Raw genomic sequence first — 115,343 nt, 5'->3', positions numbered from 1 at the left:
ATCACCCTGCTACTGGGTACGGCAACCGTTCTTAAAACCTACAGTATGAGCCGCAAATACGGGGAACACGGCATGATGAAGGCGGTAGCGAAAAGAAGCGTGCCCAAAGCGGTGCGGGTATACAGCAGGAAAGTATTTATGAAGCAATAGCAAACAGGGTAACACAACAGAAAGAGGCAAATGGAAAAGAAGATGGAGGAAATATTACCCGTGATGGCAGTGGAACACGACTGCATCCTGTCCCGGCAGGGAGATGTAACCGTAGTGTATAAAGCGGAGCTGCCGGAGTTGTTCACGCTCAGCGACAGGGAGTACGAAGCCTTTCACCAGGCCTGGGCCAAAGCGGTTAAAGTATTGCCGAAGCACAGTGTCTTTCATAAACAAGACTGGTTCATAGACAGCAGTTACCGGCCTGACTTTTCCGGCACAGGTACCAGCTTCCTGTCCCGGAGCAGCGAACGTTTCTTTAATGAACGCCCCTTCCTGGACCATAGCTGTTATATCTTCCTGACCAAGAAGCCGGGGGGCAGAAAAACGGGCAGCAGCCTGTTCTCCAACCTGCTCCGCAGCAGTATCGTGCCCGGCCAGGTATTGAACCCGGCCAAGGTGCAGGATTTCTTAGATGCCTGCGGGCAGTTCCGCCGCATTCTTGAGGACAGCGGCTTTGCCCGGCTGGAACGTTTGGGCGATGAAGCACTTTTGAGCCATAAGGACAGGGCGGGGATCATAGAAAAATATTGCGGCCTCTCAGCTTCCGGTTCCGACAGGTTTCTCCGGGACATCAGCTTCGGGGATCCCATCCGGGTGGGCGACAAATACTGCCGGATGTTCACGCTGGGCGATGCCGGGGATTTACCCGCACTCTGCGGCAGCCGCATCAATTATGATAAATACAGTACCGACAAAACCAAGTTCAGCGTAGGCTTCGCCTCCACGCTGGGGCAACTGCTCCCCTGTAACCATATCTATAACCAGTATATCTTCATCGGGGATGCGCAGCAAACCATGCAGCAACTGGAAAGTAAAAGGCTCAGGCTGCAATCCTTATCAGCCTACAGCAGGGAAAACCTCATCGCCAGGGATGCCACCAATGATTTTCTGAATGAAGCCATCAGCGAGCAGCGGCTACCGGTAAAGGCGCATTTTAACGTGCTGGCATGGACGGAAGACAAAGAGGGGCTCAAGGAAATAAAAAACATGGTCAGCTCGGCATTGGCGCAGATGGATGCGGTGGCCAAAGAAGAAACGGTCGGCGCCGCGCAGGTATTCTGGGCGGGCATCCCGGGCAATGCCGCCGACTTCCCCATGAACGACAGTTTTGACACCTTCGTGGAGCAGGCTTCCTGTTTCCTGAACCTGGAAACCGGCTACCGTTCTTCGTTAAGCCCAACAGGTATCAGGCTGGGTGACAGGCTGACGGGCAAACCCGTCCATGTGGACATTTCCGATGAACCCGTCAAAAAAGGTATCTGTACCAACCGGAACAAATTCATACTCGGGCCTTCGGGCAGCGGCAAATCCTTTTTCACCAACCATATGGTCCGCTCCTATTACGAGCAAGGGACTCACGTGGTACTGGTGGATGTCGGACATAGCTATAAGGGGCTCTGCGATATGGTGAACGGGTATTACTTCACTTATGATGAGCAAAGCCCCATCCGGTTCAACCCCTTTTACATCGGTGAAGGCGACAGGCTGGACACGGAGAAAAAAGAAAGCATCAAAACCCTGCTATTGGCGCTCTGGAAAAAAGACAATGAAACTTTTAACCGGAGTGAATACGTGGCCCTGTCCAACGCCCTGCAACTGTACTATGAAAAGCTGGGCAATGACGGATCGGTATTCCCCTGTTTCAACAGTTTCTATGAATTCCTGAAAGAAGATTTCGTACCGGTGCTGGCCGGGGATAAGGTCAAGGAAAAAGATTTTGACGTGAGCAACTTCCTCTACGTCCTGCGCCCTTACTATAAAGGTGGTGAGTTTGACTACCTGCTCAACGCCACTGAAAACCTGGAACTGCTCAAAGAAAGGTTCATTGTTTTTGAGCTGGACAATATCAAGGACCATCCCATTCTCTTCCCGGTAGTGACCATCATTATCATGGAAGTATTCATCAGCAAGATGCGCAAGCTTAAAGGCGTGCGCAAAATGATCCTGATAGAAGAAGCCTGGAAAGCCATAGCCAAAGAAGGCATGGCGGAATACATCAAATACCTGTTCAAGACCGTGCGGAAATTCTTCGGTGAAGCCATAGTGGTGACCCAGGAAGTGGAGGATATCATTTCCTCCCCCGTGGTGAAACAAGCCATCATCAATAACAGCGACTGCAAGATCCTGCTTGATCAAAGTAAGTACCAGAACAAATTCGACCAGGTACAGGAGCTTTTGGGGCTGACCGATAAAGAAAAGGCACTGGTGCTTTCCGTCAACAAAGCCAATGACCCGGCAAAAAAGTACAAAGAAGTATTTATCAGCCTTGGTGGGATGCTCTCGAAGGTTTACCGGGTAGAAGTGTCACCAGAAGAATACCTGGCCTATACCACGGAGGAAAGTGAAAAAGTAAAAGTGACGGACTATGCCAAAAGGTATGGCTCTATCAGCAAAGGGATAGCCGCGCTGGCGGCGGATATGAACAACCAATAAAAAACAGGTTATGAACAAACTGGTAAGAACAACCATACTGACGGTGATGTGCATCGTCTTCACGCTTCCCCCTCAAAGGTCGGAAGCGGCGGTGCCCTTAGCCATACTGGAGGTCATTAAGGCCGGGGTGAAAAAAGTCATCGTAGCCATAGACCTGAAGATACAGCGGCAGCAGAACAAGGTCATCTGGATGCAGAACGCGCAAAAGGTGCTGGAAAATACCATGTCCAAACTGAAGCTGGATGAGATCAGCGAATGGACCGAAAAGCAAAGGGAGCTGTACAAGGGGTATTTTGAAGAATTGCAGAAAGTTAAACTGGCCATTACCTACTACCAGCGGGTACGGGAGATCAGCCAGAAACAAAGCAGGCTGCTCAGTGAATACCAGGCGGTGTGGCGCATCATTCAACAGGACGGACATTTTTCCCCGGAAGAAAAACAGTATATGGGAATAGTCTACTCCGGCATCCTTGGTGAAACCGCCAAAAGCATAGACCATATCATGCTGGTAGTACAATCCTTCACGGTACAGATGAGTGATGCAAAAAGGCTGGAAATCATCAACGAGGCGGCGGACCGGGTGGACCGCAATTACAGCGACCTGGTATCCTTTAACAGGGAGAACGCCCTGCTCAGCATACAAAGGGGCAGGACGGAAAATGAAGTGGAACTGTCCCGGCGGCTTTATGGCATCAGGTGATTCAATGAACAACTAAAAAACAGGCAAAATGAAAAAATTGATTATCGCACTCTTCCTGGCAACAACAGCCATCCCTGCCGAGGCGCAGACATTCGAAGAATGGTGGCGGCAAAAGGACACGCAGAAAAAATACTTAGCGGAGCAGATAGCGGCATTACAGGTCTATATCAGCACCGCCCGTAAAGGATATGACATCGCCCAAAAGGGGCTTGCCACCATAGGTAATATCAAGGACGGCGACTTCAACCTGCACAGGGATTTTTTCCGCTCCCTCTCAGGTGTCAGCCCAACAGTAGATAATTATGTGCGGGTGGCCGACATCATCAGCTTACAGGTAAAGACCTTGCGCAGTGCCAGCCAGGGGTATAAAATGGCAAAGGCAAGCGGGTGGCTCCGGCCCGGTGAACTGGAATATATCCAACAAGTCTATGGCAGGCTGGCGGATGACTGTATAGCCATCCTCTCCGAACTGCAAACCCTTACCACGAATAACAGAATTGAGATGAAGGACGACGAAAGGTTGCAGCGGATTGACGGGCTATATAACCAGATGTCAGGCAACTACCGGTTCGCGGAAGCATTTGGCAGGGAAACGCAGTTACTGGCCATATCCAGGAAAAAGGAAGCAAAGGAAATTGATAACCTCCGCCTGCAATATGGTACCAATAAGGATTGATATGAAGAAGATTTTGATAGCCATACTGGTAGTAGCGGGAATAAGCGGGACACGACAGGCATCAGCCCAGGCGGATGAAGCTGCGCAGTTGTTACTCAACGTTGAAAAACTGGCACAGCTCAAACAGATACTTACCGACCTGGAAAAAGGCTACAGGATAGTCAACACCGGCTATACTACGATCAAGAATATCTCGGAGGGGAATTTCAACATCCACAAAACATTCCTGGACGGGTTGATGCAGGTAAGCCCGGCTGTAAGGGACTATTACAAAGTCGCCAGCATCATAGAATACCAGTTGGCGCTGGTCAGGGAATATAAAAACGCTCACCGCAGGTTTCAGCAATCGGGCTATTTCAATCCCGCTGAACTGGACTATATGGGCAAAGTGTATGGCAACCTGTTCCGGTCCAGTTTACGGAACCTGGACGAACTGGCCATCATCGTTACCGCGGGCAAGCTCCGTATGTCCGATGATGAAAGGATGGAAGCCATCGACGGCATCTACGCCGACATGGAAGACAAGCTGCATTTTTTAAGGTATTTCAATAACGGGTCAACCGCGCTGGCCATTCAAAGGGCCAAAGAAAAAAACGATGCGGACAGGCTCAGGAACTTATATGGTATAAACAAATAAAAACAACAGGTATGGCAAAGTGGAGCAGGGCCGCGATTATGGCGGCATTGGGGATGGTAACGCCATTAATGGCAAATGCCCAGACATCGGGCATAAGAGGGTTACATGGCGTATTGGACCAGTTGTATGAGGAGATGATGCCCCTTTGCAGCCAGTTGATCGGCGTAGCGCAGGGTTTGGCAGGGTTCGCTGCGACCTGGTACATCGCTTCGAGGGTATGGCGGCATATCACCAATGCGGAGCCGATAGATTTTTACCCGTTGTTCCGGCCCTTCGTTATCGGGTTCTGTATCATGGTGTTCCCATCGGTACTGGCCATGGTCAACGGCGTAATGAAGCCTACAGTTACCGCTACTACCGCGATGGTAGATAATTCCGACAAGGCCATTAAAGTACTGCTGGATAGAAAAGAACAGGCGGTCAAGAGCAGCAAATACTGGCAGATGTATGAAGGGGACTATGGGTTTGGCGACCGGGAAAAGTGGCTCAAATACACCCAGGGTATTGACGATAACCAAGCGGCGCCGGATGAGGGCTTCTGGGAATCAATAGGCAATGACTTCGCATTTGCGGGGGCTAAACTCTCCTATAGTTTCCGCAACTCGGTCAAACAATTCATGAGCGAAGTGTTGAGCCTGCTCTTTGAAGCGGCCGCACTTTGTATCAATACGCTGAGGACATTTCAATTGATCGTACTGGCTATACTCGGGCCACTGGTGTTTGGGCTGGCCGTATTTGACGGTTTTCAGCATACCCTGACGGTCTGGCTGGCCCGCTATATCAATATCTACCTCTGGCTGCCCGTGGCTAATATTTTCGGGGCCATCATCGGTAAGATACAGGAGAAAATGCTGGAGCTGGATATCAGCCAGATCAACGATAGCGGGGATACCTTTTTCACCTCCACGGATACGGGTTACCTCATCTTTATGATCATTGGCATCATCGGGTATTTTACCGTACCCAGCGTAGCGAATTACATCGTCCATGCGGCATCCGGTGGGGCATTACCGCATAAGGTCAGCAGCCTGTTCAGCGGCAGCATGGTCAAAACAGTGGCTATGGCGGGTACCGGTGCTGCAATGGCCATGAAGGGCGCGGGCATGGTGTCGGATTCTTTTGGCAACTCCGCAGGCGACATGTCGCAGAACATGGAATCAAGGGGGACCAATGCGGGCTATTTCAAAGATGGCGGCGGGTATATGAACGATAAACTCAAAGGCAATTCTTAAACATCAAAAATAAGACATGTTTACCAAGACGAAGAACATAGATACGGCATTCAGGCAGGTACGACTGTTCACCATACTGGTCATAGCGGGCAGCTTACTGCTCTGCGGTTTTACCCTGTACAAAAGTTACCAATTAGTATCAGCGATGCAGGGGAAAGTATATATCCTGGCCAATGGCAAAGCCCTCGAAGCCTACGCGTCTGAAAGAAAAGACAATATCGAAGTGGAGGCGCGGGACCATGTGACCACCTTTCACAGGTATTTTTTCAGCCTTGACCCGGATGACCAGGTCATAGAGGCCAACCTCACCAGGGCATTGTACCTGGCAGACGGCTCCGCCAAAAGGCAGTACGACAACTTAAAGGAAAGCAATTACTACAGCAATATCATTTCCGGTAATGTCAGCCAGGTGATACGGATGGATAGTGTGCAAATAGACATCAACCAATACCCATTTTATTTCCGGTACTACGGCACGCAGGAGATCACCCGCACCAGTTCGGTCGTGTCCAGGAGCTTGGTCACAGAAGGCTACCTGCGCAATGTAGCCCGAAGCGACCATAACCCGCACGGGTTTTTGGTGGAGCGGTGGAAGACACTGGAAAACAAAGACCTCAACATCAAAAACAGGTAACCATGCGGGAAGACAATACAACAGGAAAATTACCGGATGTGAGCCAGCTTGTGGACGGCAGGATCAAAAGGGGTGCGGACAGCCTGCAGGTGATATCGGAACAGCTAAGCCGGAAAAGCAAAATACTACTGCTCACGCTGTTCATGCTGGTGGCTACTGCCACCTGGTTGTTGCTGGCCTTTTCAGGCGGCAGCCGCAGGCTCCTGCCTGAAGCCGGGAATATACAACGGCCGCTTATCCCTGACATAAGGGAACAGGTTGCTCAACCGGACAGTACGGCAGTTTTGGATACGATCAATAACTATAAAAAATAGAGAAGATGGAACAAACACAATCAGCGAAAAAGCTTAATGAGCGCAAATTTTTCACCGTACTGCCTGTCCTGGTATTGCCATTTCTCACCTTAGGCTTCTGGGCCATGGGTGGCGGCAGGGGCAGTGCGGCAAACGCAGCCCTGGCGGAAGAGCAGGGTTTTAATATGGAGTTGCCGGGAGCGGCGGTGCGGGAGGACAAGGAATTGACCAAACTCGGGCATTATGAAAGGGCCGAATCGGACTCGGCGAAACTAAGGGAGCAGATCAAAAATGACCCTTATTACTGGCTGTCATTTTCACCAACTGAAGATGAACCCGATTGGGAGGAGGATACTGAGGCGGATGAAAGCCTATACGCAAATAGTGGGCTTCGATCCGGTCCATATGCCGGTGGCTATAGCGATCCCAACGAAGCCAGGGTGATGGAAAAATTAGCGGAACTCAATGAAGCTTTATCCCGGCCGGTGGAAGAAGACACACAGGAGGACGACCCTACAGCATTTAAGCCTGAACCTCTTTCTATCAGTTCAGACCTGGACAGGCTGGAACAGATGATGCACATCATGCAGCAAGGGAATGAAGGGGAAGACCCGGAAATGCAGGAACTGAACCGGATGCTGCAAAGTATCCTGGATATCCAACACCCTGAACGGGTGCAGGAGCGCCTGCGACAGGCTTCGAAGGAACAATCGGGAGCGGTGTTTTCGGTAAATGCGGAAATCAAAGAGGATTATATCTCCGGTTGGGAGGGTGGAACCCCGGAACAGGAACTGTTCGCAGCTTATGCCACCGCGCATCAAAACGGGTTCTACTCATTGGAAGAGCCTGCATACAACAGCATTGATGCCAATGCCATCCGGGCGGTGGTGCATGAATCACAGACCCTCGTTTCAGGGTCCACCGTCAAGCTTCGCCTACTGAACGATGTTTTTATCAACGGTACCAGGATCCCCAAAGACCATTTTGTATTCGGTACAGCTTCCCTTAACGGGGAAAGGCTGGAGGTCAATATCAAAAGTATCCGTTCCGGGGAATCCCTCTTTCCCGTGTCCCTCTCTGTGCATGATGCGGACGGGCTGGAAGGTATTTACATACCTGGGGCGATCTCCAGGGACGTGGCCAAGCAATCGGGGGACAGGGCGGTGCAAAGCTTCGGGATGACCACCCTCAATCCTACCATTGGCGGCCAGTTGGCGGGGGCGGGCATTGAGACCGCCAGGGGCTTGCTCAGCAAGAAAATAAAATTAGTGAAAGTCACGGTCAAAGCGGGCTACCAGGTCTGGTTGAAGGACGAAAAGCAACAACAGTAACGATTACTCAACCATAAAAAAGAAACAGTATGAACAGCAATCAAGTGAAGAAAAAGGTATGTGCGGTATGGATCATTGTCCTGCTCATTATTTCTGCCGGGGCGCAGGCCCAAAGTAGGGTCCCTCCTTTTGAGACGGTCAATATCGAGCCTTTACACCTGGCTATCACCTACCATAAGACCACGAACCTGGTTTTTCCCTATGCGGTCAAAAGCGTGGATAGGGGCAGCCGGGATGTATTGGTGCAAAAAGCCAAAGGCGTGGAAAACATATTGCAGGTCAAAGCGGGACTGGAAGATTTCGAAGAAACCAACCTGACGGTCGTCACTGCTGACGGCCAACTGTACTCCTTCCTGCTGGATTATTCCCGGGAACCTAAAACCATTAACCTGGAAGTCGGGAAATACAGGCAGTTGAACAAGCCTGTAGCCAGGTTTTTGGATGCAGGGGACAATGAGGCGATAGTCCGGGACGTAGCAGAACAGGTAGCGGTTAAAAAGACCAGTATCAGGAAGATCAAAGACCGCAGGTATGAAATGGGGTTACGGCTGACCGGGCTCTACATACAGGAAGACGTATTGTATTTCCAACTGGAACTGGGAAACAACTCCAATATCCACTATGACATTGAACAGTTCCGCATGTATATCCGGGACAAGAAGAAAGCGAAAAGGACAGCTTCCCAGGAACTGGAACAATTGCCTTTACAAGTAACCGGCAATACTAAGGTCATCAGGGGGCAATCCCTGCAAACAGTAGTTTTCGCCGTACCGAAATTTACCATTCCCGATAAAAAATACCTGTCCATAGAACTCATGGAACGCAACGGGGGCAGGCACCTGGGCCTTAAAGTCAACAACAAGGCTATCGTGAAAGCATTGCCGGTAAAGTAAAAACGGGGCAACAGCCACTGTATGGATAATGTGTAATTGAATCGTGAACCATAAAATTTAAAAATTATGAATGAGCAGAATTTCGACTACCTGAAAAACCAGGTAAAGTTTACAGGCTTTGGTGAAGCCCTGGAAACACAGCTGAAGGAACAGATCAGCAAAGGGGAACCGGCTTTTACCTTGGCGCATAAAGCGGAATATGGAAAGGATGAAGTCAACTCGGTACTTCATTTCCGCAAATCGGAACAGACCGATATGTACTTCTTCAATAAATACGATATGTCCTTAAAGAAGCCGGGTGATGAAGCAACGGTCAACCAGACATTCTACATCGGCAAAGACAATAATATTACCCTGAAAGAAGGGTACAACCTGTTGGACGGCAGGTCGGTGAACAAAGACCTGGTCAACAGGGAAAATGAAAAATACAACGCCTGGGTGCAAATGGATTTTAAAGAGACCGACAAACACGGGAACTACAAACTGAAGCAGTTTCATGAGAATTTTGGCTATGACCTCGAAAAAGCTTTGGAGAAGCACCCCATCAAAGAGCTTAATAACGAAGAGGACAAAGGCAGGCTGATGGATTCCCTGAAAAAAGGCAACCGGCAATCCGTAACCTTTCTTTCCGATGGCAATGAGCAAAAGCGGTTCCTTGAGGCAAGCCCCCAGTTCAAGACGGTCAATGTCTATGATGCCAATATGAAAAGGGTCAGCCAATCGAAAAGCCAGAAGGAGTCACAGGGGCAATCCGCTGAGAAAAGCCAGAAGGAATCCCCGCAGCAGGATGAAGACGGGACGGCCCCCCAGAAAACCAGGAGAAGGAAAAAGAGTAAGGGTATCGCCTGAATCTATCGGCAGGAAATGGGCATTGGGGGTTGATCCCGATGCCAATCCCTTAACCTCCTTTAAGCGCGACGATGATTTTACAGACGAACTGATCAAAGGCATCTGTGGAGAAAAGGAGCTGGCACAGTCAGCAGCTAAAGCAGGTACAGTCCCACCCGGTAACCGGCAAACTTATAGTCGTGAGGAGAAGGAAACAGGCGGTAAGAAAAAGAACAACAGGAAAATAAGAAAAGGGATCCGCTGAAAGGTGAAGCGGGATTTTTGATAACAGGTTAAACCAGTGAATATGGAGGCAACCAACAACAGGGTGGAAAGGGAACTGGAGCAGTGGCGAAAAAGGGAGCAGCGGTTTATAAAACTGTTTATGCCGCAGCTCCTGGAAAGCAGGGCCTTCCTAAAAGAAAAACTCAGACATCTTGAGCGGCTCAGCACCAGGTACGGAAATACCAATGATATGGAGGAAAGGCTTGCCCTGCGTTTGCTAAAACAGGAACGCAGAAACCTGGAAAAACGGCTGTACCCCAACAGGCTGTTGCGTATCATCCGCCTTGCTGTAAAGGGCTTTGCCATATTCACTGAACCCGTTATCGCGGAACAAAAGGCGCATAAAAATACCGTGGCTTTAAATGCCAGCCTGGAACAGGCCGGGTTCGGGAAATTAAAAGAGCGGCTCGAACAGCATGTGCGCCAGGGACAGGAAAAGTTTTCATTGCCTGTTACCTATTATGTGAATGAAAAGGAAAGGATGGATTTCCAGGTCCATTTTACTAAAGGCAAAGATGAACAATACCGGATCAGCCACTATGATGCATTGCTCTATTCTGAAAACCATCCCGGCAAAACAGTCAAACAAACCTTTCCTATGGATACATCCATGTCCATTACTTCGGAACAGGCTTATAACCTGTTGTTGGGGCGGGCTGTAATGAAGGAAAGCGGCGGGCAGAAGGAATTGGTAAAACTGGACCTGAATGACAAAGACGCCCAGGGCAATTTCAGGATGAAGCAGTTCCCGGAAAATTATGGCTATGACCCTGAAAAGGAATTGGACAAACTTCCTCTGAAAGAAACACAGGGCTTAACCGGAAAAGAAAAGCTGTTCCGTGAACTGGCTAATGGCAACCGGGTTGAAGTGACGCTTCGGAAAGGAGGGCAAAAACTGTTGATCGAAGCAGAACCCCAGAAAAAGACCGTAAACATATACACCATACATGGTGAAAAGCTGACCGTTGGCGAAGCTCTGGGGAGCAAACAGGATAGAGCGGCCCGGACCATACCGCTGGGGGTAAACAGGGTTGAGCATACGAACCATAGAAAGAACAGTAAAAAAGGGTTGCAGATCTGAAGGTGGCATGGAAGGGATAGAGATAGCAATGGCTGGTTTTATGAAAGCTACCAGGCGGGACCCAAGGATAAGCATCGCGCATATCGGGGTTTTCTCCGTACTGCTGAACATCCGGCGGGAACATGGAGGGCAAGACCCTTTCCCCATCAGCCGGGAGGAAATTATGGAGTCCGCAAAAATATCCAGTACGGCCACTTATTTCAAATTAATCAGGCAACTCCATGAATACGGCTATATCAGGTATCGCCCCACATTCAACCGGATGCGCCGGAGTACGATCAGTATGGATGTTGCGGTGCCGGGAAATACATAACGATAAGCATACGCAACTAATAATCTAAACACTAAAGGAAAAGAACAATGAAAAGAATGAAAATGACAATGTGGATGATGGCAATGGTGGTGACAGGGATGTTTTTTTCATGCCAGCATTACCCTGAATTGGTGACGGTGGAATCTATGCCGGACGATGAACCGGCTGTGGTCATAAGTACGGGAATAATGTACAACGAATGGATGGAGGCGGCTAACCCGCTCAACCCATATGATGAAGTAGGCTATTGGCACAACAGGATACTGGTGGATACGGAAAGCTGCCGGGGAGTACGGCAACAGGCCGGTGATGTCGCTGTTACACATTGCATCCGGCAATTCGTATTGACTGAACTGGGTGTGGACCTGTCCCAACAGGAACTTTTAGCGGTCCTGGAATCGGTCATGCCGGAATATGACAACCTGTTTATACAGGTGGTGGAAAACAGTGTACTGGAAGAGTATGTAAAACACTACCTGCGCAGGATACTGGAAACAGTGCGGGGCTATGGCGGTGAAAATAACTGGTGGGGATCTTATGATGAATTCAAACAGGCAATTCAACAACTGGAAACTGAAGTATTGCATGACCCGGTACTTTCGGATTGGGAGAGAAAGGCGGTACTCAGTGTTTCTTCGGTAGCCAGGTATTCGGGGCTATACTGGATGAACCTGGAAATTGAAGACAATCCCGCAGCATTCAGCAAGTTTAAAAACTTCATGATCAAAGTAGCCGGGATTTCGGGAGACATAGGCGGGGCCATCGGCGGCTTAATGGATGATTCTGTAACCCTTGGAGAGATTGCCGGACATGCCGCCGCATCCAGCGCAAGGTGCCGTGATTCCGTGATATACGGAATGCCGGGGTAGGTATATTGTCAGGTGCGTGGCGGCTTCGTTGCCATGCACTTTACCCTTTTTTACAAAAAAACAGGTATGTATTAGTTTGTAACCGGATTGATATTATCGAGCCACTTCTTCACGGCTTTTTTGATTTGGTCAACATTCCTTTCAGGGTGTTTCTTCTTAATGTATTTTTCGAAGGCGGAAATAGTATCTCGATTTTCCCACTCCATCACAGTGAGGGTTTTGTCTGGCCAGTCTTTGTATTGCTCCATGAATCCATATAAAAGCGTGTAGGGTGGGGCGATTCCTAGGGCTTTATTGAAAGATGTATAAAAGTCAGGATGGAGTATAGATTCCAATTCCAAGAGCAGGTCATACAGTACTTTGTCTTTGCTCCCTTTCGATAAACTAAGGCCAATTACAGGCAATCCTTTACCCGTGAAAAAAGTTGTTATAAATGCCCTGCAAGCCTCTTCGGTTGATGTACATAGATCACGGCTGTAATAATCATAGGCCGTTTTAAATCTTTCCAGGCTAAAATCATCCTCATGCAGTTTGATAACATAGTCTATCAACAAGTGTTCCTTATCAATAACAAATTCAATGGAAGGGCATTTCCCTTCCTCACAATACCTGGTATCGGAAAACATTTCAAAAAATGCACTTTTAAAAAAAATGGTTTTCTGCCTGTATGTTACCTGGACGTAAAGAGGGTAAGTCTCTTGGCTATGAAAAGGGATTTTTTTCAACCTATTATTAAAGTACGTCTTGTATGTAATTTTATATGGTTTTTTCATCCTCTGACAGATTTTTTTTCAATACTTAACAAGGCTGTTGAGCGCTTGTTTGATATAGGATTCCCCAATTTACAAATATGTTTTGATATTTTTTGTATTATCAAAACTTTTTTATACTTTAGCTTACATCTGATGTAGGAATGGAAGGGAATTGGCGTGGTGTAAAGCCACGTTGTGAGTTAAACGGAACAGTGTGATGAAGGGTGGTGTGAATGGAGTGTTTCGTCAAGGATATGACAGGCAGAAAGATATAACTATTGAGGAGGTAAAAGCTTGCGGGGTCTTCGCCCATTTCACAGACGAGGAAGCGCAGCAGGTGGTGGACGCATTGAGGAGGTTTACGGAAGTTGTATTTGATTGCTATAAGAGGAAACAATTGGCCTTGCAGCAAACATCGGATAACTGATGCTGAATTACGTCTAATACCTCAAAAAGTGGATCTATATGGGTGATATTTCTATTTTCCAGGCCTTTGGAAAAGGGGAGTCAACCGCACAAATGAAAGCGGGGACCAACTGCGTTATCTATACAAGGGTAAGCTCAAAAGAACAAGCCGATAAAAACCTGAGCCTGGAAACCCAGCGAAAAGCATGTGATGATTATGCAAGGAAACATAATTATGTTGTCCTTGCGAATTTTGGAGGCACCTATGAAAGTGCTCAAACGGATGAACGCAAGGAATTCACTTCCATGATAGCATACGTGAAAAGGTGCCGGGAAAAGGTATCCTATATTATTGTTTACAGCCTTGAGCGTTTTTCCCGGAATGACAATTCTATCTGGTTGAGCGGGCAGTTAAGAAAACTGGGTATTGAGATCATATCGGTTACCCAGCCAATTGACACTTCTAACCCGGCCGGAAAAATGCAGCAGAAAATGCTATTCCTGTTTGGAGAGTTTGACAATGAACTCCGTAAGCAGAAGTGCATGGCAGGGATAAAAGAAATGCTTTTGCGTGGCGATTGGCCGACCAAGCCCCCTCTGGGGTTTGATACGGTTAAGGTCAATGGCAAACGGAAAATAGTCATTAACAGCAAAGGGAAATTACTGCGACAGGCGTTTATATGGAAAGCCGAAGAAGGACTCGCCGTCACGGCCATCCGCGACCGTCTGAAAGAAAGAGGGTTGAAAGTAGACCATCGCAGGTTATCAGAAATTTTCAGAAACCCATTCTATTGCGGGCTTATCGCACATAGGATGCTGGAGGGAGAAGTGGTGCCGGGCAATCACGAAGAACTGGTTTCCAAAAAGCTTTTCCTGCGTGTGAATGGCATAATGGATAAAAATACACATGGCTATACTATCCAGGAAGAAAATGACGCTATACCGTTAAAGCGGTTCCTCCTATGTGATAGTTGCGGGAAACCTATGCGGGGGTATATTGTCAAGAAAAAAGGCTTGTATTACTACAAGTGCTGTACAATAGGTTGTTGTAACAATAAAAGCGCAAAATGGCTGAATACATATTTTGCCAACATCCTGGAGTATTTTAAACTGGACATCACCCCGGAAATGACCATGCTGATCAGGGAGCAGGCAATTGCCACATTTAACAAATTTACCAAAGGCAATGAAGATGAGTTTAAGCTGCTGTACGACAAGAAAAAAGAGCTGGATAAGAAGATTGAACGGTTGGAAGACCGCTTTATTAATGAGGAAATAGATAAGGATTTGTACTATCGATATATTGAAAAATTTAAATCAGAAAAAGACGAAATAGAGCAACAAATTGCAAAAGCATCGGAAAAGGTGTCGAACCTTGATGAAGTTATTGATCTGACTATGGAATATGCCTCAAAACTGCCTGCTAAGTGGCATTCCAGCGACTATATCACTAAGCAAAGTATCCAGCGATTGATATTTCCGGAGGGTATTAGCTATAACAGGAAAACAGACAAGTGTCGAACCACCAGGATAAATTTTGCGTTTTCGTACATTGCTTATTTACAGCAGGTTATGGGTAAAAAAGAAAGAGGCATACCCGAACTTAATCTGGATTATGCCTCTTTTGCCGATTTAGTAGCGGGAACAGGACTCGAACCTGTGACCTTCGGGTTATGAGCCCGACGAGCTACCAACTGCTCCATCCCGCGATATATTTTTAATTCTAAGAATTTCTAACTTTAAGCCCTTCCGGCTGTCAATCCCGCTCCTGGCTGCTAGCCTTCTCCGATATTGTGGTACAAAGGTAAGGAGAAACTCTACAAAATCAAGTACCTTTGTAAAAAATTTCTACAATGGATTCACAAAAACATCAAGCAGGCTTCGTCAACATCATAGGAAAACCAAATGTGGGCAAGTCTACATTGATGAATATCCTTGTGGGTGAGCGAGTTTCGATCATAACTTCTAAAGCGCAGACCACACGCCACAGAATTGTAGGCCTGACAAATTCCGAAAACTATCAAATAGTTTTTTCCGATACTCCCGGAATGCTCAAACCTCAGTACGAACTTCAGAAGAATATGATGAGTTTCGTAAACATCTCTCTGGAAGATGCGGACATTATCCTTTTTGTCACCGATCTATTCGAAACAGACGCGGATATTGAGCATGTGATCGAGAAAATCAACGAGTCCGAAGTCCCCGTATTATTGGTCATCAATAAAATTGATCTAGCAAAACCGGGGCAATTGGAGGAAGTAACTGCCTACTGGACATCCAGAATCAAGTCAGAACTTGTCATTCCTATTTCTGCAGGAGAAAAATTCAACACAGAAAAAATCATGCAGGAAATCTTGGACAGACTACCTGAACATCCTGCATTTTATGACAAAGAGGAACTTTCCGATAGATCAGAACGGTTCTTTGCCTCTGAGATCATCCGTGAAAAAATCTTTGAGAATTATAAAAAAGAGATTCCATATAGCTCTGAAGTCTCTATCGAAGACTTCAAAGTGAAAAAAAACATAATCAGCGTCCGTGCAATCATATACGTCGAGAGGGATAGCCAAAAAGGAATCATCATCGGCGACAAAGGCGCTGCGCTGAAAAAAGTAGGAATACAAGCCCGTGAAGAACTGGAAAAGTTCTTCGGCAAGAAGGTCTTCCTCGAAACCTTCGTGAAGGTGGAGCAAGACTGGAGAAAAAATAAACTGAAACTGAAAAAATTTGGGTACGACCCAACCTAATCATGGCAAATATAGTAGCGATAGTAGGAAGGCCTAACGTGGGCAAATCCACTCTTTTCAACCGTCTGGTAGAAGAACGCAAGGCGATTGAAGACAATATGAGCGGTGTCACCCGTGATCGTCACTACGGACACGCACAGTGGGCGGGGAAGTTCTTCTCGGTAATTGACACCGGCGGATACGTCACAGGCTCGGAAGACATGTATGAGGCGGAAATCCGAAAGCAGGTAAAGCTTGCCATTGAGGAAGCGGATGTGATTCTTTTCATTGTGGATTGTCATACGGGTCTTACTGATCTGGATAGCGAATTTGCCAAGGAACTCAGAAGTAGCAAAAAGCCTATTTATGTCGTCGCAAATAAGGCGGATAACCAAGAAAAAAGTTTTGCAGCCCATGAATTTTATTCGTTGGGGGTAAGTGACTTCGAAGTCTACCCGGTAGCTTCTGCTAGCGGAAGTGGTACAGGCGAGCTTTTGGATGCCGTGATTACCCATTTCGAAGAAGAAGGGGTTGAAGATCCCGATGCAGACACTCCCAAGATTTCAATTCTGGGAAGACCGAACGTGGGAAAATCATCATTCCTGAATGCACTGATAGGCAAAGACCGCTCCATCGTAACAGATGAAGCCGGTACTACACGAGACTCTATCCATACACGTTATCAGCTCTATGGGCAGGATTTTATCATCACAGACACTGCCGGGATCAGAAAGAAGTCCAAGGTGACGGAAGATGTAGAGTTCTACTCTGTCATGCGTTCTTTAAGAACTCTGGAAGAGTCGGACGTAGTGATCGTAATGGTGGATGCCACAAGGGGTCTTGAATCCCAGGACATGAACTTGATTTCCCTTGCCATCAAAAACAACAAGGGCGTGATGATCATGGTAAACAAATGGGATTTGATCGATAAGGATCATAAAACCATGGGAAAAATAAAGGATGATATGTTGGAGAAATTGGGAGAAAACAAATGGATTCCGATCATCTTCACCTCTGTGCTCGAAAAGCAAAGAATCTTCCAAGCAATAGAATTGGCAGTGAAAGTCTACGAAAACAAAACCCGGCGTATCCCTACTTCCAAGCTGAACGATGTGATGCTTGCCGAAATAGAACGCTATCCCCCACCCGCATGGAAAGGGAAGTACATCAAGATCAAATATTCCACCCAACTTCCGACAAAAAATCCAGTGTTTGCATTCTTCTGTAACCTGCCCCAGTACATCAAATCCCCCTATACAAGATATCTGGAAAACAGACTCCGTGAAAACTTTGATTTTGAAGGAGTTCCGATCAAAATTATTTACAAAAACAAATAAAATATATTTAAACGGTCTATTGTTTTATTGATCAAAACTGTAATACCTTTGCTGTGTAATTAAGAAAACCACAAAAAATGAAAAAGGTATTTGCAATTTTCGCAATCGCTAGCATGTTCGCTGTAGCTTCATGCGGTAACAAAGAAGTAAAAGAAGAGACTGTTGAGACTATCGAGGTAGTTGAAGAGCCTGTTGTAGAGGAAGAAATCATCATCGAAGACGCTGATACTACTGTAGTAATAGACAGCACTGATGTTATTGAGCCAGCTCAATAATTCTTCCTTTTCTAAATGCATTGAGCTCCGCATTGCGGGGCTCTTTTTTTGTATTTTTCGGTATGAGCGGGTCTGAAAAACTAAAGGAAATACTGGCACAAAAAATTCCTACTGCTGCCATCAATTATGCAGTCGAACTTTGGGAAAAAGAACCTTTTTCATTTAAAACTACAGCATCCCGAAAGACAAAACTTGGGGATTTCAGGTATAGAAGAGATCGTCAAATCCAGACCATCACGATCAATGCAGATCTTAACCCCTTCCAATTTCTGCTTACTTATATCCACGAAGTAGCACATCTTCATGCCTTCGTAAGATTCGGAATGGAAATTCCTCCACATGGGAGAGAGTGGAAATCGACTTTTCAGAAATTAATTTTTCCCATTCTCTCAACCGATTTTTTTCCTATAGACTTATTGATTCCTCTACGCAAGTATATGAAAAACCCGAAAGCCAGTTCGGCTGCGGATCTTTTTCTAATGAAGGAAATGAGCAAATACGATGACAGAAGTGCCAGCCCAGATATTGTTTTCCTATCCGACATAAAACCCGGAAGCCGATTTTTACTTTCCGGAAGGGAATTTGAAAAAGGAGAAACAAGAAGGACAAGAGTACTATGCCATGAAGTAAAATCCGGCAAAAAGTACTTGATCGCCCAACTGGCCAAAGTAAAATCGTTAGACTAAAGGATTTTCAGGTTTCCTCCCAAACCTTCTGCTTACTGTCACTGATCTCTGCAAACTCATTAATCCCGCTCCTCTCCTATCTGGTTTTCCGGTTGCGAAAAATCTTTTGGTTGAGGCAGATCTTTCAGAGAATTAATACCAAAGTACTCCATAAACTTGTCCGATGTGCCATAGAGCAAAGGTCTGCCTAGTCCATCTGATTTGCCTTTGATATCAACCAGCTCTTTCTCCAGAAGCTTCTGTACCGAATAGTCACTATTTACCCCCCGGATTTGCTCAATATCACCTTTGGTTACGGGTTGCTTATAAGCTATAATCGACAAGGTCTCCAATTGCGCAGTTGACAGTCTCTTCTGCGATTGCTGCCGGAGAAGAATACCAATCGACGTTTGATAAGCAGGTTTGGTCAAAAACTGATACCCACCTCCCAAATGCTCCAGCTGAAAAGAAAATTCCTCTGATTGGTATTTTTCGCTCAAGCCATTGATCGCTTGATCCACATGATCGCCCGGAATCTCAGCTTCAAACATCTCACTCAAACACTTTATTATCTCTGCCTTGGGTAAAGGTGTCGGAGCACAAAAAATCAATGCTTCAATATGTCTATGGAGAAAGTCCAAAACTTATTTTTTAGCAAGTTTTGCTTCTATGGAATGCATTGTATGCGGTACCGCCATCAATCGCTCTTTAGATATCAGCTTGCCTGTATCTACACATACACCATAGGTACCGTTCTTAATACGAATCAAAGCATTCTCTAGGTTGTAGATGAACTTCTGCTGTCTTGCAGCCAGTTGATTTTGGCTCTCACGCTCCAGCGTATCTGCACCGTCTTCAAGCAATTTCGATGTAGAAGCGGTAAAATCTGTTCCACTATCATTCTTTTTACTTAATGACTCCTTCAGTGAAAGTAATTCCTCCTTTGCGCTTTCAAGTTTTTTCTGAATAATTACTTCGAATTCTTTCAATTCTTCCTGAGAATATGCGGTCTTTTCTTCCTTGCTCATAGCCTGCTAAAATTAGATAATAGTATTGGGACGGATCTTTTTAGAATTAGTTCTCTAAAATACATGGACACGTTGGATTTCCAAGAAAATTATTTCTAACTGTGACCTCTGCGAAAACCTTAGTGTCCTCAGTGGAAAAACTAAACTTTCACAAAAAAAGCCATCATGCCACGGCTTTCTCTTCTAATATGATTTTTTTTAATCTACTCTGGAGAACCAATGCATCAGCATCTATCCGATACTTCATATTCAAGTACTGAGCAACCTCCTTGAGGTCTTTGCCATTCTGCAGGTGAATCAGCTGCAGAGCTTGGCCAATAAGGTCTTTTTCCATGGTCTAGGGGTGTTACGCTTTTTAAGATACTGTTTTCTACTTTTTAAAATAGAAAAAAATTAAAATTTTGTCGCAATCACGATGGTTTTTCTGATCACCCTTATCCGCCCCGACAAGTCATACAACTCCACTAATAAGACATAATAGCCAGGCCGTACAATTCTTCCACCACTATCTGTTCCTGTCCAAGAGAACAACCCTGATGCCCCCAATAATTCATTTTGTGCCAATACCTGAATCAACTGGCCAGCAGTGGAATAAACTCTAAAACTCCCTATCCAACCAGTCTGGTCAAGTTCATATCGGATAGTAGTAAATGTGTTTCCATTACTTCCTTCCGGGTCAAACACCTCAGGATAGATTTGAATCAAATCTCCTTCAAATTCTCCGACAATCACCTGAGAGTTCTTTCGCCCCGGCGTCGCATACTCTTCCATCGCAGAGGCGGAATGCCAGTTCACAGGCAAAGAAGCTGGAGAGTCAACAGAAAGACGCTCTAGTGAAACACCCTTCGAATCTCTCAACAGAGGATGGTGAAGGTTTTCTGAATACGCAAATGACTCTGCAACCTTTCCCGCAGAATCCAATAACACAACTGTACCACCGGCGATCGGGTAACTTGGGAGTGCTGCAATTTTGACATACGATCCAGATGCTGACTTAGGAAAATCAAGTTTTAGCATATCAGGGTCGGTAGTGATTGCCAAGAAACCCCGTGGGTAAAGGATTAATGAACTTGCACTGAGTTGCCTAACATGCTCTATTTCTCCCGAATTATCAAGACGCGCAAGCTTCCAGCTTTTAACTTCAAGGTAATTATCAGTCACATTAATCAATTCTACAAATTTCGGAGAGCCTGTTTTCGGATTGAATAAAAGCTCATTTATCAAAACATCCCCAATTTCAGCCTGCACAGGCAGCACAAGCTGCACAGGCTCTACTTGGACAAACTTATTTCCTGAGCAATCCATCAAGCCGCTTATGCTCAACTCATACACCGTATTGGGGAAAACTTCCTGAGAGAAAACAACATGGACTTGCCCGGAGCCTGACAGGATCGTAGTATCTATCTCCAAACTTGGTTCAAATAAAAAATTAGACTTGCCAAAACCCGGTAGTAGTGGTTTTGAAAAATTCAATTGCAGGCTTCCTGCAGAAGTGAATTCATAGGAAGCTAGAGCAGGAGGACTTTCATCAGGCGACAAGTCAAAGACTGAATTTTGTCTTCCTGGTGTTCCCCTTATTGGATCAACAGATGGAACTAGAAATTCACTTTGCTCACAGGCATAAAACGGATTGGTAACTTCCAAACTGTAACCTCCACCCGCAAACTCACTTCCTCCCCAGCTATTTGTAGAATAGGAAATGATGTCAATCAGATTTCCCCGATCGTCTTTTAAACTTAGCTGATCACCTGAATTCAACAGAGTAGGCCAACTTCTTATAGGAATTACTTTTCCATAATCCTCCAAAAATGCAGCTTGATTTTCAGCAGCCAGAAGCAGGAATTCTCCCGGTCGAATCCATTCTTCTTGTAAATTCACGGTGGATCTGGAATTAGACCAAGATATTCCGTCAAGCCTGATCTCGTATTCTCCTGCATGATAAACCTCCACATATTCTACATTCGGAAGATCGAGGTCAGGTTTGGGAGCAGGCATGAGTTCGTTGATCACAAGCATTTTGGAAGGAATAAAAGTAGGATCCCAAAACTGAAAGGAAATCAGCGTATCGCGAAGGAAATTTCCATCCAAATCAGGAATTTGTGAAATCCCTACATCATACGTCTCTCCCATTTCCAGCTTTTCTTGAAAAGTCAAATACACTAAAGAATCAGAATTGAGTTTAGCACTTACGGGCTCCTGTCCAGCCAGCCTATAGTTGATAAGAAATTCAGAAAAGACGGGATCCAATGCTTCATCAAATTGAATCTCAACTTGTTTTTCATCATAACCACGGACATGCTTGACCTTTGGGGGAGTTTTATCCTCTACAATTTCCCCAAAGTCAAAATCATCCATCAGCCATTTTGCACAAGTCCCTGTACCTGGTCCGTAGCGGATTTCCAGACGGAGAAAAACTTCCACATCTTCAGAAAAATCATCCGGCAAGACCAACTCAAACAACCTAAAATCCTGATCTTCATTACCAAACTCCATTGCTCCTCCTAAGATTTCCCGCTCATAATAATCTCCATCCAATTCCCTTCCCAAGCTATAATAAACCTCCGCAGCTCTGTTGCCAGAGCCATTTTTGACTGACCTGGCCCAGAACCGCACTTTTGGGGCATTGAGGTTTTGTGGCGAAAGTCTAATTGTAATTTCACCATTGAAAGAAGAAATAGGCTGCACTGCCAAAGCTTTGCTTCCATTTCTACCTAGTCCATTTGCCTGATAAATACGGGAAGAACTACCCCTGAGCTCATTCGCATACCAGTCGGGCAAAAATTCATTGGGATAATTCTGGACGACAAATTCACTTTCAAAATCCTGGCTCAGATTGTTAACCTGAGCTTCCTCTGAATCACTCTGCACGAAAACAGAGAAATAGATCAATTGCCAAATAAAAAATAAGCCTGCCATATCCTTGTCAGATAAAAAGTGTAACCTAAATATACTAATCAAAATTATCTCAAACTATGCTTTATGTTGATTTTTATGGGGTTTTGATTAAAATTTTTGGGGGACAGGCCTGAAAATGAATCCGTAGCACTTACTTTTGTGCTTCAAAAATTTTCAACAACTACTTAAAATCTGATGAAATTAGCAGTGGTAGGAGCTACCGGCTTGGTAGGCTCAGAAATCCTAGAGGTGCTCGCAGAGCACAATTTCCCTTTTGACGAACTTCTATTAGTCGCCAGCGAGCGATCAGTAGGTAAACAGATCGAATACAAGGGTAAACCCTACACTGTTATCGGTCTTGCTGAGGCTGTTTCATTGAAACCTGAGGTGGCTATTTTTTCAGCTGGCGGGAGCACTTCCACAGAATGGGCTCCTAAGTTTGCTGAAGTAGGTACTATTGTCATCGATAATTCTTCAGCCTGGAGAATGGATCCGACCAAAAAACTGATCGTTCCGGAAATCAACGCAAAAGAACTGACCAAAGAAGATAAGATTATCGCAAATCCAAATTGCTCTACCATCCAAATGGTATTGGCTCTGGAGCCTTTGCGCCAGCGCTACGGCATCAAAAGAGTAGTGGTATCCACTTACCAGTCGGTGACAGGTACGGGCAAAGCGGCAGTGGATCAGATGATGGCTGAGCGTGCAGGCGAAACCCCAGAAATGGTCTATCCGCACAAAATCGACATGAACGTACTTCCCCATATAGATGTGTTCCAGGACAACGGCTATACAAAAGAGGAAATGAAGATGATCAAGGAGACCAAGAAAATCTTCAGTGATGATACAATCCAAGTAACTGCAACTACAGTGAGAATCCCAACTATGGGTGGCCACTCGGAGGCAGTAAACGTGGAGTTCAAAGAAGACTTTGATTTGGCTGAGGTTCGTGAATTGCTGGCTGCAGCTCCGGGAGTAATCGTACAGGATGACCCGGCCAACTTCATCTACCCTATGCCGATCACTGCGCATAAGAAAGACGAGGTATTCGTAGGCCGCTTGAGAAGAGATGAATCTCAGGCGAATACGCTGAATATGTGGATTGTAGCTGACAACCTTAGAAAAGGCGCAGCAACCAATGCAGTACAAATCGCTGAATACGCACTCGCAAACGGCTTGATTTAATGGATTTGACCCAATATCATCGGGCCGACTTCCAACAATTTGTGCAGGATCATCTTACCGAAGATCCTGCACTTTTGCTTTTTAGGCATCAGGGCAAAACTGATTTTGACCTAAAGGCAGCCGTACAACAGATCTCAGCAAGACAAAAAGCAGCCAAGAAACTTCCTACTTGGACATCCAAACCTGAACTGATCTTCCCCCCTTCTATTTCTTTGGAGCAAAGCTCATCCGAGCAAACTGCTGAATTTAAGGCCAGGAAGAGAAAAGGTCAGCTGATGATAGATCTCACTGGAGGATTTGGAGTGGATAGTTATTTCTTAAGCAAGCATTTTGAAAAAGCCATTTACTGCGAGCAGCAGGAGGAACTGGCGGAGATTGCAAAGCATAATTTAGATATTCTTGCCCCGTCTAAATTCACTATCGCAACAGGTAACGGACTGACCTTTTTGGTTCAGACTGAACACCATTTTGACCTGATCTATGCTGACCCTGCACGTAGAGGAAAAGGCAACCAAAAGCTTTACAAACTGGCGGATTGCGAGCCTGATGTGGTCAGCTCATGGGAAATGATGAAAAGCAAAGCCGACTCGATTTTGTTGAAAGTATCGCCTATGCTGGATATTTCTCAGGCACTCAGTGAGCTTCCTGATATCAGGAAGGTGCAAGTGATTTCCGTAAAAAATGAAGTGAAAGAGTTGCTCTTACACTGGAGCAAAAGCTCTTCGGAATTTCCTTTGGCAGTAGAAGCTATTGATCTGAGTGGCAGGGAAACTTGTTTTTCATTTGAGCCAAGCGAGGAAGAAGAAATTACTTCAAAGTTCGGGAAAGTAGACAAGTATTTGATTGAGCCATTTTCAGCAGTATTAAAGGCTGGGGCATTTAAGACATTTGGAGAACGATTTGGCTTGAGAAAACTAGACCCAAATAGCCACTTGTACACTTCATCTGAAGTTCCGAAAGAAATCCCCGCTAGAATATTCCAAGTGATTCAGGAAGTACAGCCCAAGAAAACTGAGATTAAAAAGTTATTTCCTTCAGGAAAAGTGAATGTAATTACCCGAAATTACGCCACAGGTTCTGAAATTTTGAAGAAAAAACTAGGAGTAAAAGACGGTGGGGAAGATTTTTTGATCGGCACAAAAACCCAAAGCGGATTCAAGGTTTTTTGGTGTAGCTTGGCTAAGCTAGAATAAAGAACTTCGGATAGGCTTTAAGTTTCTAATCCCAGCCAGGATAGCTCATAGCACTCAATTGCCATAACAATCCAAATGAAGTAAATAAAAAAAGCTTCACTAGTCCGGCATGTGGGGAAGAAGGACAACACATTGAATCTGCTGACTTTGCGAAAACTTAGCGCACTTTGCGGCTAAAAAGAAAAAAGTGAAGGATCACTCCTTCACTTCTTCATAATCGACGTACTCACCGCCTTTAATATCCTTGTGAATCTTTTCTTGTTGCCGTTTTGGGACATAATCCACGACTACCTCATCCTTCGGGGTAGAAGCATGCCGCTGGGCACGTTGCTCCTCCCTGGCCACTTCATTCACCTGCTGGGCAAACTTAGCCAATTTGCTTCGAAGGAAATATCGGATTAGCTGGCCCAGAAGCCAGCCAATCCCTAAAAGAATAACTACAAATTTTAATAATCCGCCCATCGGCTCTTTTTTTTGGTTCGAAATTATCTACTCAGATACAGATTTCTCTCTGCGTAGATTTTCAAGAAATAATCATCCATCAGATCATCGATAAAGTAAATCGCTTCACCGGTGGATTTCATTTCAGGACCCAATTCTTTATTTACTTTCGGGAATTTATGGAAAGAGAAAACAGGCTCTTTGATAGCATAACCTTTCTTGTAAGGTTTGAATTCAAAATCGGTAACTTTTTTCTCTCCCAACATCACCTTTACGGCGTAATTCACATAAGGTTCTCTATAAGCCTTGCAAATAAACGGCACTGTACGGGAAGCTCTCGGGTTTGCCTCGATGATATAGACCTTATCGTTTTTGATTGCAAACTGAATATTGATCAATCCGACAGTTCTCAGGGCAAGGGCAATTTTCTCCGTGTATGTTTCGATCTGGCGAATCACCAAATCTCCCAAGTTATATGGAGGAAGTACGGCGTAAGAATCACCTGAGTGGATTCCCGCAGGCTCAATATGCTGCATGATTCCGATGATATATACATTCTCCCCATCACAAATCGCATCAGCTTCCGCTTCAATAGCCCCTTCCAGAAAGTGATCGAGCAGAATCTCGTTATTGGGAATATCTCTCAGCACATCCACCACATGCTGCTCCAGTTCCTTCTCATTGATCACGATCTTCATCCCTTGACCACCCAACACGTAGCTGGGACGTACTAAAAGAGGAAATCCTATCGTCTTACAAAGCTCTAGCGCTTCGTCAGTATTGTGAATCGTTCCAAACTCAGGATAAGGAACATCCAGATCTTTCAAAAGAGACGAAAATCTACCTCTGTCTTCAGCCAAATCCAAAGCCTCGAAGCTTGTACCGATAATCTTGATACCGTATTTCTCCAGCTTCTCAGCAAGCTTCAAGGCAGTCTGCCCTCCCAGCTGCACGATCACACCCTCAGGCTGCTCGTGAAGGATGATCTCGTAGATATGCTCCCAGAATACCGGCTCAAAGTAAAGTTTATCCGCAATATCAAAGTCCGTTGAAACCGTCTCCGGATTACAATTGATCATGATCGTCTCATAGCCACACTCCTTAGCCGCCAAAACTCCATGTACACAAGAGTAATCGAATTCAATTCCCTGACCTACGCGGTTCGGACCAGAGCCTAGTACTACTACTTTTTTACGGTCTGATTTTACAGATTCATTTTCAGATCCAAAAGAAGAGTAATAATACGGAGTCTTAGCTTCGAATTCTGCTGCGCAGGTATCCACCAATTTATACACACGCTTGATGCCCATTTCCTTGTATCGCTTGTCGAAAACTTCGCTTTCCAAGCAATCAAACAGGTGCGCAATCTGGCGGTCAGCATAGCCTTTACGTTTAGCCAGGTCCATCAATTCCACAGGAATTGTATCTAACTTATATTTCCCTATTTCCTTTTCCAAGTGGATCAATTCCTCAATCTGCTTCAAGAACCACTTGTCGATCTTGGTCAGATCCTGGATAGTACGGAAGGAAATCCCAAGCTTGAATGCATCATAGATATGGAAAAGTCTGTTCCAGCTGGGATTGGCCAAGGAATACAAAATCTCATCCTGATTACGTAGTTCTTTGCCATCTGCCCCAAGACCATTTCTCTTGATCTCAAGAGACTGGCAAGCTTTCTGAAGTGCTTCCTGGAAGTTTCTTCCAATTCCCATCACCTCTCCTACTGACTTCATCGACAGTCCTAATCTCCTGTCAGCCCCCTTGAACTTATCAAAGTTCCAGCGTGGCACTTTCACGATCACATAATCTATAGAAGGCTCAAAAAATGCCGAAGTTGTTCCGGTAATTGAGTTTTTCAATTCATCCAGGTTGTAACCTATAGCTAACTTAGCCGCTACTTTTGCGATAGGATATCCGGTTGCTTTAGAAGCCAAAGCTGAAGATCGGGAAACCCGTGGATTGATCTCGATACCGATGATTTCTGAGTTATCCGGGCTAACCGAGAATTGTACGTTACATCCTCCTGCAAAATTCCCGATGCTGTTCATCATCGTGATGGCATAATTTCTCATGCGCTGATATGTGGTGTCAGGCAAGGTCATCGCAGGAGCCACCGTGATAGAATCACCTGTGTGCACACCCATCGGATCAAAGTTCTCGATAGAACAGATCACGATCATGTTGCCGATATTGTCACGCATTACCTCCAGCTCGTATTCTTTCCAGCCAAGGATACTTTGCTCTATCAACACTTCATGAACCGGGGAGGCCTGAAGACCTGCTGAAAGTGCCTTTTCAAAATCTTCAGCAGTTTCCACAAAAGCTCCACCGGCACCTCCTAAAGTATATGAAGCTCTGATGATAAGCGGGAAGCCTATTTCTTGGGCGATCTCTTTGCCTTGAAGAAAAGAGGTGGCAGTAGCTCCTTTACATACTCCCACACCAATTTTTTCCATCAGGGCTTTGAATTTCTCACGATTTTCGGCTGTATCGATGGCGTCTATATCTACACCGATCATTTTCACATCGTACTTAGCCCAAACACCGCCTTTTTCGCAATCAATGGCTAGGTTCAAGGCTGTCTGCCCACCCATGGTAGGAAGAACTGCATCGATATCCGGATGATCTTTAAGAATTTTAACGATGGATTTTTTTTCCAAAGGAAGCAAATAGACATTGTCGGCCGTGACAGGATCAGTCATAATAGTCGCCGGATTCGAATTGATCAGCGTGACAGTGATCCCTTCTTCGCGAAGTGATCTGGCTGCCTGTGAGCCTGCGTAATCAAATTCGCAAGCTTGACCAATGACAATGGGACCTGAACCAATGATGAGAACGTGCTTTATACTGCTATCTTTAGGCATTAGAGAGGGAGATTGAAGAGAAAGTTTTGCTTAAGTCCAAATTGGGGCAAAATTAGAAAAATATTCTGAAGAGGCACGGTAAAACCCTAAAGAAATCCAAACCCCCATTTAAATACGTTGCAATTTTCATTTGGAACTATTCAATTTTTGGCAAAGAATTGAGCTGGTTTTACTTGGTAAACCAATAAATGGCGTTTATTATTGTCTAATCATTAAGATCAAGAGGATTTTAATTTATCATTCCTATTTTTCCGATAAATCCAAAATAGTAAAACAGTCTATAGATGAATAAAAGAATAATCACGCTTGGTGAAATCATGCTCCGCCTATCCACTCCGGGGCATGAACGCTTTGTAAACACACAATCCTACGAAGTAAACTACGGGGGTGCAGAAGCAAATGTGGCTGTTTCCCTCGCCTATTGGGGATTATCTGCCGCCCACGTGACTTCATTCCCAGATCACGAAATCGCCAAAGCGGCGGTAAGCGGGCTTAGATTTGCCGGAGTAGACACTTCATTTATTCGCTATAACGAGGGAAGAATGGGGGTCTACTTTGTCGAAAACGGAGCCATGCAGCGCTCCTCAAAAATCATCTATGATCGCTTTGATTCGGCATTTGCCCAAGTCAATGTGGAAGATTTTGATTGGGAAACAATATTTGAAGGTGCGGACTGGTTTCATTGGACAGGAATTACTCCGGCTATTTCCCAATCCGCCGCAGATCTTTGCAAAGCTGCAGTACTCGCCGCTTCTAAACTTGGTGTGAAAATAAGCGCAGACATCAATTACCGCAGAAATCTATGGCAATATGGCAAAGGTCCTATGGACATTATGCCGGAATTGATAGCCCCTTCTCACCTGATTATTGCCGGGCTGACAGACTTCGAAAACTGCATGGGAATCAAAGAGACAGACTACCTGCAAGCCTGTGAAAAAGCAAAAAGAATGTGTCCTTCCCTAAAATATGTTTCAACCACACATCGTGATTCAATCAGTGCTTCTGAAAACAACCTAGGCGGAGTTCTTTGGAATAGAGAATCTTTGCTGGAATCCAAAACCTACGAGATGACCCACATCGTGGATAGAATTGGGGGCGGCGATGCCTTCATGGCAGGGCTGATTTATGGCTTACTTAACCTAGATGATCAGGGCGCATTGGATTTTGCGGTTGCCGCCTCGGTATTGAAGCACTCTATTCCGGGAGATGCAAACTTCGTCTCTATCGATGAGGTCAATCAGCTTGTGGAAGGAAAAAATGTCGGTAAACTTTTACGTTAAAAAAAATATGAAATCGAGCATGACTCAAGAGGCACACACTAGTATGATTATCAACCATGCGAGATTCCATGTGACCATAAAAAATCAAATATAAACGCATGAAATTTTCACAAAGTGACATGTTACAAGCCATGAGTGACACAGGAATGATCCCTGTGTTCAATCATGCAGATATAGAAGTGGCAAAAGGAGTTCTTAATGCATCCTATAAGGCTGGAATTCGCGTGTTTGAATTCACCAACCGGGCGACAAACTCCCTAGAGGTGTTCAGAGAGCTTTGCACATACGCATCCAGGTATCCCGATATGGTCATGGGTATCGGCACCATCTTCACCACCGAAGATGCAAATGTCTTTATAGATGCAGGAGCAGATTTTATCGTTTCTCCGGCTTTGATCCCGGAACTGGCTGTGTTTTGCAATTCAAAGGAAGTTTTTTGGATTCCCGGATGTGCTACCATGTCCGAGATATTTCAGGCAAAAAAATTAGGAGCAACCTTGGTCAAAGCTTTTCCCGGAAACGTCGTGGGCTCAGCATTTGTGGCAGCCGCCAAGTCTGTCTATCCTGAGCTTCATGTCATGCCCACAGGTGGTGTAGAGCCTACCGAGGAAAACCTCAAGGAATGGTTTGATGCAGGAGTGTATTGCGTGGGGATGGGTTCACAACTTTTCAAGAAAGACTGGATCAAAAATCAGCAATTTGATTTGCTGGAGAATAAAATTGCGGATACACTTCAAGTGATAAAAAAAATCAAGTAAACAATGTAAGTGGTAAGCCGAATTCAGACTACTTACCACTTACACAACACTTTTATTTTTTCGGATGGGTGATTAACTCATAATACTGTTCCAGCATTGGCACTCCAAAATTCATCGATTTCATTTCGCTGATCTTACGAAAACCCATTCTTTCATACAAACTGACTGCGGCATCCAGCCCTGATGTAGTGTACAAATAAGCAGCTTCGTAGTTAGCTTCCTTGTAGAACTCCATCCACTCTTTCATCAGCCTGCTTCCTATTCCCAGTCCACGAAACTCCTTTGCCAAAATAAAATACCGCAACTGAGCGCTATTTGCCGGGCGATGCATAAGTAATACAAAACCTATCATTTTTCCTTCACTCTCCACCACCCATACGCGATCCTTTTTCAAATTGTACGCCCAATAGAACTCCAGCAAGCTTTCCATGACATAGGCTTCAAAACCCAATCCAAAGTCATGTTCTTCGGAATAGACTTTACCATGCAAGGCAGCCACCTGCCCTAGATCACCGGGCTGGAGTGTATTTCTGATCATGTAATTGACAGGCTCTTGCATGCTATCAAAATATAAAAAAATGATGAAAAAAATCTCTGTACCTAAATAAAAAAGGAACCCATCGCTGTGTTCCTTTGTAATGAGGGTTAAGTACATATCATTACAAAAACTCTTCAGGAAGCTCAAAAACAGCTATCCCGGGATCTTCATCCGTAGTAATCCCATAGATTTTCTTAAGATTTGAGTCTACGACCAATCCTCTTATGGATATATCTAGATTTAACTTTCCCACTACATCACCGGAATGAGTTAGAATATAGATGGTTTTGGCAACTTCATTTGTCTCAAAAATTTCCTGTTCGTTAAACCCACCGTATAGATTATATATGTATTTTTCATCTATATAAATATCCCGATGACCGTATTTGTTTTCTATATCAAAAATCACAGATGAATTTGCCCCACCTTGTACAATTTCAAATTTTGGCAGTTCTACCCTTGGCCCCTCAACTATCGTAAATTTTTTATCATTATAGTCAAATATTTCTATCTTATCCCGATACACACCTGCGGTGACAAACAGTCCTAGTTTTCTATTTGCTTTGAACCATCCTTTATTAATTTGCCCCAGATGATAATTTATTATAGGATCGCTGTAATCAATCAAGTGATCCGCATCAGGGATTTTCTCCCATGTCCCGTAGCCCGCTACCCTTTTCCCATCCTTTAAAGAAATTTCCACCAGCCGGTTTGGGTCAATGGACTTTAGTCCCAACACAGTACTATCCGTTGCATGAAACATTCTATACACTTCATACAACCCTTCTGGCTGCTTGTATTGATGAATGCCCAACAAAGATGTATCAGTGAGTGAAAAATCGGTGAGCGTCTTGCTCATACTACTATAAACTGTAAACGTTGAGTCATTAGGCCCAGATTCCACCAAAGCCGGTGTTTTTTTTGCAGAAGGTAAATATTTCATGTAATTGGATTGATCGGTTAAACCATAGGACTCTATTGCAGATATAGCCGTAACCATCCTGACTTCAACGGCCAGCTTCCGGAGAAGCAGGATAATTGCGCAGCACTAGATGAGAAAATGTACTTTCATGCTAATTACTGAAGTATGTTAGTTTTCGGCAGACAAGGCTGTAAGCGTTTCATCAAAATTTTTGAGAGATGGATTTGAAAAGTCAATAATCTCACCATCTCTAACTACAAAAGATATATTTGTTAAATTGTTATCTCGAATATTTCCTTTTCTGAACTCTCCTTCAATATCAAATAGGATAGGGTATGGAAAATCGTTTGACGACATCCACTCCTTTAATCCAGTAGTGTCACTTCCTGAATAGTAAAAAATTAAGTCAAATTCTGGATGGTCATCATGACTTTCCTCCCATGCATAATTTAAGAAAGACCATTTGCTAAAAGAGGTTGTATAGGTAACTACCTGATAAATACCTTCAGTCGAACCTAAATGGTATTTTGTTTCTGGCACAGATAAAAGCTTTACATTCTGCGTATGATAAATTTAGATGAATTCGTTTTTCGAGTTCTCAGAACTGGTGCAACTACAAGGAAAAATAAAAATTATCAGAAATGAAGTGTTATAGACTAGGGATTTGAGCATAAATGATAGCTGGGTTATCTTCTTCATTAATAGTGTCAATAATAGTTAAGGCTTCCTGAGAAAGATTCAAATTTCGTCTATTTTGAACTAGGTATGGTGCATAGCTAATGAATAGTATCGTATCATTTTCTAATCCTATTGGCGTCAATAGATGCCCATTAATTTCTGTGGCTACTTTAATTTTTCTAACTTTTTTTGAATCCTTATATAGGATAACAATTTCTTTCCAAATCTCACCTTCTTTTTGAATAAAGACATCAAAAATAGCATAGTGACTGTTTTCAGCTACGAATTCAATATTTGCAAAACCATTTTGGTCAATCATTTCAAACCCAGATATAGCATCCATTTCCCAATACGAGTCTGGGACTCTCAATTCTCCAAAGTTAAGTTCATATTTTAGATCAGGCCCATCAGCAGTCATTGTATATACTGCTGGCTTGAATGACTCCCTAAATAAAATTTCTCCATCCCCTTTAAAAAATGAGGGTTCACTTAGAGGTATCATATTCTCGTTAAAATTATTCTTGAGATGCTTATTGAGAACAGTACCGCTGGAATCGATTGATAATAACCGGTATTCTCCAGCCACCTTATTATAACCAGAATATAATAAGTACCCACCCTCTTCGTTTTTCCAGAAAGTAAAGCAATTGAAAGGATATTGAGTTTGTGCCAACAAACTATTATCACTTGAATAATTGGAAATTTTTATTTCATCACCAAGGTTAGAAAGGGCTATTATTTCATCCCCTTCAAGTGAAAAGTCCAATAAATTAAACAGCTGTCCTGGGGCTTCTCCTCTTTCTGCAACATATCCGATTGACTCACCTTTCCAATTGAAACCATGGATTGCATCAGAATTGTCTTTGCCCAAGATCCAAATACAATCATTGTTATACTTTACATTGAGATATGAACCTAGGAGATTTGACTGAGTTGAAGCAAGGGGTATTAACTTTGTAATTAATAGCGTATCTGAAATTGGATCAATCTCAGTTAGGTTCAAAACCCCAGTCACATCTTGCTTTCTGTTGCAGGAAAGAAATATGCAAAAACAGATTGTAAGTGCTTTGTACATTTTAATTTAATAGAAACGATACATTTTAATTTAAAAGAAACGCCAATCATACACTCTTGATTGGCGTTCACTGATTTATTATTAACAAGTTGAGCAAGAAGCTCCTCGGCAACTTTCTGCGGTATGCTCCGACCTGCAGTTATCCAAGGACATAGTACCACCATTACATCTAGCCATATGCATATAGCAAGGGCCTGGGTCATTAGCCTTAGCGCTCGAAGGATTGCCTACAAAGAATGTGAAGGACATTGCCATCATTCCCAAGCTGAGACCGAATACTTTCATTTTGTTTTTCATAAGATTATTTTGGTTAAAAGAATAGTTTAAACTAAAAAATATTATGATTGCTTGCGATTTTAGATACATAGCCGGTGTTTTTTTTTGCAGAAGGTAAATATTTCATGTAATTGGATTGATCGGTAAAACCATAGGGCTCTATTGCAGATATAGCCGTAACCATCCTGACTTCAACGACCAGCTTCCGGAGAAGCAGGACAACTGCGGTTAATGACAGAACTGCCTTATCAAAACATTTATTAAGAAAACTTCCGACAGAGGGATGAAAGTGCAAATTAAATCCAGCTTCCGGAGAAGCAGGATAACACAAAAATAAGATTTCGACTGCGCTCATCCAGACAACTTCGACTTCATTAGACAATTATATCTAAACTGCGCCCTCTGCGTAAACCTCCGCCTCCTCTTGTGATTAATAACAGTATCATCACCTCACGCACGCCAAATGTCACACCGCCTATGTGAGTGTCTCCACTCACAGGATCAAAATGACTTAGCAATGGAAGTAAGAAAATATGAGGGAGATGTCCTGAGTGTCTTCACTCACGACTGCAAAGGGAATGTCAAACTAAAGAAATGCCGTGAGTGGACACCCACGGCGGCAAACTTTCAATTATTTTCTTTGCGCTTTCTTCGCGCTCTTAGCGGTTAAACAAAAAAACCGACCAAATCGGCCGGCTATCCTTTAATCTTCGGTGAAATTAAAGCTATCAACCTGCTCCCTGATCCAGTCATGGTACTTTTCCCTGCGGAATTCTGTCCACTCGGCTTTGTACTTGGAATCCTCTATCAAAAACTTAAATGCAGTATTTGCCTTTGGCTTGGTCAGGGAACTAACCAAATCTTCCGCAAGATTTCTTTCTTTGACCCGCCGATCTATAAAGTCCTGCATCATCTGATGCTCTTGGGCCGGCTCCATCTGGGTAAACTCGGCATAATTGTCCGGGTTTTCCTCAATTTCATCCAGTACATCTTCTTCCGCCTCAGTCAGATCATAATTGTAATAATCCTCATCATCCGGCATCTGATGAATTCTTTTCTTATCGATCTGATAGAAACAGATCATTCCTTTGAGTAATTGTGTTGAGATAAGGTCTATCTCCTTTTCGGTAAGGGAAAGCATTGATGGTTTACAAAATTTTCAGAAAAATAGTGAATGTCGAATTCTGATCAAACTCTATTGTTAATTAAGCGATTGAAGTGCCAATATAGTTGGATTTACCCACTTGAATCAAGAATTCTTGAAAGCAATTCAGCATCAATTTCGTGCCCTCCGGAAAAAGTTGTCCTTTTTACCTTTTTACCCAGATTTCTGATCAATTCTTCCTGTATTTCAAGGCTTTCCGGCGTGACAAATTCGTCCCGATCTCCTAGGACCAACATAATTTCGGTTTGTGAAAATTTCCCCCGTGCATCATCCAAAATCATGTCTTGGGCAAAACCTCCGGCCCAAAGCACCAGCCGACTCACTTCACCTGTCCATCTACTTGCCCAACGTGTGGCGGTAGCCGCTCCCTGTGAGAATCCCAGCACATTGATTGATGGCATCTCACTATACAGCGAAAGTAGCTTATCCATCAAAAGATCCAGGTAAGTGTGATTGTTTTGGATGGCTACTTCCCGTTCATGCTTTGTCATCCAATTCGCGCCCACTCTCCCCGAAAATCCATTGAGATAATTGTAATTGGTCGCTTCAGGAGCTACAAAGAGCCGATCAGAGGATTCAAAATTCTGGAACTTTCTGATGAAAAACCCGGCCAATTGCCCATATCCATGCAACACCAGCCAGATCTCCTTCTCTTGGAAAGTAGGTTCATGTGAAACTGAATAGTGCGCCTGATACTGAAACCTGATACTTTTCTTCAAAACTCTATGCGTTCAGATCGTCAAATTTGAAAGGTAAAAGCGTCTGGATTCCCTGGAATCGGAATACGGAGCCATCGGGATTTTGAATAAGAATCGTGATTGGTTGATTAAATCTCATTTCCACTTCGTTGATTGTCTGCCGACAAAGTCCGCAAGGCGAAACTCCCGCCCAGATCTTATCTCCTTTTCTGCGCGCCACTATTGCGATTTCCTTCACTGCAAGATCCGGGAAGTTTGCCCCCGCATAGCCAAGCACCAGCCGCTCAGCACAAACTCCCACGGGGAAACTTACATTTTCCTGATTACTGGACTGTAGAATTTCACCGGATTCTAGCCGGACAGCTGCTCCCACATGAAAGTCGGAATAAGGCGCATAGGCTTTTTCTGACACTTTTCTCGCCCTCATCATCAGCTGCTGCTCTTCAATAGTCAGTTCCTCCCATGCCAGTTCTTCAAACTCAGCTTCTATCTTTATTTTCTTACTCATCTTTCTCTAATTGGAGTTTTCCTAACGATTAAGGTAGGAAATTGTTCCCTCTAATATTCTCCCCACAATTTTTTACCCTAAAATATATTCTCGATTTTAGACCGAGTAACTTTACATACGATGCATACAATTCTGATTTTAGGCGGTGGAAAATCCGCCATTTTCCTGATCGATTTCCTGGCAAAAAGCTGCCAATCAAAAGACCGACAATTAATCTTGGCGGATATTGATCCTGATGCAGCAACCAAAAAACTTAAAAATCAGCCAAATACCCAAGCCCACCAACTGGATATTGAGAATGTGGAGTCCCGACAAGCACTTATCCAAGAAGCCGATGTGGTGATTTCCATGCTGCCTGCTTCTATGCATCCATTGGTAGCAAAGGATTGTCTGCACTTTGGAACCCACTTTTTCTCGGCTTCTTACGAATCTGAAGAAATGCGCGAAATGAAATCGGAAATCGAAGCAAAAGGCTTGTTTTTTCTGAATGAATGTGGGTTGGATCCGGGAATCGACCACATGTCTGCCATGCAAATCATCCATTCCGCAAAATCAAAGGGAGAGGAAATCATCTCTTTCAAATCCTACTGCGGCGGACTTCTGGCACCGGAATCAGAGGATAATCCCTGGAAATACAAGTTCACCTGGAACCCAAGAAACGTCGTGCTGGCAGGTCAGGGAACTTCCCGCTACATAGAAAATGGCGATTTGAAATTTGTCCCTTATCATCAGCTTTTCAACCAGCTAGAAACTATTCAATTTCCCGGACTGGGAGATTTTGACGGCTACCCCAATCGGGATTCGCTCAGCTATAGACGGGTGTATGGACTGGAGAAAATCGGAACCATGATCCGCGGGACTTTAAGAAGATCAGGCTTCTGCAAAGCTTGGAACATCTTCGTACAACTGGGGATGTGTGACGATGGTTTTCAGATGAATCTGCCCGAGGGAACAACTTTGAGACAATTTTTGAATGCATTCCTGCCTTATGATCCAACGCTTTCCGTAGAAGAAAAACTCGGGAATCTGATCCCTGATTTTGATTTCCCAACATGGGAGAAAATCCAATGGTTGGGATTTTTCGGAAATGACCTGCTGCCACTGACAAAGGGCTCTCCGGCTGTTATTCTTCAGGCAATTCTTGAGAAAAACTGGAAGCTTTACCCAGAAGACAAAGACATGATCGTAATGCAGCACCTCTTCCAAATCAAATCTGCCGAAGGCATCAAAGAAATCCGATCAAGTCTGGTATGCTTTGGTGAAGATGCCACTTACACAGCCATGGCAAAAACGGTGGGGCTTCCGCTGGCAATTGCTGTTGACCTATTTCTGGATGGAAACATTAAACTGAAAGGTCTCCACGTCCCCGTGTTTCCTGAGATTTATAATCCGGTTTTGACAGCGTTGAAAAATCACGGAATCAGCTTTCAAGAGCAGGAGAAGCTATATGATCCTACCTGAGTTTTTGAGGTAATCCTATCCACGCTAACTTATTTCGCCCTTCCACTACTCTTCGGGATTCCAATCCGCAGGAGGATTAACTACTGAATCATCCACCTCTCTGCAGTCGTCCGGGACACCCCCTACATTCTGTCTAAAATCAAGTTCCGTACCCTTGATATACACACGCTGGGAAGTCTCCCCGGCAGCAATAAAATAACCCAGAACCACCTCGTCAGGATCATCCAAGCTAACCATGTTTCCCCGGATACTTGCCGGAGGTGGATCAAATACAGAACCACTGGTCTCGGATTGCTGCTTTACCAAGCGGAGAAAACGGTACGCCTCGGCAGTAATGCTGAGTTGCCTTAAATCCACACGGAATGTATTCACAAACCGTAATCCATCATCGAGAATAAACCCCGCTTTTACTCTTGTCCTTAAGCCATTGAAATTTTCATCACTTGCAATAAAAAATGAATTATTGCCTGTAATTTCTGATTTGTAGCAGACAGCGCAACAGCCTTTGGGAGCCGGAGCCTTAGTCAGCGGGTCAATGTATAGCTCAGGCCTGGTTTCCAGCACGTAAGTTGCCCTACTGTTTCTCCAGTAATAGAAGTTGCTTTCCTCTGCAGGATCATCTACTTCCACTATAAAACCCACCCCGGAAGCATCATTTATTTCTCCTTCCACAGGAATTCGTTCACTTTGATAAGTAAGGTTTCCGATAGGTGGAACATCTTTTACCAGCTCAGGAAGCGAAGTATATACCTTGCCGTCGAGCAATTGAATCTGTAATGTATAAGACCTTCCCACTATAGCCGCAAAATCCGCCGGCGTATAGTAATTGCCCCGGCTTCCTACATTCTCCCCGAGAAAAGTGACATTCCCCAAATCATCCTTCACAATCACCGTAGCCCCCGTGACCGGTTCTATTACTCCTTCAAATATACTCCCATAGGTATCACTTCTCGTCAACCGGACGGTATGCGTCCCTACCTTGCTGGTAATTGTCCCCTCCACTGTCAAAAGCTGAAGACCTTTATCCACTCTTGTCTCGTAAGGATCGATACAAGAAGCTGCCGCAAGCAAGGCAATATAAATGAGCTTTTTATACATGGGTCAAAACTTAATCGAGTAACTGATACTTGGAAGCGGGACACCTAAAATGGCAAGTTTCATAGCCTGAGGGGGAGCTCCCAATTTATCCACAAAGAATAATGAGAAAGGATTTTTCCTGCCGTAAACATTCATCACGGAGAATGTCCACTCTCCGTCAAAGAACTTCCCTTCACCAATAAATTTGAAGTTAATGGCCAAATCAAGTCGATGGAAGTCCGGAAGACGCCGCTCATTTCTTCGATTGAAATAAGCCAATGAATTGCCTGAATAGGAAAACTTTGCTCCCGGGTAAGTAATTGGACGACCGGTACTATAACCAAAAGTACCTGAAACAGAAGTATTGGCACTTAGCTTATAATTCCCAATTACCGTGACATCGTAAGGCTTGTCGTAATTGGAAGCATACCATTCGCCATCATTGATTTTCTCCTCCTCGTAACGTGAGAGCACTCGTCTCAAACTTCTGGAGTAAGTATAGGATACCCACCCCATCAATCGGCCTAGATTCTTTTTCACATACAATTCGATCCCATAAGCCCTTCCTTGTGCAGGCACCAGCTCTGTCTCGGGGTTATTTTGCAAGATCAGATTTGCACCATCCTTATAGTCCATCACATTCTGAATGTCTTTATAATAGACTTCGATGGATGTTTCGAAAATATTTCCCTTGAAATTATTGTAAAAACCCAGGGAATACTGATCTACTACCTGCGGTTGCATGAACGTATCACTCAGCTTCCAAATATCCGTCGGAGCAATAGTTGCGGTATTGGAAATCAAGTGAATAAACTGATACATTTTATTGTATCCGGCTTTGACGGAGCTGCTTTTTGAAAAAGAATAACGCAACAACCCTCTGGGGCCTATGCCATCGTAGCCCCTAATCTTTTCACCGTCTCCGTAGGTAGTCTCTCCGGTAACAGTTTCATCCGAAATAGGCTGATTTCCTGCATATTCTCTCACCGTTCTTGCCCCCAAGTATTGATACAAATCATAGCGTATCCCGTAGGATATTCCCAATTTTTCTCCAATCTCAAATTCATGCTGGAAATGAATGGCTGATTCCCTGCCAAATTCATCCTGGACTTTCTGCGGCAAAATCCCCCCATCAAGTCCGTTTGGAATTAATTCCCCGGGCTGGATTTTCAATTGCTTGTAGTCAGCTCCAAAGCCGATTTTATTGGATTCAGACAATGAATAACTCATAAAGAGTTTTGCACCATAGTCTTGGATTCCGGAGTTTAGGTCAAAATCATTGATCCCTGAGCGGTTGAAAATACTATAGTCATATTGGGTATAGTACCCCAACACTTCAAGACTAAGGCTCTGTGACAACACACTTTTCCATTGTAAGGAATGACTGGTATTGGCCCAAGAAATTGTCGTGTCTGAGGCTAAAGCAAAGTCATCATAACTTCGATAAAAGCTGTAGCCGAATTCAGTTTTATCTGAAATCGGCGCTGAAATAATCAGATTTCCATCATAAAAATCAGCCCTTGAGTTTTTTAGGTCCGGATTTCTTAGCGAGTTTAAAAACCAATTAATATACGATCCTCTAATACCTCCAAGCACAGACACCTTGTCCTTGATTAAGGACCCATGAAATGACACTTTACCCGACACATTACTCACCATCACACCTGCTCCCCACTTGGCAACACTCCCGGATTTTGGGATGATATCCAAAATAGACGACCCTCTTCCTCCATAACGCGATGGGATCACTGATTTATAGAGAGTGGCGTCTTTTACAAGATCCGCATTGAAGGAAGTATACAAGCCAAAAAGGTGTGAGGAATTATAAATCGGGGCACCTGCAAACAGTATCAAATTCTGGTCTGCCCCACCTCCGCGCACGTTCAACCCTGCCGAAGCCTCTCCCACCTGACTCACGCCGGGTAAAGCCGCCATAGAACGGATAATATCCACCTCCCCCAGAAATGGAGGAAGCTCTTTGATGGTGTTCATATTCAGGGTCACGGCTCCCATATCCGTGGAGCGGATATTTCTCTCGGGATTTATTCCGAAAATCACCACATCTTCCAGTTGGAAACCTTCGGGAATCATTTTGATTGAAATCCTTCCATCACCTACCGCTACAATAGGATAATCCACCGTCTCATAACCTACATAGCGAAATTGAAGGTTGTATTCGGCTCTATCCATAATCAACTCAAAGGAACCTCTTGTGTCTGTCAAGCCATTTACACTGATCTCCGGCACTGTAACCGTCACTCCGACCAGTGCCTCTCCGGTAATTTCATCGATGATTCTTCCCGAAATTTTGATTCCTTTCAGCTGTCCGATATCATGTCCAACCACCTCTCTTTTCACAGAAATAGTCTGCGGGAAACCAAAATGGGAAATAATAAGAAAAAGCAAAAGTATACATTTCTTCATATACGCAGGATTAGATTCCATCTGGAGCTAATTTGTAACACCCCATCGGATAACTCCCTCCTGCATTCGACTTGAAAGCCTCCGGCTCTATGTGGTCAAATGATAAATCGTCCCATCTCCGGAGCCTGGTAGAAATAGCATTGCGCCCTTCTTGATCACCGACATCAATAGACTGAACTACTACCTGTCCTGCTAAAAAAATAAAAAAACCTAAGCTGATACACAGTCCTTCTTCAATGAGGATAACGATGGGTTCTCCTTCATCTGCCGTACAGCCCCTCCCAAAAAGCAGCATTGTCAAAATACTCAGAGTCAGTAATTTTTGCATGAAGCTGATTAGTCATAGTGTGCAGGATCAAAAATATAAAAATATCACACAGACACAACCATCATATCATCACTTTACTGAAAAACGGAAAAAATTGATATTTTTCTCAACCATATTTTAAATAAAAATTAAAATATATGTCAAAATCTATATTTTATACACCCTAAATTTAAAAATCTAACAAAAACCCACGAACCAACCCCGCATAACTTTCATGAGGCGTCCCGTCTTCGTTTTTGATAAAAATATCCTTGGCTTTGACTTCAGTGTGGTTTCTGACGAATGCACAAATCTCCCGCAATATCCGTCTTCCGGGCTTATCCCGCAGTGTGAATTTGACTCCAAGAAACAGTCCATACCGCGCTGCTTCTTGGTGAAAATCCTGCATTTGTCTCGGAGGAAGTATAAGCCAAAACTGCCCATCCTCTTTTAAAATCTGTACTGCTTTCCCCAATAAATCATGAAAGGAGAGTTCGTCTGTATGCAAAGCCATGTTGCGCTGCAGGTCAGATGATTTCAAATGATCTGGAAAATAAGGCGGATTGCTTACGATCAGGTCATATTTCTTCTGAATTTCGAAGTTTTGAAACCTACCCTCCCAAAGCTGCATACGCTCCGAAAATGCATTTGACCTGAAATTGTCCAAAGCCTGGGAAGCAGCAGGAGGATCTATCTCCACTGCCTGGATTTTTGCTTCGGGAAAACGCTGGGCAAGCATCAATGCGATAACTCCTGTTCCCGTGCCTACATCTAAAATCTCCCGTGGTGAAGCAGCATCCGCCAAAGCTCCGAGTAGGACAGCATCCGTACTGATTTTCATCGCACAATTGTCCTGATTGACCCGAAACTGCTGAAACTGGAACCAGGAATTGGCCATTAGGTGCGGGCTTTACTAAAGAAGCTCATATTGAATCGTGGCTTGTCATCCATCACATTCAGATCATCCTCAGACACCCGCTTCACACTCTCAATGGTATAGAATGCTTTCTCATCTATGCTTTTGACTGTAGCCACAAACTCTGTGAGGCTGTCCCTCTTCATCACGGTGAAAAGCAGATTCACTTTGCCAAATCTACCTTCCCCACCTACATTGGTGAAGCGGAAATCACGGGACTTCATGTACTCGATCAATTCAGGAAGAGGTTTCGGCGTAATCACCCGTACAAGCACTCTGCCCAATGCCAACTTCTCCTCAAAATACATTCCCACATAAGTTCCCGTACCAAATCCCCCTGCATAGGCCACATAAGAAAGAGGATTATCGATGTTTTGAAAAATCTGTCCAATGGCAAGCAACCAAATCAATGCCTCAAAAAAGCCTAAAAACGGCGCAATGTTCTTTTTCCCATTCATCATAAACATGATTCTCAGGGTATTGATAGATACATCGCCTACTCTAGCACAGAAGATGAGTAGGGGCATGATCAGGTAGTCGAATAATTGTTCAGAAATACCTAGGGATTGAAGGAATTCTTGCATAACAGACAGGGCTTAATTTGGTTACAAAACTACATCCTATTCCATCAAGGACGAAATAATATTTGGGAATTAGATTTTACGATCCCTCCCTGCCAACATGCCGAAATAAGTAAACACCGCTGCGAAAAGCAGTAAAAAGTAAATAAGAGCATTCCAGTTATTAAATAAATCAAGAGAAACCCCAAAGAGCAAAGGTCCCAAAGCTGCAAGATAATAGCCGGAAGACTGAACCATGGCTGAGAGTTTTGCTGTAGTCTGATCTTCTGCTGTTCTTAGAGAAATCAACGTATAAGCGATACTCAAACTTGCCCCCATACACAAACCTATTATCGCTAAGGCCACATAAGTAAGCAATTCATTTTCTATAAAAAGTGCAAGGTATCCAATCAAATATCCGGCACCGACCGCCTTCACCACCCCGGTTTGCTCCCTAAGCTTAATCAATAGATTCGGCGCAAAATAAGAGCCTATCAAGGAAACCATTTGCATAAGAGAAGCAACTATGCCTGCTTGGGAAGGAGTCCAGCCCCTGGAAATCAGCATATCAGGCAGCCATGTAATCACAGTAAAGTACATAATAGACTGGGCCCCCATAAAGATCGTCACATGCCAGGCGAGCTTGGATTTCCAAACATTTTTGGCAGGTTCAGTTACTTGGTGCAAACTCGCCTTTGGGCGTTGGAGCTGAGGGATCCAGATGATTAAAGCTATAATCATAAAAATAGCCCAAAAGGCCAGTGACCCTCTCCATCCTAGGTTCAAGTCAACTGCCAATGGTACGCTTACCGCTATGGCTATAGCCGCAAAAAGAGACATCATCGTAGCCAGCAGTGCAGTCATTATTCCAAGTTTCTCAGGCAGCCTCACCTTAATAAGCGGAATCAGCAAAACATTGGCAATCACGATGCCTATACCTGTAAGTGCTGTGCCCAAAAACAGCAGAACCACCCCATCCAAAACCCTAACAACAACTCCTAAAGTCAAAATAGCAATAGCTAAGAACACTGCCCTCCCCATTCCCAACCGCTTTCCTATCCCGGGAGCAAAAAGCGAAAAGGTAGCAAATGTCAGCAAAGGAAGCGTGGTGAGAAATCCCGCCAGGCCATTGGACAAACCCAAATCCTCACGGATAAACGGAATCAATGGCCCAACCGACGCTATCGAAGTCCGCAAATTGATCGAAACCAGGATAATTCCAGTAATAAGAAGTGATTGGGAGGAAAATGATTTATTCAAAACAGCGATATAAAAATTAGAAATGCTAGGGGGTACTATTCAGTGCTGATTAAGCCCGACAAAACTAGAAAAATTTAAGGGGAATTATCTCTCACGATAGGTCAAGAATATTAATTCCCACTTTGGTTCTCGTGACTTGTACCTCTTTCAATGCAGCCTGCTAAAAGTGAGATTGCTTCCTCGTTCGTACCTCACTCATCGCAATGACGTGCGAATAAGAGCTCTTTACTAAACAACAGTTCCTTACTATTTTAATAGAATTTGCGCCTCTGCGTCTTTGCGGGATATTTTTTCCTAAAACCTTCCCCGCGCCGTTGCGCCGCCGCGAGAAATAAAACCGCTACATATCACCCCGTTCTTGCAACAATTCCAACTTCCTGTTGATCTCCGAGATTTCAATTCCCACTTGCTGTAACGTCAATGGCTCCTGTGGAAATTCATCACTCATGTAATATTCGAACTTCCAGATCTCCCGAATCTCTTCCGCAGGAACCGTGTAAGGTGTATAAGCAGGATTTAGAGAGCGTAACAAAAAGTCTCTTTCCTTCGCCTGAAAACTCAACATTTTAAAACTAACTCCTTCACTTGCCGTCACTACCACGCAGGGAGTCTCTTTGGCAAGCCTCCACTCGGACACATACGAGCCAATCACATAAGCCCCATCCGCAATGGGCAGCATGCTGTCTCCTTCGGTTTGAAACATGCGGTATTTTTTGTCTTTGGGCAGGTTTGGCAGATTAAAAACAGGCAGCGTACTCAAATACTCCGGATCCCCAAAGCCTCCCAAATATCCAGCCTTGGCTTTGATCGGTACGAGCTCGATATTATCCTCATTGCTTGAACTCACGGTGGTGGCCAGAATTCTGACTTTCGAGCCGCTCAGAAACACATCATTTCCGGCCTCCAGATCACGGATTTTCAGTTCACTGAGTTTCGACAGATCCACCCGCAGCAGCGTGTCCACGCTCATCCTGAAGTAATCCGCACAAAGCAGCAAATCCTCAATCGCCGGCGACTTGCTATGCCCATTTTCATGCGAATTCAGCTTGGCCCGGCTCATGCCAAGATTTTCGGCCAGCATATCCTGACTCAATTTGCGTCGCTTTCTGAGAAATTTCAGATTGGCAGCCCAGAAAAAGCTTTGACTTCTCATTTTTATTCGATAGAATTAATGACAATAAAATGATATTAATACTATCAAATATAGAGAATAATCTGAGAAATGGAAAGGCATATCGTGCATTTGGATCTGGACACATTTTTTGTGTCCGTGGAGCGGTTGAAAAACAGTGCCCTCAAAGACAAACCTGTCATCATCGGCGGCAGCTCCGACCGGGGAGTGGTGGCCTCGTGCAGTTATGAAGCCCGGACATTCGGTGTGCATTCCGCCATGCCCATGAAGTTGGCACGAAGGCTCTGCCCTTCGGCATTTTACATCAAAGGAGACCATGATAGCTACAGCCGGCATTCGCGCCTGATCACTGAGGCGCTCCAAGAGCAGGTACCGGTAGTGGAGAAAGCATCCATTGATGAGTTTTACATCGATATGACTGGGATGGATCGGTTTTTTGGCTGCGAAAAATTCACCAAAGAATTACGGGAAAAGATCTATAGGCAATCGGGTCTGCCGATTTCCTGCGCACTGGCAGTGAACAAACTGGTATCCAAAGTTGCCACCCATGATGCCAAACCGAATGGCCAGACCACCATTCCTTTTGGCACAGAAAAACCCTATCTCGCCCCACTCCCTATCCGAAGAATGCCTGGCGTAGGCGAAAAAACTTCCGCATTGCTAGAGCGGATGGGAGTAGAAAACATCAGGCTACTCAGTGAGATCCCTCCACGGATGATGCAAAACCTCTTGGGGAAATCAGGTATTGACCTCTCACGAAAAGCCAACGGCATCGATGAGTCTCCGGTCATTCCCTACTCCGAACAAAAGAGCATCGGAACCGAAAACACCTTTGAATCAGACACCATCGACATGGCTTTTCTCCATAGTCAATTGGTACGGATGACAGAGAAAGTAGGCTTTGAACTTCGTCAAAAACACAAGCTCTGCGGCTGTATCACGGTGAAGCTTCGCTATGCAAATTTCGACACGGTCAGCCGTCAGTGTATTATCTCCTACACCAGCTCGGACGAGGTCTTGCTCCAGCGGGCCAAGGAACTGTTTGCGAAGCTCTATGAAAAGAGAATGCTCGTGCGTTTGATCGGCGTGAAGGTCAGTCATCTCGTTCAGGGACATCAGCAGATCGATCTTTTCCAAGATACCGAAGAGGGCGTGAGTCTATACCAAGCCATCGACTGGATCAAAAACCGCTATGGCGAAAAAAGCCTGACCCGGGCCATCACCCTAACCCGCACCTAAGATGTTTATCAATTGTAAAACCTGGTTCAGCTACCGCTACGGTACCTACAGCACCGAAGACCTCGTGGACGCAGCGGCCGAGCTTGGTCTAGCTTCCCTTGGCCTCACCAATATCAACAGCACTGCCGATATGTGGGATTTCGTGGACTTCTGCAGAGAAAAGAAAATCAAGCCCATCGTGGGAACCGAGATCCGAAACGAAGATAGGTTCTGCTATACCTTACTGGCAAAAAACGATGCAGGCATACTCGAAATCAACCGCTTTCTCTCGCTGCATTTACAGGAGGAGCGCCCCTTCCCTGAGCGCCCTGATTGCTTTTCAGAGGTGCTGATCAGCTATCCCTTTGGAAGCTTTTCTGCTCAGGATCTAAAAGAACATGAATTTATCGGTATACTGGCAAGCGAACTGAATCGTGTAAAAAAGCAGGAAGTAGAAGCTGCACCGAAGAAATGGATCATCCGGCATCCGGTGACTTTCCAGAACAAAACCTTCTTCAACGTACATCGCCTGCTCCGTGCCATAGCCAAAAATACGCTCATCAGTAAACTGGGAGAAAAGGACTTTGCTTCCCCGGATGAAATGTTCGTTTCGGAAGCTACCCTGATGAGTTCTTTTCGGAATTTTCCCGGAATGATCAGCAACACGCTACAGCTGATCGATGCCTGTGAACTCAAGACCGAACTCCTCACCGACAAAAACAAAAAGCACTATAGTGTCAGCGCGGAGGATGATCGGGTTTTATTGGCAAAACTTGCCATGGAAGGTTTCCATTATCGGTACGGTACCGATCCCGTAGCCAAAACCCGTCTGATCAAGGAGCTACAAATCATCAATGACCTGAATTTCAACGCTTATTTTCTTATCGTATGGGATGTGATTCGCTATGCGCAGAACCGTGGCTTCTACTACGTCGGCAGGGGAAGTGGTGCCAATTCCATTGTGGCTTATTGCCTAAAAATCACTGATGTGGATCCCATCAAACTCGACTTGTATTTCGAGCGCTTTCTCAATCCCCATCGGACTTCCCCTCCGGATTTTGATATTGATTTCTCCTGGAAAGACCGGGACGAGGTGATCGACTACATTTTCAAGCGTTACGGCAAAGAGCATGTTTCACTGCTGGGCATGTACAGTACCTTCCAGCGGAGAGCTGTGATCCGCGAGTTGGGAAAAGTTTTTGGACTGCCAAAAGAAGAAATCGACCAACTCGTGAGAGGTAAGGATCAGCCGATGAATGAGGATAAAATCCAACGTACCATTCTGAAATACGGTGGATTACTGGAGAATTTCCCCAACCATCTTTCCATTCATCCGGGTGGCATGCTGATTTCTGAAAAGCCTATCTATCAGTACACAGTGAATGAATTGCCTCCAAAAGGCTTTTGCACCGCTCAAATAGACATGTTCCTGGCAGAGAAAATCGGGCTCTTCAAGCTCGACATCCTCAGCCAACGTGGACTTGGGCATATCAAAGACACGATCCGGCTCGTCAAGCAAAACCGTGGAATTGACATTGACATTCATCGGGTGGAACAGTTCATGAGCGACCCCAAAGTGGCAGAGCAAATCCGAACCGCTGATACCATCGGCTGCTTTTACATCGAAAGTCCGGCGATGCGGCAGCTGCTCACCAAGCTGAAATGTGACGATTACCTCACGCTGGTGGCAGCAAGCTCCATCATCCGTCCGGGTGTGGCACAGTCGGGTATGATGAAGCAGTATATTGAGCGTTTTCATGACCCTGGGAAGATCGTGTACCTCCACCCCAAAATGAAAGAACTGCTAGAGGAAACTTTCGGTGTGATGGTCTATCAGGAAGATGTGATCAAAGTTGCCCATCACTTCGCCGGGTTGGACATGGGCGAAGCGGATATCCTGCGCCGGGCGATGTCGGGTAAGTATAGATCACACAATCGCTTTAATGAGATCAGGGAAAATTTCTTCAAAAACTGCAAAGAGTTAGGCCATGAAGAAACGGTCAGTGCGGAAGTATGGCGGCAGATGGAATCCTTCGGTGGCTATTCATTTTCCAAGGCACATTCGGCTTCTTTTGCGGTAGAAAGCTATCAAAGCCTTTACCTGAAGACCTATTTCCCCATGGAATTTATGGTGGCAGTGATCAATAATTTCGGGGGTTTTTATGCCACGGAATTCTATTTCCATGAGCTGAAGCGTACCGGAGCAAAGGTAAATCCGCCTTGCGTAAACCGCAGTGAATACCTGACCAACATCAGGGGGGAAGAGGTATTCGTGGGGATGATCCATGTACAGCAGCTGGAAAAGAAACTCTGTGACCTGATTCTGGAGGAAAGGAAAAGAAACGGAAATTACCTGAGCTTGGAGGACTTTATTGAGCGAACATATGCCGGGCCGGAGCAGTTGAACATCCTAATCAGTGTGGGAGCCTTTGGCTTTACGGGCTTGGGCAAGAAAACACTGCTTTGGAAAGCCAACTTCGCCCAAAAGCACTTGACCGCCATTCCTGATTCCCCTGCGCTGTTCAAAGAACCGCCCATGGATTTTACGCTTCCTGATTTTCCTGATTATCCGCTGGAAGACGCACTGGATGAGATCAATGTACTCGGCTTTGCGCTCACGGATATGTTTAGACTCTGTGCCCATGATGGCAAGGGAATGGCTCTGGCACATCAGCTGCCCGACTTACTGGGCAAAAATGTGGAAATGCTCGGTCAGCTTGTCACCACCAAAGACGTGCGTACGGTCAATCAGAACCACATGGCCTTTGGTACCTTTCTCGATGCCAAGGGTGACTGGCTGGATACGGTTCATTTCCCCAATTCCCTGAAGCGGTTTCCTTTTCAAGGCAAGGGGTTTTATAAAATCCGTGGCAAGGTCGTTGAAGATTTTGGGACGTTTGCAGTGGACGTGCACGGCATGTGGAAAGTGGGTTTAAAGGATAAAAAAGAAGTACCATCAGCTCAGGAACTTGCTGTAGCTGTATAAAAAACATGATTATACGCAATGATGCCGGTAGCCCTAATTTCTTTGCTCACCCGGTCGGATGACCGAAGTGGCCATGCTATCGTTGGCCAAATCCTACATTGCTTTATCCGCTTTACTGGCAGAAAAGCGGATATACATATTAAAAAATTGTGCTAATGAACATTTTCGAATACCTGTTGATCATCTCACCCAATGAGGAGATTAATCGTGATGTAATGTCCCTAAAAAAGGAATTTGCAAATCGCTATGGATGTAAAAAGGCAGCAGGCTTAACACCTCACATTACCATGGGGAATTGGCTACAAAGCAGCTACCGCGAAGCTAGAATCATTGCCAACATCAAGCGTTTTGCAGAAACTGTCAATCCCTTCTTGGCTCAATTTGATGGTATTGGAAAATTTGAACCCAAAACCATATTTGTCGATGTCCTTAACAAGGAATCCTTTGCAGATATATCGAGAGGACTAAGGCACTCATCTAGCTCTCTGCTAAAAAAACATGTGGCTTTCCCAAGCACTGCACATCTCACAATCGCCAGATCCATGGAGCCTGAGCAGTTTGAACAAGCTTGGAGTGATTATAAAAACGAAGAGTTTAAAGATTCTTGTGAGATCAATGGAATGATCTTACTTCGGAGACCATTCCGTAAGGAAGGATACAGCAAGTTTAATAGGATTGGGAGTTTCCCTTTTGAAGGAAAACGACCGCATGTCGAACAGTTGGAGCTTGGATTTTGAGAGCGGAATAGAGACTTCAATTTTTTGGCTAAGTCACTTAAAATCATTGGAGAACCTCCTTTTATATGTGAGGTAAGACACTTAACTTACATCAACCCAAAAATGGTGCAATATAACTTGCGAGCCTCCTTTTCTTAAATGATTTGATTTCAATCGGGCAATCTTATCAAAAGAAACTATCTGCAGCTTTTCATTCTCAGGCCAGGATGCATCCAATACCCATTGATTAATAGTTGAAAACCAGTGGTTGAAGTCTTGGCTTTTAACATAGGCAATCATGCCACATTCAGACAACAAGTTATTCCTATTATCCACTCCGTGATCTTCTTCCCTAAATCGTTCAATTCCTCCGCCTTTGCCAAAGACATATTCATGCTCTTTCCTTTTTGAGTCTTTGGGCGTAGGAAGAACTTTGGCTTCTATAGTAAAAAATAAATTCGCTCCTTTATATATCCCTATATCTATTTTGCTGCTGCCTTTTTGTGAATTTTCCGGTAAAAAATAAAAATTAGATGGACATTCATTAGTCATATAAACACAAAAAGCTGATGAATGCTGATTTTCATTTTTCTTAACTGCGAGAATTTCAACAAACTCCTCAGAAATAGTAAAATAGGGCAGCTGCTTTACCATGTATTCAATTAGTTCTTCTACTAACGATGAGGGCTGAAGTATCTTAAAAGGTAAAGCGTCTGACATAATTAATATCCCTTGCCTTTAAAATCCAAAAATGTTTCGTCGGCATCTCTCAAGGCTATTGACTTTAGCCAATAGCGCAGGGCATTGGGCTTGATAAAGTAAACACAATCAAATCCATCTACATGATCATATAAGCGAACGATTCTTTTATAGGCAGCCCCTCGGTTGGCAGTGTCATTATTGATTAGTCTCTGAACCGAATCATCTAATTGATCTTTCACAAATTCTTGCTTCAACTCTCCATCAGCTCCAAATCCAATTTGATAAACTGTATAGGAAGGCATGCTATAAATCTTGCCTGATTGCCAGCTATTACCGCTCTTGGCATAGATACCATTTAACTCTGAGCAGAGTACTTCGCCATAGTCTTCAAATTGCTTTGGTTTTACAGGATAATGGAGGATTGCACCGCCAGATTTTTTAGTGATTTGCTTGCCTAGATGTCTATAATAAAAAAGTACGTCATCCTGAATCACTTTCTCTGATCGATTTAATTTTTCATTCAATTTTCCAAAGGAAATTGGGAGTGAAAGTATATCGCTTATCCTTATTGCCGTCTCATGATGGACTAAACAGTTGCTACTTGTGGAAATAACAAAAAATTGGGGATTGAAATTTGTGTTTGATAACGATAAGTAAACCGTTTCAAGCTCTCGTTCATCTTCAAGAGGCACGCTTATCCCGACAAAATCGCGACTATAATATAATTGTTCCTTTTGAGTGTAGCCACTTTTCTTTAAAACTAAAGCATATACTAGACCATCAGTCCCTAATCTCTGCTCAAAAACAAGAAAAGGGGGGCGATATAGCTTTATGTCTTTTAAATTGCCTGTTTCAATTCTTGTATCCAATGATACATAAGGGACATGATCATTTGCAATACTTAAAATCTGATCGCAGTTTATTATTTCATATCCCTTTCCTCCTTCAAATCCTCTCAAATTAAGCCATCGATTTGAATCAATTAAGTCTTTCAATGAGGGTAGTAAGCTCAGCCTATAAATCAAATGAAACAACCTTCCCCCTCCCAGAAGATTTGTCTTCCACACAAACTGCTTATCAGGATCAACAGCCCAATCCCATTTTACAGGATGTCGGTCGTAGTCATCAATTTCAAAACGAACTTTCTGTTCTACAGAAATAGTGCGTTTTACTACCGTATGGTTTATTGGTTTGAATTCAGAGGGTCTGCTCTCAGCAAAGAGAGCAACTACAGGTGTTCTTCCTGTCTTCTTTCCTCCTCCCTTTTTCACAAAAAGGGATTCTCTTAAATGAGTAAAATCATAAATATCTGAGACCGCATAATCTGTAAAAAGACTCTCCCTATAATCTTTAGCCTCCTTAGATTTATCGTATAAAAGCACATTGGACGGAATGATCATACAAATTTGATCAGTCAGCAACATGGAAGCCTCAAAGAAATGTAGCGCAAAGTTCTTTCTCGGGATAGTTGGATGCTTCAAGTCCAAAGAATTAAGAACATCTTTGTCTAACACCTTTTGCTTAGAACTATCTTTCTCAGGATTAAATGGAGGATTACCAATAACCAGCGAAAAATGCTGGTTCTCATTTTTAGCATTTAAAGCCCATTGAAAAAAACCCGTAGGTGGTAAAGCTTCAACTATATTTTTTGTACTAAGATCTTGAAATTTTAACTCTCCCCAGACTTCCTTAGGGGTAAGATAATCCAATAAGGCAGTGGTCAGACCAAAGATGGTCACACGCACAGCAGTTCTTTTTACATCCACACCGAAAATATTTTCCTCCATTATTCTCTGTGCTGTCCGTGCATCCGGGTATCGAATTTCTCCGGTTTTTTCGCTCTCAGAGATCGCCCACCATTGAAGCAGTCTTTTGTAGGCAGCAACAAGAAAAACGCCAGATCCACAGGTAGGATCGAGGATTTTGTAAATACCGCTTTCAATAAAAGATGAGGGAGGATTTTCTAAAGGCATGGCTTCATCCACCATGAAATTAACCAAATGAATAGGAGTGTAAACCACACCTTTCTCACGGCCATTTCCATCTCTTTGGGCTTCTTCCTGAATGAAATTTTCATAAATAGCACTAATCACCTCAGCAGGAAGATGTTGAAAACTATATTGGTTCCACAAAAAAAGTTGCTTCGTGTCAATATCATTGTCTGCTCTTAGAAACTGTGCTAATAAGCTCAAATCAGTATTTTCAATCTTTTCCCTTTCCTGAGGCCAAAATTGATCAAAGATTCTCCCGTTGAATTCAGTGGAAAGTTCATCAAGAACAGTCAAAAACTTTCCCTTTTCTACCGCTTCAACAAAGCTGTGTATTTGATATTTAAAAAATATCTCATCAAGAGTTGATCGATCAGTTCCTGAATCCTTTTTCTCTTCCAAAAACTTTACTAAGATGCTTAGAACCAATATTTTGTCAATGGTTTCGGATTCCAGTTGTCCGCCTCTTTCATTGAAATCCCTTCTGACTTTCATCAGATAATCAATCAAATGTTTATATGGACTCTTATCGATATTTATTTGGTTTTGATTCCTATCTTGTTCCCAAAATGTGCCAGTCCCAAATAAATGTGCTGCGTTACGCTCCTTATCAAGTACTTGAACGGCTTCTAGTGGAAATTTCAACTTTTCTACTGAAAGCTCATTATCCCCAACTTTTTCGGCAGGCTTTCTAACATTGTAAATATCTAATCTCGTCTTCCCTGTTATAATATAAACATCAATCTTCCCTTCACTCCAGAGTGCTGCGTGAATCTCTTTGTGTTTTGAACTATTGATAGGAAGATGCTCTTCCTTGAAAATACAAACTACAGGTTCGGACTTATAAGCTTTTGTATCGTCCTCCCACTTAAAAAATCTCCTGAAAAAGACTGCATAAGCTCCAAGTTTAATTACCTCTGTAATATACAGACGTTCATAGCTGTTTTGAGCAGCAGAAACTTTGCTGCACAGAACAAGTCCATTTTTTTCTGTAAAATCAAGGATTTGGGTTTCCATAATTAAAAATATCTACTTCTTTCACGTCAATTGCGAAGCCAAATTTCTTCGCGGGAGAAACTAGATCGACTAAGATAGAATCTAGAAATAATATTCAAATTTATACTAACTAGCTCTGAATTACTATTTCGAAGCAATCTATACAGGCATAAACTGTCAACTTTTGATTAAATAGCTGCCACTCACTCCACCTGCTCCTTAATCCACCCCAGCACCACTTCCATTGCGACTGGAGAAAAAGTCTGTTCAATTGTTCCGTATTCACTTGGCGCACCTGTTTCTGCTTCTTGGAATAGGTGGTTCAGCCCCGGCAATTCCATCGTGGTCACGTTTGTGTTTCCTCCTTTTGCCAAACCAGCCTTGATCGCTTCCAGGTTCTCTTTCGGCGGGACTTGCAGGTCTTTTTCTCCATTGAGTGCCAATACGGGACAGCTTACTTTTTCTAAAGCCGGAGCAGGATCGTACCTGATGAAATTCTGCATCCAGGGGCTGCTCAATTCTTTCATCCTCGCCATCTGATCGTTGACAAATTTATCTTCAGTCAAGCCACTAGGCAGATTGACAGGAGGAATATTGCGGAATGCTTGAGCCATGTAATTTCTCATCTCTCCCTTCATCTCTTCTGTCCCCTGATCTTTAAGGACTATATCGAAGATGCCTCTATTAAGCATTGCACTTTCTTCCAACTGAGTAGGGCTTATTCCTGATGCTTTTCCAATCAATTCCTGCTGGGCAAGAAGTAGCTTATCTCCCCGAATTCCGGTTCCCGCAAGCAAAACGATAAAGTCAATATCGTCTGAATCTGCAGCAACCATTGGTGCTATAATTCCGCCTTCGCTATGTCCGATCAGCCCGATTTTACTTTTGTCTATCTCAGGTCTTGACTGCAAATACTGCACAGCTGAAGCTACGTCCGTAGCAAAATCCACTGAAGTCGCACTTGCAAAATCCCCTGTGGAAGCCGCTGTCCCACGATCATCAAAGCGCAATACAGCAATGCCATTTCTAGTCAGGTAGTCCGACAAAACCAAAAAAGGCTTGTGCCCCATCAGTTCCTCATCACGATTTTGAGGACCAGATCCAGAAATCAACACTACCGCTGGATACTTTCCATCTTCTTCTGGCATCGTGAGCGTACCAGCCAGCAGTATTTCAGCTTGCTTATTTTCAAAAATCACCTCTTCCGAACGGTAAGGAAAAGGTTTTTTAGGCTCTTGAGGTCTATTAGAACCCAGTTTCTCGATTTCGTCTCTGGACAGATTCATAGGAAAAGACTGACCTGCTTGAGTAAAAACACCTACGATCCTATTGTCATCACCTAAAGTTCCCTCATAGATGATATTCGCATTGGTAATGGCGATTTTCAAAGTACCGTCTTGGAAGCGGGTTGAGGTCACCGGTATCCCAAATGCGCCTTGATCCGGACTGTCCATCGTCGAGCTGTAGCCGCTTTCAGTTTGCTCCACATTGAATACCAGTCGCAGTTGGATACCCTGAACTTTCAGGGCTCCATGCCATTGTCCCGTGATGTCTTGAGCGAAAGATGAAACTACAAAAATGCAAGTAATGAGAACTAGTGAGAGAACTTTCATATAAAATGGATCAACTGAAACTTTAACAATAGATAAATAAAACTAAAAAAACTGATTGCCAAAAGGTAGCACTCCCCAACTCATTTTTAGACGACACTTCCCCCGGAAAACTGCATTCATCCATCGCCCAGTTTTCTTAGAGCTCCATTAGCCAAAAGTGACTTCATCTGCATAATGGCTACTTGATTCAATTGGACTAACCTGTCTTTTTGGGGCAGACCTTGCTCTATTAACAAAGCATTGATGCTTTCCATATTGCTCAAAACGACTAATTGCTCAATAGATGCTTCATCCCTCATGTTGCCTTTCTTTTCTGTAACTGAGTTTTTCGAGGCTTCCTCTTTCCATTGCTTTGCAGTTTTTCCAAAAAGAGCCACATTCAGCAAATCTGCTTCATTGGCATAGGTGAAATTGATCTGGGAACTAGAAATGAGTTTCGGTACAATATTCTGCTTGATCGCGTCTGTATGGATCCTATAATTAATCTTCGAAAGAGTTCTTTGAAGATTCCATTCAAGATTTAATCAATTACTCTCCTCTTCTTTTAGCCTTTTGAACTCTTTGATCAAATAGATTTTAAACTCCGCACTAATCCACATACCAAATTCAAAAGCGATATCCGAATGCGCATAAGTGCCTCCATATCGTCCTGCTTTTGCTTGCAATCCTATAGCATTTGTTTTAGAAACCCCCTCCTTTACGCTCAACTTATAACTATTTAATCCTGCTTGACTTTTAATTATGGCGAATTCGCCATAATTAAAATCCGGATTATAAACAGATTCCCATATACCCAAAAACTCAACGGTGTTTCTATTTCTTAACCAATCTGAAATAAAGAAATCTCCATCCTTCGATTTTAGCATATCCGTTAGGGAAATGTAGTCTCCCCCAAGCTCATTCAGTATGGTAATGGCATTGCCTTGTACTTCTATTATTTTCTTTTTTGACATATCTAATTATTATAAATATACCGAAATCGAGGTACTTTGAAAGGTCTTTTTCTCGTCGAAACATCATAAATCCATCTCTCTAACAAGAAGGCTACTTTTTTATTGGCGCAGCCATTCTATTTTTCTATTTTCCAGAATACAATTTCGATAAATCCACTCAACCCAAAATAAGTGCTTACACTTTTCAGTTTCTTAGCTTTTACAGGCTTTGTAGCCATCTACTCCACGTGGATGCTACGCAAACAAAATCTTCAGACCCAAGACGGTTATTTCCTAGGCGGCCGCAGCCTAACGGGCGTGGTCATTGCCGGCTCTATGCTGCTTACCAATATTTCCACCGAGCATCTCGTGGGGATGAACGGTTCGGCTTACAAAAATGGAGCAATTATTATCGCTTGGGAAGTTACTTCGGCGATCGCATTGGTGATCGGCGCGCTGTATTTTATCCCAAAATACCTGAGAATGGGACTGACTACCATTCCCGAGTTTTTGGAGAAAAGGTTTGATAAAATGACACAGGCGTTGATATCCCTGCTGCTGATTATCTCCTTTGTGGTGACACTGCTGCCAATCGTACTCTACACTGGAGCGATTAATATTGAATCTATATTCGACATTTCGGAAACGCTGGGAATTACCCAGACAGAGGGAATTTGGCTCACTGTTGTCGTGGTGGGAGTGATCGGTGCAGTTTATGCGATTTTTGGAGGATTGAAAATGGTGGCTTACACAGATACGATTAATGGTTTTGGGTTGCTTATTGCCGGATTGTTGGTTCCTGTTTTTGCGCTTTGGGATATAGGAGATGGAAATATTCTTGATGGTCTGGCGAAAGTGTTCAACAATGCGCCTGAAAAATTTAATGTGATCAGTAAGGAGCCCTCAATTGGCCCAGGATCCAGAGATTCTATTCTGCCTTTTGAAGTGTTATTCACGGGCTTGATCATCAATCAGCTGTATTTCTGGACCATGCATCAATCCATTGTGCAGCGGGCTTTGGGAGCGGTGAGTCTGAAAGAAGCCCAAAAAGGCTTGTTATTCACAGGGATTTTAAAGATCCTGATCCCCCTGGTGATTGTATTGCCGGGCATCATTGGTTTCTATTATTTCGGAGACACACTATTCAATGCTCAAGACAGCGTCTATCCGGAGCTAGTCAAGCGGGTACTCCCTCCTTGGATGACAGGCTTTTTTGTCGCAGTGATTATGGGAGCGATTTTGAGCACTTTCAACAGTGCTTTGAACAGCGCAGCGACCATCTTCAGCTTGGATATTTTCAAGGTCTATATCAACAAAGCTGCTAAAGAAGGTCAGCTTGTTCGGATTGGCAAGTGGGTTTCGGCTATTCTGGCTGTGGTATCTATTCTTGTAGCCCCCTTTGTGGCAAATGCTCCGGCCGGTCTTTATCAACTCTTGCAGCAACTCAACGGAATTTTCTTTATCCCTATGGCCACGGTAATTATTGCCGGATTCTTTTTCCCAAGAGTTTCGGCAGCAGGAGCTAAAGCCGGGCTGATCTTTGGGTTGGGATTCTACATTCTGATGGATCTGATACTTCAAGTCAATATTCATTTCGTCCACATCTGGGGCATAGAATTTATCCTCAATCTGATCGTCATGCATCTGGTGTCGGCAAAATACCCAGTTACCGTCCCATTTGTAATGGCAGATTCAGGTAAGTTGAGCATCATCCCCTGGAAACATGCCAAAACTTTGGGCTGGATTTTGATTGCAATCACAGTTATTATTTATGTAATTTTAGGTACAATCGCTTAATACTATGGAAACTACAGAAAAGGAATTCAGGAATTACGATCACGTGGACGTGAAAGCTGCCGTAAAGGAGCACTATCGTAAAATGCGCATGTATCAGACTTATGATTATGTGCAGCGGATGAAATCCAAGTATCTCAAATTTGACAAGCCGATGAGTCTTTGGGATGCTATGGAAAAACTCAATGCACTGATCGATGTCAGCGATCCGGATCTTGATTTGCCAAATGTGCAGCATTTGATCCAGTCTGCGGAGGCTTTGAGGCATGACAACCGTCCTGATTGGATGCAGCTCGTAGGTTTGATCCATGACCTCGGCAAGGTCATGTATTTATTTGGAAGTGATGAAGACGGCACGAGTCAGGATGAGCAATGGGGACTCGTAGGAGATGTATTCGTAGTTGGTGCAAAATTGCCTGACACCTGCGTCTATCCTGAGTTCAATGAGCTAAATCCGGACATGAAAGATCCCCGCTACAATACAGAATTGGGGATTTACGAGAAGGGCTGCGGTTTGGACAATCTACAACTGGCCTGGGGACATGATGAGTATTTCTACCAAGTACTGAGAAACCACAAAGAAAACACAATCCCTGAAGCAGGAATGGTGATGGTGCGCTATCATTCTTTTTATCCTTGGCACAATGGCGGAAGTTACTCCCAGTTTGAAGCTCCGCAGGATGCACAATACAAAGAATGGATTCTCGACTTCAATCGATACGATCTATATACCAAATCTCCAAAAATCTATGATTTGGATGACGTGAAAGACTATTACCTGCCGATTGCCGAGAAATATCTGGGAAAAGGCCCGATTAACTGGTAATCCTGGATTTAAGTTTTCTAAGTATTATTCAAACACAGCCACTGCACGTACCGGAGAGCCGGTTCCGCCTCTGATCTTCAGAGGAAGCCCTATAAACCTAAATCTACCTCTATCAATCAAAAGGTGGAGGTTGATTAAATTTTCGTAATGGGTAAATCCCATCTCTCCGCAGATTTGATGCACTTCTTGGTTGGTAAGCTTGGGGATTCCCGGAGACATTGTCTCTACTCCAAAGGCGGAAATCCCTTGTTTGCCAAGCCAGCGGGTAGCTTCGACAGTGAGTCCGGGACCTTTGTCCCAGTTATCTGTGCCGAAATATTTCCGATAATGATCCGTGCAAAGTAAAACAGTATCGCCTTGGAGAATAGACAATCCGGCTATTTGAACTGCCTGCTCAATATCCTCCACGGAAATTAATTCCTGCAATCCCTTATGGGTTAAATCCAGACAAATACCCTCTGTATAAAACATGGAAAGCGGCATTTGATCTATCGTCTGCGCAGCAAATTCTTTCCCCATGTGATTGAGCCCATCGACATGGGTACCTGTATGCTCACTCATCTCGAGCCTGAGTGCACTTGGGGTATGGGTTTGGGGATTTATTTCCTTTGCCCATTGCTCATGCGTGGCGTGAACACGGATGTTGACAGGAGCCATGCTATGGTGCATAGGCATCCCCTCGTATATTTCCTGTGATAGGTCAATGATTTCCGCCATAAAAAATATTTCTTCAATAATAAAAAAATCAGTCTTAAAGGTTCCCTTATCCCAATCAATTAATGACAACATTTCAATCTCTTTGATTTGAACAATTCAAGGCAAAGATTATTGATCAGTTTTAAAGCTGTTTAGGAGAAAACTATTTTCGTAGACAGAGAGGGAGTGAGAAACGGCAGAAAGAATGACTTAAACTGTTGATTTGACAAGAATTAACTCAAAATGCCCGGGACAGGGAAATACAAATTAAAATTGGATAAATAGGCAACGGTAAAATTTAAGCCGCTCGGAGATTCTTAAGCGGAGAAGAATAGTTTGCTCAAGCTCAATGGGTACCATTCAGTAACGGCGTGGAGATTTGCTGATGCCAAACTAATTCTGAATCTTGGAGTTAGATTTATAAAGAGATAAACCCAAATTCAGACACAATGGACTTTAATCAAAATGAAAATCAACGGATGATCGCCCAGATGATCCGTGATTTCGGAGCCAAGGAGATCACGCCATTCCGCAAGGACTGGGATGATCGGCAATTTTTCCCCGTGGAATTATTCAAGAAACTTGGCGAGCTGGGATTGATGGGCGTTTTGATCCCCACCCAATACGGAGGCTCTGGCTTCGGATACTTAGAATACGTGACTGCTATCGTGGAGCTTTCCAAGCTTGACCCTTCAGTCGGACTTTCTATGGCAGCCCACAACTCCCTTTGCTCAGGCCATATAATGGCTTTTGGCTCTGAGGAGCAAAAGCAAAAATACCTTCCCAAACTGGCTACCTGCGAATGGCTGGGTGCCTGGGGACTAACCGAGCCAAACACAGGTTCAGATTCCGGAAACATGCGTACCGTCGCAAAAAAAGAAGGTGAGTATTGGATCATCAACGGGGCAAAGAATTTCATCACCCACGGTGTATCGGGGGATGTTGCTGTTGTCATTGCAAGAACCGGAGAAATTGGCGATTCACATGGAATGACTGCATTTATAGTGGAGCGCGGCACGCCCGGTTTTGAAGGAGGAAGAAAAGAAGACAAACTAGGAATGCGCGCTTCCGAAACCGCAGAGATGATTTTTACCGACTGCAAAATTCACGAAAGTCAGGTAATAGGCGAGGTTGGCAATGGTTTTATCCAATCTATGAAGGTGCTGGATGGCGGCAGAATTTCTATCGCGGCACTTGGCCAGGGAATAGCTGAGGGAGCTTTGGAAGCATCCATTCAATATTCCAAAGAACGGCATCAGTTCAACAAACCTATCAGTTCATTTCAGGGGATTTCATTCAAATTGGCAGATATGGCCACCCAGGTGGAAGCTTCAAGATTACTCATATTCAAGGCGGCAGATCTCAAAAACCGGGGAGAAAAAGTAACCTTGGCCGGCGCTCAGGCTAAATATTTTTCATCTGAAGTCGCTGTGTCCGTCTCCAATGAGGCTGTGCAGATTTTTGGCGGCTATGGTTTTACCAAGGATTATCCGGTGGAAAAATTCTATCGGGACTCCAAACTATGTACCATAGGCGAAGGAACATCAGAGATACAAAAGATGGTAATTGCGAGAGAGATTTTGAAATAAATTCCAAAAGATTAGCCGTAACGATCTCAGTTAGTCTATTTCCTTTGGTTTACTGGCTGGAAGACCGAAGACGGGACCGAAGTAGCCTCTATGCTATTTTTGACCAAATCATATAATGCTTTGGTCGGTTTACAGGTAAAATAGCAGACATAGATAAATTTCACATACTAAAAAATGACAAAAGCCTGAGATCTGTAGAGATTTCAGGCTTTTTTATAAGGATATACAGTAAGCCATTCCCAAAAATTATCACGATGTATCACCCTTGGTTTTTCAGAAGTATAAGTCTCTTGAAATGTTTTGGGGATTTTAAGCTTTGCGTTTGGGTTCCACTTAAATTCAAATGGGTAAAGTTTCCCGTCAATTTCCTCGAGGTAATTGATTTCTTGACCCCGAACTGTGCGCCAAAAATACGTTTGTCCATAGAAGCCATGATAGGCTAGCATCTTTCGCCGCTCCGAGATTAGATAATTTTCCCACAATGCTCCAATATCATTTCTCGCTGGAATTGGAGCATAATTACCGATGATTGCATTTCTAATACCATTATCAAGGAAATATATCTTCCTACTGGAACTGATTTCGGATCGAAGATTCCTTGAAAATGGATTAAGCTTTTCAATTATAAATGCTTTTTCCAATAGATCAATATAATTTGACACAGTCACTTTATCCGCTTGGACAGTCCTACTTAATTCATTATAGCTTACTTCAGAGCCTACTTGCCAAGCCAATGCTTGTAATATTTTATTTAAAAGTTCAGGTTTTCTGATCCCTTGGAAATTCAGTAAATCCTTATACAAATAACTTGTTGCTAGGTTGGTCAACACTGGAATTTCATTGCCTTTTTGGGTCACAACCTCTGGATAAGTTCCATAAACCAAATAAGTCTCCAAACTGCTTAACGCTTCAGGCATCCCTAAAGAACGACTAATTTCCATCCAGCTTAATGGGTACATTTTATACTCCCATTTTCTTCCCGTAAGCGGCTCATTAATTGTGCTGGAAAGTTCCAAGGCAGATGATCCTGTTACAATCAATTGTAAATCCGTAAAGTTATCAACGATCAACTTTAAGGTAAGACCTATGGTGGGAATACGTTGTGCTTCATCCAGCACTACGACTTTGCTTTGTCCTAAATAAGACCTGAGAAAAGAAATACTAGGTTCAGTTAGGGAATTTTGAACTCTGCCTTCATCCCCATTGAGATAGAGGAAGTTTGACGAGATATTTTCAGCCAATTTTTTTACAAGAGTAGTTTTCCCTACTTGTCTTGGCCCAAGTAGCAAAATAGACTTATTGAAGTCTATTTTTGCTTGAAGCGTGTTAAATAAAGTACGAGATACATGCATATTCAGTGATCGTAATCACCAAATATACGTATTTTTAGTGATTACGATCACCAAACTTACCAAAATAAGGATCTCATATTGAAGTCAGCTTCTTGAAGAGATTTTTCAGGATTCTGACAAAGTTCCTTAAGACCCCGCCACCAAATACAGTCCCGCCGCCAAAGCTGCTCCTACACAGGGACCCATTATGGGAACCCAACCATATCCCCAATCTGAACTTCCCTTGCCTTTTATAGGCAAAATCCAGTGCATCAGTCTTGGGCCAAAATCACGGGCAGGATTGATCGCATAGCCTGTGGTCCCACCCAGCGACAATCCTATCACCCAAACCAGAAATGCCACCGGAATTGCCCCCAAAGACCCCATGCCAATAGGTGTTTTGCTGCCGTCACCTATTTCTACTCCATCGTTGTACAGAATGACTAAAATCAAAACAAACGTACCTACCACTTCTGAAAAGAAGTTCAAGGGAAGATTTCTAATTGCAGGTGAAGTTGCAAATGGAGCAGCTTTCAGCCCCGCATCATCGGAAGCTTCGTAGTGATCCTTATAAAATAGCCAAGCAATCCCTACGCCGATCATTGCTCCCAACACCTGAGCCATGATATACCCCGGAGCCAATGCCCATTCAAATTGGCCAGTCAAAGCTAAACCTATGGTAACTGCAGGATTCAGATGCGCCCCACTATACGGTCCAGCCACGACTACTCCAACGAAAACCGCCAATGCCCAAGCCGTAGCGATAGGCATGATGCCTCCTCCATTTCCTTTGGTTTTTGGCAACAGCATGTTAGCGACCACCCCTGAGCCCAATAACATTAAAAGTCCTGTTCCAATTAATTCTGCCAGATAAACATTCATAGTTCTACCCAGTTTTTTGAGCGTTCAACCGCTTTATGCCAAAAATGAATCAATTTTTCCCGTTCTCCATTTTCCATTCTAGGAGTAAAGCTTTTATCTGCATTCCACAACGAATTAATCTCTTTCTGATCCTTCCAAAACCCAACTGCCAAACCGGCCAGAAATGCCGCACCGATTGCCGTGGTTTCTATGATTTCAGGACGTTTGATTTCACAATCCAGCAAATCCGCCTGAAACTGCATCAAAAAGCTGTTGGCGGTAGCTCCACCATCCACCCGAAGCTCCTGTGTTGGTTTTCCGCTGTCTTTTTCCATGGCTTTGAGTACATCATAAACCTGATAAGCAATGGCTTCCAACGCTGCCCTTGCCATGTGGGCTTTGGTGGTGCCTCTTGTGATACCGAAAAAAGCTCCTCTTGCATCCTGATCCCAATGGGGAGCTCCCAATCCGGAGAGTGCAGGGACAAAATATACCCCGTCATTACTTTCTATACTATCAGCCAATCGCTCACTTTCACGCGCATGCCTGAAAAGCTCAAGACTATCCCGTAACCATTGAATTGCCGCTCCTCCAATGAATACCGATCCCTCCAATGCATAATTGATTTCATCACCAATCTTCCAGGCAACTGTGGTTAGCAATTGATTTTTGGATTTCACTGCTTCTTTACCGGTATTCATGACCAAAAAGCAACCCGTACCATAAGTTGTTTTAGCCATCCCAGGCTCAGTACACAGCTGACCGAAAAGTGCCGCCTGCTGATCTCCGGCAATGCCTGCGATTGGAATTTTCACACTGAGTACATCCCCGGCTGTTTCGCAGTAAACCTCACTGCATGACTTCACCTCCGGCAAAAGCGAGTCAGGAATCTCAAATAGATTCAATAATTCTCTGTCCCATTCCTGCGAATGGATATTGAAAAGCATGGTACGACTCGCATTGGTAATGTCAGTGACATGGGTTTTACCCGCAGTAAGCTTCCAGACCAACCAAGAGTCCACTGTCCCAAAAGCAAGTTGCCCTGCCTCAGCCCGTTCCCTGGCTCCTTCTACATTCTCCAGAATCCATCGGATTTTGGTCGCAGAGAAATAAGCATCGATAATCAATCCTGTCTTCGAAGCCACCATTTCGGCATGTCCTTGGCTCTTGAGTTCGTTGCAGTATTCGGCTGTTCTCCGGTCTTGCCAGACAATTGCGTTATAGATGGCTTCCCCTGTTTTCCTATCCCAGACGATGGTCGTCTCCCGCTGGTTGGTGATTCCGATCCCCGCTATCTGGTTTGCCCGGATACTTTTATTCACCAGTGATTCGATCATCACAGAAGACTGTGAAGTCCAAATTTCATTGGGATCATGCTCCACCCAACCTGCCTTTGGGAAATGCTGTTTAAAATCTTTTTGTGCAAGCGATACAATCTTGCCCTTTTTATCAAAAAGAATAGCTCTGGAGCTGGTCGTGCCTTGATCCAAAGCCATTAAATAGGGTTTATTTTGGCTCATTTTGGGTTATTTTTTTATCAAATACTTCGAAGCTGTCTTGTGAAAGTCAGCCAATTCCGACTCTATCCATTGTTCATCTTTCCCCATTTCTTCAGCCATCAACTTGGCCACTTTGAGAGCTGTATCTATGGCAGCCTGAGCATCCAAAAAAAGCATGCGGATCCTCCTCGCCAATACATCTTCCACCTTCACGGCCATCTCTTCCCTTACAGCCCAGATTACCTCTGCTTCTATATTGGGAAAATCAGGATGTAATTTTGCTTCCCAAGCCTTATTCTCATTTAGTAAGTCTTGGATAGGCTGGGCATCAAAACCATAAATGCCCCAATGCCCGGCAGGAACCCGATTAGTGGCACCATGGATTTTCATATCCAAAGACTTACTTTTCTTGAGCTTTTCTCCTGTCACTTGGGTGAAATATTCTACCGTATCTTCTCCCATTTTTCTAAAAGTCGTCCACTTGCCTCCGGTCAATGTGACCAAACCGCTTTCAGATAAAATCACTTTGTGGGAACGTGAGATCTCTTTGGTTTTGGTGCTGCCTTCTTTTGGTCTTGCGAGAGGTCTGAGACCTGCAAACACGGACTTCACATCTGCTCTGGTCGGCTTCTTAGCCAAATAGCCCGCAGCGGTTTCCAGCACAAAATCAATTTCCTTTTGTAGTGCTTCAGGTTCCAGCTTCGGCTTTTCACGCAGAGTATCAGTAGTGCCTATCACAAGCTTTCCATGCCATGGAACTGCAAACAGCACTCTCCCATCTCTGGTTTTTGGGATCATCAGTGCATCTTTACCTCCCAAAAAGTCAAGATCCAAGACTAAATGGATCCCCTGACTTGGCTGGATCATTTTTGATGCTTCAGGGTTGTCCATTTTTAGGATTTTATCCGCAAAAACCCCCGTTGCATTCACCACCATTTTTGCATTCACTTCGTATTTTTTCCGTGTCAGTTTATCCGAGACATGAAGCCCTGTGATCTTCCCATCTGCATTCTTCACTAGGCTATTTACGCTGACATAATTAAGTACACAGGTTCCTGCCTCATCTGCGGACTGGGCGAGATTCAACGCAAGCCGCGCATCGTCAAACTGCCCGTCATGGTAAACTACCCCTCCGTAAAGGCCATCAGGTTTTAGCCCCGGAAGTCGCTTGAGCGTTTCTTCTTTCGAGATAAACTGAGATTTCCCCAGACTCAACCGTCCCGACATCCAGTCGTACACTTTCAGGCCGACACTATACATAAACCGGTCTTTGGCAGTGAAGACCGGAATAATAAACGGTTGGTTATGGGCTAAATGAGGAGCATTTTTCAACAACTTGCCCCGCTCTTTTAGTGCTTCAAAGACTAACCCCACATCACCTTGGGCAAGGTACCTTACTCCTCCATGGACAAGTTTGGTGCTGCGGCTGGATGTGCCTTTGGCAAAATCGGCTTTTTCGAAAAGAACAACCGAAAGTCCCCTGGATATAGCATCCAATGCCACTCCGAGTCCTGAGGATCCTCCGCCGATGACGGCTATATCCCAAATTTTAGCTTTGTCCTGTAGTTGTCTGAGGTTTTCTGGGCGATTCATAGAAATTAAAATTCCGATTTAAGATAAGGAAAAATTCAGGAAAGGAAAGTCTGAATCGTGGATACAATGACATAGACTATCTCAGATCAATAATCCTTATACGTTTTCCTCTCAACAGACGAATTCCCGTCTTTTTCGAGGTTAACTATGTAAATGAAATTGTATTCGAAATCCTTTAGATCAGCATATTTTTCACCATCACCTACAAAATAATTGGCCACTTGACCAATCGTATTGCTATGCCCAACAACTAAAATATTTCCTTCTAAACTCCGCAACTGGTCTACTAGTTGATCATGGTCTTTAGGATCATAAACTTCTATCTTTACGCCAGCTTCTTTTGCGGTCCGCTCCGCAGTTAATCTTGTTCGACGGAAATCTGTACTAAAAACGTGCTTGATCTCCTTGTCAGCTAGGATCTGGGAAAGTTTCACAGCTCGGGCTTTTCCCGCTACAGAAAGCTCAGGATCATCTTCGGACAACTGCTTTTCAGCATGACGGACGATGTAAATGGTTTTTGGATTTTGCTCACTTGAACATGCAGCAAAAAAAAGTGCTATAGCCAGGATAATTAGGGTTTGTTTCATCATTAAAAGTAAAAAACCTCCGAGATTAATGAAATCCCGGAGGTTAAGTATTTATCCGCTAAAGGAGTTATCCAAGTGCTGATCTTTGGTTTTTATGGTTTCGAATTCAAGGAATTGCTCCCAGAATTCTTCTTCCGGTACAGCAGCTCTTAGGTAAAGCTTCTCTTTTTTTATCGGGTGAACAAACACCAGATTGAATGCATGCAAGTTGATGCTTGCATCAGGATTTGGCTTTGCAAAGCCATACTTGATATCTCCACGGATCGGACTGCCCATTGATGCCAACTGTACGCGGATCTGATGTGGACGGCCTGAAACCGGGCGTACTTCGATCAGCCAATGATCATTCATAAAGCCCAACGTCTTGTAATTCAGCTCAGCTTTTTGCGACCCCGGCACTTCACGGTCGTGTGCCGTCACCACATTTTTCTGCTCGTCTTTGACTAGGTAATGCGTCAATTTCCCGGATTCTTCTTTGGGCTTTCGCTTTACCAAGGCCCAATAAACTTTATGTATCTCCCTCTTGCGGAAAAGCTCCATCATGCGCTCCAGTCCTTTGGAAGTTCGGGCAAAAGCTACCAGCCCACTTACCGGTCTATCCAGTCTGTGAATAGGATGTAAAAAAACTGCTCCGGGTTTGTCGTACTTTTTGGCAATATATTCCTTGAGGTAATCGGTCAACGTCTTATCGCCTGTCTTATCTCCCTGCACCAATATGCCGGCAGCTTTATTTACTATCAAAAGGTGGTTGTCCTCATAGACAACTGTGAATGGCTTCTTTTTCATCTGGTATTAACTATTTTTCAATTGTCAGATGGAATCTCGCAGCGTATTTAATCATTACTCTTTGTAACTTTCAGAATAATGCTCGATTTCATAATCAATGACAAAGGTAAGAATTTTGCAGGAGTTGAATACCTGATTTTTTAAGAGCTTTGAAAAGGAGATCCAATAGCTCTATAAGGGAAAATCTCAGGATAGCGTCATCTTGTTTGGGCAAATCCTTAAAATAAATTTCTGCGAAAGAAATCTTCTGACCAAGGGTATAGATATCCAAAATTGAATTCGATAGCCGGGTACGCTTCTTGAAACACTCGATATTTTGACTCTTTGATTAAGTTTTTATCCACTTTTGCTTCAATGGCCAATGGGTTTTCTGCATCGGGTAATACAAAATCCACTTCCTTTCCATCCGCTGTTCGCCAAAAACGAATATGATCAAGGTCATGCTGATCCGCTAGGATCCTGAATAATGTCTGTTCCCACAGTTCACCACGGTCACTTCTAGATGGAATATCCTGGAAGTTATTGATTAGACTGTTTCTTAAACCATTGTCCAAAAAGTAAACTTTAGGCATTTTGACCAGTTCCTTTCTTAGATTCGAATAAAATGGTCGTACCAATGCAACATGAAAACACACTTGCATTACTCTCAAGTAATTATGAATGGTTTCACTCCTCACCCGAAGTGTATTACTTAATTCATTAAAATTAACCAGCTGCCCAGTCTGCCCTGCAAGTATTTTGAATAATTGATGAAAAACAAGTTCGTTACGAACTCCTGCTTCCAAAATATCCCGTTTAATAAATGAGTTACGTATTTCGCTTAGGATTTCTTTTTTCTCCTTGATGTCAGGCTCAGTTACTACTGAAGGATAACCTCCATAGATCATGAACCTTTCCCATTCCACTTTAAGCCGATCAATCATTAGGCTTTTATATCCTGATAATTTTCGAATATTCAGTACTTCATTCCACAGCTCTACCTTATCCTGAATTGTCAAAAAGTCCTCGAAATCGCAAGTTCTTAATTGAAAAATCCTCTTTCTCCCAGCTAAGGAGTCTCTAAATTTATCATCCAGATAAAACGCGCTACTCCCACTTGCTACGATTTTGATGCGGCTAACGTGATCATCAAATAAATGCTTCAAAAAATTAGAAGGATCGCTCAAATATTGAATTTCATCAATAAATACGATTGTGCGTTGATTTTGAGAAGAAATGAATGATAAAACATTCAGAGGGTTAGCATCTAGGAGACTTAAAAGTTCTTTATTTTCCAAGTTGATGAAAACGGTGGGAAGCTTATCTTTTTTACACTCATTTTCTAAGTCCCGCAATAAAGTGGATTTACCGGTTTGTCTCGCCCCTGTAAGAATCGTAAACTCTTTTTTGGGGAGATGTTGATATAGGTCATTGAAAAGCTTTCGACGCATAAGAAAATAGCCATTTGAATCCAAACTAGTAAAATTATCCGATATTTTTACTAGTACACTAGGGAAATTATCCGATATTTTTACTAGTACACTAGGGAAATTATCCAGCTCTAACCAGACAGCTATCAGAGAATCACCTTCGGACTGCCGACTTTTATGCTTTCCACCCACCCCTTCATCAGATCCAATCCGTACTCCGTCAAGTAGGCTTCCGGGTGATACTGAATCCCCAGAATCGGCAAGTCACAGTGCACAATTCCCATGATTTCCCCGGACTCAGTTTCCAAAATCACTTCCAGCTCCTTTGGTAAATTATATAGTTGTAACGAATGGTATCGGGTTACATAAAAGTGTTCAGGCAATAATGACGTTGTGATATGTGAATTCACCTTTCGGATTTGATGGACTTTCCCATGCGTAGGAACAGTATTCTTTTTCAATTTTGCCCCAAAAAATTCACCTATCGCCTGATGGCCAAGGCAAACGCCCAGCACAGGAATCTTGTCATGATAGTAGGATAAGATTTCCGTCAAATTCCCTGCCTGAGACGGTACTCCCGGTCCCGGAGACAAAATCAGCCCATCAAACACCAGCTTCTTGATTTCTTTCAAAGACACATCATTGCGGAGCACAAGTAATTCCTCGCCTGTCTGCCTTAGCAAATCTGCCAGCATGTGGCTGAAGGAATCGAAATTATCTAGTAAGAGTAGCATCTTTGATTTCCTCCACGATCTCTTCCAACTGCTTCAAACTCCCTTCAACACTTGGAAAAAACGGTTCTATCGCTGCCACTATTGCAGGAGCAATTGGCTCAATAAAGTACAGCATCTCAGAATCCTTGATCCACTTTTCAGGCATATCCAGCTTGAAGAGGCTTGCTAACCAAAAGAACAAACTGATGAAAAAAGCGGCTTTCACCACACCAAAAATAGCCCCGATCGTGGCATCCAATGGGCCGAGAAGCACCATATCCATTATCTGCTTCAGTAACCATCCCACAATCCTAATGATAATCAGGGTAAGAATAAAAATCACTATAAAACCGAAAATGGGAAATCCTAGATTGAATTCTGTGACATTTTCGGCCAACCAGTCATTCATAGGGGACATAAAATATATCCCTAAGATAATGGCAATCACAAACCCAAAAAGACCCAGAACCCCAAGAAGGAAACCTGTACGGAATCCTTCGAAGGCTCCCATGGCCAGAATGGCAACTATAATAATATCTATTATGCTCAACTTAGCTGTTCAGTATAGCTTTCACTTTCTCTGAGATCACTTTGCCATCGGCTTTTCCTGCCAGCTTCTTGCTGGCAACCCCCATTACTTTACCCATGTCTTTGGGGCTGGAAGCACCTGTCTGTGCAATTATTTCCTTGATTGCGGCGGTGATTTCCTCATCAGTCATGGCTTTTGGAAGGAATTCCTGAAGAACCTTCAACTCCGCCATTTCCACATCATATAAATCAGTTCGGGACTGCTGCTCGTAGATATCAGCTGAATCTTTTCGCTGCTTCGCGGCTTTGGTCAGCAACTTCAACTCATCTTCTTCGGTGATTTCAGCTTTGGCTCCACTTTTGGTTTCTTCCAAAAGAATCAGCGACTTGATAGATCTCAAAGCTCCCAAACGGGTTTTGTCTTTGGCCATCATTGCTGATTTAATTTCACTTTCTATTTTCTGCTTTAAACTCATTAGTCCTAAGTTTGCGTTACACTTCTAATAATTCAGACAAAAATACCTTTTTCGACTCGGATATGACCAAGCTAAGCGTAAATATTAACAAGATCGCCACTCTGCGCAATGCCCGTGGAGCTGACAATCCAAATGTAGTAAAAGTTGCCCTGGACGCAGAGCGCTTTGGAGCACAAGGAATTACCGTCCACCCAAGACCTGACGAACGCCACATTCGCTATCAGGATGTGATCGATCTGTCTAAAGTAGTCACGACAGAATTCAACATCGAGGGCTATCCGGACCATCGCTTCATGGAACTTGTACGCTTGGTCAAACCAGCACAGGCAACTCTCGTTCCTGATCCGCCTACAGCGATTACTTCAAATAACGGTTGGGACACTATTTCAAACCAAAGCATGCTGAAAGATATCGTAGCAGAACTTCACGAATCAGGCGTACGTGTATCTATTTTCATCAATCCGGAGATCAAATACTTTGAGCCGGCTAAGCTTACAGGAACTGACCGTGTGGAGCTTTACACCGAGCCCTATGCCTCCCGGTATCCTCTCAACCGTGATTCGGCGGTGAAGCCTTATGTGGAAGTGGCAGAAGTGGCGCGGGAATTGGGACTTGGCCTGAATGCCGGACACGACCTGGACTTGCAGAATCTAGCCTTCCTGAAGCAAAGCATTCCTTATTTGGATGAGGTTTCCATCGGTCATGCATTGGTATGTGATGCTTTGTACTATGGCTTGGAAAACACCATTCAGATGTATAGGAGGAAGCTTGAGCAATAAAATTGGAAGATTTGAAAATGTCGGATGTCAGATGCCCGATGTAGCTTATCATATCCATTTGTGTAAAAATAGATTGAATAGACTAATAGAGGTTGGAATACAAATGAACCTCGTAAATCGTATTTCGCAAATCGTAACTCTAAAATGAAATTAAACTTCAAAAAAATAGGCACAGGTAAGCCATTAATTATCCTTCACGGTCTTTTTGGTTCGGCAGACAATTGGTTCAGCATCTCCAAAGAGCTCAAGGACAACTTTACCCTTTACCTTGTAGATCAGCGAAACCACGGTGATTCGCCCCAATCAGATGAGTGGAACTATGAGGTGATGGTGGAGGACTTGAAAGAACTCATGGACAGTGAAAGCTTGACTAAAGCATTTCTGATGGGACACTCTATGGGCGGCAAAACAGCGATGAATTTTGCGCTGAAGTATCCTGAGAAAGTGGAAAAACTGATCGTAGCCGATATTGCACCCCGCTATTATGCCGTGCATCACCAAAGCATTCTGGATGGATTAAATTCCCTGGATCTGGCTGAGATACAATCCCGAAAAGAAGCCGATGATGAGTTGGCCAAATACGTTCCGGAAATCGGAGTCCGTCAATTTTTGCTAAAAAGTCTGGGAAGGGATTCGGATGGATTTATGTGGAAAATCAACCTTCCTGTCGTCACAGAGAAAATCAATGAAGTAGGAAAAGCCCTTCCGGAAAGCCAAAAATTTGAAGGACCTACACTTTTCTTGGCAGGTTCCAATTCCAGCTACATCCAGCAATCGGATCTTGATGATATTGATGCATATTTCCCCAATAATGAAGTGGAATTCATCGCAGACGCAGGCCATTGGCTCCATGCCGAGCAACCGGATGCGGTAGTAGAAGAAATCAGAAGGTTTTTGAAATAGGCACGATCCCGGCTGTTTCATATTAATTGAACATAGTTTCTGTACTTAATAAAGTCTAATTTCCCGTTCTTTTTCAAACATCACCTTATAAAATGTCCAAACCTAAAGGAAAACTCTTCCTTATTCCCAATGTATTGGCCGACAATACCCAAGATGCTGTCATCACCCCACAGGTAAAAGAGGTAATCACAAACACCAAAGTCTATCTGGTGGAAAATATGCGGACTGCCCGTCGTTACATCAGCAGTCTGAAACTAGGCGTGAACCTAGATCATATCCATATGGAGATTTTGGATAAGGGCACTTCACCGGAGTTTATCAATAGACTGATGCAGCCCCTAATTAACGGAGCAGATATAGGAATCATCTCCGAGGCAGGCTGCCCGGGCATCGCAGATCCCGGAGCACTTGCAGTAGAACATGCACATAAAAAAGGCATTCAGGTAGTGCCGCTTTCCGGTCCGAGTTCCATGTTTATGGCATTGATGGGTTCAGGGTTTTCGGGTCAGTCATTTGCCTTTCATGGCTATCTGCCTATCGACAAAAAAGACAAATCTACCGCTATCAAAAAGCTGGAAGCCGAATCGCTGCGTGAGAAAAGAGCGCAAATCTTTATGGAAACTCCATTTCGCAACAACCAATTACTGGAGGATTTGCTGAAGACTTTGGCTCCCCAGACCAAATTGTGCATCGCTAAAAACATCACGGGTTCTGATGAAATGATCCTGACCAAAACCGCTCAAGAATGGAAAGAACTCCCGCTTGATCTTCATAAAATCCCAACTGTTTTCATCCTTCAAAGCTTCTAATCCATGTTTACAATCGATGCCCACCTAGATCTGAGTATGAATGCACTGGAATGGAATCGTGACCTCACGCTTCCCGTTTCAGAAATCAATGCCCGGGAAAAGGGACTGAACGACAAACCGGATCGCAGTAATGCAGTAGTTTCTCTGCCGGCACTAAGAGAGGGAACTATAGGACTGGTCGTCGCCACACAAATTGCCCGCTATGTAGCTCCCGGAAATTCACTTCCGGGCTGGCATTCACCGGAGCAGGCTTGGGCCCAGACCCAAGGTCAGCTCGCTTGGTACCAGGCCATGGTAGAAAAAGGCGAAATGGCACAGATTAGAAATCTTGACGAGTTGGATGCACACCTTGCGCTGTGGGAAAATGGAGAGGACAATGCCGGAAAACCTGTGGGTTTTATACTTTCATTAGAAGGAGCCGACTCTATTGTAAGCGTGGATTACTTGGAGAAAGCCTATGAATCCGGGCTTCGCGCTCTTGGCCCGGCCCACTATGGTCCGGGTCGCTACGCACATGGCACAGATGCTTCAGCACCATTGAGCAAAGAAGGAAAAGCACTTATCCGTAAGATGGATGAGTTGGGGATTATCCTAGATGCAACCCATTTGTGTGATTTGGCCTTTTGGGAAGCATTGGAAATCTACAATGGCCCCGTCTGGGCAAGCCATAATAACTGCCGGGCACTGGTGGATCACAACCGGCAGTTTTCGGACGAAATGATCAAAGCATTGATAGATCGCGGAGCGGTGATCGGAGCTGCCATGGATGCATGGATGCTTAGTCCGGGATGGGAAAGAGGAAAATCCACTCCGCAAGAAAGAGGCGTGACATTGGAAACTGTTTTGGATCACATGGATCATATTTGTCAGATTGCGGGCAATGCCAATCACATAGGAATCGGTTCGGATTTGGACGGTGCTTTTGGCACGGAGCAATGCCCCGCAGATCTCAAGACCATTACTGATCTGAATACTATCCCTGATTTATTGCGCAAAAGAGGTTTTTCGGAAGTGGATATTGAAAAAGTAATGCAAAAGAACTGGCTGAAATTTCTAAGAAAAGCATGGGGATAAGGACTACGTGCGGCTCATAAAAATCCTTTCAATCAAGAAAATTATCTGATCTATCGGTTAATAGATAAGTAAGTCACCATAAGCTTTTCACAATTCAGGAAATAGCATTTTTCAATTTTCCTTATATTCTGTCCCCTGTAGGACAGGTTCGTTTGAAAATTGCTATCAGTCCATCTTGGCTTTATCCGGATAAAAAGAGCTAGCAAGGAGAAATTGATTTTTAATAAAAACCTATACTATGCGACTAAAAAACAAGGTCATAATTGTCACAGGAAGCACGATGGGCATAGGCAAAGCAATTGCCGAAAAGGCTGTTTCCGAAGGAGCAAAAGTAATCATTCATGGACTGGAGGAAGACTTGGGAACCCAAGTTGTTTCGGAGTTGGGTGATTCTAATGCTAAACTGCATATAGAAGACATCTCCAATGCGGGTGCTCCGCAAAGACTGGTGGAGTTGGCAATTCGTTCTTGGGGCAGACTGGACAGTGTAGTAAATAACGCTGCGATCGTAGCAGCATCTACGATTCTGGATACAGATAAGGAATTTTTGAATCGGATTTTAGAAGTAAATACCGTTGCCCCGTGCTTACTTATCCAGGCGGCACTCCCTCATTTGATCGAAAATCATGGAGCAGTATTGAATATAGGATCAATCAATGCCTGGGGCGGAGAACATAATCTTTTGGCATACAGTATTTCCAAAGGAGCTTTGATGACCATGACCAGAAACCTTGGAGATTCACTTTTCCGCGAAAAAGGGGTGCGGGTCAATCAGATCAATCCCGGCTGGGTTTTGACGGAAAATGAAGTGGCTAGAAAGAGGACTCATGGACTTTCTGATGATTGGTTTGAGAAGCTGCCCCTGGTTTATGCACCGGCTGGCAGGCTTATTTATCCCGAAGAAATCGCCGTGGCTGCGATGTACTGGCTTTCTGACGAATGTGGACCTATCAGCGGTCAGGTGGTGGATCTGGAACAATACCCCATGATAGGCAGGAATGTCCCGAAAGATGCCAACACAATCCCTCACAGGTAAATACAGAACAGTAGACAAAACCTCTCAAATTTGCTCCCATTGAAAAATAAATTAGTTGCCGAACAGCTTTCTGCATCCCATTGCCATCTCGGAGAAAGCCCCTTTTGGAGCCGAAAGCGCCAAAGTTTTTTCTGGGTAGATATTGAGAATGGCAAATTATATGAACATCACCTACCGACAGAAAACACAACTATAAAATCATTTTCCCATAGACTAACATTAGTCTTGGAAGGAAAAGACGATGAGTTGATTCTTGCGCTCGATCGTAAAATCGCATCTTACGATTTGGATACGGATCAGCTGAAATGGTTGGCAGAAGTAGAAACGGATCTTCCACTCAACCGCTTCAATGACGGAAAGTGTGATGCAAAAGGGCGGCTTTGGATAGGAACGCTCAGCACAAAATTCACTGAAGGCTCAGGCTCACTTTACAAAGTCAGCAAGGATCTAAATCCGGATAAGCAGCTGGATCAATTGACCATTTCCAATGGAATGGCCTGGACTGAGGATAATCAGACTTTTTATTTTATTGACACACCTACCCGACAAATCAAGGCATATCATTTTGATTTGAATGCAGGAACTCTTGAGTTTGAAAGGATTGCTATCGATATTCCTGAAGGAATGGGAATGCCGGACGGAATGTGCATAGACCAAGAAGGAATGCTCTGGGTGGCACATTATGGAGGTTCGGGTGTATATCGCTGGAACCCAATGACGGGAGAATTAATCGAGAAAATTGACTTACCTGTTCCCCACGTGACCTCCTGTGCTTTTGGAGGAGAGAACCTGGACATGCTTTTGATCACCACCGCACAGGAAAATATGAGTTCAGGTCAATTAAAAGAATTCCCTATGAGTGGGGATGTTTTTTTGGTAAAGACGGGAACGAAGGGGGTTGAAGCGAATCGGTTTTTGTATTGAAGAATTGAGCCTATGTATAGGGAGACTGCAATTGCTTGAACACAGCTCCTCTTCTGTGATGCAAAACTATGTGGTGATTGTGCTCTACAGGGTTAAACTCCTGATCATTTAATTTTATTGTCAATTTCACTATTGACCCATATCGATAAAGTTGAGATGTTTTTTTCTCTGATACTTTTGAGTCCCATCTTTGCCGGCAGGGTGATGGAATTTGATGGGTAGCTTTTTCGCAAAACCTATTCAAAACCGTCAAATCTGAAAGTGATGATTATGCCATGACTATTTCGCAACATTGAATTGTTGAACCCCGATTTTGCATTAGGTTTCGTTAAGAGACCATTAATTGCAATAACTTGTACGCCGTGGCGTAGAAATGCTAATGCATAATGCGGGTTGAATCGTGCATTGTGTACCGACCCTATCATTTTAGACTAAAAGCTTCTTCTCAGCAGCAACTTTCATTGGAAAGAACTAAAAGTAGAGCAGAACTTGAAGCTCAGCTCGAAGTGGAAAAAAATACCCACCTACAAACGGAGTGCGGGCTTATGAAAAAAAGACTGGAGTGCGAGCTTTTGGCAGGCTCATTACACTCAGAGAAAAAACCGGCTCGTTTATGGCCTTAGGGCAAGACTCCATACCCTGGATCGTGAAGCCTCACTTCACCTGCAAATCATTAATCCGGTTCAGTGTGCTCAAGGAATCCCATAGGGATTGCCAAGCATCACCTGCCTGCTGTGCTCCGTCTAACAGGATGAAATCCGAACCGATTTCCCATCCCATTTTTTTGAGGTGGTACCCGGCAGAAAGTCCGGCTTGCCCAGCTCCTATGATGGCAATTTTTGTTTTATAACGGATTTTTACAGCCATTTACATCCTCTCTTAGCGCCAACCCAATTCAGGCGCTACAAAGTTTAAAATGGATTCGAGCACGTGCACATTGTAAGCTACTCCCAGTGTATTGGGAATGGTCAATAATAACGTGTCTGCTTCCTGAATCGCTTCATCCTGAGCAAGCTCTTTGATCAATTGCTCGGGCTCGGCAGCATAACTTCTACCGAAAATCGCACGTTTATCGGCTTCTATCATTCCTACTTTATCGGTTCTATTTGCTTCGCGTCCAAAATAATACTTATCCTGATCGTTGACCAATGCAAAAATGGATCGGCTCACCGAAACTCTCGGTTCCCGCTGATGTCCCGCTTTTTTCCAGGCTTCTTTGTAGGCTCTGATTTGTTCGGCTTGCTGAATGTGAAATGGTTTTCCGCTCTCGTCGTATTTCAAGGTTGAACTTTGTAGGTTCATGCCTATTTCTGCCGCCCAAACGGCAGTAGCATCCGAAGCAGAACCCCACCAAATACGGTCACGCAATCCTTCTGAATGCGGCTCTACTCTCAACAATCCAGGTGGGTTCGGAAACATTGGGTTGGGGTTAGGCTGTGCAAAGCCAACGCCGTTTAGTTTGTTAAAAAATTCCAGTGCTTTCCTTCTCCCCATGTCGGCATCGGTTTCACCATCTTCCAAACCGTAGCCGAAATACTTCCATCCGTCAATTACCTGCTCCGGTGAACCTCTGCTGACTCCTAGCTGTAATCTACCTTCAGATATCAAATCGGCAACACCTGCATCTTCTATCATATACAGTGGGTTTTCATAACGCATATCGATGACACCGGTTCCGATTTCAATTTTTTGGGTTTTAGCCCCTATAGCAGCTAACAAAGGAAACGGTGACGCCAATTGTTGGGCAAAGTGATGTACTCTAAAATACGCACCATCAATCCCGATTTCTTCGGCTGCCACCGCCAGATCAATGGACTGAAGCAAAGTATCGCTTGCAGTATTTGCATCATAAGCAGGGTGATTTGCCCAGTGACCAAAGGATAGAAATCCTATTTTTTTCATTTATTATTTTATCTCCTTAAATGAGCGTTCGCCCAAGGTAAAATTAAAACGTCTCTAATAAGCTCTCAAACATCTTTTCATCGAAATCTGTTCAGTTTGTAAACAAACTCATTGGGATTAATTTGAATATACCATTCCCTGCTTATTCATCAAATAACCCCTCGTAGTTCTTCGGCATCTCTGTCAACGGCCTAATTTGAATATCTTTGTAAAAGACTTCTGCTGCCTCGCTTTGCAACTGGATTTTCCCTTCGACCAGAGGAACATTCTTGCCATCTTCATTTTTATAGCGTGAGTTTTCCAATACCATAGCTACCTTACCGTTGACGATATGAAGGCTCTTCTCCTCAAACGTAATGAGTTCGAGTGTAGTCCATCCTCCCTCGGGAGTTTCAAAGTTGGCTGACCTCAGACAGAAGACATCTCCGCCACTTTGGAAGGGACGAAACGGTTGGGTTACATCTGCTACCGGGCTCATTTTGTCCCCTTCCGGGGGAAAAGACCGGATATCAATACCCGAAGTAGCCTGACACCAAAAGTCACCCATGTGGCCTTCCATCACCTGAAATTCCTGTGAAAGCATCCAAGACCTCCAGTATTCAACTCCGGCTTCACCGATGGAATGGTACAGAATTCCTGAGTCCCTCAGTAACTCTTTTCGCGGTTCATATTTGTCTATGCCCCACTTTACCTGAAGTTTTAAGTGATAATTCCTATAGGACTTTCGGGTAAAAATGCTACCATATATTTCACCGCTCACCCGCAGAATCGGACCATCCGGCTCATCCAGAATTGTAAAAACACCAAATTCATCTTTGTTGTAGCCAATAGGCTCGATGTCCACACCATTGACATCTTGTGGTACTTTTCCATTGTATCCAGGCTTGTGTCTATAGCTGAGGTAATTTTCCCAATTTGTCAACTGGCTATCTAAAAGCACCTCCCATCCGTCATTCGTTTCCTTTGACGGCTGGAAAATAACCGTTAAGATAGATACTAGTACAATCACAAAGAAATTCATACTGTCGCCTTTATAGGTTAATAAAGTCAAAGTTAGGTCGCCGTCATTCGAATCAAATTGTATAAACCCATTATTAATAGGTACATTTCATAGCAAATTCGACACCGATGAAACGCTATTTATTACATACTCCTTTTAACATTTACCATTTTGAAGCCGGTGAATGGCAGCACCCACTCCACAATCACACATACTTCGAGATTATTTTTATACTTAGAGGAAGTGGAGTACATCACCTCAATGGCAACCGCTTTGACTATGGGTATGGGGATGTGTTTCTCTTAGGACCTGAGGATTTTCATTCCTTTGACATCAGGGAATTAACCGAGTTTTGTTTTATTCGATTCAATGAGCCCTTTAGTAGAATACTATCTCTAAGCGATGAATCCAAAGGGAAATCCATCATAGAAACTTTGCTCCATATTCCTTTGCAAAGCCGTGGCTCATTAATAAGAGAAAAACAGGATAAAGCTAAGCTGTTAAATTTGCTTTCGGTCCTTGAGAGTGAATATGACAATAAGCAATCTCCCTATTATGAAATAGTTCGTGACAGCCTGATGCGAACTATTTTGATTATTCTTGCCAGAAAACTAAGGCAGTCCGACGAAGCAGGTCAGATTTTGTCCTATTCCGATTCTGTTGAGTCTATCTTATTGTATGTAAAGAAAAATATCTATTCCCCTTCAAAGCTGAGAATCGAAGTGTTGGCAGAGAAATTTAACATGGCACCAAATTACATCAGTATTTTTTTCAAGAAACAAGTTGGTGAATCCATCAAACAGTACATTACAAATTATAAATTCGGACTGATTGAAGCCAGACTTACCTATAGCAAGCTTACCCTATCAGAAATTGCCCATGAGTTCAGTTTTACCGATGAAAGCCATTTCTGTAGACAGTTCAAAAAATATTGCGGAGTCACTCCTACTGAGTTTAGGAAGAGAAATTAATTTCGGGTTATGTATTAGGCTTCGTTACGAAAACATACTCCCTTCCTTGGCTGCTTATTATCCCGCACAGGGAATACTAATTCCAGAGGATGGATAACATAGGATAACATCCGGATTGTTAGCGCCTTCGGTTGTTTTCCTTTTGTTTAGCAACTTACAAATCTACAATCGTTCATCGTTGTTTCGATCTGTACAGTCGGATGCTGGACTTTGTATTTAGCCATTACTTGCAAAATAGACGGAAGAACAGCTACTTCTCCATTTTGGTCTATCGCATTAACAACAGCATGTAGCGAGCCGATATTGTAGTCACCTTCCAATGTCCAAATATGCAGGTCATGGATATTTTCGATACGGGGAATCTGTAGCAATTCGTCGGAAAGCCGGGCTACATCCACGTTATCGGGAACGGATTGCATCAAAATTCCCATTGTGGAAATCAGGTTTTTAGTTGCATTGTATCCTATGAAAATCCCGATTGCGATAGCCAGCACACCATCTATCCAATACCAACCTGTAAAATAAATCACGACGGCTCCAATCAAGACCGCTACCCAGCCTAAAACATCTTCCAACAAGTGTAGCATTATTGCTTTTTTGTTAAAATCAGCATCGTGTGAATGGCTGTGTCCGTGATGATGGGAATGTCCATTTGAATTTTTAATTCTCAAAAAGGCAAAGCCATTAACGGCAATACCCAAAACCGCCAGAAATAACATCCCCTTTCCATCTACTATTTGAGGATTGATAAAAGAATGATAAGCACTGGTGCACATAAACACAGCACCTATCAATAAAAACAGCGACATACCGATGGCCGACAGTAGTGAGAATCTTTTGTACCCATAAGAGAATTTAGGCGTGCGTTTTTTCCCCGAAAGCTTTTCCAACAGCACTGCCAGGCCAATAGCTATAGCATCCGCAAAATCGTGAAATGCATCCGCAAGAATAGCGGTTGAGTTGGTCAAGATTCCCCCAACAACTTCGACTATTGAAAACAAAACATTAAGCCAAAAGGCTAATGATAGGCCCTTCCTATCCGAGTGGTTATGTGAATGTGACATTTTATTTGATTTTTAATTTACAATCCTTTCTTACCTTCAAGCCAATAGCCTTGAGCACGTATTTTTCCGACGGTCTTTTCTTTCAATACTTTTCTGAAAGTTTGGACGGATTTTACATTGCCGGTCAAAACAAAGCTTGCCTGCTTCCGATCAAGAGTTTTGAAAATTGATAAGTCACTTACCCATTGTTCATTTCTGAAAGTTTCCTTTTTTGAAAAAACAGTGACGTTATCTATCCCCAAAAGGTGTGGGACGTTTCTATTTTCATCCCCCAGCTCAAAGAAGAAATGATATTGATGCTTACTTTTCTTTAGGATGGGGAGGGCGGAACAGGCTAGCCCGATAGAAGTTTCGTCTCCGAAAAACACTTGCTGCCTAATCTCTGGACTGAATAACCTTTTCCCTCTGGGTGGACTGATATACACTTCGTCATTTACCGCTAAGGTGTCTATGTATTCACTGCCAACACCATTTCCATGAATATGGAAAAGAATGTCCAAAACACCCATATTCTTGTCGTAATGCGCTGCCGTGTAGTTTCTTAGCTCTGTTTCACTTACACGGATCACATTTGCGTATCCTATCTGGAAATCCATCTTTGCGATATCCCCCTGAAAACGTACCAGCTTTATGCGCCGGCTTATATAAGAGGTCTCTACAACCTTCACGTTGGGGCGAAGCGCTCCCTCGAATAAATTCCCCACCCATTTTGGTATGCTTGAAATCATTGCCTGTACTGATTAATTCATCGCAAAGGAACTATGGATTCCTAGTAGAGGAAATACTTAAACAACGTAGCTATTGGACTAATCGAGGTTTTTGTTCCGAAAGGTGATTGCCGTCATTCCGACCACTTTCGTAAAAAGACGTGAAAAATAGGGGTAATCATCGTAGCCTAGTTCTGCTGCGATTTCTTTTACCGATTTGTTGGAATGATAAAGCAAGCGCTTTGCTTCCAATATAACACGGTGCTGTATAAGGTGCGAAACGGTATTCCCTGTTGCGTTTTTAACACATTCATTCAAATAGGGCGAAGATATATTTAAGAGTTTAGCGTATTCGGACGGTCGTTTCAGATAGGTAAAGTTATGCTCCAGCGAAGTTTTAAATGCCTTTGTAACTGTTTCAAAGCGTGAAAATTTTTCCGCAGGCTTTACATTTTCCAAATAATGGGAAAGGATCAAAGCTACCAATGCATTACAGGTGTCTTTCAGTAAAGCATGGTATATGCTGTCCGGTTTTCGTTCTACTGCTTTTATACATAGTACTGCTGTATCGATAATTATCGACAAGCGGCCACCTTGGATAGCTAATGGTTCAGCAGGTACGATCTCTTCCAGTAAGTTCAGATATTCTGCATTTAGACTTTCGTTGTTGATCAGTAAGCCGAAGTACTCGGCTCCTTTGGTTTTTAAAAATCGATGTACCTGATTTGGATGAATGTATAGTACAGCTGATCCTTTAATGATGTGTTTTTTGAAATCAATTTCAAAAGCTGTGGTGCCTTTTTCCTGTATAATAAAAAAATGAAAATCGTGCCTGTGAGAATGGCTTGCCTCTTCCAATGGTAAATTGCTCGCAGACATTCTCCCCACGACAATTCCTCCTTTATATTTATCAGGGAGGGAATGTACAGGGATGGATTTTTTCTTTGGGGGCATTTTTTTTGATTCTATTGACTCCACCAAAGATAGTTATTGATTTATTACCCTTTCCAGTGTCTGAAGTCGTTGAAAATTCAAAATCTTCGAGGTTTGGGGAACCTCGAAGGTTAGCAGTCTGGAGAATCCAAATAGAGGCCAGATTTAGTGATGCGAATCCAGCTTCCGGAGAAGCAGGACAACATGGTAACTTAGCGGTTACTAAATGAAAAAAGCTCCCAAATCAGGAGCTTTTACTACTATATAAAGAACTTCAACCGGATCACTTCCTGCTCTGATAGGAAGCGGTAGTGGCCCCGTTTCAGATCTTTTTTATCCAATCCTGCAAAGACCACACGGTCAAGTGCGGTCACGTCATAGCCCAGATGGGCAAAGATTCTTCGAACGATCCTGTTTCTTCCTATGTGAATCTCCAGGCCAAGTATAGTCCTATCCAGTGACAGTACCTGCATATCATCCACATCCGCTTTGCCGTCTTCCAATGTCAAACCCTCGATGATAGCCTCTTCGTCCTTCTTGGTAAGCGGCTTATCCAAGGTCACCTGATAGATCTTCTTGATCTCATTGGAAGGATGGGAAAGCTTAGCTGCCAATTCACCATCGTTGGTGAACAATAGCAAACCGGTTGTATTTCTATCCAATCGCCCCACAGGAAAAATCCGCTCCTCACAGGCATTCCCAACAAGGTTCATCACTGTCTTACGGTCCATGGGATCATCAGTGGTGGTGATAAAGTCCTTTGGTTTATTTAGCAATACATACACAGGCTTTTCAGGATTGATTTTCCTTCCCTGATATACTACCCGGTCAGTTCTCTTTACTTTGCGACCTAGCTCAGTGCAGATTTCTCCATTCAGCGTGACCAGCCCTTGGCTGATCAGTGCATCCGCCTCTCTTCTACTGCATATACCGGAATTGGCGATGTATTTATTCAAACGAATCAGATTATCCTCATTCTCCAGCTTTTTCTTCTTCTGGGGAAGGGAATCAAAATTATAATCCGGTCTTTCTACATTGGCGTCCTGATCTACAAAGCGCTTTTTGCCAAATCCTCTTGTCTCTTTCTTATCAGACTTGTAGGTAGGCTTGCCTTCGGCAAAAACCGGCTTTTGGTCCCGGCCGCGTCCTTTGTAAATAAGTCCGCCTGTCTTTTCGGAAGATTCAGGCTTGGCGGATTTCGCATCTCTTTGATAAGGCTTTGGTCCTTCTGCCTCATCCTTTTTGGCAAAAAATTGCTTTTTCGGTGAACCAAAGTCCTTCTTGTCGGAGAAGTCCGAACCTTGTTCTTTTTTATTTCCAAAAGGCCCCTTTGAGCCGAATTTTTTTTCTCCAAGATTTTTAAATCCTTCTTTCTTGGGTCTTGGTTTTTTGCTGAAGTCAGAAAAATCATCCTCTCTTTGTCCAAATGATTTCTTTGCCGGACCGGACTTTGAAAAACCGGAGTCTTTGGATTTTTTGAATCCATCAGACTTTCCTTTGTAGCCTTCTGATTTAGAATAGCTGGAGTCTTTTTTTCCTTTGCCGAAAAACGGCTTTTTTGAATTGTTATCTTTCATAGAATTGCAGCATCACTGCTGGATTGATTGTGTATAATTAAGCAATTGGATATCAATCCCTTAATTGGGCTGCAAAGATACAGTCTATCTGGGGATTTCTAATCATCCAATAGAAAAATAATGTTTTTTCAATTAGGAGACACGAACATGGGCCACTGTAAAAGTTACTGAGAAACCTGCCAGGTTTTTTTAAAAAAATCTTGCAAACCGAATAGTATATCAGGTTCCGCTGATAGAAACCCGGCAGATTTAGGTAAACTCTAGTTCAGATTTTTATAGAAATACTCTGTCGCCTTCCGTACAGATCCCTCGCTCAGCAAAAGTTGATTAGCCGTTTCCTCATCAAGTCCAGTAGCTTCCATAATCATTTTGGTTCCGCGCTGCACCAATTTGGCATTAGAAAGTTGCATATCCACCATTTTATTTCCTTTTACCTTTCCGAGCTTGATCATCACAGTCGTGGAAATCATATTGAGAATAAGCTTCTGCGCTGTCCCTGCTTTCATTCGCGTGCTTCCGGTAATGAATTCCGGTCCCACCACTGCTTCAATCGGATGGTCAACTTCCCTGGAAAGCGGAGAGTCAGGATTACAGGTGATGCTTCCTGTCAGAAGGCCTTTTTCACGTGCTGATTTCACTCCACCGATCACATAGGGAGTAGTGCCCGAAGCCGCTATTCCTATGACAGAGTCATTGGCATTGAAACCGTGCTCCATAATGTCATCCCATGCCTGATCCGGATCATCCTCCGCGTTTTCCACCGCCTTTCTGATCGCCCTATCTCCCCCGGCTATAAGTCCCAGCACCATATCAAAAGGGACGCCATAGGTTGGCGGACATTCAGAAGCATCCAGTACACCAAGTCTGCCGCTTGTGCCTGCCCCTATATAGATCAATCTGCCTCCCTTTTCCATCCGAGGAACGATCTCTTCCACCAAAGCACATATTTCGGGAATCACTTTCTCTACAGCAAGGGGCACTTTCTTATCTTCTCTGTTGATGTTTTGCAACAAATCCAACACTTCCATTTGCTCCAAATTATCGTAAAGTGAGGTGCTCTCTGTTACTTTCATGTGTTTATATTTTGATTTTCATAGGTTATAACCTGTCCCGTCCGCCGAGGTGGATTGGGAGAATCTCGCATGGCGAATAATCATTCTAGTGTATGTAGCCTTTGTCATGCTCTATTCTCCAATTCCTCTTTGTGATAAAGAGTCAATCCTGCAATAGGGCTTTCAATTATCAAATTAACATTAATCTGCACATCTGAGGCAGCCTTACGAAGAATATCGCTATTGTAATATGCAATAGACCCTACGAAATTTACAGGCTTACTAATATAATCATCATACTTCATCACATGCTGCCTAAAGAAGTCCTGAAAGGAACTATAGTAAAGCATGTAGCAGTATGGATTGGATTTATGCTCGGTAATAAATCTACAAAAACTAGCCATGTATCGATTTGGGAATGGCTTCTGATAGACATGCTCTTGGATTGCGATATTGGTGAGGTTGAAGCTATCAATTAAGTCTTGCTTGATCTGGGCAGGAATCTCATCATTGATAAAATCTTTCAACAACTTCCTCCCTACATAGCCTCCCCCACCTTCGTCTCCAAAAATATAGCCGGGAGAAGGACGAGTGTCTACTATCTGTACGCCGTCATAATCACAGCTATTTGATCCTGTCCCCAGTATACAAGCAATTCCTGCTTGGTGACCGCATGTTGACCTTGCGGCGGCATTGAGGTCATGGTCCACAGTGATATTAGCATGTGGAAAAACAGTCTTAAGTGCTGAAGAAACCTCATTCTTTCTATCAGGAGAGGAGCAACCGGCTCCATAGAAAAAAATTTCTTCAATTTCAGCAGCCAAATTAATAAGGACATCATCCTGCATTTGAATTGCCATTTCCTCAGCCGTTTGATAATAAGGATTAAACCCCATACCCCGGTGTTGGCTAATTCTTCGGTCTGCATGTATCACTCTCCAGTCCGTCTTGCTGGATCCACTATCTGCGATTAAAATCATCTATGCTAATTGTCCAATGGCTTGAAATTTACCAAATACTTTATCTGTGTGAGGAGCGTCAGGCAACTCATCTGTAAGGTCCTGCCCTGCCCAGTGCTCGTAATGCATCCCCTTCTTCCAAAGTCTGGAACCGCTTACATCATAGATTATTCCTTGGAAAGCGACCCAGATCTCAGGTTTGTCCTGGCCATTGCGCAATGCCAACTGCTGCTTTGTGTATATCTTCATCAGAGCATCTTGATTTGAGCATTGATCCAGCGCTCCGGAATCTCGCCTTTCTGGGCCATTTGATAGTCAGCGTAGCTGCAAGGAACCGTACTCACCCTATCAAACTTCTCTGTCACGTTCTGCGGGATTTCCATCCACCATTTGCCACTTCTTTTGCTTTTATAGAAAACAAGCGTACTTGGTTTAGTATCCAATGAAACAGTGTACTTGATGTAATCACTGCTCTTGAACGAAAGACTGTCCTTGCGGGAATAAAAGCCCTCCAAGAAATACCAGATCATTACCGAAACTACTTTCGCCGTCTTGTTCGCCGCATCATCATAGTAGGGTTCATAGCCATAAATACCTATAGAACTCAGTTTTTCATTGGTACCGGCAAACCAACAAATCTGACAAGCCTCTTCTGCTGTCAATCCAAACGGCTCAGCGTTCACAGCACCCGGCGCATCAGCAGACTGAATTGCACATAGATCAAAGCTCAGTAAATCCGCATTTCTGATCAGTGGCTCCACTTCCTTGAATTCACTTCTTAATTCTCCCAAACGCACATGTTCAAAATAGAGCTTTTCGACCACATTAATCAGGGATGGATCCACCAGAAAACTCTGATAAGCCAAATGCGCTGAGGAAAACAGAAAATTGGGCTGGTGAAGAATAATTTCCTGCGTATGCTGATCGGCCAGTGGCCCTTCTTCTTCCATATCCAATTTGGCATCTACGGTCAATAGACTCACCAGTTTTTTCATTTTCTGATAAGACAAGTATTGTCCATAGTCCAAGTCATGCGATCCTCCGAAATATATCGGCAGAATCTGGCGCTTCATCAGGTAATCCCCCACTTCCTGCATTTGCTGGTAAGTATCGCTTAATTTCTCTCCGGAAATCAAATCACCAAGGTCTGCCACTCTATATGCGCCAAATCCTTTTTTAAGATCGTAAAGCTTCTCCCGGATCTCACTGCTTCCCCTGTCTGCACTCTCTACCTTTCCTAGTCCCCTGTTTTCTTTGATCCCCACGAGAGCTATTTGTACTCCTTTGAGATCAGGGAATTCTTCTCCGAAAAAGTGGATTTGCTTGAAAAATGAATTGTTTGGATATTTTTTCTGCCAAAGGTATTCGGCTACAGGATCAAAGTAGGATTGGATATTCATAAGGGGTAATAGTCTGTGGTAAAAATAATCAAAAAAGGGTCTTAAATAAAAAATCCCGCCTGAGCGGGATTTTTTGTTTTGTATCAACCTCCGAAGTCATCAAATCGGATATTTTCCTGAGGAATTCCCAGATCATCCAGCAGCTTAAGCACTGCCGAGTTCATCAAAGGAGGGCCACACAGGTAGTATTCTACCTCATCCGGCTCAGGGTGATCCTTCAGATAATTGTCATAGAGTACTTGGTGAATGAATCCAACATATCCATCGGCATCCTTATCATCGGGGGATTTTTTTATCTTCCAATTGTCTTCCGGCAGTGGCTCTGACAAGCCGATATTAAATTGGAAGTTAGGGAAATCTTTCTCAATATCTCTGAACTGAGGAACATAGAAAAGCTCCTTTTTAGATCTACCTCCGTACCAGTAAGATACTTTTCTACTGGTTTTCTCTGTATGGAAAAGATGGAAAATCTGCGCTCTCAACGGAGCCATACCTGCCCCACCACCGATGTAAACCATCTCACGCTGGGTAGGGTTAATGTGGAATTCACCGTAAGGACCTGAAATAGTCACCTTATCGCCCGGAACTCTGGAGAATACATAAGAAGAACAAACTCCTGGATTCACATCCATCCATTTGTTATTGGCTCTATCCCACGGCGGGGTGGCTATACGGATGGTAAGCATGACGATGTTACCTTCTGCAGGGTGGTTAGCCATGGAGTACGCTCTGAACAACTCCTCGTCGTTTTTCATCGTCAAGTCCCAAAGACCAAACTTGTCCCAGTCACTTTGATATACATCTGCGGGGTGGCCCAAATCAGGATGTGGAGTGATATCCATTCCTTTGAAGTTTACCGTCACGATTGGAACATCTATCTGAATGTATCCACCCGCTTCGAAATCAAGTGTTTCTCCCTCAGGAAGCTTCACTTTAAATTCTTTGATGAAAGTAGAGACGTTATAGTTAGAAATAACCTCGCACTCCCATTTCTTAATGCCGAAGATTTCTTCAGGCACCCGGATCTTCATGTCATTTTTCACTTTCACCTGACACGCCAGACGGACGTTACTTTGCTGCTCTGCCCTGCTCAAGTGGCCTACTTCGGTAGGGAGAACTTCTCCACCGCCTTCTTCGACCACGCATTTACACATTGCGCAAGTACCACCACCCCCGCAAGCGGATGGAAGGAAGATTTTTTGGCCTCCCAATGTAGAAAGCAGGGTAGTTCCCGCTGCAGTTACAATCGGGGAGCTCTCGTCACCATTGATGATAATGTTGACATCGCCCGAATTGACCAGCTTAGACTGGGCAAAAAGGAGAATAAATACCAGTAGCAGTATGATTACTGTAAAAGCTACAATGGAAGTAATAATTACTGAACCCATGAAATTTTGGTTTAATTTTTCTTATGGATTGGCCCAATACGGGAGCACAAATATATTTATTAATCACTAAAAGAGACCAAATCTCCAGTCAAATTTGGCCCGAATAATTAAATCCTTCTACTAGTTTCCCTATTAATTATTTAAAAGGTTAAGCAGGGTGGTCAATCGGCCTTTCAGCTGGCGACGATCCACGATGAAATCAAGGAATCCATGCTCCAAAACAAACTCAGAACTTTGGAAACCTTTGGGCAAATCCTTGCCAATTGTCTCGCGAATTACTCTAGGGCCTGCAAAACCTATCAGCGCTTCCGGCTCAGCGATATTAAAATCTCCCAGCATCGCATAAGAAGCAGTCACGCCGCCGGTAGTAGGATCTGTGAGCATGGAAATGTAAGGAATCCCAGCCTGATCCAGAAGTGCAAGCTTGGCAGAAGTCTTTGCCATCTGCATCAATGAAAACCCCGCTTCCATCATACGGGCACCGCCGGATTTGGAAATCATCAGGAACGGAATTTTATTTTTCAGCGAGTGGTCGATCGCTCTGGCGATTTTTTCACCCACTACCGAGCCCATCGAGCCCCCGATAAAATTAAAGTCCATACATGCTATGACGATATCCAAGCCGTTCATTTTCCCCACAGCCGATCTTACAGCGTCATTCAACTCTGTTTTCTTGATAGTGGCTTCTATACGGGAAACGTAAGGTTTGGTGTCCGTGAATTTCAGTGGATCTCCCGATGTCATGTTCGCATCCAGTTCCTTGAATTTGTTGTTGTCAAAAAGAATTTCAAAATATTCCTTCGAACCGATTTTCACATGAAAATCATCATCAGGACATACATAAGCGTTATTCTTGAGTTCTCTGGTATGGATGATATTTCCATTAGGGGTCTTAAACCAAAGGCCATCAGGTGCATCTTTCTTCTCAGCGGTAGATGTTTTGATGCCTTTGTCAGTTCTTTTAAACCAAGCCATATTGAGTTTTTAGGTTGTTTTTTGACGAGTCAAAGGTTACAAATTTAGTCGTTAAATCCGTTAAATAAAACCTCATCCGAATTAGGTCGGGAAATCGCTTTAACTATTTCAGTAGAAATGACGGCCCTCCTTCGGAGTTATGTGACAAAACAGCATATGCTAAGCTATAATCAGTTATCTCTTCGGCACTTAAAAATCCGGAAAGCTTTGGCCTTGACTCATGTTCGCTTGTGTCTGTCTCCTTTGGGGTGGAAAGTCCATGATTCATGATTTTTAGTTGAAGGGTGCAGGTCAGTGAAAGAGAATTTGATTGCTCGTGAAGCCAATTGTCTGATCATCCGAATTTTAATTAAAGGAAATTATCGTTTTCTTTAAAGAGCAATAAACCCTCTTGTGATGAAAGCCGATTTACAAAACTCTACTTCCGAAGACCCGGAACTAGAGATTAATCCTAATGTGCCCCCTTCATTTTCCAGCGATCTTGAAACTTGGAAAGCATTTAAGTCAGGAAGTAATTCTGCTTTTATTTTTATTTATGAGAAATATTTTGACAGTCTTTACAGCTATGGAATGCGGATAAATGGCGGGGAAGAATTGGTCAAGGATGCCATTCATGATGTGTTTCTGGATCTGAAAAACAGCAGCAGGGCAATTGGCGACACGGATTCAATCAAATTCTACCTGTTTAAGTGCCTCAAAAGGAGAATATATAAAGAGTTAAAAACCTGGACTGACCTCAAACAGGAACTTGTCTCCCAAGACAGTTTTTCGATCACCTTTTCCCATGAGCAAACCTTGATCGATAAGCAGATTGATCTGGAGATGAGCCAAAAAATCAATGCGGCAATTACCGCTTTATCTCCCAGAAAAAGAGAAGCTATTTATTACGTCTATTTTGAGGGAATGTCCTACCGTCAGGTGTCTGAGCTGATGGAACTATCTGATTCTAAATCCGCCAGAGATCTTGTGTATAAAGCGTTGAAATGCCTGAGAGAATCCTTAGGCTTTCTACCTTTATTTTTAACTGAATTTCTGCATTAAACAAGCAATATATTTGGAGACTGTACCACTACTCATTTTCTTGTATGGAATATTCTAAAAAATAATTGATTTTTTTTGGCGTTGTTTTGAGACTTATCTGCTTTACCTAGTGGAATCGCTTTTTAACACTAGAGTAAATGAGTCAAGTAAACGACCTTTTGGAAGATCTGGAATTTATTAGATGGGTAAAATACCCTGATAATGAATTGGCTATTTTTTGGAAAAGCTGGATGGATGCCAATCCAGACCGGATTGAAGACATAAAACTTGCCAGAGAAATAATTCTAGGTTTAGAGTTCCCTTCGAGAAAAGCCTCACCTGACACCAAAAAGGAAGTACTTAGCAGAATACTACGGGCGAAGGACAACCTGCCAGATGTGCAGCAAGCAGCTACTGAACCGGTTCAAAGAGTTTGGCGGAAGAAAACTTGGCAACTCTCAAAAGTGGCAGCTATTCTAGCAGGTGTGTTTTTACTTTCAATATTACTTTTAAATCTCACCAATACCGGTCAAAAAGAAAAGGTATTGCATAGAACTACCTGGGTGTCCAAAACCACCAATGCGGGGGAAAAGCTGAATTTCAGACTTCCGGATCAAACGGTAGTATCTCTGAACGCAGGCAGTAGTCTGGAATATCCTGAGACATTTGACTCTACAGTAAGACTTGTAAAACTGAAGGGAGAGGGGTTTTTCGAAGTATCCAAAAATGCGAAACAACCATTTAAAGTTATTTCTGACGGATTAACCACCACTGCGCTGGGTACTTCCTTCAATATCAACACAAAAAACAATAATAAATTAAAAATCTCCTTAGTGACCGGAAAGGTATCCATCACCTATGGCGTGGACAGTCCGGATTATTTTTTATCTCCGGGAGAAGAGTTGAGTTATACTAAATCCGACAATAAAGCAGACGTACATCAGTTCAATGAAAACCATGTGTTGGGTTGGAGATTTGGAAGATTGATTTTCAAAAGATCAACCCTCAAGGAAGTAAAGGAAAGTCTTGAAGAATGGTACGGCGTGGAAATCAGTATTACGGGTTCAACCCGAAATGACTGGCGGTTCAATGGGACATTTGAGAATCAGACGCTTGAGAATGTATTGAACAGTATGTCCAATATTGAAAACTTCCACTATAAGATCGAGAACAAAAAAGTAAACATCGTATTTAATCCATAACGTATGAAATCAGCATTAATAGATGACTCCTAACAGGTAAGCCAACCGATTAGATCAGTTGGCTTAAGGGTGGTCTTTGGGTGGTTAAACTATTGGGGAATAGAGAAACCCGCAGACCCGGTCTAATGAAATTTTCAATAAACCAATCAAAATTATGCATTTAAACTTACAAAAGACAATCTATATGTTGTCCAAGTACTTCTTGTACGGCTTTATAGTTCAAATGATGGTCTTCAACTTTGTGATGGCAACAAATGTTAATGGCCAATACAAGTCAATAGATAAGGTTCAAGTACGGATTGACAGGGAGTCAATCACGCTCAACCAGTTTTTTAAATCAATTGAGAAACAGACACCTTTTAATTTTTTATACGATACTGATCAGATCAATCCTGCAACCGTCATAACCCTACAGGAGCGTTCAGGATCAGTAGAAAACTTTTTGAGGCAGGTTTCCCATCAATCAAACTTGCGATTTCGGCAGGTGAACAATGGGATAGATGTCAGGGAAGACCCTCGACTGCCTTATGTGACTATCTCTGAGCAGCCGGCAGGTGTGGAGATCAAAGGAATCATATTGGATGAATCCGGATCTCCTCTTCCCGGGGTCACTGTTATCGTACAGGGAACCACCCAGGGTACGGTATCGGATGTTGATGGCCACTTCTCAATCGATGTGCCTGAGGGAGGTACGCTAGTATTTTCATTTATAGGCTTCGAGCAGCAAACTATACTAGTTGGAAATCAAACAGAGCTCAGTGTAACCATGATAGAAAGCCTTTCGGCTCTAGAAGAGGTGGTGGTAGTGGGCTACGGCACACAAAAAAAAGTAAACCTTACCGGTGCGGTCAGTGCTATTTCTTCTGAGGAAATCGTCAATCAACCGGTAGGTCAATCATCCATGGTACTACAGGGAGTAGCTCCGGGTGTTACCGTCACCCAACGTAGTGGGCAGCCGGGTAGTGATGGAGGAGAAATCAGGATTAGAGGAGTCGGAACAATAGGGGATTCAAATCCACTTATCATGGTGGATGGAGTGGAAACCAATATGAATAATGTGGATCCAAATGAAATAGAAAGTATTTCAATTTTGAAAGATGCAGCCTCAGCGGCGATATACGGATCAAGAGCCGCAAACGGAGTGGTATTGATTACTACTAAAAGAGGCAAAGAAGGCATAAGTGTAAACTACAATATGTATGCTGGGCTGCAGGTACCTACACGCTTGCCGGAGATTGTAGGCGCATTGGACCATATGATGCTGGCCAATGAAGCTTTTACCAACATTGGGAATGACCCTCAATATTCAGATCAGTTTATTGCAAATTACATTGAAGGGATGCCCTCAGATCAATATCCTGATACAGATTGGCAGAAATTGACGATGAGTAATTCGGCGTTTATGCAAAGCCACAATGTAAGCGTTAATGCGGGAAACGAAAAGGCTAGAGTTCTTGGATCTTTCAGTTACCTGGATCAAGATGGAATTATTCCCAATACCAGCTTCAAACGCTACAATCTAAGGTTCAACTCAGATATCAATGTGACAGACAAGCTGAAGTTGTCTATGGATATTTTCTTGAGAAAGGCGGATCAAATAGAACCTTCAAGCGGTACCGGATATGTGTTTCACTGGATGAGAAGGATACCTGCAAACGAAGTGGGTGTGCTATCCAACGGACGCTATGGCGAAGGATGGAATGGTGATCATCCACTGGCAAGAGCTAAGGACGGAGGTATTAGAACGAATGAGAGTCTGGATGCTATCCTGAACTTCAGGCTCAACTACAAATTAACAGATTGGCTTTCGGCTGAGGTGATGTATGCTCCCAAATTGTGGAATCCTCATGTCAAGAGCTTTTCCAATATTACCCAGAGCTATGCACGTGACGGCGAAACACCCACCTTTTTTGTACCCCAGCGCAATTCCTTGACCGAAAAATATACCAGAGAATGGTACAATAACTTACGGGCCATGGTTTCCATAGACAAAACCATCAATGAAGTCCACACCATTGGATTTGCCGGAGGCTATCAACAGGAAGATCAGACTAATCAGTGGATCTCCGCATATCGCGAAGTCTTTCCACTTCCCGACTATCAAGAAATAGACGCAGGAAACCGACTCAATGAGCAAACTGGAGGTTCTGCAAATCATTGGGCTTTACAATCTGTTTTCGCAAGAGCCACCTACAACTTTGATGAGCGCTATTTGCTGGAAGCGAATCTGCGGAGAGATGCTTCTTCCCGCTTCGCTGATGGCAATAGAGCCAGTCTTTTCCCTTCTTTCTCCGCAGGATGGAGGATTTCAGAAGAAGCATTTATGCAGGGGACCAGCGGTGTGATTGATCAGCTAAAACTTAGAGCCTCCTGGGGACGACTGGGCAATCAGAACATAGGGCTTTATCCATATGCAGCATTTATTTCACTGGGAGGAAATGAGCAGGATTATGCCTTCGGCGGAGTGAATGCCCCCGGTGCTGCACTGAACAACATGGCTAATAAGGATATCAAATGGGAAACTACAGAAACCACCGACATTGGATTGGAATTCAATCTTTGGGGTAAGCTGGATGTCACTTTTGATTACTATAAGAGAAAGACAAAAGACATCCTCCTACCGCTCAATATCCCCTTGACTATTGGGTTAAAAGAACCTTTGCAAAATGCAGGAGTAGTGCACAATACAGGATATGAATTTATGCTGAACTACCGTAACCGGATTGGAGATTTTAATTACGGTGTGATGGTGAATTTTTCGGATGTGATAAATGAAATCATTGATATGAAGGGCATTGAGAATACAGGAAATATAGTCAATCGAGAAGGACATCCGATTAGGTCATTTTTCGGATATGTCGCAGATGGGTTCTTTCAGTCTCAGGAGGAAGTGGATAATCACGCCACTCAGTTTGGGAATGTAGCTCCCGGAGACATCAGGTATAAAGACTTGAATGGAGATGGCATGATCAACGACAGGGATCTTGCTGTAATTGGGAGCGATATTCCACGATACACCTATGGAATAAAACTAAATGGTGAATATAAAGGACTTGATCTGTCCGTATTTTTCCAGGGAGTGGGACAGGCTGACGGTTACTTGTATGGACAAGGAATTATGCCATTTTTCTTGGGGGGAACAGTTCAGGAACAGCATAAAGACCGCTGGACTCCTGACAATCCCAACGCAAGGTATCCTCGACTGGCCTGGAACCAGACCAATAACCAACAAAATTCCAGTTTCTGGATGAGCAACGCTGCTTATTTACGTCTTCAAAGCGTGCAATTGGGCTATGTATTCCCTCCCCATATTTTGGAAAAACTGAATGTCCGGAATTTAAGGGTTTACCTAAGTGGACGCAACCTGTTTACGGTAACCAATTTTTATGAAGGGTATGATCCTGAAGCTCCTCGAAGTGATGGCGGGTGGTATCCACAGATGGCCGCCTATACTATGGGACTGAATCTCACCTTCTAAACACATACGACTATGATAAAGCTAATTAAATATATATGTACTGTTTCGCTTTTGATTTTCATCCAATCATGCGATGATGACTATTTGAATAGATTACCACTTGACTCACCGTCCAGTGAGACCTTCTTTGCCAACGAAACCGAGCTGGAAATGGCGGTCACCGGTGTATACAACAGGCTATGGTACAAACCTAACAATGCCGTATGGTTTTTGTCTTTTGACTTTGCTTCGGACGATGGGTGGGACAGAAACGGAAGTGGGATTCAGGCGCTTGGAAGAGGGGAGCAAAATGCAGACAACGATTACACCAATGGTTTTTGGGGGAGATTCTATCAAGCTATCAACCGGGTGAATTATATCACTTCAGGTGCAGAAGAACTCAGGGAAAAGATGGATCCCGCCAAGTACGATAGATTAGTCGGAGAAGCAAGATTCTTAAGAGCCTACTTCTACGCTTATCTGGCAGAACTCTACGGCGATGTACCCTTGGTTACTACTACGCTGGCTCTAGAGGAAGCCCAGACACCTAGAACCCCGAAAAGCGAAGTGATCGATTTTGTGCTAGCAGAAATGAATGATGTCAAAGAATACCTCCCATTGGATGCTTCCGAAAAGGGTAGAGTAACCAAGGGAACCGTGCTGGCAATGATCTCCAGAGTAGCACTTTGGAACGAGAGATGGCAGGAAGCTGCAGCTGCAGCTAAGGAATTGATAGATTCAGAAGCCTATCATATTGATCCCGATTATTCAGGAATGTTCACTTTTTCAGGCGACAATTCTCCGGAAGTGATTATGAGAATTCAGTTTCTGAGAGGAGTGGAGACACACAATACCCCAAGGGACTTCTTATCCAGAATGGCACTGGGGCATTCCAACAAAAAGCCTCCTCAGAATTTTGTGGATACTTTTGACTGCATTGACGGTTTACCTATTGATAAGTCACCGCTTTATAATCCGCAGCGCCCATTTGAAAACAGAGACCCCCGGTTGGGTCACACCCTAGTTGTTCCTGGCTCCAGATTAGTAAACTGGATATTTGAAACCCATCGTGACAGCACACAGACGTGGGAGTACAGAGGTGATGATAGGGTGAGGGTACCGAACATAGAAGCCCAGCACGCCTATGCTTCTTTTACAGGATATTTATATAGAAAACATGTGGATGTAGCCGACTACCCTACCAATGTAGGCGCCTCTGATCAGAATCTGACCATTTTCAGACTTGGGGAAGTACTGCTTAATTATGCTGAAGCCAAAGTAGAACTAAATGAACTTGATGCATCAGTATATGAAGCTCTAAATTCACTTAGAGGAAGAGAATCCGTACAGATGCCGGCTGTCGCAAGCGGAAAATCGCAGGATGAGTTGAGAAACATAGTACGCAAGGAAAGAAGAAGTGAATTGGGAATAGAAGGGTTTCGCTACTTCGACATACGTCGCTGGAAGATTGCAGAACAGGTAATTCCTGGCCCTCTAAGAGGGCGTGTAAACCGGTATGGTGAAGGTGGCTGGTTAAATGAACCTCCGATGATTGATCCTATAGGAACTCCTAATTACGACAATGTCAGCAATGCTGATGCAATGGTAGTTATTGAAACACGTGCCTTTAACCCCACTAGAGATTATCTATGGCCAATTCCACGGATTGAATTGGAAACGAACACCACGTTGACCCAAAATCCCGGGTATTGATTTTAACCACATAATTATTTTAAAATCCGATTACATGAAAAGCTTGTCTCAACAAGCGTATTGAGACAAGCTTTTCATGTGTCAGGAAGCGGAATAGACCGCATTATAAACAATCTCAATTTTCAAAAAATGAAAAATATACTAATCACTTTATGTGTTATACTTTCCACATGCCTGTCTCAACATGCCTATTCCCAAAAGTATGACATTGTCATTTACGGAGGCACATCTGCCGGTATAGCCGCAGCCATTCAGGCATCAAGACTAAATAAGTCAGTAGTGCTTATCGAGCCTTCTCATCGTCTGGGAGGTCTAACCACAGGAGGGCTGGGGCAAACAGATATTGGCAACAAACAAGCTATAGGAGGTATTTCGAGAGAATTTTATCAAGGAATCAAAGCCTATTATGATAAGCAGGAAAACTGGAATTGGCAGAAAAAAAGCGAATACATGGACAGTGGACAGACGAGAACCCAGGAAGGGGAAGATGCCATGTGGACGTTTGAGCCTTCGGCGGCATTGAAAGTCTATCATGAAATGCTTGAAGGTGAGAAGGTGGATATACTGTATGGAGAGAGGCTATTAAGAACCGAGGCCGGCGTGAATAAATCCAGTGGTGAAATTCAAGCCATTACCATGGAAAGTGGAAAAACAATTGAAGGAAAAATGTTTATGGATGCCACCTACGAAGGTGACCTGATGGCTGTGGCAGGGGTAAGTTATACGGTAGGGAGAGAGAGTAACGATCAGTATAAAGAATCACTCAATGGAGTTCAAGCTAATTACTGGAGTGTTACACTTAAGGGCAAAGCATCCAGAAATGCCAGAAATCACAATTTCGTTCCGGGTGTGGATCCTTATATTGAAAAAGGAAACCCGGCAAGCGGACTTCTTCCTTATATTATAGAAGGCGGTCCAGGCATAGATGGGTCAGGTGATAAGAAAGTCCAAGCCTATGGATTCAGAATGTGCCTTACAGATCATCCGGAAAACAGAATTCCCTTTAAAAAACCAGAAGGGTATGATGAGCTGAATTACGAGCTGCTTTTCAGGAACTTCGAAGCCGGTGAAACCCAGTTGCCATGGATCAATTCCTCTATGCCAAACCGGAAAACAGATACAAACAACCGGCAAGGATTTTCTACTGATTTTGTGGGTCAAAACCATGAGTACCCTGAGGCCAGCTATGAAGAACGCGAAAAGATAGTCGCCGCTCACCGGATCTATCAGCAAGGCTTGATGTGGACACTTGCTAACCATCCTAGGATTCCACAGAAAGTAAGAGATGTATACGCCAGCTGGGGAACTACCAAGGATGAATTTGAGAATGAAGACGGCTGGCAAAATCAGCTATATATCCGTGAAGCGAGAAGGATGATCAGTGATCTTGTGATGACCCAACTTCACTGCGAAAGGCTGGAAGTGGTGGATGATGCAGTAGGTTTAGCGGCTTATGGTATGGACTCCCATAATATTCAAAGGTACGTGGACCACAATGGCTATGTCCAAAACGAAGGAAATGTGGAAGCCCATGTTGACGGGCCTTATCCTATAAGCTATAAGTCCATAGTGCCTAAGAAGCAGGAAGCAACCAATTTGTTTGTTCCTGTATGCCTGAGTGCTTCACACATCGCTTTTGGGTCTATTCGCATGGAGCCCGTTTTTATGGTGCTTGGACAATCAGCCGCGATAGCAGCTTCTTTGGCAATTGATGAGAAAGTCCCTGTACAGGACGTTCCTTATGAGAGGTTAAAATCCGAATTAGTGGCTAATAAACAACGATTAGACTAACTTCCTACCCGCCTGAGAATTTACAGGGGTGCTAATCTTTACTATCAAGGTTGTCACGACTCTGGACTAGGGTCTGAAGTATTATTTTATCCATTTTGAAATTATAACTTCTTATGAAAATTATAAATAACATAAAACTATACCTAATGACCCTTGTCTTAGGTTATGCATTGATTTCGTGTCAGACTACGGAAAAAGACAATATTACTGATGTGATCGTATACGGAGGCACTTCAGGCGCTGTCACAGCTGCTATTCAGGCAAAAAAAATAGGGAAATCCGTTATTCTTGTTTCCCCGGACACCCACTTGGGAGGGCTTTCTTCCGGGGGATTGGGTTGGACTGATACAGGCAAAAAGGAAGTAATCGGAGGATTGGCCAGGGAGTTTTATCAAAAAGTATATGATAAGTACCAAGCTGATGGAGCTTGGAAATGGGAAAATCAATCCGAATTTGGAAATCAAGGCCAAGGTACCCCTGCGATAGATGGTGAGTTTAGAACCATGTGGATTTTTGAACCGCATATTGCCGAAGAAGTGTTCGACGAGTGGGTGGAGGAAATGGGAATCGAGCTTTATCGTGAAGAATGGCTGGACAGAAAATCCGGAGTGGCTATAGAAGACGGACGCATCACTGCGATCAGAACTTTGAGTGGAAAAGAATTCAAAGGCAAAATGTTTATTGACGCTACCTATGAGGGGGATCTGATGGCCGCCGCAGGGGTAAGCTATCATGTGGGAAGGGAAGCAAACAGTGTGTATGACGAAGAATGGAATGGGATACAAACCGGCATCTTTCACCATAGGCATCATTTCAAAGTTCTGGATCATCCTATAGACCCCTACCGGATACCAGGTGATCCTTCCTCAGGCCTTATCCCAAAAATCAGCGCAGAAGACCCTGGAGTGAAGGGAGAGGGTGATAATAAAATCCAAGCTTATTGCTTCAGAACATGCATGTCAAATCATCCAGACAATCGAGTGCCTTTCCCGAGACCTGATAATTACGATTCTACCCAATACGAACTTTTGGTAAGAATCTTCGATGCAGGCTGGCGGGAATGGTTTGATAAATTTGATATGATTCCAAACAGGAAAACTGATACCAATAACCATGGTCCATTCAGTTCGGATAACATAGGGATGAACTATGAATACCCGGAAGCCAGCTATGAGCGAAGAAAAGAGATCACTAAAGAGCACGAAAATTATCAGAAGGGGCTACTTTATTTTGTGGCAAATGATCCCAGAGTACCCAAGGAAATACAGGATGAATTTCAGAATTGGGGTCTGGCAAAGGATGAATTCACCGATAATGGAAACTGGCCTCATCAAATCTACGTGAGGGAAGCACGGCGAATGATAGGTAAATACGTGATGACTGAAAATGAATTGTTACAAAAGAAACCCACTCCTGAATCTATAGGGATGGGTTCCTATACTATTGACTCTCATAACATTCAACGCTTTGTAGACGAGAACGGTCAGGTGCAAAATGAGGGAGATATAGGAGTAGGCTTACCCGGTCCTTATGAAATAGCTTATGGTTCAATTGTGCCAAAAAAGGAAGAAATAACAAATCTCTTCGTTCCCGTGGCCGTTTCTGCCAGTCATATCGCATTCGGCTCTATCCGAATGGAACCTGTATTTATGATTTTGGGTGAATCAGCCGCTACTGCTGCAGCTATGGCATTAGAACGGGAAATCAGTGTCCAAGATCTTCCCTATGAGGATCTGAAAATCCAATTATTGAAAAATGGTCAAGTCTTGACGATGGCAGATCAAATCCAATGATAATTTCAAGACTCACTTTCTTCCTTGGTGAAGTATTACAAAACAGCTTACTTTGAGATTAGATTCCATTGTAAATTCTCCGAAGACCCAAATTTCCCCACATGAACCTAGCCGTTCTCTTACTCATTTCAGCAGCCATTCTTTTCATAGCCTATAAAGTTTACGGTAAAATTGTGTACCGAAAATTCGGTTTAAACGATAAAAAACCCGCCCCCTCACATACGCATCGGGACGGAGTTGATTATGAACCAAGTAAACCTATAGTGGTTTTGGGTCATCATTTTGCCTCAATTGCAGGTGCAGGTCCTATAGTCGGTCCAATCATTGCAATTACTTTTGGCTGGATTCCGGCTGTTATTTGGATTTTGGTAGGTGGTATTTTCTTTGGTGCTGTACATGACCTCGGCAGCATGGCTACTTCGCTGAAAACAGACGGAAAATCCATCGGGGTAATCATCCGAAATCAAATCGGAATGAAAGGAAAACAGCTCTTTGTCATCTTCAGCTTCTCCACGCTTATCCTCGTGATTGGTGTATTCGCTGATATTATTGCCAAAACATTTGTCACAAATCCCGGTGTGGCATCAGCATCCATTCTATTTATTGTATTAGCCATTGGTTTCGGCATAGTGAATAAACTGATAGGTGATAAAAAAACCGCATTCATCATCATCTCCGTGACCGGGGTGATCTTAATGTATTTCTTTGTGTATCTGGGTATGAAAATTCCCTTTGCCCTCGATTACAAAATCTGGATTTTGGTGCTTCTGGCCTATGCATTTCTGGCCTCCGTGACACCGGTAAGTATGCTGCTACAACCGAGAGATTACCTGAACAGCTTTTTGCTTTACGGATTGATTATAGCGGGGGTATTGGGTGTTTTTATTGCCAATCCGGAAATCCAGATGAGCAATGAAATCCATGTTTCTGATGAAAATCTGGGTTATATTTTCCCGGTTTTATTTGTGACCATAGCCTGTGGAGCTATCAGTGGCTTTCACTCCTTAGTAGCTTCAGGAACCACTTCCAAGCAGCTAAATAAAGAGTCGGATGCCAAATTAGTAGGATTTGGAGGAATGTTGATTGAGTCTTTTCTGGCAATCATTGCAGTCGGGGCAGTAGTTATTTTATCTAGATCAGAATATATAGAGCGTCTTTCCGGAGAAGGACCGGTTGCGCTTTTCTCTACAGGTCTGGGAGGGATGATCGCTACGCTGGGGATTTCAGAAGAATTTGCTGTGGGCTTTGTCGCTTTAACCGTTTCAGCTTTTGCCCTTACTACACTGGACACATGTACCCGATTAGCCAGATTTACTTTGCAAGAATATTTCGAAGATGTGCCTCAGGCCGCAGGTCAGTATTTGGCTAAAAACAGATACGTATCTACCGGAATTGTAGTTTTTTTTTCCATACTCTTATTGCTATCAGGAGAGTTCACTACGCTCTGGCCAATCTTCGGTTCAGCGAATCAACTACTGGCGGCTCTTGCATTATTGACTATAGCTGTTTGGCTGATCAAGAAAAAAATCAATGCGCTCTTCGTGACCATTCCCATGTTTTTCATGTTTTCGGTGACTCTTTCCTCCTTGGGCCTTTTTGCCTGGAAAAATTTTCAAGACGAAGTCTATGTGCTTTCCATCATTGCAGCTCTGCTGTTTATTTTAGCGATTTCCTTAATGATTTTGGCTACGAAAAGCTTGAAAAGTAAGGTGAAAGTAACTTCGGGAGCCTGACAAACCCAGACTCCCGAAGCCCTTGACTCATACTGACTAATTCTCCGGATTGTAATTGGCATATCCTTCGTTTGCCCTAGCTTCTGCCCGGTTTTTATAGAATTCCCGATCCTGTGGTGCCTCAGTACCCTGTCCATCCACATAGCGATTGAACATACAAAATGCAGCAGCAATTAAAACTGTATCGTGAATTTCTCTGTCTGTTGCTCCTTTAGCTTTTGCTTTTTCGATCTGATCAGGTGTCACCTGAAGTCCGCCTTTTTGAACACTTCCGGCGATCTTGAGCAGGGCTTTTATTTTACCGGAAAGATTAGCCTGATCAGGATTCGCTTTGATTTCATCCAACTTCTCAAAATCACATGCTAGGTAATACCCTGCCAAAGCCTGATGTGCATGCTGACAATAAAAGCAGTCATTCAGGTAAGAAACATGGGTAGCAATCAATTCCCGTTCACCCCTTGTAAGCGAATTTTCAGATCTGAGGAGTTCTTCCGCGAGTTGGTTTAGGTGTTTGGCGGTATCCGGTCTGAAAGCCATCAAACCACGGATTCCCGGCAGATTGTCAGGAACATGAATGTAGGTCATAGCTTAAGGATTTGAATTTAGGTGAAATTTATACTCATTGGAAATCATGAAATGTCCCATTTCTTCAAAATCAGCTGAATTCTCAGGAAGGGAAGTCCCCAAGCCATCTACATAGCGGTTGAAAAGACAGAAAACTGCCGATATGAGTACAGCATCATGGATTTCAAGGTCAGTAGCACCGGCTTTCTTAGCCCTTTCAATATCCTCTGACCTAACTTCCTTTCCGCTTATTTGCACTTTCCCCGCTAGTTGGAGGAGGGCATTCATTTTTAAACTTAAAATTTCAGATGCCCCATTTTCCAAAACCTCATCAACTACTTGCGCGTGGTTTTCAAATAAGATCCGGGCTGCAGAAGCGTGGCTCTCTGTACAAAATATGCATCCGTTACGACTGGAGACATAGGCTGCTATCAACTCTCCTTCCCCCTTGCTCAGCGATGAATCACCCGTCAGTAGTACCCTGACCAATGCATACAAATGCCTTCCGGTTTCCGGTCGGTATTTCACCAAACTTCTAATGCCGGGGAGCTTATTTTCTAAATTGATATAGGCCATGGATTATTGATTATTTTGTTGTGAAGGAGATTTACTGACTAAGACAAAGAAAAATCCTACCAGTAAGAATCCTGAAAAAAGCAGAAGAGCATTACCGTATCCACCAAGGTACACCACCAATGACCCCAGCGAAAAGACGGCTAGGGCTGTAATCACCCTTCCTGCATTGAAACAAAAACCTGTCGCTCCAGCTCGAATGTCTATTGCAAAAAGCTGTGGGATATAAAAGGAAAGTAATCCCTGACTTATACCGAAGAAAAAAGACAGGAAGGTAATGGCGGGATAAATCCAATATGAGAATTCCCCTGTAAAGCCATAAAGCAGGATGGAAATACTTAGTGCCCCGGAAAAGCAAACTAACATAGATTTTTTTACCCCAATCACTTTTACAATCCACCCTGAAAGTATCCCTCCCATAATTCCCCCAAAACCCAAAATCATCATCACTGATCCACGCTCTGTCTGGCCGGATGACTCCCGAAGTAAACTTTGTACCCAAGTAGGCATCCAGGAAAACGCCGACCAAAGTGCGATCAACATGCTTCCAAAAACCACCGCACCATGAATCAGTCCCGGTGCTTTAAAATGAGAATTCTTACGGGATTCGGTACCTACAATATTCAGTTGGGAAAGTTCCCACTTGGTGGACTCCTTTAAATGTACATAAGAAATTGCTGCCAGGATAAGAGGTAGTACCCCGATAAAAAATGCCTGTCTCCAATCATTCACCCAAAGATTGACCAATCCGGAAGAGAATATTCCCACAGGAAACCCGATCGAAACTATCCCCATCACTACTGAGCGGGTTTTGGCAGGCCAAACCTCGGATAACAAAGTCATGGTGATGACCATCACTCCGCCCACAGCAATCCCTCCTAACAGCCTGAGCCCAACTAGCACTTCCCATGAACCGGCATATGATACGCAAATGGTAAATATCCCTACTGCACCCAGGCACATAGCCAGTGATTTTGCTCTGCCGATTTTATCAGAGATTATTCCCCATGTCATTCCTCCTATTGCCCAGCCTGCCAGATAAAGGGCATTGATATAGGCACTGATCTCATAAATTCGTTCGGCGGATCCCACACTTGCCAATTGATCTGCGATTACAGGCAAATAAACTGAGGCGATCGTTGATATCGTTCCCGCACTTGCATTTCCCAAAAAACAAATCAGGAAAACACTCCAAAGGTAGGCAGAGATCTTGTCTCTGCCCACTTCAGAATCGCTAGGTATGGTTATCGTCGATTCCATTACCGAAACATCTCATCAAATGTCAAACTGATGTAGTATAATCCACCTACAGTCGGAGAGCCGAATGCCTGAAACACTTGATTATTAAACAAGTTGTTGGCACCGATCTTCACCACAGATTTCAATTGTGGAAGTCTGTAGCTGAGCTGCGCATCCACCATTGAATAAGCATCAATTCTTCCCGGCCGCAACTGGGTCAATGTCCCACTCCAGTCAAAAGCATCCTGCCATCTCCAAGCAATAGTAAAGCCTAGCCGCTTGGTCAGTTCGGAGTTTCCAAAAGTGACTCCGGTGCGAAATCCCGGCGTGTTGAATGCGGGTATGTTATTGGCATCTGCTTCCATCAGGTCAAAAGATGCCCAAGTCCCATTAACTCCCAGAGAGTAGCCTCTAGGCAATAAATAATTGAATCCTAAAGTAGCTCCCTGAGAAGAAACCACATCTGAGGCATTGGTATAGAGCTGGAATGCCTGAATGTCACCATTGAGGATATCCATCGCAGCAACTGGATTATAGTCCCAATTATCCAACAAAATCTCGCTGTCAGGCCTGATGACAACTGTATTGATAATGAAATCGGTGTAGCGGCTATAATAGTAATTAAAATCCACAGAAAGATTATCCATCCATAGCCCCCGATATCCGACTTCAAAGGTTGAGATACGTTCAGGTTTGATGTAATCCACATCTGATTTTTGGAGCAGATCAAGATTGTTCATCAGTGCTTCTTGCGGAGGCGTTCCTGTTCCAACAGCCTGCCCGAATGCTGACCCAAAAGCTCCAACTGAAGCAGCGGTATAAGAATTTTCATACACATTTAGACCTTCACTATTGTCGGGCACACCTCCCAAGATGATAATTGGGCCGACATTTAAGAAGATATATTGATCCCCCGGCGTTGGATTTCTGAAGCCACTTTGAAAGGAGGAACGAAAGCTGTGTTTTTCTGAAGGAGAAAACACAGCTGAAATTCTTGGAGTTAATCTTCCTTGGAAGTTTTCATTTTTATCATATCGCTCAGAGAAAGTAAACTTCAGTTTATCATTAACAAGTCGCTTGGAAATCTGGACAAAAGCACCCCCTTCTCTAATTATGACATCTTTGTTCAGGTCATCATACAACGTTCCATTGGTAAACATGTCATAAAGCCTGAAATTACCCCCAACCAAAATATCCGCAAATTTGATTTTGTTGCTAAAATCATACTGTCCTTCTGCATGGTAATACTTACTTTGGCTCAATATTCCGGCACCGGCTAACCCCTGCACTTGGATCAGACGATCCTTTTCTTGGTTGTAATTTTCCGATCCGGGAAGGAGCCTTCCCTCATCTGCAAATGACCTTGCAAAGTTGTGGTTCCCACTCTCCACAGCCGGAATGTCTCCGTTAAAAGCCGCCGCATATCGGGCAAACCAAGTATCGTCAGCCTGATCGGAAGCAACTACCTGCCCATTCAAATCCCTGACCCAGGCTCTGTTGATATGCTGACCTAGCGCTCTGGTATTGTAAGAATCATTGGAATTTTCAGTGATCAGATAGCCTCTCAGGAAAAAGTTAGACCCTTTCAGCTCCAATTTATGTTGTTGCAGCACGAAGTTATTTAGCATAAACCGGTTACTTCCCGTATAAGCTGCCCGTCCTTGTCCAACTTGGTAACCATAGATGACTTCCATGTTTTCATTTATTCGATAATGGAGCGAGGTATTGAAACCTATCCCTTTAGAATCGTAATTCATCAGGTCTTTTTCCTCATAGCCGGTACGGGATACTCTCCCTATTCCCGGCAAGGTCCTGGCGACTTCATCTCCATAAATATTGAGGGCATCTCTAGCCGGATTATTGTCACCCCGAAACTCCGGTGAAGTTTGGGCATCAATATCTTCATAGTTGGTGGCATACCAATCCAATCCTGTGAAGTAGGATGCATTCACCTTGAACGCAAACTTATTGTTAAAGGCTTTGGCATAGCGAATAGAAAAATCATAAACCCCGCTTGGATCAGCATAAGCATCATTTACATGGTTGATTCCTGTCTTTGCCTGCACGCTTAATCCCTGATAGAGGAAGGGGTCTTTGGTACGCATCATCAATACACCATTGAATGCGACCGGACCGTAAAGGGCGGAAGCTGCTCCCGGAATTAGTTCGACACTTTCCATATCCAAGTCGTTGGAACCAAAAAGATTGCCTACCGCAAAATTCAGTCCCGGAGTCTGATTGTCCACTCCGTCCACCAACTGCAACATCCGGGGATTTCCTATACTGTTGAAGCCTCTGGTATTGATCTGTTTGTAGGTCAGCCCGCTCGTCACCAATTCCACTCCCTTGAGATTTTGGATCCCTTCATAAAAGTTCATGGAAGCTGATTCCCGGATAGTCTTAATATCCATTTTTTCTATACTCACCGGAGATTGGAAAATCGATTCTTCTATTCGGGAAGCGGAGAAAACCACCTCGCTGAGTAATTCTATAGAAGGGATTAATTTCACCACAATTGGTACTGAAGTCTGTACTTCAATGGTTGCTTTTTGATACCCCACATATGAAATCTCCAAAACAAGGGGGAGTTTAACTGCAGTGGATAATTCAAAATTTCCTGCCCGGTCAGTCACTGTCCCGGTCAGTTTTCCCTGAACCAAGATAGAAGCTCCTATGATACTTTCGCCGGATTCAGCATCTGCAACAGTCCCTGTCAGTTTGGTTTGGGCAATTAACGCTAGACTCGATAAGCCTAGAATTAACAACGTAACTAGCGTTTTTTTCATTTTGGGTCAAGTTTTGCTACTTGTTGTTTTTGAGATGTTCATATCCACCGGGATTTCGATGATAACCTTGAGTGGTTAACCGTTCGGCAAGGGATTTGAAGTAAGAATTGTCCTTTGGAAGCTTGGTACCAAGTCCGTCCACATACCTATTATACAGGCAAAAAAGAGCTGAGATCAATACGGTGTCGTGTATCTCCAGATCCGTAGCTCCGGCATGTTTTGCCCGCTGAATATGGGCGGTGGTTACACTCTTCCCACTTTGTTGTGTTTGTCTTGCAATTATCAGCAAGGCTTTCATTTTGCTGGAAATAGAAGCCGTCTCCACATTATCCAAAACCTGCTGTACCGTATCGCATTCATGCAGCAACTCATTGACCGTTTCGGCATGGGCAGTTGTGCAGAATTTGCACTCATTTCCATGGGAAACAATCGTGGCAATTAATTCCCGCTCCGCCTCTGTCAAAGAGGAAGGCCCCCTCAAGAGCAGTTGGGTCAACTCTCTGATCGGCTGGGCAGTGTCTTTTCTATATTCGAGCAGTCCGGTGATTCCGGGGAGATGCTCTTCTAGTGTGATGTGAGGCATGTTTAGCTTAGTTATATTTTCTAGTGTTAGGCCTGAAAGTCCTCCAGCTATGCCAGAATTCCTGGTAAGCTTTAAGGCGCTTCAGATTAGGTTGGCTAGAATCCAGAGATTTTCCGGTAAAAGAATAAGCATCTGAATCCAGATAAAGTGTATCTCCGGCCCAGAGGTGGATCCCTGTGAAGGGAGGAATCTCATAGACTGCAAAACTTTGGGTGTCTTCATGCAAAAGGATCACAATATCCTGATCGCCTACTTGATCACGGATTGAACGGTTATTTTCAAGTTCGTTCCAGTCGTAAGCTTTTGCACCACTTTGCAGGTCAACACCTATCACCCATGATTTCTCATTCCAAGAAAAAGGATCTGTCCCGGTAAGTTTGCTTTCGCTTGTCCCTTTTTCAAATTTGCCCAAGGAGTCATATTTCGAAATGAAATTTGGATCCTCAGCCATAATTTCTCCTTGGGGGAAGGCTTTGAAGAATGCTCCTGCAGTCAACTGCGTTGATTCGATTTCATCCAGTTTTTCTCCCCTCAACTTACCGGCAATAGCTTCTCCTGTAGCCTGTTGCCACCAGCTTCCTGTCTCTGAATCTTCAAACATGGCATTGAAATGATCCATGCCTACCAACCGGAATTTTTCTGCTTTCCCTTTCACAAAAGGAGAAAAAACACGCCCTGTCCGACATACAGAGCAGTAGGTCACCATCACAGGATTACCTGCCAGAGTATCTCTCACCTGATGATGATACACGATGTAACGGATGGGGTAGGCTTTGGCTTCTTCTCCGTTTTGAATGGCAATAACCAGCGTACTGTCATTGCCTTCAAAAGAATCCCTGTTTTGAAAACTGAGCTCTTTGGGCTCTTCAAACATTACATCAGCTGCCATTTTAAAATTGAAAATACAGATAAGTGCTACCGTGATTGACAGGCAAAGGAAGGGAACCCACTTTTTGGAACTAGACATGACCGGTTTGAGGCCAATGACGATCAACGTCAGCGCGACAACCCAAAAGGTCACTTTATTACGATGAAGGAAATAGGCAAAATCAATGGTATCCCATTGCTGACTGCCGGGAAAAGGCATGATGAAATATATCTTCAGAAATTCAAACAGCAGCAAAAAGCCTAAACCACAGTAAAACAGGATTTTCATAGGAGAATTCGATCAAAAGAAAGTGAAACCGGTTATTCCCTTATATAAGGCACATCATCCCAGTGAACTATGGAAAATCCATTTCAAAGGAAATTTGCAACAAAGGGGAAAACAGAGGCTATCTCATAACCAGCTTTTCTTGCCAGGCTGAGCTGCTTGCCTAGTCTTGGCGGGAAGTAGAAGCTTTGCATGTGCTAATTAAGCCCATTTCTACTTCCTGCCCTCCGGGAAGACGTCCGCTCAACGTGACAAATTATGAGTTATGAGACAGCCTCATGATTAAAGTGAATTAAAAACTTCCGTGGCTTTTTTGGGAATTCTCCATGCCAAGCCCACATTGATCATATAATCTGCAAAAGCTGCGTCTCCGTGGGATCCACGGATTTTGTCCGTGTAGTTTTTGGTGCGGTTGCGTTCTACCGCGATAGGGACGGACAGCAAAGCTGCAAAATTGCCCTTACTGTAAGTGATTCCCGGTTCAACAGAAATCACGTATCCAGGTCTTCTATAGCCTTCACTGCTTCCGAACAAATCACTGGCAGTAAGACATTCCATCCGTCCTCCTCCATATATACTCACTCCAGGCAGTGGAGTCATATAAGATGCTCCTATACGGACGGCATACTGATCAGGTACAGAAAACTCATCGAACTCCGGGGTTTCAGGATTCCCACCCCGTCTTACGGTGCCGTTAGTCGCTTGAGGATTTGCCAGATAAAAAAGACTTCCGCTCAAGACCACACTGTGGGATAGCATATAAAAGCCCTGTACATCCAATGTGGCCCCTACACCTCCGTCACCGGGCTGGATGGATTGATCCAACACAGCTATTCTGTCAATATTCCTATCAGGTCCCTGATTATAAAACATCCCTTCAGCACCGTAAGCACCGGTAGGCAGTTTGATTCCCAAACCCACAGATACATTTCCATGTTGGGCTTTTGCAGGACTGATTAGCCAATAATTAGCCGACAGACGCATATCCGCTATTCCGCTAACGCTGGTATGATGACGTTCTCCAAGTCCATTGGGAGGATTTCCACCATGCTCGTACATGGAAGATCTGTCATGGGTGACAAAAGGAAGAATCAATGAGCCAAAAAACCTATCGGTAAAGGAGTAATTTACCGCCAGATCTACGAAATGGGATTTATTGATCACTTCTGTACCTTGCTCCACTCGATGTGGATGCTCCTCTTTTCCGCTGAAATGCCGGAAAGATTTGAAATATCTATAATTCAAGGCGAGGTTCCAGTCTCCTGCCGACTGTCCGCCCACTTGACCTGTGGTAGTACCTACGCCTGAAAACTGTCTGATAGCCACACAACCCTGGGCATAAGAATTAATATATGCTAAAGTCAATACGGCAGTAGCGAATAGGATTTTGATATATTTTTTCATTTATTTTATTGTCTAATGATTAATTATCTGCGCCGTCAGATCTGGCGACGTCAATGGTGTATTGGGCGACATCTCTACCCTGCGTAGTCCCGACGGTAGCATCAAAAGTCCAGTGAATACCTCCGTAAACCCTAGATATTGCAGCTTCTTCCGCCCACTTCTGAAACACATTTCCCTCCTGAGGAAATAGATAGGTTAAGACTTCAGCCGCTGCAGCCGAAAACACAGAATGTCCTGAGGTGTAGGCAGGAAAGTTTGGTGTACCTGCAATAGTCTCAAAATCCTTGATCATCTGTATAGGTCTAGGATAATAGTAATAGAACTTGGCATCCCAGCAACTGACCCCTCCATCCATGATCGCCATATTCATATAGGCAAATGCACGGGCAGTGCGTATTGAGTTAAGCTTGTATTTGAGTATAAATTCACCCGCTATGTCATTCCAGTGCCCGGGAGGTGTGTAGGTACCAAGACCATCTTGCCAGAAATTCGCGATTTTTCTACGCTCTTGGGTGACATTCTCAGCATAGTCCTGCAAGATCTTCACATCCTTATTGAATGCTTCAGAACCGGGAGCAGGCGGAACCCCAGGTCTAGTATCTTCTACATTTTCAACACTCCACATTTTCACTTGGCCAAATAGAGGGGTCAATCCTACCGGACGGGCAGGGCTTTCCAGATTTTCCCATTGCCAGCCAAAGCGTTCAAATGCCGCTGCTCTCAGGGAATCGGAAACGGACTTCGGTGCTTGGGCATTCTTCATCCCATCACTGGATGCTCTTGCAAGTGCAATACTAGCGATCTCCTCTCCTATCTTCTTTCCTGCTTCCACGTCACTCGGCACATGTTCTCCTGACAACACCAAGCTTTCCAAGTGCTGCTGCTCCAGCCGCATCAAGTATTCAGCCTCTAATGGAAACATAGCTGTCAATATCTTCCTCGATACTGTGGCCAACACCGCACCCTCGGATGGATATGAAGGTAAATTATTGGAAACATAAGCATGTGGGATTTCCGCATCTATCTCATAAGGGGCAGGTCTTTGATAGAGAAATTTGTAATGCCATGCAGAAATCAATCCATCATATTGTGCAACAGAAAGATATGCCAAAGCTCTACTCGCATAGGGTGGATGGGCAAATGGAAATGCAGGCGGGCCAGCCGGATTAGCCGGATTGGGCAGTGTATAAGAGTCATCCTCATTGGGACCCGGTATCAAATTGTACTTGGCAATAAGCCCTAGCGCAACTTCGTTCCAGCGGATAACAGCATTATTGGTCCAATGAGATACATTCTTCTTCTCATCGCTTGACATGGAGGCTATCCTCGATTTCACTCCATCCAATTCTGCCAAAAACTCAGGGGAATTATCAGCCGTAGGTTCATCAACAGCAATATCACTTCCGGAGGAAATCAATATCGGTTTCCAGGTACCTGCATCCTGATCAATCCCTGAAAATTCATAGCTCTCGAATTCCAATTCTGTATTTAAATCCATGTTGCATCCCGTCACAGTGAGCAGGGCAACTAGTACTACTAGTGATAGTCGAAGTATTTTCATCCGTTTAATTTTTAGCTGAGAAAAGGCCAAACTGATAGGTAACTCCGGCGCTGAATACTGACAATTCAGGTGCATTCCGACCGTTGATTACCCTGCTGTAGGAAGCTACCAATCCCAGTCCTTTTGGGTTATTGAAGAAATATTGGGCAAATACACCTATACGATCCATATTGACCTTATTGGTAGGCTGAGGGGCATTGTAAGCCCGGATATCATCACCGGAAGTAGAACTTGAGGAATTGTAGCTCAATTCTGTTTTAAGGGATTTATTCATAAACCACTTCCCCACAACGGCTTCATACGTCCAAGCACTTGGCACATCCATCCATGAGGTGAAATAGCTGCCATCGTTGTAATAGTATTCGCGTTCAGCTTGGGTATAGCCTTTCCAGAGGTAGCCACCTTGCACTCTGGCATAGAATCCATTGTTCCACTCGTACTCCAGGATTCCTCTCCAGGCTATTTGTGGGGCTCCTATCCCAATACTATAAGGCTGATAATCTGAAAGGTAATTGGACACAGGAGTAGAAAAAAGGACAGAGCCAAACACTGTCAACTCACCTCTTTCCCCTTTGTGCCTAAGCACCTCATATTTTAGCCCAAGTGCCAAGTCCTGAATTCCTGAAGTTCCGGCAAACTTTCCACCGTTTGGCGTGGTAGAATTGGTACTTACATAAGGAAGTCCTGCATATACATCCAGCCGCTTAGTAATTCCATAAGCTGCCATTACCATAGCTGTTCTCCTTTGTACTTTGGCTATGGTTCCGTTTTTCCGAAGGGTCTCTCCCTCCCAATAATGATCAAACTGCCCATATTCAAAATTGAGTAGGAAACAGATGTCACCCTTTGGCATCATCAACCCATCAGTAGGAGTTTGTGCCAAAGACAAATAGGGCACACAGAATACTCCTATCAAGAGTATAAGCTGCCTGAAATGCACTTTCATAAAATTTAAATTAAAGTTCCTGAATAGTTAAGGCCGACTCATCCCTTCACAATTAAGCGCAGGGATAATGGCAACTATTTACGCTCGTACACACATCAAAAACATGACGAAACATAAACAGTACTCAAAAAATCTATCAGGAAGTACGGGGAGGCGGGCAATCAACCCCACTGCCGGGATTGGTATACAGAAATACCAAATATCCTTGGACAGGATCTAAGGAATACAAAGTAGGTGATGAAATCCCAACTAAATTGGGCATAATATAATCCTTTACAAAGAGCTTTACCTCAGCTTTACCATTTTCTCCTGTAGGAAGTTCATCATCCACAAGAGAGGATATCCATTTCTTAACAGTGTTATCCAGCGCTTTCCTGGAAGTATCAGGCACTACTACCACCTGAAGTGTGTCATTTTGATACCGTTGCTTAATTGCCCGATAATATTTACCGTCTTTTTCAAAAGGAGTATTGGTAGCTTGAAAGCTCTCCTGATTCATCATGTAAGGTGCCGAAAGCGGAATCTCAATTAATTCCTGCTTAAGATTTACGGGATCATTACCATAAATATAATCCACCCATTTGCTTTCCAAATGACTCTCATATGTCATATAAAACGCATAGTAGCCAAAATTGTAAAGGGCAAAACATGCAAAAAGAAATATGGATAGGACTTTTTTCAATTCTGGGATTATTACAATTCGAAAAGTATTAAAATTCAATTTGTAAAACCAGTGCTAATCAAAAAATTAAAATCATTATTTCAATATTCGACAATAAATCAAAATCATTTCCTATAATTTATTATTAGTTGAAATAATATTTCGCCAATACTCCAATAAACAAAAATAAAACGGAAGCAGCTCCGTAGAATTTTAGGACTTTACGGCGGTTCATCCTATCCATAAACCAAAGCACAAATACAGGTCGGATCAATCCTACGATCAGACTGGCCAAAGAAAAATAAAATAAAAACCAAATCAGATACTGTAAGGCTGTCGTCATGGTGCAAAACTAAAAAAGGGACAGCAATGCTGTCCCTATTCATCAATATATCTTAGCGAAAATTATTTCTTACGCTTGATTTCCTTCATTTCGTATCCTTCAATGGTATCATCAATCTCGATATTGTTGAAGCCCTTGATCGAAATACCGCATTCGTATCCGGCTTTCACTTCAGCTACATCATCCTTGAATCGCTTCAATTGATCAATTTCACCTTCGTGGATCACAATACCGTCTCTGATCACCCGAATCTTATTCTTTCTGGTGATGAAACCATCTGTAACATAAGAACCTGCAACAGTACCCACTTTGG

106 protein-coding genes, 1 tRNA gene and 1 pseudogene (2 of these 108 running past the window's edge) are annotated in these 115,343 nt (G+C 43.6%); 46 read left to right on the top strand and 62 right to left on the bottom strand.

What is annotated here, in order from left to right; genetic code table 11:
* The 15 genes from ID165_RS23525 to ID165_RS23455 all read left to right on the top strand — a co-directional run.
* Positions 1 to 150 carry the 3' end of a DUF4133 domain-containing protein gene (locus ID165_RS23525; RefSeq protein ID WP_192347858.1) on the top strand. 165 nt of this gene lie to the left of the window's left edge, so only the last 150 of its 315 coding nucleotides appear in the window; its start codon lies beyond the left edge, outside the window; the stop codon is at positions 148 to 150.
* A 30-nt stretch (positions 151 to 180) separates the two neighbouring features.
* The gene (locus ID165_RS23520; RefSeq protein ID WP_192347857.1) at positions 181 to 2,643 is read left to right on the top strand and encodes a TraG family conjugative transposon ATPase; all 2,463 of its coding nucleotides are present in this window, start codon (positions 181 to 183) and stop codon (positions 2,641 to 2,643) included.
* 10 nt (positions 2,644 to 2,653) lie between these two features.
* Positions 2,654 to 3,343 carry a conjugal transfer protein TraI gene (locus tag ID165_RS23515; protein ID WP_225586881.1) on the top strand — a complete coding sequence of 230 codons (690 nt, stop codon included), beginning with the start codon at positions 2,654 to 2,656 and terminating at the stop codon, positions 3,341 to 3,343.
* Between the two features lie 28 nt (positions 3,344 to 3,371).
* Positions 3,372 to 4,019, top strand: a complete 648-nt coding sequence (locus tag ID165_RS23510; RefSeq protein WP_192347856.1) for a hypothetical protein — start codon at positions 3,372 to 3,374, stop codon at positions 4,017 to 4,019.
* Between the two features lies 1 nt (position 4,020).
* Positions 4,021 to 4,656, top strand: coding sequence for a TerB family tellurite resistance protein (locus ID165_RS23505; protein ID WP_192347855.1), 636 nt, complete (start codon positions 4,021 to 4,023; stop codon positions 4,654 to 4,656).
* Positions 4,657 to 4,667: 11 nt separating this feature from the next.
* On the top strand, positions 4,668 to 5,888 hold the full coding sequence (gene traJ, locus ID165_RS23500) for a conjugative transposon protein TraJ (protein ID WP_192347854.1): 1,221 nt from the start codon (positions 4,668 to 4,670) through the stop codon (positions 5,886 to 5,888).
* A 16-nt stretch (positions 5,889 to 5,904) separates the two neighbouring features.
* Complete coding sequence (gene traK, locus ID165_RS23495) at positions 5,905 to 6,522, top strand: conjugative transposon protein TraK (RefSeq protein WP_192347853.1); 618 nt, start codon at positions 5,905 to 5,907, stop codon at positions 6,520 to 6,522.
* A 2-nt stretch (positions 6,523 to 6,524) separates the two neighbouring features.
* Entirely contained in the window at positions 6,525 to 6,836 is a 312-nt protein-coding gene (locus tag ID165_RS23490; protein WP_192347852.1) for a hypothetical protein, read from the top strand.
* A 5-nt stretch (positions 6,837 to 6,841) separates the two neighbouring features.
* On the top strand, positions 6,842 to 8,146 hold the full coding sequence (gene traM, locus ID165_RS23485) for a conjugative transposon protein TraM (protein ID WP_192347851.1): 1,305 nt from the start codon (positions 6,842 to 6,844) through the stop codon (positions 8,144 to 8,146).
* Positions 8,147 to 8,175: 29 nt separating this feature from the next.
* Entirely contained in the window at positions 8,176 to 9,039 is an 864-nt protein-coding gene (traN, locus tag ID165_RS23480) for a conjugative transposon protein TraN (protein ID WP_192347850.1), read from the top strand.
* Between the two features lie 66 nt (positions 9,040 to 9,105).
* Positions 9,106 to 9,888 carry a hypothetical protein gene (locus tag ID165_RS23475; RefSeq protein ID WP_192347849.1) on the top strand — a complete coding sequence of 261 codons (783 nt, stop codon included), beginning with the start codon at positions 9,106 to 9,108 and terminating at the stop codon, positions 9,886 to 9,888.
* Positions 9,827 to 10,132, top strand: a complete 306-nt coding sequence (locus ID165_RS23470) for a hypothetical protein (protein WP_192347848.1) — start codon at positions 9,827 to 9,829, stop codon at positions 10,130 to 10,132. The genes ID165_RS23475 and ID165_RS23470 overlap by 62 nt, the downstream gene beginning before the upstream one ends.
* 42 nt (positions 10,133 to 10,174) lie before the next feature.
* Positions 10,175 to 11,233, top strand: coding sequence for a hypothetical protein (locus ID165_RS23465; RefSeq protein ID WP_192347847.1), 1,059 nt, complete (start codon positions 10,175 to 10,177; stop codon positions 11,231 to 11,233).
* A gap of 7 nt (positions 11,234 to 11,240) precedes the next feature.
* Positions 11,241 to 11,546, top strand: coding sequence for a hypothetical protein (locus ID165_RS23460; protein WP_192347846.1), 306 nt, complete (start codon positions 11,241 to 11,243; stop codon positions 11,544 to 11,546).
* A gap of 56 nt (positions 11,547 to 11,602) precedes the next feature.
* Positions 11,603 to 12,415, top strand: a complete 813-nt coding sequence (locus ID165_RS23455) for a hypothetical protein (protein WP_225586880.1) — start codon at positions 11,603 to 11,605, stop codon at positions 12,413 to 12,415.
* 71 nt (positions 12,416 to 12,486) lie between these two features.
* On the opposite strand, the gene ID165_RS23450 is transcribed toward ID165_RS23455, so the two are convergent.
* Positions 12,487 to 13,188, bottom strand: coding sequence for a hypothetical protein (locus tag ID165_RS23450; protein WP_192347844.1), 702 nt, complete (start codon positions 13,186 to 13,188; stop codon positions 12,487 to 12,489).
* A 193-nt stretch (positions 13,189 to 13,381) separates the two neighbouring features.
* Here ID165_RS23450 and ID165_RS23445 point away from each other — a divergent pair, with 193 nt between their 5' ends.
* Both ID165_RS23445 and ID165_RS27180 read left to right on the top strand, forming a co-directional pair.
* On the top strand, positions 13,382 to 13,594 hold the full coding sequence (locus ID165_RS23445) for a hypothetical protein (protein ID WP_192347843.1): 213 nt from the start codon (positions 13,382 to 13,384) through the stop codon (positions 13,592 to 13,594).
* Between the two features lie 38 nt (positions 13,595 to 13,632).
* Complete coding sequence (locus ID165_RS27180) at positions 13,633 to 15,249, top strand: recombinase family protein (RefSeq protein WP_370539766.1); 1,617 nt, start codon at positions 13,633 to 13,635, stop codon at positions 15,247 to 15,249.
* On the opposite strand, the gene ID165_RS23435 is transcribed toward ID165_RS27180, so the two are convergent.
* Positions 15,209 to 15,281 (bottom strand) — tRNA-Met (locus ID165_RS23435). The genes ID165_RS27180 and ID165_RS23435 overlap by 41 nt on opposite strands.
* 144 nt (positions 15,282 to 15,425) lie before the next feature.
* On the opposite strand from ID165_RS23435, the gene era reads away from it, so the two are divergent.
* The 4 genes from era to ID165_RS23415 all read left to right on the top strand — a co-directional run bounded on the left by era (position 15,426) and on the right by ID165_RS23415 (position 18,596).
* Positions 15,426 to 16,319 carry a GTPase Era gene (era, locus tag ID165_RS23430; RefSeq protein ID WP_192347842.1) on the top strand — a complete coding sequence of 298 codons (894 nt, stop codon included), beginning with the start codon at positions 15,426 to 15,428 and terminating at the stop codon, positions 16,317 to 16,319.
* 2 nt (positions 16,320 to 16,321) lie between these two features.
* Positions 16,322 to 17,635 carry a ribosome biogenesis GTPase Der gene (gene der / locus ID165_RS23425; protein ID WP_192347841.1) on the top strand — a complete coding sequence of 438 codons (1,314 nt, stop codon included), beginning with the start codon at positions 16,322 to 16,324 and terminating at the stop codon, positions 17,633 to 17,635.
* Between the two features lie 77 nt (positions 17,636 to 17,712).
* Positions 17,713 to 17,910, top strand: a complete 198-nt coding sequence (locus ID165_RS23420) for a hypothetical protein (protein WP_192347840.1) — start codon at positions 17,713 to 17,715, stop codon at positions 17,908 to 17,910.
* A gap of 62 nt (positions 17,911 to 17,972) precedes the next feature.
* Entirely contained in the window at positions 17,973 to 18,596 is a 624-nt protein-coding gene (locus tag ID165_RS23415; RefSeq protein ID WP_192347839.1) for a SprT-like domain-containing protein, read from the top strand.
* Between the two features lie 59 nt (positions 18,597 to 18,655).
* Here the strand turns inward: ID165_RS23415 and scpB are convergent, their stop codons facing one another.
* The 4 genes from scpB to ID165_RS23395 all read right to left on the bottom strand — a co-directional run bounded on the left by scpB (position 18,656) and on the right by ID165_RS23395 (position 22,519).
* Positions 18,656 to 19,216, bottom strand: a complete 561-nt coding sequence (gene scpB / locus ID165_RS23410) for an SMC-Scp complex subunit ScpB (RefSeq protein WP_192347838.1) — start codon at positions 19,214 to 19,216, stop codon at positions 18,656 to 18,658.
* A 3-nt stretch (positions 19,217 to 19,219) separates the two neighbouring features.
* Positions 19,220 to 19,603, bottom strand: a complete 384-nt coding sequence (locus ID165_RS23405; protein WP_192347837.1) for a TraR/DksA C4-type zinc finger protein — start codon at positions 19,601 to 19,603, stop codon at positions 19,220 to 19,222.
* A gap of 163 nt (positions 19,604 to 19,766) precedes the next feature.
* Entirely contained in the window at positions 19,767 to 19,937 is a 171-nt protein-coding gene (locus ID165_RS23400; protein ID WP_192347836.1) for a hypothetical protein, read from the bottom strand.
* Between the two features lie 59 nt (positions 19,938 to 19,996).
* Positions 19,997 to 22,519: a lamin tail domain-containing protein gene (locus ID165_RS23395; protein WP_192347835.1), complete on the bottom strand. Its 2,523-nt coding sequence runs from the start codon at positions 22,517 to 22,519 to the stop codon at positions 19,997 to 19,999.
* Positions 22,520 to 22,693: 174 nt separating this feature from the next.
* On the opposite strand from ID165_RS23395, the gene ID165_RS23390 reads away from it, so the two are divergent.
* Both ID165_RS23390 and ID165_RS23385 read left to right on the top strand, forming a co-directional pair.
* The gene (locus ID165_RS23390) at positions 22,694 to 23,683 is read left to right on the top strand and encodes an aspartate-semialdehyde dehydrogenase (protein WP_192347834.1); all 990 of its coding nucleotides are present in this window, start codon (positions 22,694 to 22,696) and stop codon (positions 23,681 to 23,683) included.
* Positions 23,683 to 24,876 carry a class I SAM-dependent methyltransferase gene (locus tag ID165_RS23385; protein ID WP_192347833.1) on the top strand — a complete coding sequence of 398 codons (1,194 nt, stop codon included), beginning with the start codon at positions 23,683 to 23,685 and terminating at the stop codon, positions 24,874 to 24,876. The genes ID165_RS23390 and ID165_RS23385 overlap by 1 nt, the downstream gene beginning before the upstream one ends.
* A gap of 195 nt (positions 24,877 to 25,071) precedes the next feature.
* Here ID165_RS23385 and ID165_RS23380 read toward each other — a convergent pair whose 3' ends face one another.
* Together ID165_RS23380 and carB are read right to left on the bottom strand one after the other, a co-directional pair.
* Complete coding sequence (locus ID165_RS23380; protein WP_192347832.1) at positions 25,072 to 25,338, bottom strand: DUF4834 family protein; 267 nt, start codon at positions 25,336 to 25,338, stop codon at positions 25,072 to 25,074.
* 23 nt (positions 25,339 to 25,361) lie between these two features.
* A complete protein-coding gene (gene carB, locus ID165_RS23375) occupies positions 25,362 to 28,181 on the bottom strand; it encodes a carbamoyl-phosphate synthase large subunit (RefSeq protein WP_192347831.1) in 2,820 nt (939 codons plus the stop codon).
* 284 nt (positions 28,182 to 28,465) lie between these two features.
* Here carB and ID165_RS23370 point away from each other — a divergent pair, with 284 nt between their 5' ends.
* Positions 28,466 to 29,461 carry a sugar kinase gene (locus tag ID165_RS23370; RefSeq protein WP_192347830.1) on the top strand — a complete coding sequence of 332 codons (996 nt, stop codon included), beginning with the start codon at positions 28,466 to 28,468 and terminating at the stop codon, positions 29,459 to 29,461.
* Positions 29,462 to 29,559: 98 nt separating this feature from the next.
* Positions 29,560 to 30,219, top strand: coding sequence for a bifunctional 4-hydroxy-2-oxoglutarate aldolase/2-dehydro-3-deoxy-phosphogluconate aldolase (locus ID165_RS23365; protein WP_192347829.1), 660 nt, complete (start codon positions 29,560 to 29,562; stop codon positions 30,217 to 30,219).
* A gap of 52 nt (positions 30,220 to 30,271) precedes the next feature.
* On the opposite strand, the gene ID165_RS23360 is transcribed toward ID165_RS23365, so the two are convergent.
* The 7 genes from ID165_RS23360 to ID165_RS23330 all read right to left on the bottom strand — a co-directional run bounded on the left by ID165_RS23360 (position 30,272) and on the right by ID165_RS23330 (position 36,079).
* The gene (locus ID165_RS23360; RefSeq protein WP_192347828.1) at positions 30,272 to 30,778 is read right to left on the bottom strand and encodes a GNAT family N-acetyltransferase; all 507 of its coding nucleotides are present in this window, start codon (positions 30,776 to 30,778) and stop codon (positions 30,272 to 30,274) included.
* Positions 30,779 to 30,878: 100 nt separating this feature from the next.
* Positions 30,879 to 31,700 carry a BF3164 family lipoprotein gene (locus tag ID165_RS23355; RefSeq protein ID WP_192347827.1) on the bottom strand — a complete coding sequence of 274 codons (822 nt, stop codon included), beginning with the start codon at positions 31,698 to 31,700 and terminating at the stop codon, positions 30,879 to 30,881.
* A gap of 147 nt (positions 31,701 to 31,847) precedes the next feature.
* The gene (locus ID165_RS23350) at positions 31,848 to 32,219 is read right to left on the bottom strand and encodes a hypothetical protein (RefSeq protein ID WP_192347826.1); all 372 of its coding nucleotides are present in this window, start codon (positions 32,217 to 32,219) and stop codon (positions 31,848 to 31,850) included.
* A gap of 109 nt (positions 32,220 to 32,328) precedes the next feature.
* Positions 32,329 to 33,432 carry a 6-bladed beta-propeller gene (locus ID165_RS23345; protein WP_192347825.1) on the bottom strand — a complete coding sequence of 368 codons (1,104 nt, stop codon included), beginning with the start codon at positions 33,430 to 33,432 and terminating at the stop codon, positions 32,329 to 32,331.
* A 979-nt stretch (positions 33,433 to 34,411) separates the two neighbouring features.
* Complete coding sequence (locus ID165_RS23340; protein WP_192347824.1) at positions 34,412 to 34,849, bottom strand: UPF0158 family protein; 438 nt, start codon at positions 34,847 to 34,849, stop codon at positions 34,412 to 34,414.
* Positions 34,850 to 34,944: 95 nt separating this feature from the next.
* Positions 34,945 to 35,592: an alpha/beta hydrolase gene (locus ID165_RS23335; RefSeq protein WP_192347823.1), complete on the bottom strand. Its 648-nt coding sequence runs from the start codon at positions 35,590 to 35,592 to the stop codon at positions 34,945 to 34,947.
* Between the two features lie 4 nt (positions 35,593 to 35,596).
* Positions 35,597 to 36,079: a cytidine deaminase gene (locus tag ID165_RS23330; RefSeq protein ID WP_192347822.1), complete on the bottom strand. Its 483-nt coding sequence runs from the start codon at positions 36,077 to 36,079 to the stop codon at positions 35,597 to 35,599.
* 120 nt (positions 36,080 to 36,199) lie between these two features.
* Here ID165_RS23330 and ID165_RS23325 point away from each other — a divergent pair, with 120 nt between their 5' ends.
* The gene (locus ID165_RS23325) at positions 36,200 to 37,540 is read left to right on the top strand and encodes a saccharopine dehydrogenase family protein (RefSeq protein ID WP_192347821.1); all 1,341 of its coding nucleotides are present in this window, start codon (positions 36,200 to 36,202) and stop codon (positions 37,538 to 37,540) included.
* A gap of 45 nt (positions 37,541 to 37,585) precedes the next feature.
* Here the strand turns inward: ID165_RS23325 and ID165_RS23320 are convergent, their stop codons facing one another.
* The 7 genes from ID165_RS23320 to ID165_RS23290 all read right to left on the bottom strand — a co-directional run bounded on the left by ID165_RS23320 (position 37,586) and on the right by ID165_RS23290 (position 45,237).
* A complete protein-coding gene (locus ID165_RS23320; RefSeq protein WP_192347820.1) occupies positions 37,586 to 38,638 on the bottom strand; it encodes a DUF4249 domain-containing protein in 1,053 nt (350 codons plus the stop codon).
* A gap of 3 nt (positions 38,639 to 38,641) precedes the next feature.
* Positions 38,642 to 41,041, bottom strand: a complete 2,400-nt coding sequence (locus ID165_RS23315; protein WP_192347819.1) for a TonB-dependent receptor — start codon at positions 41,039 to 41,041, stop codon at positions 38,642 to 38,644.
* Between the two features lie 10 nt (positions 41,042 to 41,051).
* Complete coding sequence (locus ID165_RS23310; RefSeq protein WP_192347818.1) at positions 41,052 to 41,369, bottom strand: hypothetical protein; 318 nt, start codon at positions 41,367 to 41,369, stop codon at positions 41,052 to 41,054.
* A 169-nt stretch (positions 41,370 to 41,538) separates the two neighbouring features.
* Complete coding sequence (locus ID165_RS23305; RefSeq protein ID WP_192347817.1) at positions 41,539 to 42,246, bottom strand: tRNA1(Val) (adenine(37)-N6)-methyltransferase; 708 nt, start codon at positions 42,244 to 42,246, stop codon at positions 41,539 to 41,541.
* Positions 42,246 to 42,848 (bottom strand): DUF2179 domain-containing protein, encoded by a 603-nt coding sequence (locus ID165_RS23300; protein ID WP_192347816.1) that lies wholly within the window; start codon positions 42,846 to 42,848, stop codon positions 42,246 to 42,248. Before ID165_RS23300 ends, ID165_RS23305 begins: the two co-directional genes overlap by 1 nt.
* A 69-nt stretch (positions 42,849 to 42,917) precedes the next feature.
* Positions 42,918 to 44,084, bottom strand: coding sequence for an MFS transporter (locus ID165_RS23295; RefSeq protein ID WP_192347815.1), 1,167 nt, complete (start codon positions 44,082 to 44,084; stop codon positions 42,918 to 42,920).
* A gap of 340 nt (positions 44,085 to 44,424) precedes the next feature.
* Positions 44,425 to 45,237 carry a LexA family transcriptional regulator gene (locus tag ID165_RS23290; protein WP_192347814.1) on the bottom strand — a complete coding sequence of 271 codons (813 nt, stop codon included), beginning with the start codon at positions 45,235 to 45,237 and terminating at the stop codon, positions 44,425 to 44,427.
* 69 nt (positions 45,238 to 45,306) lie between these two features.
* On the opposite strand from ID165_RS23290, the gene dinB reads away from it, so the two are divergent.
* The 3 genes from dinB to ID165_RS23275 all read left to right on the top strand — a co-directional run bounded on the left by dinB (position 45,307) and on the right by ID165_RS23275 (position 50,157).
* A complete protein-coding gene (gene dinB, locus ID165_RS23285) occupies positions 45,307 to 46,455 on the top strand; it encodes a DNA polymerase IV (protein ID WP_192347813.1) in 1,149 nt (382 codons plus the stop codon).
* Between the two features lies 1 nt (position 46,456).
* Positions 46,457 to 49,420, top strand: coding sequence for a DNA polymerase III subunit alpha (locus ID165_RS23280; protein ID WP_192347812.1), 2,964 nt, complete (start codon positions 46,457 to 46,459; stop codon positions 49,418 to 49,420).
* Between the two features lie 155 nt (positions 49,421 to 49,575).
* Positions 49,576 to 50,157: a 2'-5' RNA ligase family protein gene (locus tag ID165_RS23275; protein ID WP_192347811.1), complete on the top strand. Its 582-nt coding sequence runs from the start codon at positions 49,576 to 49,578 to the stop codon at positions 50,155 to 50,157.
* Positions 50,158 to 50,238: 81 nt separating this feature from the next.
* Here ID165_RS23275 and ID165_RS23270 read toward each other — a convergent pair whose 3' ends face one another.
* The 4 genes and pseudogenes from ID165_RS23270 to ID165_RS23255 all read right to left on the bottom strand — a co-directional run bounded on the left by ID165_RS23270 (position 50,239) and on the right by ID165_RS23255 (position 56,388).
* A complete protein-coding gene (locus tag ID165_RS23270; RefSeq protein ID WP_192347810.1) occupies positions 50,239 to 50,856 on the bottom strand; it encodes a hypothetical protein in 618 nt (205 codons plus the stop codon).
* A gap of 2 nt (positions 50,857 to 50,858) precedes the next feature.
* On the bottom strand, positions 50,859 to 53,843 hold the full coding sequence (locus ID165_RS23265) for an N-6 DNA methylase (RefSeq protein WP_192347809.1): 2,985 nt from the start codon (positions 53,841 to 53,843) through the stop codon (positions 50,859 to 50,861).
* 182 nt (positions 53,844 to 54,025) lie between these two features.
* Positions 54,026 to 55,435, bottom strand: coding sequence for a S9 family peptidase (locus tag ID165_RS23260; protein WP_192347808.1), 1,410 nt, complete (start codon positions 55,433 to 55,435; stop codon positions 54,026 to 54,028).
* A gap of 116 nt (positions 55,436 to 55,551) precedes the next feature.
* Positions 55,552 to 56,388: pseudogene (locus tag ID165_RS23255) on the bottom strand (KilA-N domain-containing protein).
* A gap of 171 nt (positions 56,389 to 56,559) precedes the next feature.
* Between ID165_RS23255 and ID165_RS23250 the strand changes: the two are divergent.
* Complete coding sequence (locus ID165_RS23250) at positions 56,560 to 58,164, top strand: solute:sodium symporter family transporter (protein WP_192347807.1); 1,605 nt, start codon at positions 56,560 to 56,562, stop codon at positions 58,162 to 58,164.
* 4 nt (positions 58,165 to 58,168) lie between these two features.
* Entirely contained in the window at positions 58,169 to 58,987 is an 819-nt protein-coding gene (locus ID165_RS23245) for an inositol oxygenase family protein (protein ID WP_192347806.1), read from the top strand.
* Positions 58,988 to 59,011: 24 nt separating this feature from the next.
* Here the strand turns inward: ID165_RS23245 and ID165_RS23240 are convergent, their stop codons facing one another.
* A complete protein-coding gene (locus ID165_RS23240) occupies positions 59,012 to 59,776 on the bottom strand; it encodes a cyclase family protein (RefSeq protein WP_225586879.1) in 765 nt (254 codons plus the stop codon).
* Positions 59,777 to 60,132: 356 nt separating this feature from the next.
* On the opposite strand from ID165_RS23240, the gene ID165_RS23235 reads away from it, so the two are divergent.
* Positions 60,133 to 61,272 carry an acyl-CoA dehydrogenase family protein gene (locus tag ID165_RS23235; RefSeq protein ID WP_192347805.1) on the top strand — a complete coding sequence of 380 codons (1,140 nt, stop codon included), beginning with the start codon at positions 60,133 to 60,135 and terminating at the stop codon, positions 61,270 to 61,272.
* Positions 61,273 to 61,475: 203 nt separating this feature from the next.
* Here the strand turns inward: ID165_RS23235 and ID165_RS23230 are convergent, their stop codons facing one another.
* From ID165_RS23230 to ID165_RS23185, 10 genes are all read right to left on the bottom strand, one after another.
* Positions 61,476 to 62,624, bottom strand: coding sequence for an ATP-binding protein (locus tag ID165_RS23230; RefSeq protein ID WP_192347804.1), 1,149 nt, complete (start codon positions 62,622 to 62,624; stop codon positions 61,476 to 61,478).
* 126 nt (positions 62,625 to 62,750) lie between these two features.
* On the bottom strand, positions 62,751 to 63,485 hold the full coding sequence (locus tag ID165_RS23225; protein ID WP_192347803.1) for an MIP/aquaporin family protein: 735 nt from the start codon (positions 63,483 to 63,485) through the stop codon (positions 62,751 to 62,753).
* The gene (glpK, locus tag ID165_RS23220) at positions 63,482 to 64,984 is read right to left on the bottom strand and encodes a glycerol kinase GlpK (RefSeq protein ID WP_192347802.1); all 1,503 of its coding nucleotides are present in this window, start codon (positions 64,982 to 64,984) and stop codon (positions 63,482 to 63,484) included. Before glpK ends, ID165_RS23225 begins: the two co-directional genes overlap by 4 nt.
* Before the next feature lie 6 nt (positions 64,985 to 64,990).
* The gene (locus ID165_RS23215; protein WP_192347801.1) at positions 64,991 to 66,556 is read right to left on the bottom strand and encodes a glycerol-3-phosphate dehydrogenase/oxidase; all 1,566 of its coding nucleotides are present in this window, start codon (positions 66,554 to 66,556) and stop codon (positions 64,991 to 64,993) included.
* Positions 66,557 to 66,642: 86 nt separating this feature from the next.
* Positions 66,643 to 67,143, bottom strand: a complete 501-nt coding sequence (locus tag ID165_RS23210; protein WP_192347800.1) for a histidine phosphatase family protein — start codon at positions 67,141 to 67,143, stop codon at positions 66,643 to 66,645.
* A gap of 51 nt (positions 67,144 to 67,194) precedes the next feature.
* Positions 67,195 to 67,929 (bottom strand): RluA family pseudouridine synthase, encoded by a 735-nt coding sequence (locus ID165_RS23205; protein WP_192347799.1) that lies wholly within the window; start codon positions 67,927 to 67,929, stop codon positions 67,195 to 67,197.
* Between the two features lie 218 nt (positions 67,930 to 68,147).
* Positions 68,148 to 69,359, bottom strand: coding sequence for an ATP-binding protein (locus ID165_RS23200; RefSeq protein ID WP_192347798.1), 1,212 nt, complete (start codon positions 69,357 to 69,359; stop codon positions 68,148 to 68,150).
* Between the two features lie 125 nt (positions 69,360 to 69,484).
* The gene (locus tag ID165_RS23195) at positions 69,485 to 70,072 is read right to left on the bottom strand and encodes an aminodeoxychorismate/anthranilate synthase component II (protein ID WP_192347797.1); all 588 of its coding nucleotides are present in this window, start codon (positions 70,070 to 70,072) and stop codon (positions 69,485 to 69,487) included.
* Positions 70,053 to 70,601 (bottom strand): CvpA family protein, encoded by a 549-nt coding sequence (locus ID165_RS23190; RefSeq protein WP_192347796.1) that lies wholly within the window; start codon positions 70,599 to 70,601, stop codon positions 70,053 to 70,055. The genes ID165_RS23195 and ID165_RS23190 overlap by 20 nt, the downstream gene beginning before the upstream one ends.
* 1 nt (position 70,602) lies before the next feature.
* Positions 70,603 to 71,055, bottom strand: coding sequence for a GatB/YqeY domain-containing protein (locus tag ID165_RS23185; RefSeq protein ID WP_192347795.1), 453 nt, complete (start codon positions 71,053 to 71,055; stop codon positions 70,603 to 70,605).
* A 62-nt stretch (positions 71,056 to 71,117) separates the two neighbouring features.
* On the opposite strand from ID165_RS23185, the gene ID165_RS23180 reads away from it, so the two are divergent.
* The 6 genes from ID165_RS23180 to ID165_RS23155 all read left to right on the top strand — a co-directional run bounded on the left by ID165_RS23180 (position 71,118) and on the right by ID165_RS23155 (position 76,580).
* Positions 71,118 to 71,834, top strand: a complete 717-nt coding sequence (locus ID165_RS23180; RefSeq protein WP_192351730.1) for a pyridoxine 5'-phosphate synthase — start codon at positions 71,118 to 71,120, stop codon at positions 71,832 to 71,834.
* Between the two features lie 144 nt (positions 71,835 to 71,978).
* Positions 71,979 to 72,737 (top strand): alpha/beta fold hydrolase, encoded by a 759-nt coding sequence (locus ID165_RS23175; protein ID WP_192347794.1) that lies wholly within the window; start codon positions 71,979 to 71,981, stop codon positions 72,735 to 72,737.
* Between the two features lie 92 nt (positions 72,738 to 72,829).
* Positions 72,830 to 73,546 carry an SAM-dependent methyltransferase gene (locus tag ID165_RS23170; RefSeq protein WP_192347793.1) on the top strand — a complete coding sequence of 239 codons (717 nt, stop codon included), beginning with the start codon at positions 72,830 to 72,832 and terminating at the stop codon, positions 73,544 to 73,546.
* A 3-nt stretch (positions 73,547 to 73,549) separates the two neighbouring features.
* Positions 73,550 to 74,620 carry a dipeptidase gene (locus tag ID165_RS23165; protein ID WP_192347792.1) on the top strand — a complete coding sequence of 357 codons (1,071 nt, stop codon included), beginning with the start codon at positions 73,550 to 73,552 and terminating at the stop codon, positions 74,618 to 74,620.
* Between the two features lie 238 nt (positions 74,621 to 74,858).
* Positions 74,859 to 75,656, top strand: coding sequence for an SDR family oxidoreductase (locus ID165_RS23160; RefSeq protein WP_192347791.1), 798 nt, complete (start codon positions 74,859 to 74,861; stop codon positions 75,654 to 75,656).
* Positions 75,657 to 75,695: 39 nt separating this feature from the next.
* Positions 75,696 to 76,580 carry an SMP-30/gluconolactonase/LRE family protein gene (locus ID165_RS23155; protein ID WP_192347790.1) on the top strand — a complete coding sequence of 295 codons (885 nt, stop codon included), beginning with the start codon at positions 75,696 to 75,698 and terminating at the stop codon, positions 76,578 to 76,580.
* Between the two features lie 654 nt (positions 76,581 to 77,234).
* Here the strand turns inward: ID165_RS23155 and ID165_RS23150 are convergent.
* The 3 genes from ID165_RS23150 to ID165_RS23140 all read right to left on the bottom strand — a co-directional run bounded on the left by ID165_RS23150 (position 77,235) and on the right by ID165_RS23140 (position 79,533).
* Positions 77,235 to 77,447, bottom strand: a complete 213-nt coding sequence (locus tag ID165_RS23150; RefSeq protein ID WP_192347789.1) for a hypothetical protein — start codon at positions 77,445 to 77,447, stop codon at positions 77,235 to 77,237.
* Positions 77,448 to 77,459: 12 nt separating this feature from the next.
* On the bottom strand, positions 77,460 to 78,482 hold the full coding sequence (locus ID165_RS23145) for an LLM class flavin-dependent oxidoreductase (RefSeq protein WP_192347788.1): 1,023 nt from the start codon (positions 78,480 to 78,482) through the stop codon (positions 77,460 to 77,462).
* Positions 78,483 to 78,624: 142 nt separating this feature from the next.
* Positions 78,625 to 79,533: a DUF1080 domain-containing protein gene (locus ID165_RS23140; protein ID WP_225586878.1), complete on the bottom strand. Its 909-nt coding sequence runs from the start codon at positions 79,531 to 79,533 to the stop codon at positions 78,625 to 78,627.
* 77 nt (positions 79,534 to 79,610) lie between these two features.
* Between ID165_RS23140 and ID165_RS23135 the strand changes: the two genes are divergently transcribed.
* The gene (locus ID165_RS23135) at positions 79,611 to 80,453 is read left to right on the top strand and encodes an AraC family transcriptional regulator (protein WP_192347787.1); all 843 of its coding nucleotides are present in this window, start codon (positions 79,611 to 79,613) and stop codon (positions 80,451 to 80,453) included.
* Between the two features lie 146 nt (positions 80,454 to 80,599).
* Here the strand turns inward: ID165_RS23135 and ID165_RS23130 are convergent, their stop codons facing one another.
* The 10 genes from ID165_RS23130 to accD all read right to left on the bottom strand — a co-directional run bounded on the left by ID165_RS23130 (position 80,600) and on the right by accD (position 90,508).
* Positions 80,600 to 81,517, bottom strand: coding sequence for a cation diffusion facilitator family transporter (locus ID165_RS23130; RefSeq protein WP_192347786.1), 918 nt, complete (start codon positions 81,515 to 81,517; stop codon positions 80,600 to 80,602).
* Positions 81,518 to 81,534: 17 nt separating this feature from the next.
* On the bottom strand, positions 81,535 to 82,245 hold the full coding sequence (locus tag ID165_RS23125; RefSeq protein ID WP_192347785.1) for a siderophore-interacting protein: 711 nt from the start codon (positions 82,243 to 82,245) through the stop codon (positions 81,535 to 81,537).
* 78 nt (positions 82,246 to 82,323) lie between these two features.
* Positions 82,324 to 83,178 (bottom strand): helix-turn-helix transcriptional regulator, encoded by an 855-nt coding sequence (locus ID165_RS23120; RefSeq protein WP_192347784.1) that lies wholly within the window; start codon positions 83,176 to 83,178, stop codon positions 82,324 to 82,326.
* 239 nt (positions 83,179 to 83,417) lie between these two features.
* Complete coding sequence (locus ID165_RS23115; protein ID WP_192347783.1) at positions 83,418 to 84,734, bottom strand: pseudouridine synthase; 1,317 nt, start codon at positions 84,732 to 84,734, stop codon at positions 83,418 to 83,420.
* 260 nt (positions 84,735 to 84,994) lie between these two features.
* Positions 84,995 to 85,807 (bottom strand): N-acetylmuramic acid 6-phosphate etherase, encoded by an 813-nt coding sequence (gene murQ / locus ID165_RS23110; RefSeq protein ID WP_192347782.1) that lies wholly within the window; start codon positions 85,805 to 85,807, stop codon positions 84,995 to 84,997.
* A gap of 104 nt (positions 85,808 to 85,911) precedes the next feature.
* Positions 85,912 to 86,766 carry an N-acetylglucosamine kinase gene (locus ID165_RS23105; RefSeq protein WP_192347781.1) on the bottom strand — a complete coding sequence of 285 codons (855 nt, stop codon included), beginning with the start codon at positions 86,764 to 86,766 and terminating at the stop codon, positions 85,912 to 85,914.
* On the bottom strand, positions 86,767 to 86,994 hold the full coding sequence (locus ID165_RS23100; RefSeq protein WP_192347780.1) for a cytochrome b5 domain-containing protein: 228 nt from the start codon (positions 86,992 to 86,994) through the stop codon (positions 86,767 to 86,769).
* Positions 86,994 to 88,145 carry a formimidoylglutamase gene (locus tag ID165_RS23095; RefSeq protein ID WP_192347779.1) on the bottom strand — a complete coding sequence of 384 codons (1,152 nt, stop codon included), beginning with the start codon at positions 88,143 to 88,145 and terminating at the stop codon, positions 86,994 to 86,996. Before ID165_RS23095 ends, ID165_RS23100 begins: the two co-directional genes overlap by 1 nt.
* 83 nt (positions 88,146 to 88,228) lie before the next feature.
* Positions 88,229 to 89,533, bottom strand: a complete 1,305-nt coding sequence (gene nqrF, locus ID165_RS23090; protein WP_192347778.1) for an NADH:ubiquinone reductase (Na(+)-transporting) subunit F — start codon at positions 89,531 to 89,533, stop codon at positions 88,229 to 88,231.
* 132 nt (positions 89,534 to 89,665) lie between these two features.
* Complete coding sequence (gene accD, locus ID165_RS23085) at positions 89,666 to 90,508, bottom strand: acetyl-CoA carboxylase, carboxyltransferase subunit beta (RefSeq protein WP_192347777.1); 843 nt, start codon at positions 90,506 to 90,508, stop codon at positions 89,666 to 89,668.
* A 396-nt stretch (positions 90,509 to 90,904) separates the two neighbouring features.
* On the opposite strand from accD, the gene ID165_RS23080 reads away from it, so the two are divergent.
* From ID165_RS23080 to ID165_RS23050, 7 genes are all read left to right on the top strand, one after another.
* Entirely contained in the window at positions 90,905 to 91,549 is a 645-nt protein-coding gene (locus tag ID165_RS23080) for an RNA polymerase sigma factor (RefSeq protein ID WP_192347776.1), read from the top strand.
* Positions 91,550 to 91,686: 137 nt separating this feature from the next.
* Positions 91,687 to 92,730 (top strand): FecR family protein, encoded by a 1,044-nt coding sequence (locus ID165_RS23075; protein ID WP_192347775.1) that lies wholly within the window; start codon positions 91,687 to 91,689, stop codon positions 92,728 to 92,730.
* Positions 92,731 to 92,884: 154 nt separating this feature from the next.
* The gene (locus tag ID165_RS23070) at positions 92,885 to 96,208 is read left to right on the top strand and encodes a TonB-dependent receptor (protein WP_192347774.1); all 3,324 of its coding nucleotides are present in this window, start codon (positions 92,885 to 92,887) and stop codon (positions 96,206 to 96,208) included.
* 12 nt (positions 96,209 to 96,220) lie between these two features.
* A complete protein-coding gene (locus ID165_RS23065) occupies positions 96,221 to 97,900 on the top strand; it encodes a RagB/SusD family nutrient uptake outer membrane protein (RefSeq protein WP_192347773.1) in 1,680 nt (559 codons plus the stop codon).
* Positions 97,901 to 98,029: 129 nt separating this feature from the next.
* Entirely contained in the window at positions 98,030 to 99,691 is a 1,662-nt protein-coding gene (locus ID165_RS23060; RefSeq protein ID WP_192347772.1) for an FAD-dependent oxidoreductase, read from the top strand.
* Positions 99,692 to 99,837: 146 nt separating this feature from the next.
* The gene (locus ID165_RS23055) at positions 99,838 to 101,484 is read left to right on the top strand and encodes an FAD-dependent oxidoreductase (RefSeq protein ID WP_192347771.1); all 1,647 of its coding nucleotides are present in this window, start codon (positions 99,838 to 99,840) and stop codon (positions 101,482 to 101,484) included.
* 101 nt (positions 101,485 to 101,585) lie between these two features.
* Positions 101,586 to 103,217: a carbon starvation protein A gene (locus ID165_RS23050; protein WP_192347770.1), complete on the top strand. Its 1,632-nt coding sequence runs from the start codon at positions 101,586 to 101,588 to the stop codon at positions 103,215 to 103,217.
* A gap of 36 nt (positions 103,218 to 103,253) precedes the next feature.
* Here the strand turns inward: ID165_RS23050 and ID165_RS23045 are convergent, their stop codons facing one another.
* The 12 genes from ID165_RS23045 to infB form a co-directional block, all read right to left on the bottom strand.
* On the bottom strand, positions 103,254 to 103,802 hold the full coding sequence (locus tag ID165_RS23045; protein WP_192347769.1) for a carboxymuconolactone decarboxylase family protein: 549 nt from the start codon (positions 103,800 to 103,802) through the stop codon (positions 103,254 to 103,256).
* 3 nt (positions 103,803 to 103,805) lie between these two features.
* Positions 103,806 to 104,357 (bottom strand): carboxymuconolactone decarboxylase family protein, encoded by a 552-nt coding sequence (locus tag ID165_RS23040; protein ID WP_192347768.1) that lies wholly within the window; start codon positions 104,355 to 104,357, stop codon positions 103,806 to 103,808.
* Between the two features lie 3 nt (positions 104,358 to 104,360).
* Positions 104,361 to 105,614, bottom strand: coding sequence for an MFS transporter (locus ID165_RS23035; RefSeq protein ID WP_192347767.1), 1,254 nt, complete (start codon positions 105,612 to 105,614; stop codon positions 104,361 to 104,363).
* Positions 105,614 to 108,379, bottom strand: coding sequence for a TonB-dependent receptor (locus ID165_RS23030; RefSeq protein ID WP_192347766.1), 2,766 nt, complete (start codon positions 108,377 to 108,379; stop codon positions 105,614 to 105,616). The genes ID165_RS23035 and ID165_RS23030 overlap by 1 nt, the downstream gene beginning before the upstream one ends.
* A 16-nt stretch (positions 108,380 to 108,395) precedes the next feature.
* Entirely contained in the window at positions 108,396 to 108,962 is a 567-nt protein-coding gene (locus ID165_RS23025; protein WP_192347765.1) for a carboxymuconolactone decarboxylase family protein, read from the bottom strand.
* A 7-nt stretch (positions 108,963 to 108,969) separates the two neighbouring features.
* Complete coding sequence (locus ID165_RS23020; RefSeq protein WP_192347764.1) at positions 108,970 to 110,118, bottom strand: DUF3179 domain-containing (seleno)protein; 1,149 nt, start codon at positions 110,116 to 110,118, stop codon at positions 108,970 to 108,972.
* 279 nt (positions 110,119 to 110,397) lie between these two features.
* A complete protein-coding gene (locus tag ID165_RS23015) occupies positions 110,398 to 111,519 on the bottom strand; it encodes a transporter (protein ID WP_192347763.1) in 1,122 nt (373 codons plus the stop codon).
* A gap of 19 nt (positions 111,520 to 111,538) precedes the next feature.
* Entirely contained in the window at positions 111,539 to 113,080 is a 1,542-nt protein-coding gene (locus ID165_RS23010; RefSeq protein ID WP_192347762.1) for a phosphatase PAP2 family protein, read from the bottom strand.
* Positions 113,081 to 113,084: 4 nt separating this feature from the next.
* Entirely contained in the window at positions 113,085 to 114,026 is a 942-nt protein-coding gene (locus ID165_RS23005) for a transporter (RefSeq protein ID WP_192347761.1), read from the bottom strand.
* Between the two features lie 136 nt (positions 114,027 to 114,162).
* Positions 114,163 to 114,708, bottom strand: coding sequence for a hypothetical protein (locus ID165_RS23000; RefSeq protein WP_192347760.1), 546 nt, complete (start codon positions 114,706 to 114,708; stop codon positions 114,163 to 114,165).
* A 124-nt stretch (positions 114,709 to 114,832) separates the two neighbouring features.
* Positions 114,833 to 115,030 (bottom strand): hypothetical protein, encoded by a 198-nt coding sequence (locus ID165_RS22995; protein ID WP_192347759.1) that lies wholly within the window; start codon positions 115,028 to 115,030, stop codon positions 114,833 to 114,835.
* Between the two features lie 62 nt (positions 115,031 to 115,092).
* Positions 115,093 to 115,343, bottom strand: partial view of a translation initiation factor IF-2 gene (gene infB, locus ID165_RS22990; RefSeq protein WP_225586877.1) — the end only. Its footprint extends 2,692 nt past the window's final position; 251 of the gene's 2,943 nt are visible here — the last part of the coding sequence; the start codon falls outside the window, past its right edge; the stop codon is at positions 115,093 to 115,095.

It is taken from the genome of Algoriphagus sp. Y33 (assembly GCF_014838715.1).
Taxonomy (GTDB): Bacteria; Bacteroidota; Bacteroidia; order Cytophagales; family Cyclobacteriaceae; genus Algoriphagus.
This window is presented reverse-complemented; position numbering and strand designations above follow the sequence as displayed.

Coding starts and splice junctions, on each gene's coding strand:
- ID165_RS23055 (WP_192347771.1), top strand. CDS start 99,838: ATGACCCTTGTCTTAGGTTATGCATTGATTTCGTGTCAGACTACGGAA.
- ID165_RS23245 (WP_192347806.1), top strand. CDS start 58,169: ATGGAAACTACAGAAAAGGAATTCAGGAATTACGATCACGTGGACGTG.
- ID165_RS23275 (WP_192347811.1), top strand. CDS start 49,576: ATGAACATTTTCGAATACCTGTTGATCATCTCACCCAATGAGGAGATT.
- ID165_RS23235 (WP_192347805.1), top strand. CDS start 60,133: ATGGACTTTAATCAAAATGAAAATCAACGGATGATCGCCCAGATGATC.
- ID165_RS23185 (WP_192347795.1), bottom strand. CDS start 71,055: ATGAGTTTAAAGCAGAAAATAGAAAGTGAAATTAAATCAGCAATGATG.
- ID165_RS23280 (WP_192347812.1), top strand. CDS start 46,457: ATGTTTATCAATTGTAAAACCTGGTTCAGCTACCGCTACGGTACCTAC.
- ID165_RS23230 (WP_192347804.1), bottom strand. CDS start 62,624: ATGCATGTATCTCGTACTTTATTTAACACGCTTCAAGCAAAAATAGAC.
- ID165_RS23315 (WP_192347819.1), bottom strand. CDS start 41,041: ATGAAGAAATGTATACTTTTGCTTTTTCTTATTATTTCCCATTTTGGT.
- ID165_RS23040 (WP_192347768.1), bottom strand. CDS start 104,357: ATGGCCTATATCAATTTAGAAAATAAGCTCCCCGGCATTAGAAGTTTG.
- traK (WP_192347853.1), top strand. CDS start 5,905: ATGTTTACCAAGACGAAGAACATAGATACGGCATTCAGGCAGGTACGA.
- dinB (WP_192347813.1), top strand. CDS start 45,307: ATGGAAAGGCATATCGTGCATTTGGATCTGGACACATTTTTTGTGTCC.
- ID165_RS23175 (WP_192347794.1), top strand. CDS start 71,979: ATGAAATTAAACTTCAAAAAAATAGGCACAGGTAAGCCATTAATTATC.
- ID165_RS22995 (WP_192347759.1), bottom strand. CDS start 115,030: ATGACGACAGCCTTACAGTATCTGATTTGGTTTTTATTTTATTTTTCT.
- ID165_RS23420 (WP_192347840.1), top strand. CDS start 17,713: ATGAAAAAGGTATTTGCAATTTTCGCAATCGCTAGCATGTTCGCTGTA.
- ID165_RS23455 (WP_225586880.1), top strand. CDS start 11,603: ATGAAAATGACAATGTGGATGATGGCAATGGTGGTGACAGGGATGTTT.
- ID165_RS23065 (WP_192347773.1), top strand. CDS start 96,221: ATGATAAAGCTAATTAAATATATATGTACTGTTTCGCTTTTGATTTTC.
- ID165_RS23370 (WP_192347830.1), top strand. CDS start 28,466: ATGAATAAAAGAATAATCACGCTTGGTGAAATCATGCTCCGCCTATCC.
- ID165_RS23385 (WP_192347833.1), top strand. CDS start 23,683: ATGGATTTGACCCAATATCATCGGGCCGACTTCCAACAATTTGTGCAG.
- ID165_RS23340 (WP_192347824.1), bottom strand. CDS start 34,849: ATGCTTTCCCTTACCGAAAAGGAGATAGACCTTATCTCAACACAATTA.
- ID165_RS23075 (WP_192347775.1), top strand. CDS start 91,687: ATGAGTCAAGTAAACGACCTTTTGGAAGATCTGGAATTTATTAGATGG.
- ID165_RS23210 (WP_192347800.1), bottom strand. CDS start 67,143: ATGAAACAAACCCTAATTATCCTGGCTATAGCACTTTTTTTTGCTGCA.
- carB (WP_192347831.1), bottom strand. CDS start 28,181: ATGCCTAAAGATAGCAGTATAAAGCACGTTCTCATCATTGGTTCAGGT.
- ID165_RS23165 (WP_192347792.1), top strand. CDS start 73,550: ATGTTTACAATCGATGCCCACCTAGATCTGAGTATGAATGCACTGGAA.
- murQ (WP_192347782.1), bottom strand. CDS start 85,807: ATGAAAGTAACAGAGAGCACCTCACTTTACGATAATTTGGAGCAAATG.
- ID165_RS23355 (WP_192347827.1), bottom strand. CDS start 31,700: ATGAAATATTTACCTTCTGCAAAAAAAACACCGGCTTTGGTGGAATCT.
- ID165_RS23400 (WP_192347836.1), bottom strand. CDS start 19,937: ATGGAAAAAGACCTTATTGGCCAAGCTCTGCAGCTGATTCACCTGCAG.
- ID165_RS23150 (WP_192347789.1), bottom strand. CDS start 77,447: ATGGCTGTAAAAATCCGTTATAAAACAAAAATTGCCATCATAGGAGCT.
- ID165_RS23180 (WP_192351730.1), top strand. CDS start 71,118: ATGACCAAGCTAAGCGTAAATATTAACAAGATCGCCACTCTGCGCAAT.
- ID165_RS23125 (WP_192347785.1), bottom strand. CDS start 82,245: ATGATTTCAAGCATACCAAAATGGGTGGGGAATTTATTCGAGGGAGCG.
- ID165_RS23160 (WP_192347791.1), top strand. CDS start 74,859: ATGCGACTAAAAAACAAGGTCATAATTGTCACAGGAAGCACGATGGGC.
- ID165_RS27180 (WP_370539766.1), top strand. CDS start 13,633: ATGGGTGATATTTCTATTTTCCAGGCCTTTGGAAAAGGGGAGTCAACC.
- der (WP_192347841.1), top strand. CDS start 16,322: ATGGCAAATATAGTAGCGATAGTAGGAAGGCCTAACGTGGGCAAATCC.
- ID165_RS23330 (WP_192347822.1), bottom strand. CDS start 36,079: ATGAGTAAGAAAATAAAGATAGAAGCTGAGTTTGAAGAACTGGCATGG.
- ID165_RS23365 (WP_192347829.1), top strand. CDS start 29,560: ATGAAATTTTCACAAAGTGACATGTTACAAGCCATGAGTGACACAGGA.
- glpK (WP_192347802.1), bottom strand. CDS start 64,984: ATGAGCCAAAATAAACCCTATTTAATGGCTTTGGATCAAGGCACGACC.
- ID165_RS23105 (WP_192347781.1), bottom strand. CDS start 86,766: ATGATTTTAATCGCAGATAGTGGATCCAGCAAGACGGACTGGAGAGTG.
- ID165_RS23390 (WP_192347834.1), top strand. CDS start 22,694: ATGAAATTAGCAGTGGTAGGAGCTACCGGCTTGGTAGGCTCAGAAATC.
- ID165_RS23025 (WP_192347765.1), bottom strand. CDS start 108,962: ATGCCTCACATCACACTAGAAGAGCATCTCCCCGGAATCACCGGACTG.
- ID165_RS23465 (WP_192347847.1), top strand. CDS start 10,175: ATGGAGGCAACCAACAACAGGGTGGAAAGGGAACTGGAGCAGTGGCGA.
- ID165_RS23300 (WP_192347816.1), bottom strand. CDS start 42,848: ATGCAAGAATTCCTTCAATCCCTAGGTATTTCTGAACAATTATTCGAC.
- ID165_RS23325 (WP_192347821.1), top strand. CDS start 36,200: ATGCATACAATTCTGATTTTAGGCGGTGGAAAATCCGCCATTTTCCTG.
- era (WP_192347842.1), top strand. CDS start 15,426: ATGGATTCACAAAAACATCAAGCAGGCTTCGTCAACATCATAGGAAAA.
- ID165_RS23450 (WP_192347844.1), bottom strand. CDS start 13,188: ATGAAAAAACCATATAAAATTACATACAAGACGTACTTTAATAATAGG.
- ID165_RS23100 (WP_192347780.1), bottom strand. CDS start 86,994: ATGAAGATATACACAAAGCAGCAGTTGGCATTGCGCAATGGCCAGGAC.
- ID165_RS23020 (WP_192347764.1), bottom strand. CDS start 110,118: ATGAAAATCCTGTTTTACTGTGGTTTAGGCTTTTTGCTGCTGTTTGAA.
- ID165_RS23050 (WP_192347770.1), top strand. CDS start 101,586: ATGAACCTAGCCGTTCTCTTACTCATTTCAGCAGCCATTCTTTTCATA.
- ID165_RS23080 (WP_192347776.1), top strand. CDS start 90,905: ATGAAAGCCGATTTACAAAACTCTACTTCCGAAGACCCGGAACTAGAG.
- ID165_RS23290 (WP_192347814.1), bottom strand. CDS start 45,237: ATGAGAAGTCAAAGCTTTTTCTGGGCTGCCAATCTGAAATTTCTCAGA.
- ID165_RS23470 (WP_192347848.1), top strand. CDS start 9,827: ATGAAGACGGGACGGCCCCCCAGAAAACCAGGAGAAGGAAAAAGAGTA.
- traJ (WP_192347854.1), top strand. CDS start 4,668: ATGGCAAAGTGGAGCAGGGCCGCGATTATGGCGGCATTGGGGATGGTA.
- ID165_RS23170 (WP_192347793.1), top strand. CDS start 72,830: ATGTCCAAACCTAAAGGAAAACTCTTCCTTATTCCCAATGTATTGGCC.
- ID165_RS23045 (WP_192347769.1), bottom strand. CDS start 103,802: ATGACCTACATTCATGTTCCTGACAATCTGCCGGGAATCCGTGGTTTG.
- ID165_RS23135 (WP_192347787.1), top strand. CDS start 79,611: ATGAAACGCTATTTATTACATACTCCTTTTAACATTTACCATTTTGAA.
- ID165_RS23200 (WP_192347798.1), bottom strand. CDS start 69,359: ATGCGTCGAAAGCTTTTCAATGACCTATATCAACATCTCCCCAAAAAA.
- accD (WP_192347777.1), bottom strand. CDS start 90,508: ATGGCTTGGTTTAAAAGAACTGACAAAGGCATCAAAACATCTACCGCT.
- ID165_RS23095 (WP_192347779.1), bottom strand. CDS start 88,145: ATGAATATCCAATCCTACTTTGATCCTGTAGCCGAATACCTTTGGCAG.
- ID165_RS23405 (WP_192347837.1), bottom strand. CDS start 19,603: ATGAGCAAGGAAGAAAAGACCGCATATTCTCAGGAAGAATTGAAAGAA.
- ID165_RS23030 (WP_192347766.1), bottom strand. CDS start 108,379: ATGAAAAAAACGCTAGTTACGTTGTTAATTCTAGGCTTATCGAGTCTA.
- ID165_RS23360 (WP_192347828.1), bottom strand. CDS start 30,778: ATGCAAGAGCCTGTCAATTACATGATCAGAAATACACTCCAGCCCGGT.
- ID165_RS23395 (WP_192347835.1), bottom strand. CDS start 22,519: ATGGCAGGCTTATTTTTTATTTGGCAATTGATCTATTTCTCTGTTTTC.
- ID165_RS23225 (WP_192347803.1), bottom strand. CDS start 63,485: ATGAATGTTTATCTGGCAGAATTAATTGGAACAGGACTTTTAATGTTA.
- ID165_RS23005 (WP_192347761.1), bottom strand. CDS start 114,026: ATGAAAGTGCATTTCAGGCAGCTTATACTCTTGATAGGAGTATTCTGT.
- ID165_RS23240 (WP_225586879.1), bottom strand. CDS start 59,776: ATGTTGTCATTAATTGATTGGGATAAGGGAACCTTTAAGACTGATTTT.
- ID165_RS23205 (WP_192347799.1), bottom strand. CDS start 67,929: ATGAAAAAGAAGCCATTCACAGTTGTCTATGAGGACAACCACCTTTTG.
- ID165_RS23015 (WP_192347763.1), bottom strand. CDS start 111,519: ATGAAAAAATATATCAAAATCCTATTCGCTACTGCCGTATTGACTTTA.
- ID165_RS23010 (WP_192347762.1), bottom strand. CDS start 113,080: ATGAAAATACTTCGACTATCACTAGTAGTACTAGTTGCCCTGCTCACT.
- ID165_RS23515 (WP_225586881.1), top strand. CDS start 2,654: ATGAACAAACTGGTAAGAACAACCATACTGACGGTGATGTGCATCGTC.
- ID165_RS23505 (WP_192347855.1), top strand. CDS start 4,021: ATGAAGAAGATTTTGATAGCCATACTGGTAGTAGCGGGAATAAGCGGG.
- ID165_RS23215 (WP_192347801.1), bottom strand. CDS start 66,556: ATGAATCGCCCAGAAAACCTCAGACAACTACAGGACAAAGCTAAAATT.
- ID165_RS23270 (WP_192347810.1), bottom strand. CDS start 50,856: ATGTCAGACGCTTTACCTTTTAAGATACTTCAGCCCTCATCGTTAGTA.
- ID165_RS23415 (WP_192347839.1), top strand. CDS start 17,973: ATGAGCGGGTCTGAAAAACTAAAGGAAATACTGGCACAAAAAATTCCT.
- ID165_RS23035 (WP_192347767.1), bottom strand. CDS start 105,614: ATGGAATCGACGATAACCATACCTAGCGATTCTGAAGTGGGCAGAGAC.
- ID165_RS23260 (WP_192347808.1), bottom strand. CDS start 55,435: ATGAAAGTTCTCTCACTAGTTCTCATTACTTGCATTTTTGTAGTTTCA.
- ID165_RS23120 (WP_192347784.1), bottom strand. CDS start 83,178: ATGCCCCCAAAGAAAAAATCCATCCCTGTACATTCCCTCCCTGATAAA.
- ID165_RS23380 (WP_192347832.1), bottom strand. CDS start 25,338: ATGGGCGGATTATTAAAATTTGTAGTTATTCTTTTAGGGATTGGCTGG.
- ID165_RS23265 (WP_192347809.1), bottom strand. CDS start 53,843: ATGGAAACCCAAATCCTTGATTTTACAGAAAAAAATGGACTTGTTCTG.
- ID165_RS23345 (WP_192347825.1), bottom strand. CDS start 33,432: ATGTACAAAGCACTTACAATCTGTTTTTGCATATTTCTTTCCTGCAAC.
- ID165_RS23070 (WP_192347774.1), top strand. CDS start 92,885: ATGCATTTAAACTTACAAAAGACAATCTATATGTTGTCCAAGTACTTC.
- ID165_RS23475 (WP_192347849.1), top strand. CDS start 9,106: ATGAATGAGCAGAATTTCGACTACCTGAAAAACCAGGTAAAGTTTACA.
- ID165_RS23060 (WP_192347772.1), top strand. CDS start 98,030: ATGAAAAATATACTAATCACTTTATGTGTTATACTTTCCACATGCCTG.
- traM (WP_192347851.1), top strand. CDS start 6,842: ATGGAACAAACACAATCAGCGAAAAAGCTTAATGAGCGCAAATTTTTC.
- ID165_RS23460 (WP_192347846.1), top strand. CDS start 11,241: ATGGAAGGGATAGAGATAGCAATGGCTGGTTTTATGAAAGCTACCAGG.
- ID165_RS23310 (WP_192347818.1), bottom strand. CDS start 41,369: ATGCAAAAATTACTGACTCTGAGTATTTTGACAATGCTGCTTTTTGGG.
- ID165_RS23320 (WP_192347820.1), bottom strand. CDS start 38,638: ATGTATAAAAAGCTCATTTATATTGCCTTGCTTGCGGCAGCTTCTTGT.
- ID165_RS23115 (WP_192347783.1), bottom strand. CDS start 84,734: ATGAAAGATAACAATTCAAAAAAGCCGTTTTTCGGCAAAGGAAAAAAA.
- ID165_RS23490 (WP_192347852.1), top strand. CDS start 6,525: ATGCGGGAAGACAATACAACAGGAAAATTACCGGATGTGAGCCAGCTT.
- ID165_RS23305 (WP_192347817.1), bottom strand. CDS start 42,246: ATGGCCAATTCCTGGTTCCAGTTTCAGCAGTTTCGGGTCAATCAGGAC.
- ID165_RS23130 (WP_192347786.1), bottom strand. CDS start 81,517: ATGTCACATTCACATAACCACTCGGATAGGAAGGGCCTATCATTAGCC.
- ID165_RS23520 (WP_192347857.1), top strand. CDS start 181: ATGGAAAAGAAGATGGAGGAAATATTACCCGTGATGGCAGTGGAACAC.
- traN (WP_192347850.1), top strand. CDS start 8,176: ATGAACAGCAATCAAGTGAAGAAAAAGGTATGTGCGGTATGGATCATT.
- ID165_RS23195 (WP_192347797.1), bottom strand. CDS start 70,072: ATGCTACTCTTACTAGATAATTTCGATTCCTTCAGCCACATGCTGGCA.
- ID165_RS23145 (WP_192347788.1), bottom strand. CDS start 78,482: ATGAAAAAAATAGGATTTCTATCCTTTGGTCACTGGGCAAATCACCCT.
- nqrF (WP_192347778.1), bottom strand. CDS start 89,533: ATGGGTTCAGTAATTATTACTTCCATTGTAGCTTTTACAGTAATCATA.
- ID165_RS23510 (WP_192347856.1), top strand. CDS start 3,372: ATGAAAAAATTGATTATCGCACTCTTCCTGGCAACAACAGCCATCCCT.